General features: G+C 58.5%; 105 protein-coding genes and 1 tRNA gene (1 of these 106 only partly in view). 35 read left to right on the top strand and 71 right to left on the bottom strand.

All coding sequences use genetic code 11. From position 1 onward, the window contains the following. The 4 genes from ACJBF3_RS11980 to mltB form a co-directional block, all read right to left on the bottom strand. On the bottom strand, positions 1-620 hold the 5' portion of the coding sequence (locus tag ACJBF3_RS11980; protein ID WP_045330700.1) for a metal ABC transporter substrate-binding protein. It extends 259 nt beyond the left edge of the window; 620 of the gene's 879 nt are visible here — the first part of the coding sequence; its start codon is at positions 618-620; its stop codon lies off the left edge, out of view. A gap of 14 nt (positions 621-634) precedes the next feature. Beyond that, complete coding sequence (locus ACJBF3_RS11975) at positions 635-1,495, bottom strand: metal ABC transporter permease (RefSeq protein WP_045330698.1); 861 nt, start codon at positions 1,493-1,495, stop codon at positions 635-637. After that, a complete protein-coding gene (locus tag ACJBF3_RS11970) occupies positions 1,492-2,145 on the bottom strand; it encodes a metal ABC transporter ATP-binding protein (protein WP_045330696.1) in 654 nt (217 codons plus the stop codon). Before ACJBF3_RS11970 ends, ACJBF3_RS11975 begins: the two co-directional genes overlap by 4 nt. Positions 2,146-2,458: 313 nt before the next feature. Next, positions 2,459-3,559, bottom strand: a complete 1,101-nt coding sequence (gene mltB / locus ACJBF3_RS11965; protein ID WP_045330695.1) for a lytic murein transglycosylase B — start codon at positions 3,557-3,559, stop codon at positions 2,459-2,461. Positions 3,560-3,812: 253 nt separating this feature from the next. Here mltB and srlA point away from each other — a divergent pair, with 253 nt between their 5' ends. The 7 genes from srlA to gutQ all read left to right on the top strand — a co-directional run bounded on the left by srlA (position 3,813) and on the right by gutQ (position 8,749). Continuing rightward, positions 3,813-4,376 (top strand): PTS glucitol/sorbitol transporter subunit IIC, encoded by a 564-nt coding sequence (srlA, locus tag ACJBF3_RS11960; protein WP_023333189.1) that lies wholly within the window; start codon positions 3,813-3,815, stop codon positions 4,374-4,376. Then, positions 4,373-5,332: a PTS glucitol/sorbitol transporter subunit IIB gene (locus tag ACJBF3_RS11955; protein ID WP_045330691.1), complete on the top strand. Its 960-nt coding sequence runs from the start codon at positions 4,373-4,375 to the stop codon at positions 5,330-5,332. The genes srlA and ACJBF3_RS11955 overlap by 4 nt, the downstream gene beginning before the upstream one ends. Positions 5,333-5,344: 12 nt before the next feature. Then, entirely contained in the window at positions 5,345-5,707 is a 363-nt protein-coding gene (gene srlB / locus ACJBF3_RS11950; RefSeq protein ID WP_045330689.1) for a PTS glucitol/sorbitol transporter subunit IIA, read from the top strand. 14 nt (positions 5,708-5,721) lie between these two features. Next, the gene (gene srlD, locus ACJBF3_RS11945) at positions 5,722-6,501 is read left to right on the top strand and encodes a sorbitol-6-phosphate dehydrogenase (RefSeq protein ID WP_032643018.1); all 780 of its coding nucleotides are present in this window, start codon (positions 5,722-5,724) and stop codon (positions 6,499-6,501) included. Positions 6,502-6,594: 93 nt separating this feature from the next. Beyond that, entirely contained in the window at positions 6,595-6,954 is a 360-nt protein-coding gene (gene gutM / locus ACJBF3_RS11940; protein ID WP_045330685.1) for a transcriptional regulator GutM, read from the top strand. Positions 6,955-7,017: 63 nt separating this feature from the next. Further along, positions 7,018-7,791: a DNA-binding transcriptional repressor gene (locus ACJBF3_RS11935; RefSeq protein WP_021241949.1), complete on the top strand. Its 774-nt coding sequence runs from the start codon at positions 7,018-7,020 to the stop codon at positions 7,789-7,791. Continuing rightward, positions 7,784-8,749 carry an arabinose-5-phosphate isomerase GutQ gene (gutQ, locus tag ACJBF3_RS11930; protein ID WP_045330682.1) on the top strand — a complete coding sequence of 322 codons (966 nt, stop codon included), beginning with the start codon at positions 7,784-7,786 and terminating at the stop codon, positions 8,747-8,749. The genes ACJBF3_RS11935 and gutQ overlap by 8 nt, the downstream gene beginning before the upstream one ends. Positions 8,750-8,806: 57 nt before the next feature. Here the strand turns inward: gutQ and ACJBF3_RS11925 are convergent, their stop codons facing one another. From ACJBF3_RS11925 to ACJBF3_RS11910, 4 genes are all read right to left on the bottom strand, one after another. Next, positions 8,807-9,829, bottom strand: coding sequence for a HoxN/HupN/NixA family nickel/cobalt transporter (locus ACJBF3_RS11925; RefSeq protein WP_045330679.1), 1,023 nt, complete (start codon positions 9,827-9,829; stop codon positions 8,807-8,809). Between the two features lies 1 nt (position 9,830). Further along, entirely contained in the window at positions 9,831-12,047 is a 2,217-nt protein-coding gene (gene hypF, locus ACJBF3_RS11920) for a carbamoyltransferase HypF (protein ID WP_045330677.1), read from the bottom strand. 6 nt (positions 12,048-12,053) lie between these two features. Beyond that, positions 12,054-12,599, bottom strand: coding sequence for an electron transport protein HydN (gene hydN / locus ACJBF3_RS11915; protein WP_045330675.1), 546 nt, complete (start codon positions 12,597-12,599; stop codon positions 12,054-12,056). A gap of 134 nt (positions 12,600-12,733) precedes the next feature. Beyond that, positions 12,734-13,747, bottom strand: a complete 1,014-nt coding sequence (locus tag ACJBF3_RS11910; protein ID WP_045330671.1) for a LacI family DNA-binding transcriptional regulator — start codon at positions 13,745-13,747, stop codon at positions 12,734-12,736. A 214-nt stretch (positions 13,748-13,961) separates the two neighbouring features. Between ACJBF3_RS11910 and ascF the strand changes: the two genes are divergently transcribed. Together ascF and ACJBF3_RS11900 are read left to right on the top strand one after the other, a co-directional pair. Continuing rightward, entirely contained in the window at positions 13,962-15,413 is a 1,452-nt protein-coding gene (gene ascF, locus ACJBF3_RS11905) for a PTS cellobiose/arbutin/salicin transporter subunit IIBC (protein ID WP_045330668.1), read from the top strand. Between the two features lie 18 nt (positions 15,414-15,431). Next, entirely contained in the window at positions 15,432-16,856 is a 1,425-nt protein-coding gene (locus tag ACJBF3_RS11900; RefSeq protein ID WP_045330665.1) for a 6-phospho-beta-glucosidase, read from the top strand. Between the two features lie 67 nt (positions 16,857-16,923). On the opposite strand, the gene hycI is transcribed toward ACJBF3_RS11900, so the two are convergent. The 9 genes from hycI to hycA all read right to left on the bottom strand — a co-directional run bounded on the left by hycI (position 16,924) and on the right by hycA (position 24,702). Next, a complete protein-coding gene (gene hycI / locus ACJBF3_RS11895; RefSeq protein WP_045330663.1) occupies positions 16,924-17,379 on the bottom strand; it encodes a hydrogenase maturation peptidase HycI in 456 nt (151 codons plus the stop codon). After that, the gene (locus tag ACJBF3_RS11890) at positions 17,372-17,782 is read right to left on the bottom strand and encodes a formate hydrogenlyase maturation HycH family protein (protein ID WP_045330661.1); all 411 of its coding nucleotides are present in this window, start codon (positions 17,780-17,782) and stop codon (positions 17,372-17,374) included. The genes hycI and ACJBF3_RS11890 overlap by 8 nt, the downstream gene beginning before the upstream one ends. Then, the gene (locus ACJBF3_RS11885) at positions 17,779-18,546 is read right to left on the bottom strand and encodes an NADH-quinone oxidoreductase subunit B family protein (protein ID WP_045330658.1); all 768 of its coding nucleotides are present in this window, start codon (positions 18,544-18,546) and stop codon (positions 17,779-17,781) included. Before ACJBF3_RS11885 ends, ACJBF3_RS11890 begins: the two co-directional genes overlap by 4 nt. Then, the gene (locus tag ACJBF3_RS11880; RefSeq protein ID WP_045330655.1) at positions 18,546-19,088 is read right to left on the bottom strand and encodes a formate hydrogenlyase complex iron-sulfur subunit; all 543 of its coding nucleotides are present in this window, start codon (positions 19,086-19,088) and stop codon (positions 18,546-18,548) included. The genes ACJBF3_RS11885 and ACJBF3_RS11880 overlap by 1 nt, the downstream gene beginning before the upstream one ends. 9 nt (positions 19,089-19,097) lie before the next feature. After that, positions 19,098-20,807, bottom strand: a complete 1,710-nt coding sequence (hycE, locus tag ACJBF3_RS11875) for a formate hydrogenlyase subunit HycE (RefSeq protein WP_045330653.1) — start codon at positions 20,805-20,807, stop codon at positions 19,098-19,100. Positions 20,808-20,822: 15 nt separating this feature from the next. Further along, positions 20,823-21,746, bottom strand: coding sequence for a respiratory chain complex I subunit 1 family protein (locus ACJBF3_RS11870; protein ID WP_045330651.1), 924 nt, complete (start codon positions 21,744-21,746; stop codon positions 20,823-20,825). Between the two features lies 1 nt (position 21,747). Then, a complete protein-coding gene (hycC, locus tag ACJBF3_RS11865) occupies positions 21,748-23,562 on the bottom strand; it encodes a formate hydrogenlyase subunit 3 (protein WP_045330650.1) in 1,815 nt (604 codons plus the stop codon). Then, a complete protein-coding gene (locus tag ACJBF3_RS11860) occupies positions 23,559-24,167 on the bottom strand; it encodes a 4Fe-4S dicluster domain-containing protein (protein WP_045330648.1) in 609 nt (202 codons plus the stop codon). Before ACJBF3_RS11860 ends, hycC begins: the two co-directional genes overlap by 4 nt. Positions 24,168-24,237: 70 nt before the next feature. After that, complete coding sequence (gene hycA / locus ACJBF3_RS11855; RefSeq protein WP_045330646.1) at positions 24,238-24,702, bottom strand: formate hydrogenlyase regulator HycA; 465 nt, start codon at positions 24,700-24,702, stop codon at positions 24,238-24,240. A gap of 212 nt (positions 24,703-24,914) precedes the next feature. Here hycA and hypA point away from each other — a divergent pair, with 212 nt between their 5' ends. The 6 genes from hypA to flhA are packed head-to-tail and all read left to right on the top strand — an operon-like array spanning position 24,915 to position 30,661. Further along, positions 24,915-25,265: a hydrogenase maturation nickel metallochaperone HypA gene (gene hypA / locus ACJBF3_RS11850; RefSeq protein WP_045330644.1), complete on the top strand. Its 351-nt coding sequence runs from the start codon at positions 24,915-24,917 to the stop codon at positions 25,263-25,265. Positions 25,266-25,268: 3 nt separating this feature from the next. Next, positions 25,269-26,132: a hydrogenase nickel incorporation protein HypB gene (gene hypB, locus ACJBF3_RS11845; protein ID WP_045330642.1), complete on the top strand. Its 864-nt coding sequence runs from the start codon at positions 25,269-25,271 to the stop codon at positions 26,130-26,132. Continuing rightward, entirely contained in the window at positions 26,123-26,395 is a 273-nt protein-coding gene (locus ACJBF3_RS11840) for a HypC/HybG/HupF family hydrogenase formation chaperone (protein ID WP_045330640.1), read from the top strand. The genes hypB and ACJBF3_RS11840 overlap by 10 nt, the downstream gene beginning before the upstream one ends. Positions 26,396-26,398: 3 nt before the next feature. After that, on the top strand, positions 26,399-27,520 hold the full coding sequence (gene hypD / locus ACJBF3_RS11835; protein ID WP_045330639.1) for a hydrogenase formation protein HypD: 1,122 nt from the start codon (positions 26,399-26,401) through the stop codon (positions 27,518-27,520). After that, a complete protein-coding gene (hypE, locus tag ACJBF3_RS11830; protein ID WP_045330637.1) occupies positions 27,517-28,527 on the top strand; it encodes a hydrogenase expression/formation protein HypE in 1,011 nt (336 codons plus the stop codon). Before hypD ends, hypE begins: the two co-directional genes overlap by 4 nt. 58 nt (positions 28,528-28,585) lie before the next feature. Further along, positions 28,586-30,661, top strand: a complete 2,076-nt coding sequence (gene flhA, locus ACJBF3_RS11825; protein ID WP_045330636.1) for a formate hydrogenlyase transcriptional activator FlhA — start codon at positions 28,586-28,588, stop codon at positions 30,659-30,661. Between the two features lie 6 nt (positions 30,662-30,667). Here flhA and ACJBF3_RS11820 read toward each other — a convergent pair whose 3' ends face one another. Continuing rightward, a complete protein-coding gene (locus ACJBF3_RS11820) occupies positions 30,668-31,012 on the bottom strand; it encodes a nitrous oxide-stimulated promoter family protein (protein ID WP_045330634.1) in 345 nt (114 codons plus the stop codon). A 175-nt stretch (positions 31,013-31,187) separates the two neighbouring features. On the opposite strand from ACJBF3_RS11820, the gene ACJBF3_RS11815 reads away from it, so the two are divergent. After that, positions 31,188-31,418 (top strand): SymE family type I addiction module toxin, encoded by a 231-nt coding sequence (locus tag ACJBF3_RS11815; RefSeq protein ID WP_045330633.1) that lies wholly within the window; start codon positions 31,188-31,190, stop codon positions 31,416-31,418. 113 nt (positions 31,419-31,531) lie between these two features. Further along, positions 31,532-34,093: a DNA mismatch repair protein MutS gene (gene mutS, locus ACJBF3_RS11810; RefSeq protein ID WP_045330631.1), complete on the top strand. Its 2,562-nt coding sequence runs from the start codon at positions 31,532-31,534 to the stop codon at positions 34,091-34,093. A 306-nt stretch (positions 34,094-34,399) separates the two neighbouring features. On the opposite strand, the gene ACJBF3_RS11805 is transcribed toward mutS, so the two are convergent. The 3 genes from ACJBF3_RS11805 to ACJBF3_RS11795 are packed head-to-tail and all read right to left on the bottom strand — an operon-like array spanning position 34,400 to position 36,651. Continuing rightward, positions 34,400-34,621, bottom strand: coding sequence for a non-oxidative hydroxyarylic acid decarboxylases subunit D (locus ACJBF3_RS11805; RefSeq protein WP_003862116.1), 222 nt, complete (start codon positions 34,619-34,621; stop codon positions 34,400-34,402). Between the two features lie 10 nt (positions 34,622-34,631). Further along, positions 34,632-36,059: a non-oxidative hydroxyarylic acid decarboxylases subunit C gene (locus ACJBF3_RS11800; protein WP_045330628.1), complete on the bottom strand. Its 1,428-nt coding sequence runs from the start codon at positions 36,057-36,059 to the stop codon at positions 34,632-34,634. Then, on the bottom strand, positions 36,049-36,651 hold the full coding sequence (locus ACJBF3_RS11795; protein WP_045330625.1) for a non-oxidative hydroxyarylic acid decarboxylases subunit B: 603 nt from the start codon (positions 36,649-36,651) through the stop codon (positions 36,049-36,051). The genes ACJBF3_RS11800 and ACJBF3_RS11795 overlap by 11 nt, the downstream gene beginning before the upstream one ends. Positions 36,652-36,823: 172 nt before the next feature. Between ACJBF3_RS11795 and ACJBF3_RS11790 the strand changes: the two genes are divergently transcribed. Next, the gene (locus ACJBF3_RS11790; protein WP_045330623.1) at positions 36,824-37,231 is read left to right on the top strand and encodes a MarR family winged helix-turn-helix transcriptional regulator; all 408 of its coding nucleotides are present in this window, start codon (positions 36,824-36,826) and stop codon (positions 37,229-37,231) included. Here ACJBF3_RS11790 and ACJBF3_RS11785 read toward each other — a convergent pair. Beyond that, positions 37,228-38,115: a LysR family transcriptional regulator gene (locus ACJBF3_RS11785; protein WP_045330621.1), complete on the bottom strand. Its 888-nt coding sequence runs from the start codon at positions 38,113-38,115 to the stop codon at positions 37,228-37,230. The genes ACJBF3_RS11790 and ACJBF3_RS11785 overlap by 4 nt on opposite strands. A gap of 108 nt (positions 38,116-38,223) precedes the next feature. On the opposite strand from ACJBF3_RS11785, the gene ACJBF3_RS11780 reads away from it, so the two are divergent. Both ACJBF3_RS11780 and ACJBF3_RS11775 read left to right on the top strand, forming a co-directional pair. Further along, positions 38,224-39,426: an MFS transporter gene (locus ACJBF3_RS11780; protein WP_045330618.1), complete on the top strand. Its 1,203-nt coding sequence runs from the start codon at positions 38,224-38,226 to the stop codon at positions 39,424-39,426. Further along, positions 39,423-39,800: a DUF4440 domain-containing protein gene (locus ACJBF3_RS11775; RefSeq protein WP_045330615.1), complete on the top strand. Its 378-nt coding sequence runs from the start codon at positions 39,423-39,425 to the stop codon at positions 39,798-39,800. The genes ACJBF3_RS11780 and ACJBF3_RS11775 overlap by 4 nt, the downstream gene beginning before the upstream one ends. Before the next feature lie 52 nt (positions 39,801-39,852). On the opposite strand, the gene rpoS is transcribed toward ACJBF3_RS11775, so the two are convergent. From rpoS to cysG, 13 genes are all read right to left on the bottom strand, one after another. Further along, the gene (gene rpoS, locus ACJBF3_RS11770; protein WP_008499600.1) at positions 39,853-40,845 is read right to left on the bottom strand and encodes an RNA polymerase sigma factor RpoS; all 993 of its coding nucleotides are present in this window, start codon (positions 40,843-40,845) and stop codon (positions 39,853-39,855) included. Positions 40,846-40,904: 59 nt separating this feature from the next. Beyond that, a complete protein-coding gene (gene nlpD, locus ACJBF3_RS11765) occupies positions 40,905-42,029 on the bottom strand; it encodes a murein hydrolase activator NlpD (protein ID WP_032643085.1) in 1,125 nt (374 codons plus the stop codon). Positions 42,030-42,145: 116 nt separating this feature from the next. Next, positions 42,146-42,772, bottom strand: a complete 627-nt coding sequence (locus ACJBF3_RS11760; protein WP_045330610.1) for a protein-L-isoaspartate(D-aspartate) O-methyltransferase — start codon at positions 42,770-42,772, stop codon at positions 42,146-42,148. Then, on the bottom strand, positions 42,766-43,527 hold the full coding sequence (gene surE, locus ACJBF3_RS11755) for a 5'/3'-nucleotidase SurE (protein ID WP_029741539.1): 762 nt from the start codon (positions 43,525-43,527) through the stop codon (positions 42,766-42,768). Before surE ends, ACJBF3_RS11760 begins: the two co-directional genes overlap by 7 nt. Further along, the gene (truD, locus tag ACJBF3_RS11750) at positions 43,508-44,557 is read right to left on the bottom strand and encodes a tRNA pseudouridine(13) synthase TruD (RefSeq protein WP_045330608.1); all 1,050 of its coding nucleotides are present in this window, start codon (positions 44,555-44,557) and stop codon (positions 43,508-43,510) included. Before truD ends, surE begins: the two co-directional genes overlap by 20 nt. Then, a complete protein-coding gene (gene ispF / locus ACJBF3_RS11745) occupies positions 44,554-45,033 on the bottom strand; it encodes a 2-C-methyl-D-erythritol 2,4-cyclodiphosphate synthase (protein WP_029741541.1) in 480 nt (159 codons plus the stop codon). Before ispF ends, truD begins: the two co-directional genes overlap by 4 nt. Beyond that, a complete protein-coding gene (gene ispD, locus ACJBF3_RS11740; protein WP_045330605.1) occupies positions 45,033-45,743 on the bottom strand; it encodes a 2-C-methyl-D-erythritol 4-phosphate cytidylyltransferase in 711 nt (236 codons plus the stop codon). The genes ispF and ispD overlap by 1 nt, the downstream gene beginning before the upstream one ends. A 19-nt stretch (positions 45,744-45,762) precedes the next feature. Then, positions 45,763-46,074: a cell division protein FtsB gene (gene ftsB / locus ACJBF3_RS11735; protein ID WP_008499609.1), complete on the bottom strand. Its 312-nt coding sequence runs from the start codon at positions 46,072-46,074 to the stop codon at positions 45,763-45,765. Between the two features lie 166 nt (positions 46,075-46,240). Continuing rightward, entirely contained in the window at positions 46,241-46,564 is a 324-nt protein-coding gene (locus ACJBF3_RS11730; RefSeq protein WP_045330604.1) for a DUF3561 family protein, read from the bottom strand. Between the two features lie 58 nt (positions 46,565-46,622). Further along, complete coding sequence (gene cysC, locus ACJBF3_RS11725) at positions 46,623-47,228, bottom strand: adenylyl-sulfate kinase (RefSeq protein WP_045330602.1); 606 nt, start codon at positions 47,226-47,228, stop codon at positions 46,623-46,625. Then, positions 47,228-48,652 carry a sulfate adenylyltransferase subunit CysN gene (gene cysN / locus ACJBF3_RS11720; protein ID WP_045330600.1) on the bottom strand — a complete coding sequence of 475 codons (1,425 nt, stop codon included), beginning with the start codon at positions 48,650-48,652 and terminating at the stop codon, positions 47,228-47,230. Before cysN ends, cysC begins: the two co-directional genes overlap by 1 nt. A 9-nt stretch (positions 48,653-48,661) precedes the next feature. After that, positions 48,662-49,570, bottom strand: coding sequence for a sulfate adenylyltransferase subunit CysD (gene cysD / locus ACJBF3_RS11715; RefSeq protein WP_006811770.1), 909 nt, complete (start codon positions 49,568-49,570; stop codon positions 48,662-48,664). A gap of 9 nt (positions 49,571-49,579) precedes the next feature. Next, positions 49,580-50,938, bottom strand: a complete 1,359-nt coding sequence (gene cysG / locus ACJBF3_RS11710; RefSeq protein WP_045330599.1) for a siroheme synthase CysG — start codon at positions 50,936-50,938, stop codon at positions 49,580-49,582. 237 nt (positions 50,939-51,175) lie between these two features. On the opposite strand from cysG, the gene ACJBF3_RS11705 reads away from it, so the two are divergent. Continuing rightward, a complete protein-coding gene (locus tag ACJBF3_RS11705) occupies positions 51,176-52,219 on the top strand; it encodes an aminopeptidase (protein ID WP_047723561.1) in 1,044 nt (347 codons plus the stop codon). Positions 52,220-52,313: 94 nt separating this feature from the next. On the opposite strand, the gene cysH is transcribed toward ACJBF3_RS11705, so the two are convergent. The 3 genes from cysH to cysJ form a co-directional block, all read right to left on the bottom strand. Next, positions 52,314-53,048: a phosphoadenosine phosphosulfate reductase gene (gene cysH / locus ACJBF3_RS11700; protein ID WP_045330596.1), complete on the bottom strand. Its 735-nt coding sequence runs from the start codon at positions 53,046-53,048 to the stop codon at positions 52,314-52,316. Positions 53,049-53,124: 76 nt separating this feature from the next. After that, complete coding sequence (cysI, locus tag ACJBF3_RS11695; protein WP_023333234.1) at positions 53,125-54,837, bottom strand: assimilatory sulfite reductase (NADPH) hemoprotein subunit; 1,713 nt, start codon at positions 54,835-54,837, stop codon at positions 53,125-53,127. After that, positions 54,837-56,642 carry an NADPH-dependent assimilatory sulfite reductase flavoprotein subunit gene (cysJ, locus tag ACJBF3_RS11690; protein ID WP_045330594.1) on the bottom strand — a complete coding sequence of 602 codons (1,806 nt, stop codon included), beginning with the start codon at positions 56,640-56,642 and terminating at the stop codon, positions 54,837-54,839. Before cysJ ends, cysI begins: the two co-directional genes overlap by 1 nt. A gap of 306 nt (positions 56,643-56,948) precedes the next feature. On the opposite strand from cysJ, the gene queD reads away from it, so the two are divergent. Further along, entirely contained in the window at positions 56,949-57,311 is a 363-nt protein-coding gene (queD, locus tag ACJBF3_RS11685; RefSeq protein WP_014885039.1) for a 6-carboxytetrahydropterin synthase QueD, read from the top strand. 86 nt (positions 57,312-57,397) lie between these two features. On the opposite strand, the gene queE is transcribed toward queD, so the two are convergent. The 3 genes from queE to ACJBF3_RS11670 are packed head-to-tail and all read right to left on the bottom strand — an operon-like array spanning position 57,398 to position 60,390. Next, on the bottom strand, positions 57,398-58,069 hold the full coding sequence (queE, locus tag ACJBF3_RS11680; RefSeq protein ID WP_032643113.1) for a 7-carboxy-7-deazaguanine synthase QueE: 672 nt from the start codon (positions 58,067-58,069) through the stop codon (positions 57,398-57,400). Positions 58,070-58,123: 54 nt separating this feature from the next. Continuing rightward, positions 58,124-58,831: an N-acetylmannosamine-6-phosphate 2-epimerase gene (locus ACJBF3_RS11675; RefSeq protein ID WP_045330592.1), complete on the bottom strand. Its 708-nt coding sequence runs from the start codon at positions 58,829-58,831 to the stop codon at positions 58,124-58,126. Further along, positions 58,831-60,390: a PTS transporter subunit EIIC gene (locus tag ACJBF3_RS11670; protein WP_045330591.1), complete on the bottom strand. Its 1,560-nt coding sequence runs from the start codon at positions 60,388-60,390 to the stop codon at positions 58,831-58,833. The genes ACJBF3_RS11675 and ACJBF3_RS11670 overlap by 1 nt, the downstream gene beginning before the upstream one ends. A gap of 165 nt (positions 60,391-60,555) precedes the next feature. Here ACJBF3_RS11670 and ACJBF3_RS11665 point away from each other — a divergent pair, with 165 nt between their 5' ends. Together ACJBF3_RS11665 and ACJBF3_RS11660 are read left to right on the top strand one after the other, a co-directional pair. Then, positions 60,556-61,380 carry a MurR/RpiR family transcriptional regulator gene (locus ACJBF3_RS11665; protein ID WP_045330588.1) on the top strand — a complete coding sequence of 275 codons (825 nt, stop codon included), beginning with the start codon at positions 60,556-60,558 and terminating at the stop codon, positions 61,378-61,380. 360 nt (positions 61,381-61,740) lie between these two features. After that, entirely contained in the window at positions 61,741-62,850 is a 1,110-nt protein-coding gene (locus tag ACJBF3_RS11660) for an SDR family oxidoreductase (RefSeq protein WP_045330585.1), read from the top strand. A 52-nt stretch (positions 62,851-62,902) separates the two neighbouring features. On the opposite strand, the gene eno is transcribed toward ACJBF3_RS11660, so the two are convergent. From eno to rlmD, 5 genes are all read right to left on the bottom strand, one after another. Beyond that, complete coding sequence (gene eno / locus ACJBF3_RS11655) at positions 62,903-64,201, bottom strand: phosphopyruvate hydratase (protein WP_045330584.1); 1,299 nt, start codon at positions 64,199-64,201, stop codon at positions 62,903-62,905. Positions 64,202-64,283: 82 nt separating this feature from the next. Continuing rightward, a complete protein-coding gene (gene pyrG / locus ACJBF3_RS11650) occupies positions 64,284-65,921 on the bottom strand; it encodes a glutamine hydrolyzing CTP synthase (protein ID WP_023309013.1) in 1,638 nt (545 codons plus the stop codon). Positions 65,922-66,144: 223 nt separating this feature from the next. Then, positions 66,145-66,936, bottom strand: coding sequence for a nucleoside triphosphate pyrophosphohydrolase (gene mazG / locus ACJBF3_RS11645; protein WP_045330583.1), 792 nt, complete (start codon positions 66,934-66,936; stop codon positions 66,145-66,147). A gap of 64 nt (positions 66,937-67,000) precedes the next feature. Continuing rightward, on the bottom strand, positions 67,001-69,232 hold the full coding sequence (gene relA, locus ACJBF3_RS11640; protein WP_008499628.1) for a GTP diphosphokinase: 2,232 nt from the start codon (positions 69,230-69,232) through the stop codon (positions 67,001-67,003). A gap of 51 nt (positions 69,233-69,283) precedes the next feature. Continuing rightward, the gene (rlmD, locus tag ACJBF3_RS11635; protein WP_045330580.1) at positions 69,284-70,582 is read right to left on the bottom strand and encodes a 23S rRNA (uracil(1939)-C(5))-methyltransferase RlmD; all 1,299 of its coding nucleotides are present in this window, start codon (positions 70,580-70,582) and stop codon (positions 69,284-69,286) included. 57 nt (positions 70,583-70,639) lie between these two features. Here rlmD and barA point away from each other — a divergent pair, with 57 nt between their 5' ends. Continuing rightward, on the top strand, positions 70,640-73,399 hold the full coding sequence (gene barA, locus ACJBF3_RS11630; protein WP_045330577.1) for a two-component sensor histidine kinase BarA: 2,760 nt from the start codon (positions 70,640-70,642) through the stop codon (positions 73,397-73,399). Positions 73,400-73,491: 92 nt separating this feature from the next. On the opposite strand, the gene ACJBF3_RS11625 is transcribed toward barA, so the two are convergent. The 8 genes from ACJBF3_RS11625 to syd all read right to left on the bottom strand — a co-directional run bounded on the left by ACJBF3_RS11625 (position 73,492) and on the right by syd (position 81,804). After that, complete coding sequence (locus ACJBF3_RS11625; RefSeq protein WP_045331965.1) at positions 73,492-74,631, bottom strand: glycerate kinase; 1,140 nt, start codon at positions 74,629-74,631, stop codon at positions 73,492-73,494. A gap of 77 nt (positions 74,632-74,708) precedes the next feature. Next, positions 74,709-76,046 (bottom strand): glucarate dehydratase, encoded by a 1,338-nt coding sequence (gene gudD / locus ACJBF3_RS11620; RefSeq protein WP_059517960.1) that lies wholly within the window; start codon positions 76,044-76,046, stop codon positions 74,709-74,711. Positions 76,047-76,061: 15 nt separating this feature from the next. After that, the gene (locus ACJBF3_RS11615; protein WP_045332003.1) at positions 76,062-77,402 is read right to left on the bottom strand and encodes an enolase C-terminal domain-like protein; all 1,341 of its coding nucleotides are present in this window, start codon (positions 77,400-77,402) and stop codon (positions 76,062-76,064) included. Then, entirely contained in the window at positions 77,402-78,757 is a 1,356-nt protein-coding gene (locus ACJBF3_RS11610; RefSeq protein WP_045331968.1) for an MFS transporter, read from the bottom strand. Before ACJBF3_RS11610 ends, ACJBF3_RS11615 begins: the two co-directional genes overlap by 1 nt. A gap of 293 nt (positions 78,758-79,050) precedes the next feature. After that, positions 79,051-79,500, bottom strand: a complete 450-nt coding sequence (locus ACJBF3_RS11605; protein ID WP_047717614.1) for a flavodoxin — start codon at positions 79,498-79,500, stop codon at positions 79,051-79,053. A gap of 24 nt (positions 79,501-79,524) precedes the next feature. Next, positions 79,525-80,301: a tRNA pseudouridine(65) synthase TruC gene (gene truC, locus ACJBF3_RS11600; RefSeq protein ID WP_045331970.1), complete on the bottom strand. Its 777-nt coding sequence runs from the start codon at positions 80,299-80,301 to the stop codon at positions 79,525-79,527. Further along, the gene (locus tag ACJBF3_RS11595; protein WP_045331971.1) at positions 80,298-80,627 is read right to left on the bottom strand and encodes a YqcC family protein; all 330 of its coding nucleotides are present in this window, start codon (positions 80,625-80,627) and stop codon (positions 80,298-80,300) included. The genes truC and ACJBF3_RS11595 overlap by 4 nt, the downstream gene beginning before the upstream one ends. Positions 80,628-81,258: 631 nt before the next feature. Continuing rightward, entirely contained in the window at positions 81,259-81,804 is a 546-nt protein-coding gene (gene syd / locus ACJBF3_RS11590; RefSeq protein ID WP_045331972.1) for a SecY-interacting protein, read from the bottom strand. A gap of 69 nt (positions 81,805-81,873) precedes the next feature. On the opposite strand from syd, the gene queF reads away from it, so the two are divergent. The 5 genes from queF (at position 81,874) to xni (ending at position 88,298) form a co-directional block, all read left to right on the top strand. After that, on the top strand, positions 81,874-82,716 hold the full coding sequence (gene queF, locus ACJBF3_RS11585) for an NADPH-dependent 7-cyano-7-deazaguanine reductase QueF (RefSeq protein ID WP_045331974.1): 843 nt from the start codon (positions 81,874-81,876) through the stop codon (positions 82,714-82,716). A 116-nt stretch (positions 82,717-82,832) separates the two neighbouring features. Further along, positions 82,833-84,197, top strand: a complete 1,365-nt coding sequence (gene ppnN, locus ACJBF3_RS11580; RefSeq protein WP_032643146.1) for a nucleotide 5'-monophosphate nucleosidase PpnN — start codon at positions 82,833-82,835, stop codon at positions 84,195-84,197. 512 nt (positions 84,198-84,709) lie between these two features. Continuing rightward, a complete protein-coding gene (locus ACJBF3_RS11575; RefSeq protein WP_045331977.1) occupies positions 84,710-85,999 on the top strand; it encodes an HAAAP family serine/threonine permease in 1,290 nt (429 codons plus the stop codon). 63 nt (positions 86,000-86,062) lie between these two features. Next, positions 86,063-87,430, top strand: coding sequence for an L-serine ammonia-lyase II (sdaB, locus tag ACJBF3_RS11570; protein WP_045331980.1), 1,368 nt, complete (start codon positions 86,063-86,065; stop codon positions 87,428-87,430). A gap of 112 nt (positions 87,431-87,542) precedes the next feature. Then, on the top strand, positions 87,543-88,298 hold the full coding sequence (gene xni, locus ACJBF3_RS11565; RefSeq protein WP_045331983.1) for a flap endonuclease Xni: 756 nt from the start codon (positions 87,543-87,545) through the stop codon (positions 88,296-88,298). Positions 88,299-88,361: 63 nt separating this feature from the next. Here xni and rlmM read toward each other — a convergent pair whose 3' ends face one another. The 4 genes from rlmM to ACJBF3_RS11545 form a co-directional block, all read right to left on the bottom strand. Next, on the bottom strand, positions 88,362-89,462 hold the full coding sequence (gene rlmM / locus ACJBF3_RS11560) for a 23S rRNA (cytidine(2498)-2'-O)-methyltransferase RlmM (protein ID WP_045331986.1): 1,101 nt from the start codon (positions 89,460-89,462) through the stop codon (positions 88,362-88,364). Then, entirely contained in the window at positions 89,455-89,850 is a 396-nt protein-coding gene (locus ACJBF3_RS11555) for a DUF423 domain-containing protein (protein WP_023309031.1), read from the bottom strand. The genes rlmM and ACJBF3_RS11555 overlap by 8 nt, the downstream gene beginning before the upstream one ends. A gap of 39 nt (positions 89,851-89,889) precedes the next feature. After that, a complete protein-coding gene (gcvA, locus tag ACJBF3_RS11550; RefSeq protein WP_032643156.1) occupies positions 89,890-90,807 on the bottom strand; it encodes a glycine cleavage system transcriptional regulator GcvA in 918 nt (305 codons plus the stop codon). Between the two features lie 350 nt (positions 90,808-91,157). Continuing rightward, positions 91,158-91,385, bottom strand: coding sequence for a YgdI/YgdR family lipoprotein (locus tag ACJBF3_RS11545; RefSeq protein ID WP_045331989.1), 228 nt, complete (start codon positions 91,383-91,385; stop codon positions 91,158-91,160). Between the two features lie 192 nt (positions 91,386-91,577). Between ACJBF3_RS11545 and csdA the strand changes: the two genes are divergently transcribed. Both csdA and csdE read left to right on the top strand, forming a co-directional pair. Next, the gene (csdA, locus tag ACJBF3_RS11540; protein ID WP_045331991.1) at positions 91,578-92,783 is read left to right on the top strand and encodes a cysteine desulfurase CsdA; all 1,206 of its coding nucleotides are present in this window, start codon (positions 91,578-91,580) and stop codon (positions 92,781-92,783) included. Next, positions 92,783-93,229, top strand: a complete 447-nt coding sequence (gene csdE / locus ACJBF3_RS11535; protein WP_045331994.1) for a cysteine desulfurase sulfur acceptor subunit CsdE — start codon at positions 92,783-92,785, stop codon at positions 93,227-93,229. Before csdA ends, csdE begins: the two co-directional genes overlap by 1 nt. On the opposite strand, the gene tcdA is transcribed toward csdE, so the two are convergent. Together tcdA and mltA are read right to left on the bottom strand one after the other, a co-directional pair. Further along, on the bottom strand, positions 93,220-94,026 hold the full coding sequence (gene tcdA / locus ACJBF3_RS11530) for a tRNA cyclic N6-threonylcarbamoyladenosine(37) synthase TcdA (RefSeq protein ID WP_045331997.1): 807 nt from the start codon (positions 94,024-94,026) through the stop codon (positions 93,220-93,222). The two genes, csdE and tcdA, sit on opposite strands and share 10 nt — an antisense overlap. A 75-nt stretch (positions 94,027-94,101) precedes the next feature. Continuing rightward, positions 94,102-95,199 (bottom strand): murein transglycosylase A, encoded by a 1,098-nt coding sequence (gene mltA, locus ACJBF3_RS11525; RefSeq protein ID WP_045332000.1) that lies wholly within the window; start codon positions 95,197-95,199, stop codon positions 94,102-94,104. A 208-nt stretch (positions 95,200-95,407) separates the two neighbouring features. On the opposite strand from mltA, the gene ACJBF3_RS11520 reads away from it, so the two are divergent. Next, positions 95,408-95,484: transfer RNA gene (locus tag ACJBF3_RS11520), tRNA-Met, on the top strand. Between the two features lie 88 nt (positions 95,485-95,572). Here the strand turns inward: ACJBF3_RS11520 and amiC are convergent. Beyond that, positions 95,573-96,826 carry an N-acetylmuramoyl-L-alanine amidase AmiC gene (gene amiC / locus ACJBF3_RS11515; RefSeq protein WP_021242006.1) on the bottom strand — a complete coding sequence of 418 codons (1,254 nt, stop codon included), beginning with the start codon at positions 96,824-96,826 and terminating at the stop codon, positions 95,573-95,575. Positions 96,827-97,053: 227 nt separating this feature from the next. Between amiC and argA the strand changes: the two genes are divergently transcribed. Further along, positions 97,054-98,385: an amino-acid N-acetyltransferase gene (gene argA / locus ACJBF3_RS11510; RefSeq protein ID WP_045329136.1), complete on the top strand. Its 1,332-nt coding sequence runs from the start codon at positions 97,054-97,056 to the stop codon at positions 98,383-98,385. A 34-nt stretch (positions 98,386-98,419) separates the two neighbouring features. Here argA and recD read toward each other — a convergent pair whose 3' ends face one another. From recD to ACJBF3_RS11470, 8 genes are all read right to left on the bottom strand, one after another. Beyond that, positions 98,420-100,240 carry an exodeoxyribonuclease V subunit alpha gene (gene recD / locus ACJBF3_RS11505; protein WP_045329138.1) on the bottom strand — a complete coding sequence of 607 codons (1,821 nt, stop codon included), beginning with the start codon at positions 100,238-100,240 and terminating at the stop codon, positions 98,420-98,422. Further along, complete coding sequence (gene recB, locus ACJBF3_RS11500) at positions 100,237-103,779, bottom strand: exodeoxyribonuclease V subunit beta (protein ID WP_045329140.1); 3,543 nt, start codon at positions 103,777-103,779, stop codon at positions 100,237-100,239. Before recB ends, recD begins: the two co-directional genes overlap by 4 nt. Further along, positions 103,776-106,643 carry a pitrilysin gene (gene ptrA / locus ACJBF3_RS11495; protein ID WP_045329143.1) on the bottom strand — a complete coding sequence of 956 codons (2,868 nt, stop codon included), beginning with the start codon at positions 106,641-106,643 and terminating at the stop codon, positions 103,776-103,778. The genes recB and ptrA overlap by 4 nt, the downstream gene beginning before the upstream one ends. Before the next feature lie 140 nt (positions 106,644-106,783). After that, a complete protein-coding gene (gene recC, locus ACJBF3_RS11490) occupies positions 106,784-110,158 on the bottom strand; it encodes an exodeoxyribonuclease V subunit gamma (protein WP_045329145.1) in 3,375 nt (1,124 codons plus the stop codon). A 12-nt stretch (positions 110,159-110,170) separates the two neighbouring features. Then, positions 110,171-110,494, bottom strand: a complete 324-nt coding sequence (locus ACJBF3_RS11485; protein ID WP_045329148.1) for a prepilin-type N-terminal cleavage/methylation domain-containing protein — start codon at positions 110,492-110,494, stop codon at positions 110,171-110,173. After that, the gene (locus tag ACJBF3_RS11480; protein ID WP_045329150.1) at positions 110,479-110,880 is read right to left on the bottom strand and encodes a DUF2509 family protein; all 402 of its coding nucleotides are present in this window, start codon (positions 110,878-110,880) and stop codon (positions 110,479-110,481) included. The genes ACJBF3_RS11485 and ACJBF3_RS11480 overlap by 16 nt, the downstream gene beginning before the upstream one ends. Then, the gene (locus ACJBF3_RS11475; RefSeq protein WP_045329152.1) at positions 110,877-111,437 is read right to left on the bottom strand and encodes a prepilin peptidase-dependent protein; all 561 of its coding nucleotides are present in this window, start codon (positions 111,435-111,437) and stop codon (positions 110,877-110,879) included. Before ACJBF3_RS11475 ends, ACJBF3_RS11480 begins: the two co-directional genes overlap by 4 nt. Next, on the bottom strand, positions 111,431-111,892 hold the full coding sequence (locus ACJBF3_RS11470) for a prepilin peptidase-dependent protein (protein ID WP_045329317.1): 462 nt from the start codon (positions 111,890-111,892) through the stop codon (positions 111,431-111,433). The genes ACJBF3_RS11475 and ACJBF3_RS11470 overlap by 7 nt, the downstream gene beginning before the upstream one ends. Positions 111,893-111,920: 28 nt before the next feature. Here ACJBF3_RS11470 and ACJBF3_RS11465 point away from each other — a divergent pair, with 28 nt between their 5' ends. Next, positions 111,921-112,046: a hypothetical protein gene (locus ACJBF3_RS11465; RefSeq protein ID WP_258526880.1), complete on the top strand. Its 126-nt coding sequence runs from the start codon at positions 111,921-111,923 to the stop codon at positions 112,044-112,046. 30 nt (positions 112,047-112,076) lie between these two features. Here ACJBF3_RS11465 and thyA read toward each other — a convergent pair whose 3' ends face one another. Together thyA and lgt are read right to left on the bottom strand one after the other, a co-directional pair. After that, a complete protein-coding gene (gene thyA / locus ACJBF3_RS11460) occupies positions 112,077-112,871 on the bottom strand; it encodes a thymidylate synthase (protein ID WP_045329154.1) in 795 nt (264 codons plus the stop codon). A 6-nt stretch (positions 112,872-112,877) separates the two neighbouring features. After that, complete coding sequence (gene lgt, locus ACJBF3_RS11455) at positions 112,878-113,753, bottom strand: prolipoprotein diacylglyceryl transferase (RefSeq protein WP_028014284.1); 876 nt, start codon at positions 113,751-113,753, stop codon at positions 112,878-112,880. Positions 113,754-114,105 lie beyond the last annotated feature (352 nt).

Here is a 114,105-nt window from a genome sequence, read left to right as displayed (position 1 = left end):
TGCGGCGCCATAAACGTCACGCCATAGGCGCGGCTGAAGTAGCCGAACGCGTCATGGCTGGTCAGCACGTTACGCTTTTTCTGCGGGATCTGGCTAAAGCGCGTTCTGGCCCAGCCGTCCAGCTGCGTCAGCTGCGCGATATACGGCTTACCTGACGCCTCCAGCGCCGCTTTGTCCTCCGGGTCCGCTTTCACCAGCCCGTTCAGAATATTTTTCGCATACAGCGCCCCGTTTGCCGCGCTGTTCCACGCGTGCGGGTCGGTCACGGTCTTGCCATCTTCCTCAAGCGTATGGGTTTTCACCCCGGCTGAGGCGACGACCAGCTGTCCTTTGAACCCGGAAGCTTTCACCAGACGGTCAAGCCAGCCCTCCAGCCCCAGGCCGTTGACCACCACCACGTCAGCCTTGCTCAGCGCCGCGCTGTCTTTCGGCGACGGCTCGAAGGTGTGCGGATCGCCGTCCGGCCCGACCAGCGTCGTCACCTTCACATGATCACCGCCGACCTCCTGCGTGATGTCCCCCAGTATCGAAAAGCTGGTGACCACATTCAGCGTTTTCGCCATTACGCCGTGCGACATCATCCCCAGCGCGAGCGCCACTGCTAACCCTGTACGTTTCATCGTTTCCCCTTGCGTTAAAAATACGCCCGCAGACTGCCAGCGAGCCTGCTTCGCGTACCCAATAAAATGGAAATAAAGAACAGCGCGCTGGCGGTCAGCACGATGGATGGCCCGGCCGGGAGACTCATCGCCCAGGAGAGGCTCAGCCCCAGCCATGCGCAGACAATCCCGCTGATGCCCGCCATCAGGAGTAACGCCGGTAGCGTGCGCACCCAGCAGCGTGCCGCCACGGCCGGAAGCATCATCAGCCCGACGGCCATCAGTGTGCCGAGCACCTGAAAACCGGCCACCAGGTTAAGCACCAGCAGCGCCAGAAACAGTCCGTGCAGCACGCCAGGCAGCCAGCGGGCGTTCACCTGTAGCCAGGCGGTATCAAACGCTTCGGTGACCAGACCGCGATAGAACAGCGCCAGCATGATTAGGGTGAACATACACACGCCCGTGACAAACAGCGCGGCGTCGTTGTCCACGGCGAGGATGGAGCCAAACAGCAGGTGCAGCAGGTCGACATTCGACCCGCGCAGCGACACCAGCGTGACTCCCAGCGCCAGCGAGCCAAGATAAAACCCGGCAAAGCTGGCATCTTCCTTAAGCGGCGTGCGGCGACTGACCAGACCGGCCAGCATCGCCACGGTAATGCCCGCGATAAAACCACCAACGCTCATTGCCAGCAGCGACATGCCGCTAAGCAAATACCCCACGGCGACGCCCGGTAAAATGGCGTGAGAAAGCGCGTCGCCCATCAGGCTCATCCGACGCAGCTGAAGAAACACGCCGAGCGCGGTGGTGCTGACGGAGAGCGCCAGGCAAACCACCAGCGCCCGACGCATAAAGCCGTACTCAATAAACGGCTGGAAGAACAGATGCCAGATCATGCCACCCTCACCCGTTCGGTTTTCCACTGGGGTACGTCAGCATCCAGGCGTAAGGTCTGCGGAAAGTGGCGCGACACGCGCTCGCTATCGTGCAGTACCGCCAGCAGCGTCTGCCCCTGCATATACATCTCCAGCATCACATCCATCAGCACGTTGCAGGTGACTTCATCGACCCCGGTAAAGGGCTCATCGAGCATCACCAGCGGCGCCTGCTGCACCAGGACGCGGGCAAACAGCATGCGCTGAAACTGGCCGCCGGAGAGTTCATCAATGGTGGATAGCGCCATGGACTCCAGCCCAACGCGCTCCAGCGCGCTGGCAATGCGCAACCGCGCTTCGCGGCGAAACCCGGAAAGCAGCGATATGCCCGGCCAGCAGCCCATGCTGACGACGTCCTGTACGGTCAGGGGAAACTGCACCTCCAGCGCGTGACGCTGTGCCAGCCAGCCGATGACCGGGCGCTTCCCCTGCCAGCGGAAGCCGCCGCTCACGGGAGGAAGAAACCCGGCGAGCGTTTTCAGCAGCGTGGATTTCCCGCAGCCGTTAGCGCCGATGATGGCGGTCATGCTTCCGCGTTCAATGGTGCCCGAGAGGGGCCGCGTCACGGGCTGGCGTTCATAGCCTGCGACCAGTTCATTCATCACGATCATGGCAGCGCCACCGCCCAGCGCACGGCCAGCGCGATAAAGGCAACAAGCACCAGCGCCAGCAAAACGCGGATCGCGGCAGACAGGGAGAAAAGGGTCGTTGACATATTGATACCGAAATAAATGTTATAACATAACAATAATGTAAGGTAGTGAAGATGTAAATGGCGGGTTTGAAAAGGGAGTGTGGCGAAATGTTTCTGCAAAACTTCCCTCTCCCGTGGGAGAGGGTCAGGGTGAGGGCATCAGGCCGCACCGTGCGCGCAGCCATGCCGGGTGGCGGCGTTGCCTTACCCGGCCTACCCCTCAGAGCGGATTACTGACTAAACGGTGATGCCGCTGGAGTACGGGCCTGAGATACCGCCAGCCCCAGCTGCCACACGGCCATCGCATAGTGGGTGCTGTGGTTATAGCGGGTGATGGTGTAGAAGTTCGGCATGCCGTACCAGTATTGATAGCCGGTTCCCACGTCCAGGCGCAGCAGGCTTACCTGGTCAACGTTGCCCAGCGGCTGCGTTGGCGTTAAGCCTGCCGCCGTCAGCTGCGCGACGCTGTATTTGGTTTTAAAGCCGTTTTCCAGGCCAAACGCCTCGCCGTTCGCCTGCACCGCCACCTGGCCGCCCGGCACCCAGCCGTGTGCTTTGAAGTAGTTCGCCACGCTGCCGATGGCATCTACCGGATCCCACAGGTTGATATGGCCATCTCCGTTAAAGTCGACCGCATACTGTTTATAGGAGGACGGCATAAACTGGCCGTAGCCCATCGCGCCGGCAAACGACCCTTTCAGATCGAGCGGATCGTCCTGCTCGCTGCGCGCCATCAGCAGAAAGGTTTCCAGCTCGGAAGAGAAATACTCCGCGCGGCGCGGGTAGTTAAAGGAGAGCGTCGCCAGCGCGTCGAGGATGCGGGTTTTCCCCATCACGCGGCCCCAGCGGGTTTCCACGCCGATAATCCCGACGATGATTTCCGGCGGTACGCCGTACACCTGCCAGGCGCGGTTGAGCGCATCTTCATACTGATTCCAGAACGCCACGCCGTTTTGCACGTTGTCCGGGGTAATAAACTGTTTGCGGTAGCGCAGCCACGCGCCGTTCGGCCCGCTCGGCACCTGGGCCGTTGGCGCCTGCCTGTCCATCAGGCGCAGCACGTAGTCCAGACGCTTGGCCTGAGACAAAATCTCGTGCAGCTGCTGCCTGTCAAAGCCGTGTTTGCTCACCATTTTATCGATGAACTGCTCGGCCGCCGGGTTATTCGCGAAGTCGCCGCCCATCTGCATCATGTTGTGCTGCGGCTCCAGCAGGAATCCTCCGGAAGGCGCGCCCGCCGTTTGCTGAACGGCTTCGGTCTTAGGTTTGCTACTACAGGCAGACAGCAGAATAAGCGCAGGCAACAGCGCTGCATAACGACGCTTGAACATGAGACATCCATTTAACGGGTTCGATAAGAATCCCAGTATGGTAAAGCATCCGCAACACCTCAAGGAAGCGGTACGCACCTCCCCAACGCAAATCGGTGCTTTTTTCCACCGAAAAGCATTGATGCCATCAATAAACTTTCAAAATAATCCATTTTTCTTTCATTGTGAGATCTAACTAACACTTTAAAACCTTTCAAAGTGATTATTATTAGCCCAGTCAGACAAAAACAAAAAAGCCCCACAGGAGAGAAGAATGATAGAAACCATCACCCACGGCGCCGAGTGGTTCATCGGGCTGTTTCAGAAAGGCGGAGAAGTGTTCACCGGCATGGTGACCGGGATCCTGCCCCTGCTGATCAGCCTGCTGGTGATCATGAACGCGCTGATTAACTTTATCGGCCAGCAGCGCATTGAACGCTTCGCCCAGCGCTGCGCCGGCAACCCGCTGTCCCGCTACCTGGTGTTGCCGTTCATCGGCACCTTTGTGTTCTGTAACCCGATGACCTTAAGCCTCGGTCGGTTCATGCCGGAAAAGTACAAGCCGAGCTACTACGCCGCCGCTTCCTACAGCTGCCACTCCATGAACGGCCTGTTCCCGCACATCAACCCCGGCGAGCTGTTTGTCTATCTCGGGATCGCCAGCGGCCTGACCACGCTTGGCCTGCCGCTCGGCCCGCTGGCGGTGAGCTACCTGCTGGTCGGCCTGGTCACCAACTTCTTCCGCGGCTGGGTGACCGATCTCACTACCGCTATTTTCGAGAAAAAAATGGGCATCCAGCTTGAACAGAAAGTCCATCTATCAGGAGCCACAGCATGAACCGGATCCGCATTGAGAAAGGCACGGGCGGCTGGGGTGGCCCGCTGGAGTTCGACGCCACCGAAGGCAAAAAGATCGTCTACATCACCGCGGGCACGCGCCCGGCAATCGTCGACAGGCTGCGCGAGCTGACCGGCTGGGAAGCGGTCGACGGCTTCAAGGAGGGCGAGCCGCCGGAAGCGGAAATCGGCGTGGCGGTGATCGACTGCGGCGGCACGCTGCGCTGCGGCATCTATCCAAAGCGTCGCATTCCAACGGTGAATATTCACTCCACCGGAAAATCCGGCCCGCTGGCGCAGTACATCCTTGAAGACATTTATGTCTCGGGCGTGAAGGAGGACAACATCGCTCTGGTGAATGGCAGCCCCGCGCCGCAAAAAGCGGCTCCCCGCGAGTACGACACCAGCAAGAAAATCACCGAGCAGAGCGATGGACTGCTGGCGAAGGTCGGGATGGGCATGGGGTCCGCCGTGGCGGTGCTGTTCCAGTCCGGGCGCGACACCATCGACACGGTATTGAAAACCATCCTGCCGTTTATGGCGTTCGTCTCGGCGCTGATCGGCATCATCATGGCGTCCGGCCTGGGCGACTGGATTGCCCACGGCCTCGCCCCGCTCGCCAGCCACCCGCTCGGGCTGGTGACGCTGGCGCTGATCTGCTCCTTCCCGCTGCTGTCGCCGTTCCTCGGCCCGGGCGCGGTGATCGCTCAGGTCATCGGCGTGCTGATTGGCGTGCAGATTGGGCTCGGGAACATTCCCCCACACCTCGCCCTGCCCGCCCTGTTTGCCATTAACGCCCAGGCGGCGTGCGACTTCATCCCCGTTGGGCTGTCGCTGGCCGAAGCGCGTCAGGACACCGTGCGCGTGGGCGTGCCCTCCGTGCTGGTGAGCCGCTTCCTGACGGGCGCGCCGACGGTGCTGATTGCCTGGTTTGTCTCCGGCTTTATTTATCAATAAGAGGTTCCTGCGATGACCGTGATTTACCAGACCACCATTACCCGCATCGGGCAGAGCGCGGCGGATGCGCTGAGCGACCAGATGCTGATCACCTTCCGCGAAGGGGCCCCTGCGGATATCGAAGAGTTTTGCTTTATCCACTGCCACGGCGAGCTTAAGGGCGAGCTGAAGGTCGGGAGCCAGCTGGAGCTGGGCGAGACGCGCTATGCCGTCACCGCCGTCGGCGACGTGGCCGAGCAAAACCTGCGCGAGCTGGGCCACATCACCCTGCGTTTCGACGGCCAGCCGCAGGCGGAATATCCCGGCACGGTTCACGTGGACGGCCCCGTTCCGCAGGCTGTTACCCCAGGCTGTACGTTAAAATTTGTTGCGTAATTAAGGAGATAGACATGAGTCAGGTTGCCGTAGTCATTGGTGGGGGACAAACCTTAGGCGAGTTCCTCTGCCGTGGGCTTGCCGCAGAAGGTTACCGCGTCGCGGTAGTGGACATTCAGAGTGAAAAAGCCGCCCGCGTGGCGGACGCCATCAACACCGAGTTTGGCGAAGGAATGGCGTATGGCTTTGGTGCCGACGCCACCAGCGAGCAGAGCGTAATGGCGCTGGCCCGCGGGGTGGACGAGATTTTTGGCCGAACCGACCTGCTGGTCTACAGCGCGGGAATTGCGAAAGCGGCCTTTATCAGCGATTTCGAACTGGGGGATTTTGACCGCTCGCTGCAGGTCAATCTGGTGGGCTATTTCCTCTGCGCCCGCGAGTTTTCCCGTCTGATGATCCGCGACGGCATTCAGGGGCGCATCATTCAGATCAACTCCAAATCCGGGAAGGTGGGCAGCAAGCACAACTCCGGCTACAGCGCGGCGAAGTTTGGCGGCGTGGGGCTGACGCAGTCTCTGGCGCTGGATCTCGCCGAATACGGCATTACCGTGCATTCGCTGATGCTGGGCAACCTGCTGAAATCGCCGATGTTCCAGTCCCTGCTGCCGCAGTACGCCACCAAGCTCGGCATCAAGGCTGAGGAAGTGGAACAGTACTACATCGACAAAGTGCCGCTGAAGCGCGGGTGCGACTATCAGGACGTGCTGAACATGCTGCTGTTTTACGCCAGCCCGAAAGCCTCGTACTGCACCGGGCAGTCGATTAACGTCACCGGCGGGCAGGTGATGTTCTGAGTTCATTCCCCGGTGGCGCTGCGCTTACCGGGGCTACAAAACCCCGTAGGCCGGGTAAGGCGCAGCCGCCCCCCGGCAATTAAAGGAGCCGATATGGTCACCGCACTCATCACCGTCGCCGCCCTCGCCTGGATCTGCCAGATGGCGTTTGGCGGCTGGCAAATCCACCAGTTCAACCGCGCGTTTGATGCCCTGTGCCAGAAAGGCCGCGTGGGCGTCGGGCGTTCCGGCGGACGCTTTAAGCCGCGCGTCGTCGTGGCGATTGCGCTGGATGAAAATAACACCGTCTGCGATTCCCTCATCATGCGCGGCCTGACCGTATTCGCCCGTCCGGTGAAAATCCAGGCAATCAACGGCATTTCGCTGCAGGAATTGCGGCCTGATGTGATCTTTCCCCATGATCCGCTCTGTCAGAATGCACTATCATTAGCGCTTAATCTGAAACATGGATAATTTCGTTGTGAAAGCTATAGGCTTGCGAAATTATCATTTCGCAACCTAAGGAACGAAGCGCCTATGAAACCTCGTCAGCGGCAGGCGGCCATTCTGGAACATCTGCAAAAGCAGGGAAAATGTTCGGTAGAGGACCTGGCACACTACTTTGACACCACCGGCACGACGATACGCAAGGACCTGGTATTGCTCGAAAACTCAGGGGCCGTCATTCGAACCTACGGCGGCGTGGTGCTCAATAAGGACGAAGCGGACCCGCCCATCGATCACAAAACGCTGATCAACACCCACCAGAAGGCGCTTATCGCCGAAGCGGCGGTGAAATTTATCCACGATGGCGACTCGATTATCCTTGACGCTGGCAGCACCGTCCTGCAGATGATCCCCCTGCTCAGCCGCTTTAACAACATCACGGTGATGACCAACAGCCTGCATATCGTCAACGCCCTGTCGGAATTCGACAGCGAGCAAACCATCCTGATGCCCGGCGGCACCTTCCGCAAAAAATCGGCGTCGTTTCACGGTCAGCTGGCCGAGAACGCGTTCGACCACTTCAGCTTTGATAAGCTGTTCATGGGCACCGACGGCATCGACCTGAACGCGGGCGTCACGACGTTCAACGAGGTGTTCAGCGTCAGTAAAGCCATGTGCAACGCCGCGCGGGAAGTGATTTTGATGGCGGACTCGTCGAAGTTTGGCCGCAAAAGCCCCAATATTGTCTGTAGCCTGGAGAGCGTCGATAAGCTGATTACCGACGCGGGTATCGATCCGGCGTTCAGGAAAGCGCTGGAAGAGAAAGGCATCGACGTGATCGTAACCGGAGAGAGAGATGAGTGATTTTCTGTTAGAAACGGGCCGCCAGACGCTGATGCTGGAGCTGCAGGAAGCCAGCCGCCTGCCGGAACGTCTGGGCGACGACTTTGTCCGCGCCGCCAACACCATTATCCACTGCGAAGGCAAAGTGATCGTGGCGGGCATCGGTAAATCCGGCCATATCGGCAAAAAGATTGCCGCGACGCTCGCCAGCACCGGCACCCCGGCCTTCTTCGTGCATCCCGCGGAGGCGCTGCACGGCGATCTGGGGATGATAGAGAGCCGCGACGTGATGCTGTTTATCTCCTACTCCGGTTCGGCCAAAGAGCTGGATCTCATCATTCCTCGCCTGCAGGAGAAATCGGTCGCCCTGCTGGCGATGACCGGCAAGTCCCGCTCGCCGCTGGCGCTGGCCGCCAAGGCGACGCTGGATATTTCCGTTGAGCGTGAAGCCTGTCCAATGCACCTTGCCCCGACCTCCAGCACCGTCAACACCCTGATGATGGGCGACGCGCTGGCGATGGCGGTGATGCAGGCGCGCGGCTTTAACGAAGAAGATTTCGCCCGCTCGCATCCGGCGGGCGCGCTCGGCGCACGCCTGCTCAACAAGGTTCACCACCTGATGCGCACCGACGATGCCATTCCGCAGGTAAAACTTGATACCAGCGTGATGGACGCGATGCTGGAGCTAAGCCGCACCGGTCTGGGGCTGGTGGCGGTGTGCGACGACGACGGTTACGTCAAAGGCGTATTCACCGACGGCGACCTGCGCCGCTGGCTGGTGGGCGGCGGCAGGCTGGAAACACGCGTGTCTGACGCCATGACCCAGGGCGGCCTGACGCTGAACGCCGAGAGCCGCGCCATTGAAGCCAAAGAGGTTCTGATGAAGCGCAAAATCACCGCCGCACCGGTGGTGGATGACACCGGCAGACTGTGCGGCGCCATCAACCTGCAGGACTTCTACCAGGCCGGGATTATCTAACCCTTCAGCCCCACGCGCGTCGCCAACCGGTACAGGCTGGCGACGCCCAGCACCTCCTCAGGAACGCACCACCAGCGCGTCGTAGCCGCGCCAGCGGTAGTTGACCATGGAGATCAGCCAGCAGGCGACAAACAGCCCGACCACCACAAACCCGGCGTTGCCGAGGTTGTCGTTCACCGCACTCACCAGATCCCACACGCCGCCGCTGAGGGCAAATTTATCCATCAGCAGGCCCAGCGCCTCAAGCCCACCGATAAACAGCGCCACCACTACGGAGGTGCCGGTGATGGTCATGTTGTAGTAGAGCTTGCGCTGCGGCTTGTTAAACGCCCAGCCGTAGGCGCCGACCATCAGCAGGTTGTCGAGGGTATCCACCAGCGCCATGCCGCTGGCGAAGAGCGCCGGGAAGATCATGATTGACCACACGGACATTCCGCTGGAGGCGCTGGCGGCAGAGATCCCCAGCACGCCGATTTCGGTGGCGGTATCAAACCCGAGGCCAAACAGGAAGCCTACCAGGTACATCTGCCAGCTTTTATTGACGAGGCGGAAGGTTTTGCCAAACAGCCAGTTCATGACGCCGCCCTGCGCGGGCAGGGTGATATCGCCCTGCACCGGCCTGCCGCTTTTCAGCGCCTGAAAACTGCGCCAGACGCCGCGCAAAATCACCATATTCACCAGCGCCATCGCCAGCAGGAAAGTGGCGGAAACGGCGGTGCCAATCAGGCTGCCGGTTTCGTGGAACCATGCCATGTTTTTCTGAAACGCCGTGGCGGTGGCGGCGATGGCAATGGAGGCCAGCACCACGATGGTGGAGTGTCCCAGCGAGAACCATGCCCCCACGCCGGACGGGCGTTGGCCCTGCTGCATCATCTTACGCGTCACGGTATCAATGGCGGCAATGTGGTCGGCGTCCACCGCGTGACGCAGCCCGTAGCACCACGCCAGCAGGCTGGCGGCCATCAGCGCCGTGCTGCCGCTAAAGGTGTGCCATGCCCATCCCCAGGCCAGCAGGTTTGCCATTACCAGAGCCAGCAGCAGAAGCGCGGCGCGAGGTTCATTGCGTAAGAGTCGTAACATTTTAAGTCCTTTGTAAACATGACCGGGCGGCGGCGATCGCCGCCTGCCCGAAGGAGATCGCTCCGTCGCCTGCGGGCAGGCGCGAAGGAAAAAGAAGCGTAAAGTCAGAAAGATAATGATGCAGGCGCGCGCGCAGCAGACGGTTGTGCAACACGCCGCCGCTGAGACAGATTGTCGACAGCGACAGGCGTCGGGCATGAAACGCGGCGAGCTCCGCCAGCCCTTTAGCCAGCGCGTCGTGAAACGCCCACGCGCGCGCGCTGGGCTCCGCCTGCCAGCTCAGCCACTGCTGCCAGAAAAGTGCGAGGTTATCCGCTTCCAGCGTCACCGGATGATCGACACCCGCGCACTGCGATGCCAGCGCTTCCAGCCGACAGGCCGCCTCACCCTCCCAGGATTGGGTTTCGATACCCAGCGCACAGGCGACGGCATCAAACAGGCGGCCGCAGGACGACGCTCGCGGCGCATTGATACCGCGCCGGATCGCCGTCGCCAGCAGCGGCCAGTTCTGGCGCTGAACCGCGCGCGTTTCCGGATAGCGCTGCCAGTCAGGGGTAAACGCCAGACAGTGGGCAAGCAAATTGCGCCACGGCTGCCGGGCCGCCAGATCGCCACCCGGCAGCGCAACGGCGGGCAATCCGCCCAGACGCTCGCACTCCAGGTAGTTCACCCGCAGGCACTCTCCCCCCCACAGCGCGCCGTTTTCGCCCATGCCGATGCCGTCCAGCGTCAGGGCGATAACGTCTCCGCCCTCGCGCGGCCAGCCGTTTTCCGCCAGGCACGCCGCGGCGTGGGCGTGATGATGTAGCACGGTTTCAACGGGCAGCCCCTGCGCCTGCGCCCAGCGGCGAGCGCGGTACCCCGGATGGGCGTCGCACACCACGCGCTCCGGCTGGAAGGCGTAAATGTCCAGCATCAGCGAGAGCGCGCCGCGCCACTGCGCGTCGACACCCTCGTCGCCGAGATCGCCAAAATGCTGGCTCAGCACCGCCTGGTTACCGCGCACCAGGCAGAAGGTGTTTTTCATCTCCGCACCGGTACACAACATGGCCGGAATATTCTCGAAACCCGCAGGCATCGTGACGGCATCCGGCACAAAACCGCGCGCGCGGCGAAGCATTGCGCCGTCGCGGTCCACCACCGAATCGTCCATCCGCTGCAGGATGTCGCGGTTATGCAGCAGGAAGCCGTCCGCGATGCCGCGGAGATCGTCCAGCGCCTGCGGGTTGGTGATGGCAGGCGGCCTGCCGCTGAGGTTGCCGGAGGTCATCACCAGCGGCCGCTGACAGTCCATCATCAGAAGATGCTGCAGCGGGTTAGCGGGCAGCATGACGCCCACGCTATCCAGACCGGGCGCGATATCTTCCGGGAACACGGGCAGCCGGGCTTTTGGCGTGAGCACAATCGGTGCGGCGGGTGAGCGCAGCAGCGTCTGAATCGTCTCCGGCAGATCGTCCGCATGCGGGATCATCACCGCCAGCGGCTTCGCGGGACGCTGCTTGCGCGCCCGAAGCGTCGCGATCGCCTGCGGATTACGCGCGTCGCAGACGAGATGAAAACCGCCCAGCCCTTTGACCGCGACGATACCGCCGCTTTTCAGCATCGCCACCGCCGCGTGCAGCGCAGCCTCGCGGGCAGCCGCGACGCCGCCCGCCTGCCACTCCAGCGCGGGCCCGCAGTCCGGACAGGCGACCGGCTGGGCGTGAAAGCGGCGGTCGGCAGGATTGCGGTACTCCGCTTCACACGGCGCGCAGAGCGGGAAAAACGCCATTGAGGTGGCCGGGCGGTCGTAGGGCATGGCGCGGATAATGGTAAACCGCGGCCCACAGTGGGTGCAGTTGATAAACGGATAGCGGTAACGGCGCTCGCCGGGGTCGCGCATTTCAGCCAGACACGCCGGACAGGTCGCGGCATCCGGCACAATCTGGGTGTTCATCGCGCTGCCCACGCTGTGGCGGATGGTAAAGTCCTCCGGCACGTGCGCCCAGGTAAACGGCTGCGTTTCAACGCGATCGATGCGTGCCAGCGGCGGGCAGTCCTGATGCAGCCTCGCGGTAAAGGCCCCCCCATTACCCGCGAGGCGCACCAGCACGCCCTCTCCGTCATTGCAGACGTCACCGGTCAACTGAAGCGCCTGCGCAAGCTGCCAGACGAAGGGACGAAACCCCACGCCCTGCACTTTGCCGCGCACGCGCAGCTGAACGCCGTTGCTGCTCATGACGGTTCAGAACAGCAGTGATGACGACGTGTCGAACGCCGCGCGACGGCGCTTTTCGGCGCTCATCTGCTCCAGCTTTTCGCGATCCACGCAGACCAGCGCGTGCGTCGGGCAGGCTTCTATACAGGCCGGGCCGGCTTCACGGTGGTAGCAAAGGTCACATTTGTTGGCTTCGGCTTTGTCCGCGCGCACGCTCAGACCCATGCCGCTGTTGCGCACCACCGGACGAACCACCACCTCCATCGCGCCATACGGGCAGGCGACCACGCAGGTTTTGCAGCCGATGCAGCGCTCCTGCATCACGTGCACAAAACCTTTCTCGCGTTTAATCGCCCCGTTCGGGCAGACGTTCGCGCACGGGGCGTCTTCGCACTGGCGACAAATGGCGGCGGTGGAAATGTTCACGCCTTTGATGACGTGGATGCGCGGCAGGAAGGTGTCAGGAGTCAGCGACGCGCAGTCCTGCTCCGCCTGATGGGAAACCACGCACGCCACTTCACAGGTACGGCAACCGATACACTTACTGGCATCGGCCATAATAAAACGGTTCATCTGCTTCTCCAGCATTACAGTTATGCGCGGAGATATTCATAAAACGTGCCAATAATTAACACATTGATTTTATAGGAATTTAAAAATCACTTCAGTGCCGTCATCGTCACTTATGACGATGACGTCTGTCGACATCAGCGGTGCGGGCCGTCAATAACCGAGTCGCGCAGGACCAGCTCGCCGGAGAAGGTTTGCTGATATTTAAACTCACCGCCGTCGAGCATGAAGATCAGCCGGCTGATGGTCTCTTTGATCATCTCCGTCACCGGAATACGCACGCTGGAGAGCGACGGCACGATGTAGGGCGCGATGGCCACGTCGTCGAATCCGATCACCGATACCGCGTCCGGGGTGGCGACGCCGCTGTCGTGCAGCTGCTTCATGGCACCGATTGCCATGTCGTCATTGCTTGCCACCAGCGCCGTAAAGCGTTCGCCGCGAGCCAGCAGCTCGGACACCGCCGCCGCGCCGCTGGCGGGGTTCCACTTGCCCTGCGCAATTAGCCCCTCGCGCAGCGGAATACCGTGCTGCGCCAGCGCGTCCTTATAGCCTGAGAGACGCTCAACCCCGGTGGGAGAATCCAGCGAGCCGGTAATAAACGCGATCTCCCGGTGCCCTTTGGCAATCAGCTTTAACACCGCCTCCTGGCTGGAGGCCTTATGATCGGACCACACGCTGTGGCTGCTGTTTTTCCGCAGGCGGCGGTTGAGCACCATAATGGGCTGATCGCACTTCTCGACGATCTCATCCATCTCTTCCACGCTCAGGAAACGCGGGTAGATGATCACCGCGTCGCAGCGCATATCGAGCAGGTACTGGATCGCCTCGCGCTCCTCATCCGCGCTGTGCTTGCCGTCCGCGAGGATCAGCTGTCGCCCTTTCTCCTCCGTCATGCGCGCGGCGTGAAACAGCAGTTCGCTAAAGTAGACGCCGTGATACAGGGTATTGGTCACTACCAGCCCCAGCGTCTGGGTACGCTTAGTTGCCAGATTGCGCGCCAGCAAATTCGGGCGATAGCCGCTCTCTTCAATGGCCTGAAACACCCGGTCTTTGGTCTCCTGGCTGACGTAGCCATTTCCCGACAGCACCCGGGATACCGTGGCCTTCGAAACGCCTGCCCGCTTCGCCACTTCAAGCATCGTGGTCATGTTGTTATTCCGTCTGAATCTGATGAAGCGCAGTGTACTGCACTGCAAAAAAATTGTCCTGGCGTCGAAATCACGCTTTCGACACCCTATCGCGATCTGCATCACGAAACGAAAAAATGGTCAAAAAGCTATCTTGTTTCAATCATAAAAACTCATGATGATTATGTGAAACCGGTTTCCTACACTTCTCACAACGATAACAGGATCACATCCGATGGCCAAAAATTACGCTGCGCTGGCGAACGACGTTATCAGCGCGCTGGGCGGCAAAGAGAACATCGTCGCCGTCACCCACTGCATGACGCGTTTACGCTTCGTTCTGAAAGACGAGAGCCTTACCGACGCGGCACGCCTGAAAAGCATCAGCGGCGTGCTCGGCGTAGTGCGCAACGACAACCAGTGCCAGGTGATCGTTGGCAATACCGTTTCACAGGCTTACCGCGAAGTGGTGAGCATGCTGCCTACTGACCTGCAGCCCGCCGTGCCGGAAGGGCCGCAGAAGATGACCTTACGCCGCATCGGCGCCGGGATCCTCGACGCGCTGATCGGCACCATGTCCCCGCTGATCCCGGCGATCATCGGCGGTTCGATGGTCAAGCTGCTGGCGATGATCCTTGAGATGACCGGCGTGCTGCCAAAAGGCGCGCCGACGCTCACCATTCTGACGGTGATTGGCGACGGGGCGTTCTTCTTCCTGCCGCTCATGGTGGCGGCCTCGGCGGCGGTGAAGTTCAAAACCAACATGTCGCTGGCGATCGCCATTGCGGGCGTGCTGGTGCACCCGAGCTTTATCGAGCTGATGGCAAAGGCCGCGCAGGGCGAGCACGTTGAGTTCGCCTTTATTCCGGTGACGGCGGTGAAATACACCTACACCGTCATCCCCGCGCTGGTGATGACCTGGTGCCTGTCGTACATCGAACGCTGGGTGGATCGCATTACCCCGGCGGTGACGAAGAACTTCCTCAAGCCGATGCTGATCGTGCTGATTGCCGCCCCGCTCGCCATCGTGCTGATTGGGCCGCTGGGGATCTGGATCGGGAGCGCCATTTCCGCGCTGGTCTACACCATTCACGGCTACCTGGGCTGGCTCTCCGTCGCCATTATGGGCGCACTCTGGCCGCTGCTGGTCATGACCGGTATGCACCGCGTCTTTACGCCAACCATCATTCAGACCATTGCCGAAACGGGCAAAGAAGGGATGGTGATGCCGTCGGAAATCGGCGCCAACCTGTCGCTCGGCGGATCGTCGCTGGCGGTGGCGTGGAAAACCAAAAACCCGGAGCTGCGCCAGACGGCGCTGGCGGCGGCAGCCTCCGCCATCATGGCGGGAATCTCCGAACCGGCCCTGTACGGCGTGGCGGTGCGTCTTAAACGTCCGTTGGTTGCGAGCCTGATCAGCGGCTTTATCTGCGGCGCGGTAGCCGGTATGGCGGGTCTTGCCAGCCACTCGATGGCAGCGCCGGGGCTGTTTACCAGCGTGCAGTTCTTCGATCCGGCCAACCCGATGACCATCGTCTGGGTGTTTGGCGTGATGGGGCTGGCAGTGGTGCTGTCGTTTGTTCTGACCCTGCTGTTAGGGTTTGAGGATATCCCGGTCGAAGACGAGGCCGAAAAAGCGCGCGCCCTGCAGACCGCGCCGGTACCGAACGGCGCAGCAAAAGCATAAATTGAAAGCGAGGTAAGAATGTCTGTTTTTCCACAAGGATTTTTATGGGGCGGCGCGCTTGCCGCCAACCAGAGTGAAGGGGCTTACCGTGAAGGGGGCAAAGGGCTGACGACGGTCGATATGATCCCCCACGGCGCGAACCGTCTGGCGGTGAAGCTGGGTAAGGAAAAGCGTTTCTCGCTGCGTGACGACGAGTTCTACCCGAGCCACAAGGCAATTGATTTTTACCATCGCTATAAAGAAGACATCGCCCTGATGGCGGAGATGGGCTTTACGGTGTTCCGCACCTCGATTGCCTGGAGCCGCCTCTATCCGAACGGCGACGAACCGCTGCCCAACAAAGAGGGCATTGCCTTCTACCGCGCGGTATTTGAGGAGTGCAAAAAGTACGGCATCGAGCCGCTGGTGACGCTCTGCCACTTCGACGTGCCGATGCACCTGGTCACGGAGTACGGCTCGTGGCGCAGCCGCAGGATGGTCGATTTCTTCGCCCGCTACGCCCGCACCTGCTTTGAGGAATTTAACGGCCTGGTGAAATACTGGCTGACCTTCAACGAAATCAACATCATGCTGCACAGCCCGTTCTCCGGCGCGGGGCTGGTGTTTGAGGAAGGTGAAAACGAAGACCAGGTGAAATACCAGGCCGCGCATCACGAGCTGGTGGCGAGCGCGCTGGCGACCAAAATCGCCCACGAGGTGAACCCGGAAAACCAGGTCGGCTGTATGCTGGCGGGCGGTAACTTCTACCCTTACTCCTGCAAGCCGGAAGACGTGTGGATGGCGCTGGAGAAAGACCGCGAGAACCTGTTCTTTATCGACGTGCAGGCGCGCGGCAGCTACCCGGCCTACTCTGCCCGCGTGTTCCGCGAGAAAGGCGTGGTGATTGTGAAAGACCCAGGCGACGATCTACTTCTGAAAAACACCGTCGATTTTGTCTCGTTTAGCTATTACGCCTCGCGCTGCGCGTCGGCGGATATGAACGCGAACAACACCAATGCCGCGAACATCGTCAAATCCCTGCGCAACCCGCACATTCAGGTGAGCGAGTGGGGCTGGGGCATTGACCCGCTCGGCCTGCGCATCACCATGAACATGATGTACGACCGCTACCAGAAGCCGCTGTTCCTGGTGGAAAACGGCCTCGGCGCGAAAGACGTCATTGATGAAAACGGCGAGATCAACGACGACTACCGCATCAGCTACCTGCGCGAGCATATCCGCGCGATGGGCGACGCGATTGAGGACGGCGTGCCGCTGATGGGCTACACCACCTGGGGCTGCATCGACCTGGTGGCTGCCTCAACGGGCGAGATGAGCAAGCGCTACGGCTTTGTCTACGTCGACCGCGACGATGCGGGGAACGGCACGCTGGAGCGGAAACGCAAGAAATCGTTCGGATGGTATAAGAAGGTGATTGCCAGTAACGGGGGGGATCTGGAGTAGCCTGCTTTGCCGGGTGGCGGCTTCGCCTTACCCGGCCTACAAAACCGTAGGCCCGGTAAGCCGCTGCTCAGAGCTGAGAAAACCCTCCGTCTCCAGCCCACCCGGCTAGTCGTGAATACACCACCTCCACCGCCTCCTTCACCGGTGGCGTCATCGGGTAATAAAACCCAACGATATCCGGCTGAATGCCCAAAAAAAGCACCTCGCCCACGTCGTCTTTAATCTGATCGACCAGGTAGTTCAGCGGCATATTGTGGGTGGTCATCATAAACATTTCGGCAATGTCGTCCGGGTCAATCAGGCGGATCTCGCCGGGATTGAGCCCCATATCTGTGGCATCGACGATTAACAGCCTGTCCGGGCGCAGCTCGCGGATGGCGACCACGTCATTTTCCGGCGCGCTGCCGCCGTCAATCACCACCCAGCCGCCCTGCGGGTTCGCGGCGCACATCCCGGCCAGCAGCGGGCCCGCGCCGTCGTCGCCCATCATGCTGTTGCCGACACACAGTAAAACGTCAGTCACGTAATCTCCTCACCATCAGGTAGATGGCGCTCTCCTGATGAATATCGTGCAGCATGCCGAGCAGCGTTTTGCTCCACGCCTGCTGCTCCGGGGTTTGCCTGCCGAGCGCCGCGTCAAAGGCGTTGGCGAGCGTCGCAATGTGGTTGGCGTCGATCACGATCTCGCCGTACTTCGGTACGCCCTCCATCTTGCGCCGCGCCGTGCTGCCCTCCTCCAGCGTGGCAATCCACGCCAGGTAATCCGGCCACGGGCAGCTCAGCGCCGCCTCCAGGCAGTCAATCACCCCGAGGTGGTGCCCAATCGCCAGGCTGTAATAGACCACCTGCTGCGCCGCATCCGGCGTGGCATCGTTCTCATCAATAAACTTACGGCTCAGCTGGCTGAACACCACCGTTTCACTCATCGGATACGCGCCTCGTCCACAATGCTGTTCAGGTTCGCCACGATCTCATTGAGACGCGGGTCGTTTTCCGCCTCCAGCCAGCGCGCCACCTGATGTTCGCCCTGGCTCAGCAGGCGCAGATAGTCGTCGGCAATCTGGCGGCCGTAGCGGTAGCCCGCCAGCCTGCGCGCCGTGCGGTCGACCTTCACCCGCAGCGGCTGGACCATGTCCGGGTGCAGAATGGCCGCCGGCTGGTTGTCGAGCTCGCCCGGCTCGCGGGCGTGGATTTTCTGCTCCAGCAGGCCGAGCGCCATGGCAAAACCGTACAGCGTCGCGGCAGGCGTTGGCGGACAGCCCGGAATGTAGACGTCGACCGGCACGATTTTGTCGGTGCCGCCCCAGACGCAGTAGAGGTCATGGAAGATGCCGCCGCTGTTGCCGCAGGCACCGTACGAGATGCAGATTTTCGGATCCGGCGCGGACTGCCAGGCGCGCAGCGCGGGCGAGCGCATGGCGCGGGTGACCGCCCCGGTGAACAGCAGAATGTCCGCATGACGCGGGGACGGCACCACCTTGATGCCGAAGCGCTCGGCGTCAAACAGCGGCGACAGGGTGGCGAAGATCTCAATCTCACAGCCGTTGCAGCCGCCGCAGTCCACGCGGTAGACGTAGGCCGAGCGTTTGATTTTTTTCAGCAGCGACGCCTTCATGCTGGCGATGGATTCGTCCACCGTCATCGGCACCGGAATGCCGTTATCGTCGCGCGGGCCGAGTAAATTTTCCATCAGCTGGCCTCTCTCATGTGGCGGGTGATATCAATGCGGTCGGACGGCAGCAGGCATTTCTGCCGCTTGCACTCGGGGCAGGTCTCAAAACTTTCACGATGATGCTCCGCGCGGACGTCACCGTTGTGCTGCAGCAGCGCGATGGCGTAGTCGATCTCTTTTTGCACGGCGAACGGACGCCGACAGACGCGGCAGTGGCACAGGTCAAAGCGCGACTGCTGCAGGAAGTCTTCTTTCTTCCACACCGCCAGCTCGTACTCCTGCGACAGGCGAATGGCAACCGTCGGGCAGACCTCCTCGCAGCGGCCGCAGAAGATGCAGCGCCCAAGGTTAAACTGCCAGGCCAGCTCGCCGGTTTTGAGATCCGTTTCCACCGTTAAGGCGTTCGACGGACAGGCGTTGACGCACGCCGCGCAGCCAATGCACTGCTGCGGGTTGTGCTCCGGCTTGCCGCGAAAGTTTTTATCGACCGGCATCGGCTCCAGCGGATAGCGGCTGGTCTGCGTGCCGGTTTTGATTACTTTTTTGATAAAGGTAAACATGGCGAGTCCTTATTTCAGCGGCGAGTTTTTACGCTCGATGCTGTAGCGCTCAAGCTCTTTGTACGGCACCACCTGGCTTTTCTTCTTGCGCACGTCCACCACGGTCATGCGGTCGGTGCAGGAGTAGCACGGGTCGAGGCTGCCGATGATCAGCGGCGCGTCAGACACGGTGTTGCCGCGCAGCATGTAGCGCAGGGTCGGCCAGTTGGCGTAGGTGGCCGCGCGGCAGCGCCAGCGGTAGAGCTTCTGGTTGTCGCCGGTCATGCTCCAGTGGATATCATCCCCACGCGGCGCTTCGGCAAAGCCGAGCGCAAAGCGGTTCGGAATGTAGGTGAAGCCCTCCACCATCAGCGGGCCGCCCGGCAGGTTGTCGAGACCGAAGTCGATCATGTTCAGGGCGGTGAACACCTCGTTGATGCGTACCTTCAGGCGCGAGATGACGTCGCATCCCTGCTCGCTGTGCACGGTCATCGGCAGCAGGCCGTAGCCGACGAACGGGTGATCGGCACGCGTGTCGCGGGCGTGGCCGCTGGCGCGCACCATCGGGCCGACGTTGCTGAAGTCGCGGGCAATTTCCGGATCGAGACGGCCAATCCCCACGGTGCGCTGTTCAATATTGGGCGTGCTGAGCAGCATATCCACCAGCTCCTGCACGTCCCGGCGCATCTGCTGCGCCAGCTGGCGGGTCTGGATCATGTCGTTTTTCAGCAGGTCGCGGCGGATCCCGCCGATCAGGTTCAGGCCGTAGGTTTTGCGCGCCCCGGTGAGGATCTCCGCCATCTTCATCGACGCTTCGCGCACGCGGAAGAACTGCATAAACCCGGAGTCGAAGCCGACAAAGTGGCAGGCCAGGCCGAGGTTCAGCAGGTGCGAGTGCAGGCGCTCCACCTCCAGCAGAATGGCGCGGATCATCTGCGCGCGTTCCGGCACCACAATCCCCATACCGTTCTCCACCGAGGTGGTGTAGGCGGTGCTGTGGGCGAAGCCGCAGATGCCGCACACGCGGTCAGAGAGGAAGGTCACTTCGTTGTAGCCCATGCGGGTCTCCGCCAGCTTTTCCATGCCGCGGTGGACGTAGAACAGGCGGTAGTCGGCGTCGATAATGTTCTCGCCGTCGACGAACAGGCGGAAGTGGCCCGGCTCGTCGGAGGTGACGTGCAGCGGGCCGATCGGCACCACGTTGTTCTTCTTGCTGCCGAGTTCGTTGATGAACTCGTAGGTTTCGCTGTCGGTGGTCGGCGCCGGGCGCTGGCGATAGTCCATGCTGTCTTTACGCAGCGGATAGAGCTCGTCCGGCCAGTCGTCCGGCAGCACCAGACGGCGCTCGTCCGGCAGGCCGACCGGCACCAGGCCGTACATGTCGCGCACTTCGCGCTCGCCCCAAACGGCGGCGGGCACGCGCGGCGTGACGGACGGGTATTCCGGCTTATTCGGGTCGACTTCAACCCGCACGGTGAGCCAGCACTTCTCGCCCTGCTCCATCGACATCACGTAGTACACGGCGTAATTGCCGCACAGCTGGCGCTCGTCGTTGCCGAACAGCACCGACAGCCAGCCGCCCTGCTGGTAATAGAGAAACTCCACCACTTCCGGCAGGTAGTTCACCTTCACGGTAATCGTGATCTGGTCTTTGGTTTGCCAGCCTTCATCCAGCACCACGCCGGGGAAGGCCTGATGCAACGCGGCGAGATACTGCTGGCCTTTCTTTTCTTCAGACATAAACACTCTCTTTAATCACGCCACCAGCAAGGAGACGAACGCTAAAAATGCAAAACCAAAACCGGCCCAGGTGATGCGCGACGTTTCGACAAAACGCAGGCGCGCCATGCTGTTTTCAAACAGGGCAATCACCAGCACGCCGACCAGCAGCTTGAGGACGGTAACCACGACGGCCAGCACCAGTCCGCCCGCAGAGAAATGCGTCATCTGGCCCCACGGGAAGAAGACGCCGACAAACATCTGCAGCACCACCAGCTGTTTGAGGCTGATGCCCCACTTCAGCACCGCAAAGCCGTAGCCGCTGTATTCGGTGAGCGGCCCTTCCTGCAGCTCCTGCTCGGCTTCCGCGAGGTCAAACGGCAGTTTGCCCATCTCAATAAAGGTCGCGAACGCGCACGCGCACAGCGCCAGTACCAGCGGAATGGAGCGGGCAGCCGGCCAGTGATAAACGGTATCGGTGATAGCGCTGATGTGGGTAGAGCCCGCGACCTGCGCGGCGACCCACATTCCCAGCAGCAGGATCGGCTCAACCAGCACGCCGAGCATTGCCTCGCGGCTGGCGCCGATGCCGGTAAACGGACTCCCGGTGTCGAGACCCGCAATCGCAAAGAAGAAGCGGGCGATGGCAAAGAGGTAGATAAGCGTGATCAAATCGCCGAGCACCGGCAGCGGCGACCCCACCGTGACCACCGGCAGCGCGGTGGCGATGGTGAGCATCACGCCCACCATCACAAACGGCGTCAGGCGGAAGACCCAGCCTGAGGCGTCGGGCGCGACGCTCTGGCGAGAGAGCAGCTTGAAGAGATCGCGGTACTCCTGGAGTACGCCAGGCCCGCGACGGTTGTGCATCCGGGCGCGCGCCACGCGCGTAATGCCCGACAGCAGCGGCGCCGCGGCGAACAGCACCAGCGCCTGAAGAATTGCCAGTAACAGAGTCATGTCAGGCTCCTCGTGAAATCACAATGACCACCAGCACCGCCAGCTCGATGACGGCCAGACGGCGGAACAGCGCGGGCGCGGCGGCGCTCTGCCAGCCGGGTACCCAGCCCACCGGATTGAGCCACTGGCGCAGCTTCAGCACGGCGGCGAAGTTCTCCTTCACCGGCATGGCGAAGCCGTGGGCGGTAATGACCATCGACTGCTCGTGTTCGTAGCCGCAGGCCCACGCCGCACCGCGCGAGCGGGAGGCGAGACGATCGCGTTTGAAGAACAGCATCAGCACGAGCGGCAGCAGCGGCGCGCCAATCAGCAGCAGCGCAATCATCGGCTGGGAAACGGTGGTGTTCGCCACGGTCAGCGGCAGCGGAATGGCGTGGCCCAGCAGCGGCAGCAGCCACGGCGCGGTCACGCCGCCCGCGATGCAGCACAGCGCCAGCGCGACCACGCTCACTCCCATTAAGACCGGCGCACAGCAGGCGTTTTCCGCTTCGCGGGTGCGCGGCGCGCCCAGGAAGGTCACGCCGTAGACTTTCGCCATGCACATCACCGCCAGCGCGCCGGTAATGGCGAGGCCAACCGCCAGCAGCGGGCCGAGCAGACGTGCGATAAAGGCATCGCTCTGACCGAGGGCGAAGAAGGACTGGTAGATCACCCACTCCCCGGCAAAGCCGTTCAGCGGCGGCAGCGCGGCCATCGCCATCAGCCCGACCAGCATCGCCAGTGAAATCACCGGCATCTTTTTGCCGATCCCACCGAGCTTTTCGATATCCCGATGGCCGGTGCGGAACCAGACGCTTCCCGCCCCGAGGAACAGGGTGCTTTTAAACAGGCTGTGGTTGACGAGGTGATACAGACCGCCGATAAACCCGGCGGCGATCAGCGCCGGTTGATTAAGCGCCAGACCGGTGACCCCCGCGCCGATACCGAGCAGGATGATGCCGATATTTTCCAGCGTGTGGTACGCCAGCAGGCGCTGGATGTTGTGCTCCATCAGCGCGTACAGGCCGCCGACAAATGCAGTAATCATGCCGGCTAACAGCAGCACGACGCCCCACCACAGCGGCGGCTGTCCGCCGGTCAGCGTAATCGCCAGAATGCCGAACAGGCCGACCTTCATCACCACCGCAGAAAACAGCGCGGCGGCGGGCGCGGAGGCGTTCGCATGCGCCTGCGGCACCCAGCCGTGCAGCGGGATAATCCCGGCGAGCAGGCCAAAGCCGATCGCGCCCAGCAGCCAGACGTCATTCCCCAGCGGATGGCCGTTGAGCGCGGAGAAATCCAGCGTGCCAAAGCGTTGCCACACCAGCCAGCAGGCCAGCGCCAGCAGCAGCGTCCCAAGGCGGCCGAGCGCAAACCACAGCTTGCCGGAGGCGCTGCAGCCCGTCAGGAACACGCCGCACAGGGCCATCATCTCCGCCATCACCACCAGCGCCCCGAGGTTGCTGGCAATAACGGTGCAGACCGCCGTTGCCATCAGCAGGTTCACCAGCAGGCCGTTGGCTTTGGCGTGCGGATGGCGGTGCCAGTCGATATTGAACAGGCTGATAAACAGCCCGCACAGGCCAAAGGTCACCAGCCAGATTGCGTTCAGCGGCGTCATCGCAACGCTGTGGCGAATCAGCGGCATCACGGCCTCAACGGACTGGCCGCCGAGCAGGACAACGCCGCCTGCCGCAAGCGTCATAAGGCTACCTGCTGCCCCGCCGATCCCGGCTATCGCGCCGCTCAGGGTTTTATGGAATGAGAAGAGAAGCGCCAGAACAGCGGCGGCCGCAAAACAGGCTACCGCGCTGGTCATCATCATTGCCGCGTTCATTTCGCCCCCTCGTTAAGCGCCTGTAGCAGGGAAAGGTCGCCAAAATCACTGTTGATGGTCAGCTCGCGTTTACGCTTGCTGGTGCGGGCGATGTCGCGAATGTTAACCAGAATGAGCGCTTTCGTCGGACAGGCCCGCACGCAGGCCGGGCCCTGCTCGTCGAAGCTGCACAGGTCGCACTTCACCGCCACGGCGCGGATGCCGGGTACCCAGTCCAGCAGCGTGCTGACGCGCGCAGGCGCCGGTGGCGCGGGCGGCGCTTTTGGCGAGTTGGCGTTCGCCGGAACGTGCAGCGGACGGCTGCCGGAAAATTCGATCGCGCCAAACGGGCAGGCGATGCCGCACAGCTTGCAGCTCACGCACAGGCTTTCATTCAGCTGGACCGCGCCATCCACGCGGGTGATGGCATTCACCGGGCAGACACCCGCGCAGGGGGCATCTTCACAGTGATGGCAGAGCTGCGGGGCAGACTCTTTTTCATTACGCATGACGTGCAGGCGCGGCATGGACTGCAGCCCATGCAGGCGATGCGTTTCCGAACACGCCGCCTCGCAGGTTCGACAGCCAATGCAGACCGTCGAGTCAGCAATTACAAAACGGTTCACCGGGTTATCCTCTGGTGATAGTCATTTTTGTCGAAAAACTGTCTTGTCGACACTTCTCGACACGCAGGGGTCAGGCCACGTTCGCTGAGGCGGTGCCACCCATCAGCTGCGTCAGGTTGACCGGGAGATCGTGTTCAACGGCGGCGTACAGGCCGTTATAGACCGGCGCGATTTTTTCCAGATAGTGCTCCAGCACCTGCTGGCGATCGCGGTTGCTGACGTGGCCGTCGACCATGCCGTCGGCCATCAGCTGCGCCTTCGCAATACACTGTTTTTCGCCGTCTTTTGTCTCGAGGTGATACTCAATGGTGTGGCTGTTGAAGTTATCCGCGAGAGTCACATTGATGGTGAAATGGCCGAACAGAACAAAGCGCATGTCGCCCTGCGCCGCGCAGCTCATCGCGTGATGAAGACGCGCTTTCGAGAGGGTAATGCCCTGAACCAGAGAGTTGCAGTAGAGGTGCCACTGGTCCTGCAGCTGCTGATGACGTTGCGCGATGTAATCCGCTTTTTCGCTGATTTCCCAAATAGTCATAGAAGGTATCCGGTTAATGGAGATAGCGGCTGTTAAGCAGATTCCATGCCAGTTTTTATCACATTGATTTTAATAGAATTTAATTAAATAAACGCTGTCACCGGCGCGGTGTCGACGTGTCATTTCGACAGCGTTGACATCGTCACGCCTTAACAGAAATCAAGCTGGCACCGTTATTGCATTCCAATGGCGCAATTCATTGAGGAGGCGTCATGCACGAAATCACCCTCTGCCAGCGGGCTCTGGAACTTATCGAACAGCAGGCAGTGCAAAACAACGCGAAGCGCGTCACCGGCGTCTGGCTGAAGGTCGGGGCATTTTCCTGCGTTGAGACCAGCGCCCTGACCTTCTGCTTTGAGCTGGTATGCCGCGGCACGCTGGCGGAAGGCTGCGAGCTCCATATTGAAGAACAGCAGGCGGAGTGCTGGTGCGGGCAGTGCCAACAGTACGTCACCCTGCTGTCATCAAAGGTTCAGCGCTGCCCGCAGTGCCAGAGCACCGGTCTTCGCATCGTGGCGGATGACGGCATGCAGATCCAACGCCTCGAAATCGAGAAGGAGTAAAGTATGTGTAGCACATGCGGTTGCGCCGAAGGCAACCTGTATATAGAAGGGGATGAACATCGCCCCCACTCCGCGTTTCGCTCGGCGCCCTTTTCCCCCGCCCCGCGCCCTGCGGCTGCCCTGACCGGCATCACCTTTGCGCCGCAACGCTCCGATGCGGGCGATCTGCATTACGGCCACGGCGAAGCGGGCACTCATGCGCCGGGCATGAGCCAGCGGCAGATGCTGGACGTCGAAATCAACGTGCTGGACAAAAATAACCAGATCGCCGCCCGCAACCGCGCGCGCTTTGCAGCCCGCAAACAGCTGGCGCTGAACCTGGTGTCCAGCCCCGGCTCCGGCAAAACGACGCTGTTAACGGAAACGCTCAAACGCCTGAACGGGCGCGTCTCCTGCGCGGTAGTCGAGGGCGATCAGCAGACGGTAAACGACGCCGCGCGCATTCGTGAAACCGGCACCCCGGCGATTCAGGTCAACACCGGTAAAGGCTGTCACCTGGATGCGCAGATGATTGCCGATGCGGCCCCGCGCCTGCCGCTTGAAGATAGCGGCATCCTGTTTATTGAAAACGTCGGCAACCTGGTCTGCCCGGCGAGCTTCGACCTGGGCGAACGACACAAGGTGGCGGTGCTGTCGGTAACCGAAGGAGAGGACAAACCGCTGAAGTACCCGCACATGTTTGCCGCCGCGTCGATCATGCTGCTGAACAAAGTCGACCTGCTGCCGTACCTGAATTTTGACGTGGACAAGTGCCTGGCGTACGCCCGCGAGGTGAACCCGGAGATTGAGATCCTGCTGGTTTCCGCCACGCGCGGCGATGGGATGGACGGCTGGCTACAGTGGCTGGAGAGCGAACGATGTGCATAGGCGTGCCGGGACAAATTCACTCTATCGACGGTAATCAGGCTAAAGTCGAGGTCTGCGGCATTCTGCGCGACGTAGACCTGACGCTGGTAGGCAGCACCGATGAGGCGGGCGCATCGCGTCTCGGCCAGTGGGTGCTGGTCCACGTGGGGTTTGCCATGAGCGTGATTAACGAAGCGGAAGCCCGCGACACGCTCGACGCCCTGCAAAACATGTTCGACGTGGAGCCTGACGTGGGCGCCCTGCTGTTTGGCGAGGAGCGGTAGCACATGCGTTACGTTGATGAATACCGTGCCCCGGAGCAGGTGCTAAAGCTAATCAGCCACCTGAAAACGCGCGCGGCGCTGCTGGACTACACCAAAGAGAGACCGCTGCGGATCATGGAGGTGTGCGGCGGTCATACGCACGCCATCTTCAAATTTGGCCTCGACCAGCTGCTGCCGGAGAACATCGAGTTTATCCACGGCCCCGGCTGCCCGGTGTGCGTTTTGCCGATGGGGCGCATCGACAGCTGTATTGAAATTGCCAGCCGGCCCGACGTCATTTTCTGCACCTTTGGCGACGCGATGCGCGTGCCGGGTAAAAACGGCTCGTTGCTGCAGGCGAAAGCGCGCGGCGCGGACGTGCGGATCGTCTATTCGCCGATGGATGCCCTGACGCTGGCAGAGAACCACCCCGCGCGCAAGGTGGTGTTTTTTGGCCTGGGATTTGAAACCACCATGCCCGCCACCGCCATCACGCTGCAGCAGGCGAAAGCGCGCGGCGTCGGTAACTTTTTCTTCTTCTGTCAGCACATTACGCTCATCCCCACCCTGCGCAGCCTGCTGGAAGAGCCGGGAAACGGCATTGACGCCTTTCTGGCACCGGGCCACGTCAGCATGGTGATTGGCACAGACGCCTACGGTTTTATTGCTGAACAGTACAATCGTCCGTTAGTGGTGGCTGGTTTCGAACCACTTGATCTACTACAAGGTGTGACCATGCTGGTTGAGCAGAAAATAGCGGCCCTGAGCAGCGTGGAAAACCAGTACCGCCGCGTGGTGCCGGATTCGGGAAATGAACGGGCACAGCGGGCGATAGCCGACGTGTTTAGCGTTGAGGGCGACAGCGAGTGGCGCGGCCTGGGGCTGATTGCCGAATCCGGCGTGCGTCTGACGCCAGCCTATCGCGCGTTCGACGCCGAAGCGCATTTCCGCCCGCAGCCGCAAGAGGTTTGCGACGATCCGCGGGCCCGCTGCGGCGAGGTGCTCACCGGCAAATGCAAACCGCATCAGTGCCCGTTATTTGGCAACACCTGTAACCCGCAGACGGCGTTTGGCGCGCTGATGGTTTCCTCCGAAGGGGCGTGTGCCGCGTGGTATCAGTATCGCAACCAGGAGAGTGAAGCATGAATACGGTTGAAATGGCGCACGGCAGCGGCGGACAGGCGATGCAGCAGCTGATTAACCGGCTGTTTATGGAAGCCTTCAACAACCCCTGGCTCGCCGAACAGGAAGACCAGGCGCGCATTGACCTCGCCACCTTGACCGCGCAGGGCGACAGGCTGGCCTTCTCCACCGACAGCTACGTGATTGATCCGCTGTTTTTCCCGGGCGGCGATATCGGCAAGCTCGCCGTCTGCGGCACGGCCAACGACGTTGCCGTCAGCGGCGCCGTTCCGCGCTACCTCTCCTGCGGGTTTATCCTCGAAGAGGGGCTGCCGATGGCGACGCTCACGGCGGTGGTCAACAGCATGGCGCAGACCGCGCGCGAGGCGGGGATTGCCATCGTCACCGGCGATACCAAAGTGGTGCAGCGCGGCGCGGCCGACAAGCTGTTCATCAACACCGCGGGCATGGGGGCGATCCCTGCCGATATTCACTGGGGCGCGCAGCGCCTCAGCATGGGCGACGTGCTGATCGTGACCGGCACGCTGGGCTGCCACGGTGCCACCATCCTGAACCTGCGTGAAGGGCTGGGGCTGGACGGGGAACTGCGCAGCGACTGCGCGGTGCTCACCCCGCTGATCCAGACGCTGCGCGCCGTGCCCGGCGTGAAGGCCCTGCGGGACGCCACCCGAGGCGGCGTGAACGCCGTGGTTCATGAGTTTGCGGCAAGCTGCGGTTACGGGATTGAACTCACCGAGCGCAGCCTGCCCGTTAAGCCTGCCGTGCGCGGGCTTTGCGAATTGCTGGGGCTTGACCCGCTTAACTTCGCCAACGAAGGCAAGCTGGTCATTGGCGTCGAACGTGCCGCAGCCGAAGCCGTTCTGGAGCAGCTGCGGGCACATCCGTCAGGAAAAGAGGCGGCGATGATTGGTGAAGTGGTTGAGCGCAAAGGGGTGCGCCTGACCGGGCTTTACGGCGTGCAGCGCACGCTGGATCTGCCGCACGCTGAACCTTTACCCCGTATTTGCTAGGCCGCGCCACAAGCGGCCAGCATAGAATTTTTTTTGCTCGTTTCTACTGGAAAGCACTATGCCGTATACACCGATGAGCGATCTTGGACAGCAGGGCCTGTTTGACATTACGCGCACACTTTTACAGCAGCCCGATCTCGGTGCGCTGAGCGATGCCCTGACGCGGCTGGTCAGGCAATCGGCGCTGGCGGACAGCGCCGCGATTGTGCTCTGGCATAGCGGAACGCAGCGCGCGAGCTACTACTCCGCGCGGGATAATGGCAAGCCGTTTGAATACGAAGACGAAACCTATCTGGCACACGGCCCGGTGCGCCGCATTCTCTCCCGGCCAGAAGTGCTGCACTGCAACTTTGCGCAATTCCGCCAGGCGTGGCCGAGGCTGGCAAAGAGCAACCTCTATCAGCCTTTCGGGCACTACTGCATGCTGCCGCTGGCGGCAGAGGGGCAGATTTTTGGCGGATGCGAGTTTATCCGCACCACCGACCAGCCGTGGAGCGAGGCGGAATACGAGCGCCTGCACACCTTTACTCAGATTGTCGCCGTGGTGGCGGAGCAGATCCAAAGCCGCGTCACCAATAATGTCGATTACGACCTGCTGAGCCGCGAGCGCGATAACTTCCGCATTCTGGTCGCCATCACCAACGCCGTGCTGTCACGGCTCGACATGGATGAGCTGGTCAGCGAAGTCTCGAAAGAGATCCACCACTATTTCAAAATCGACGCCATCAGCATCGCGCTGCGCGGCCACCGCAAGGGCAAGCTGAACATCTACTCCACCCACTACCTCGATGAAGCCAACCCGGCACACGAGCAGAGCGAAGTGGACGAAGCGGGCACCCTTTCGGAGCGGGTCTTCAAAAGCAAAGAGATCCTCCTGCTCAACCTGAGCGAGCAGGACCCGGTTGCGCCTTACGAGCGGATGCTGTTCAACACCTGGGGCAATAAGATCCAGACCCTGTGCCTGCTGCCGCTGATGTCCGGCAACACCATGCTTGGCGTGCTGAAGCTGGCGCAGTGCGAGGAAGGGGTGTTTACCACCGCCAACCTGAAGCTGCTGCGCCAGATCGCCGAGCGTATCTCCATTGCCCTGGATAACGCCCTCGCCTATCAGGAGATCCACCGCCTGAAAGAGCGGCTGGTGGATGAGAACCTGGCCCTGACCGAACAGCTCAACAACGTGGACAGCGAGTTTGGTGAAATCATCGGCCGCAGCGACGCCATGTACAGCGTCCTCAAGCAGGTTGAGATGGTGGCGCAAAGCGACAGCACGGTGCTGATTCTGGGCGAAACCGGTACGGGGAAAGAGCTTATTGCCCGCGCTATCCACAACCTGAGCAACCGCAACAGCCGACGGATGGTGAAGATGAACTGCGCCGCCATGCCCGCGGGGCTGCTGGAAAGCGATCTCTTCGGCCACGAGCGTGGCGCATTCACCGGCGCCAGCAGCCAGCGGCTGGGGCGTTTTGAGCTGGCGGACAAAAGTTCGCTGTTCCTCGACGAAGTGGGCGATATGCCGCTGGAGCTGCAGCCGAAGCTGCTGCGCGTCCTGCAGGAGCAGGAGTTTGAGCGCCTTGGCAGCAACAAGCTTATCCAGACCGACGTGCGGCTGATTGCCGCCACGAACCGCGACCTGAAAAAAATGGTCGCCGACCGCGAGTTTCGCAGCGATCTCTACTATCGCCTGAACGTCTTCCCGATCTTCCTGCCGCCGCTGCGCGAACGTCCGGAAGATATCCCCCTGCTGGTCAAAGCGTTTACCGCGAAGATTGCCCGCCGGATGGGGCGAAATATCGACAGTATTCCTGCCGAGACGCTGCGTGTTCTCTCATCAATGGAGTGGCCCGGCAACGTGCGCGAGCTGGAAAACGTCATCGAACGCGCGGTGCTGCTGACGCGTGGGAATGTGCTGCAGCTTTCTTTACCGGAAACGATCGCGTCAGATACCCCGGCACCGCAGGCCGAGATGGCGAAAGAGGGAGAAGATGAGTATCAGCTGATCGTGCGCGTGCTAAAAGAGACTAACGGCGTGGTCGCCGGGCCGAAAGGTGCCGCGCAGCGCCTGGGGCTAAAACGCACCACGCTGCTGTCGCGCATGAAGCGGCTGGGCATTGATAAAGAGAGCCTGGACGCATAGCTGCCGCTATTTTTTGGGACGGTATTTTTCCGGTAATTCAGGCACCGGGCGGCGGTCATCAATCAGATGGCGAACGGTCAGTATGGGGTGACGCCATAGCATGCGCGGCCCCGCCCAGCGCATAATTTGCTTCATCTCCTCCCGCTTTGCGGGCTGGTAGCAGTGCACCGGACACTGTTTACAGGCAGGCTTTTCCTCACCAAAAACACACTTATCCAGGCGCTTATCGGCATAGGCGTTGAGCGCCTGATAGTGCCCTTCCTCCTGAGACGCCTGCGGGCACTGCTTTTCATACAACGCGATCATCTTCGCGATGGTCTCTTTTTCTCGTGAGATGCGTTTACCGGACATGTCGCCTTACCGAATAATAAAGTGTATTAACAATACACCTTTCAGCATGGAATTTCAGCGATTGCATGTCGTTTTCTGAAGCCTGATTCCAGTTTTAGCCCGGCATCGCCCCATAATTACTGGTATTTTATACAGGCATCAGTAATGACTTTTATCCGTGTTGCCAGGAGACGCCATGCAAGAACTCGCTATCAACAAACCCTATCGCCATTTAACCGTGGGATATTTCAGAAAACGCCATGAAGACCGTAATACCAAGATACCGAAGCGCTACAGCGTGCATGCTGCGCTGAGCTTAAAAGGCGACTGGCTTGAAAAGGCTGGGTTTACGACCCATTCCAGGGTTCGGGTGGGCGTAGAGCATGGAAAAATCGTCATCGAATTAATGTCGGAAGGTACCTCGTAAAGCCACGACATTTTTCTGCGCCGTACCTTTTTTTCATGCGACAATAGAAGGAACAAGCGGCCACCGAGCCGATCAAAACGTTTTATTTTCAAAGAAATGGACATCATAACTCCATGAGCACAATCGACAATTTCGACGCACATACGCCAATGATGCAGCAGTATCTGAAGCTGAAGGCACAGCATCCGGAAATCCTGCTGTTTTACCGTATGGGCGATTTTTACGAGCTGTTTTACGACGATGCTAAGCGTGCATCGCAGTTGCTCGACATTTCGCTGACCAAACGTGGCGCATCGGCAGGTGAACCTATTCCTATGGCAGGTATTCCGCACCATGCGGTAGAGAACTACCTGGCGAAACTGGTGAATCAGGGTGAATCTGTCGCCATTTGCGAGCAGATCGGCGATCCGGCAACCTCAAAAGGCCCGGTGGAGCGCAAAGTGGTGCGCATCGTCACGCCGGGCACCATCAGTGATGAAGCCCTGCTTCAGGAGCGTCAGGATAACCTGCTGGCGGCGCTGTGGCAGGACGGCAAAGGGTTTGGTTATGCCACGCTGGACATCAGCTCCGGACGTTTTCGTCTGAGTGAACCGGCTGACCGGGAAACCATGGCGGCCGAACTGCAGCGCACCAACCCGGCCGAACTGCTCTATGCCGAAGATTTCGCCGAAATGGCGCTGATTGAAGGCCGTCGTGGCTTACGCCGTCGCCCGCTGTGGGAATTCGAAATTGATACCGCGCGCCAGCAGCTGAATCTGCAGTTTGGCACCCGCGATCTGATTGGCTTTGGCGTTGAAAATGCGCCGCGCGGGCTGTGTGCGGCAGGCTGTCTCCTGCAGTACGTGAAAGACACCCAGCGCACGGCCCTGCCGCATATCCGCTCGATTACCATGGAGCGCCAGCAGGACAGCATCATCATGGATGCCGCCACGCGCCGTAACCTGGAGATCACGCAGAACCTGGCGGGCGGCGTAGAAAATACGCTCGCGTCGGTCCTCGACAGTACGGTCACGCCAATGGGCAGCCGCATGCTGAAACGCTGGCTGCATATGCCGATCCGCGATACCGATACGCTGGTTTGCCGCCAGCAGACGATAGCCGCATTGCAGGATCGCTATACCGAACTGCAGCCGGTTCTGCGCCAGGTGGGCGATCTGGAGCGTATCCTTGCTCGTCTGGCCTTGCGCACCGCGCGCCCACGCGATCTCGCGCGGATGCGCCATGCTTTCCAGCAGCTGCCGGAACTGCGTGCGCAGCTGAGCGGCGTTGACAGCGCGCCGGTACAGAAACTCCGTGAAACCATGGGTGAATTTACCGAACTTCGCGAACTGCTGGAGCGCGCCATTATCGATGCGCCTCCGGTTCTGGTACGTGACGGCGGCGTGATTGCCCCCGGCTACAATGAAGAGCTGGACGAATGGCGCGCGCTGGCCGACGGTGCGACAGACTATCTCGATAAGCTGGAGATCCGCGAGCGCGAGCGTCTGGGGCTCGACACCCTGAAAGTGGGGTATAACGCGGTTCACGGCTACTACATTCAGATCAGCCGTGGGCAGAGCCATCTGGCGCCGATTCACTACGTGCGTCGCCAGACGTTGAAAAATGCCGAACGCTATATTATTCCCGAGCTGAAAGAGTACGAGGACAAAGTCCTCACCTCGAAAGGCAAAGCGCTGGCGCTGGAAAAACAGCTTTATGACGAGCTGTTCGACATGCTGATGCCGCACCTGGCCGATCTGCAGCTGAGCGCCAGCGCGCTGGCGGAGCTGGACGTGCTGGTGAACCTGGCAGAACGCGCGGAAACGCTGAACTACACCTGCCCGACCTTTACCGACAAGCCTGGCATTCGCATCACTGAAGGCCGTCACCCGGTGGTCGAGCAGGTGCTGAACGAACCGTTCATCGCCAACCCGCTGAGCCTGTCGCCGCAGAGAAGAATGTTGATCATTACCGGCCCGAACATGGGCGGTAAGAGTACCTATATGCGACAGACGGCGCTGATTGCGCTGCTCGCCTATATCGGCAGCTACGTTCCGGCGCAGAATGTGGAGATTGGCCCTATCGACCGCATCTTTACCCGCGTCGGAGCGGCGGACGATCTGGCGAGCGGTCGCTCAACCTTCATGGTCGAAATGACCGAAACGGCAAACATTCTGCATAACGCGACGGAGCACAGCCTGGTGCTGATGGACGAAGTCGGGCGCGGCACGTCAACCTACGATGGCCTGTCGCTGGCGTGGGCGTGTGCGGAAAGCCTCGCGAACAAAATCAAGGCCATGACGCTGTTCGCTACCCACTACTTCGAGCTGACGCAGCTGCCGGAGAAAATGGAGGGGGTAGCAAACGTCCACCTTGATGCGCTGGAGCACGGCGATACCATCGCCTTCATGCACACGGTGCAGGATGGCGCGGCGAGCAAGAGCTATGGTCTGGCCGTAGCGGCGCTGGCAGGCGTACCGAAAGAGGTGATCAAGCGCGCGCGTCAGAAACTGCGTGAGCTGGAAAGCCTGTCACCGAATGCGGCGGCGACGCAGATTGATGGTACGCAGATGTCGCTGCTGGTGCCTGCGGAAGAGACGTCGCCAGCAGTGGAAGCGCTGGAAAACCTCGACCCGGACTCCCTGACGCCGCGTCAGGCGCTGGAGTGGATTTATCGGTTGAAGAGTCTGGTTTAGTTTTCTGCGGTCTTTTGCCCGGTGGCGCTGCGCTTACCGGGCCTACGAATTTTGTAGGCCGGATAAGGCGAAGCCGCCACCCGGCAAGCGCAGCGCCACCGGGCCTACGGGTTTTGTAGGCCGGGTAAGGCGTAGCCGCCACCCGGCAAGCGCAGCGCCACCGGGCCTACGGGTTTTGTAGGCCGGGTAAGGCAAAGCCGCCACCCGGCAAGCGCAGCGCCACCGGGCCTACGAGTTTTGTAGGCCGGGTAAGGCGTAGCCGCCACCCGGCAAAACAAAGCGCACGATATTATCTACCGGGCCTTTCTACAGCAGAGGCGGGATCGTCGGCACCTGCGGCGCCTCGTCAATATCCTTCTGCGTCATGCGGAACGCTTCCGGGTAATGCTCGCGGCTGGTTCGGCGCAGCGGTTCGGTATCGCGCCAGGTATATAAACAATGCTGGCACTGGTAAACCGTCCAGACGCCTTTCACCGGCGATGTCGCCATTACTTCAATATGCTCATCGGCACAACGTGGACAAATCATCTTTTCCTCCTTATTGACGTGCTGCCAGCATCGCGGTCAGTTTTTCAGCCCAGGCTTTGGTTTCAGGCAGATCCTGTACCGGCTGGCTGTAGTGGCCCCGGGTGTCCGGCGCGACGGGCGTGGTGGCATCGATAATCAGCTTGTCGGTAATGCCCGCCGGGCTGGAGCCTGGGTCAAGTTCAAGCACCGACATGTTCGGCAGCTGCACCAGATCCCCTGCCGGGTTCACTTTCGATGACAACGCCCACATCACCTGCGGAAGGTTGAACGGATCCACATCCTCATCCACCATGATCACCATCTTCACGTAGCCCAAGCCGTGCGGCGTGGTCATGGCGCGCAGGCCGACCGCGCGGGCAAAACCGCCGTAGCGTTTTTTGGTGGAGATAATCGCCAGCAGACCGTGGGTGTACATCGCGTTCACCGCCTGCACTTCCGGGAATTCCGCTTTCAGCTGCTGGTAGAGCGGCACGCAGGTGGCTGGCCCCATCAGATAGTCAATCTCGGTCCACGGCATGCCGAGATAAAGGGATTCGAAAATCGGTTTGGTGCGATAAGAAACCTTGTCGATGCGGACAACCGTCATGTTACGGCCACCGGAATAGTGTCCGGTAAACTCGCCGAACGGCCCCTCAATTTCGCGCTTGCGGCCCTCAATCACCCCTTCCAGGATCACTTCAGAACCCCACGGCACGTCGAAACCGGTCAGCGGCGCGGTGGCAATCGGGTACGGACTTTCACGCAGCGCGCCGGCCATTTCATACTCGGACTGATCGTATTTCAGCGGCGTAGCGCCCATCAGGGTGATAATCGGGTCGTTGCCGAGCGTAATCGCAATCGGCAGGTCTTCGCCGCGCTCTTCCGCTTTGTGCAGGTGCAGGGCGATATCGTGCATCGGCACCGGCTGCAGGCCGAGCTTGCGCTTGCCCTTCACTTCCATACGGTAGATGCCGACGTTCTGCTTGCCGAAGTTATCCGGGTCAAGCGGATCGCGCGAGACAACGCAGGCTTTATCAAGATAGAAACCACCGTCCCCATCGTTCAGACGGAAAAGCGGCAGGATATCGAACAGGTTAATGTCGCCTCCGTCGACCGTATTCTGCGCCCAGGCCGGGTTGGCGCGGCGCTCTGGCGCAATCGGGAATTTATCCCAGCGGCGGATATACTCGTCGATCTGCTTTTTCACCGGCGTGTTCGCCGGCAGCCCCATCGAAATGGCGTGATTCTGCCAGGAGCCGATGGTGTTCATCACCACGCGGGCATCGGTAAACCCGCGAATATTGTCGAACCACAGCGCGGGCGCGCCGTCACCGATGCGGCCGGTCGCGTTGGCTGCCGCAGCCAGATCCGGCTCGGCGTTTACCTCTTCCTCAATTTTCAGCAGTTGCCCTTGCTCATCGAGCGCCTGCAGGAAGCTTCTCAAATCATCAAATGCCATCTTTATTCTCCTGTGAAAAATGTTTCGCCTCGCGCAATCCGTTCCAGCGGCGCGCCTTTTTGTGCTCCAGACCGAACTGGTCGAGCACGCGGGTCACGATATGCTCGGTAATGTCATCGGCGGTTTGCGGATGGTTGTAATAGGCAGGCATGGGCGGCACCATCGCCACGCCCATGCGGGAAAGCGCCAGCATGTTCTCCAGATGAATGGTGCTGAGCGGCGTTTCACGGGGAACCAACACCAGCTTGCGCCCCTCTTTCAGCACCACATCCGCCGCACGTCCCACCAGCCCTTCGGCGTAGCCCGCGCGGATCCCCGCCAGCGTTTTCATGCTGCAGGGAATGACGATCATGCCGTCGGTACGAAACGAGCCGGAGGAGATGGTGGCGGCCTGATCGGCCGGGCTGTGGACAACGTCAGCCAGCGCGGCAACGTCCTGCGCGGTGTAGGGCGTTTCCAGCTCAATGGTGGTTTTTGCCCACTTCGACATGACCAGATGCGTCTCCACCTCCGGCATTTCCCGCAGCGCCTGCAGCAGCGCCACGCCCAGCGGAGCCCCCGTTGCCCCCGTCATTCCGACTATCAATCTCATTCATCACCTCAATCAATTTGTTCGTGTACGAACATTGTAGATAAACTACTCCCGGATCGCTTTCCTGACAAGATCGTTCGTACACGATCACACAAATAGCTAAAAAATGCCGCGTTATCATCCTGTGCGTTAGCGGCTATCATAGGGGGAGATTTTTTCTGTCGGAGTGTTCATGAAACTAAGACAAGAGGCGTTCCACCTGTTACGCCAGCTTTTTCAACAGCATACCGCGCAGTGGCAACATGCCTTACCGGAACTGACCAAGCCACAGTATGCGGTTATGCGCTCCATTGCCGAGCATCCGGGCATTGAACAGGTGGCATTGACCGAAGTGGCGGTCAGCACCAAAGCGACCCTGGCGGAGATGCTCAGCCGGATGGAGGCGCGCGGGCTGGTCAAACGCGAGCACGATCCCGCCGACAAGCGCCGCCGGTTTGTCTTCCTGACGCCGGAAGGAGAAGCCCTGCTTGCAGGCTGTCAACCGGTTGGCAACGAGGTGGATGAGGCGTTTTTAGGCCGTCTTAGCAAGGCCGAGCGGGAGCAGTTCTCTGCGCTCATCAAAAAGATGATGCACGATTAATTCACGCGGGTGCGCATAAAATCGATAAAGGTGCGCACTTTCGCTGACACATGCCGGGCATCGGGATAAACCGCATAGATGCCCTGCCGCGCAAAAGTATATTCCGGTAAAACCGGGACCAGTTTCCCCGCATCAAGCGCATCGCGCGCCAGCCATTCCGGCAGCAACGCCACGCCACCGCCAGCGAGCGCAAAGGCCATCAGGGCCTGAGCGCTGTCGGCAAACAGGCGCGGCGCTTTTTTTATCTCCAGCGTTTCAGTCGCACCGCCGGCATCTTTCACCTGCCAGCGCAGCGGCGAGGCCAGGCGCTCGTGGATAATCCAGTCCGCGTGGGCCAGCTGCGCAAGCGATGCGATCGGATTTCTCACAAGCCACTCGGGCATCGCGACGGGGAGAATCGAGAAGTGCGAAATCAGCGCGGCGTGGTTGCGCGAATCGGCAAGCGTCCCTAGCCGGATCGCCACGTCAAAGCGCTCCGAGATAAGGTCGGCGTGCAGGGACGACGAAACATGCCGCACGCGAAGATCCGGATGCTGCTGGCTGAACTCGGCCAGCAGCGGCACCACCACCTTTGCGCCATATTCGGGCGTGGTCGTGATCCGCAGTTCACCGGTGAGCCCCGCATGGTTGGCGCGGACATCATCCTGCAGCCGCTCTGCATCCTTCAGAAGCGCCACGCTGCGCTGATGAAAAAGCGCGCCCGCCTCGGTTAACGTCAGGCGACGGGTGGAGCGCAGCAGCAGCGTAACGCCCAGCTCATCTTCAAGCTGGCGGATATTGAAGCTGACCACGGCTTTTGTCAGTCCCATAGCCTCGGCGGCCGCCGTAAAACTGCCGGTATCGGCCACCGCGACAAACATCTGCGTCCGCTGGAGGTTAATCATCTTCACGTCCTAAACCGTCAAAATATTTTTGACAGTATATCGCGCTTTGTCGCGTTTATCCGTGCTTCCCGGATCGATACGATACCCCACCTCACCGGAGGATCCACCATGACGTATCGCAGCAAAGTCGCCGCTGTTTATCTGCTGGGCTTTTTTCTTGATTTGATCAACATGTTTATTGCCAGCGTCGCCTTCCCGGCAATGGCCCACGCCTTTAACACCACGCCTTCAGCCCTTGCCTGGGTCAGTAACGGGTACATTGCCGGCCTGACGCTGGTAATCCCGTTCAGCAGCATCCTCACGCGCCGTATCGGACCAAAGCGCGTCATCCTGCTTTCGCTCTTTCTGTTCAGCGCAGCCTCTGCGGCGGCGGGCCTGTCTGCTACGCTTGAAGGTCTGATCGCCTGGCGAGTGCTGCAGGGCGTGGGAGGTGGGTTATTGATCCCCGTCGGACAGGCGCTGACCTGGCAACAGTTTAAGCCTCACGAGCGCGCCAAACTCTCCTCGGCGGTGATGCTGGTCGCGTTGCTTGCTCCCGCCTGCTCCCCTGCTATCGGAGGCCTGCTGGTGCAGGCGCTAAGCTGGCGGTGGATATTTTTCGCCACGCTGCCGGTCGCGGTTGTGACCTTTGCGCTGGCCTGCCTGTGGCTGAAACACGAAATGCCCGCGATGAAAACGGCCAGACTGCTAAACCTGCCGTTACTCGCGAACCCGCTTTTGCGTTTTTCCATGCTTGTCTATTTATGCGTACCCGGCATGTTTATTGGGGTGAACGTCACGGGAATGTTTTATCTTCAGCAGGTGGCGCACATGAGCCCGGCCGCAACGGGGATGCTAATGCTGCCGTGGTCCATAGCTTCGTTTATCGCCATCACGGCAACGGGACGCCATTTTAACCGTATCGGCCCCGGCCCGCTGATCGTCATCGGCTGCCTGCTGCAGGCGGCGGGTATTCTGCTTTTGATTGACGTCAGCTCGTCAGCGCTGCTCCCTGCCGTTGCGTTTACCCTGATGGGCGCGGGGGGAAGCCTGTGCAGCAGTACGGCACAGAGCAGCGCGTTTCTGACAACGTGCCGGGATGAGATGCCGGATGCCAGCGCGCTGTGGAATCTGAATCGTCAACTGAGTTTTTTTGCCGGAGCCCTGCTGCTGGCGCAGGCGCTGAACCTGGCGCAGGCCTGGCTAACGCCGCTCGCCGCCTGGCACGGGATGTTTATTTTTGCCGCAGGCATGACCTTGCTGCCTGTACTGTATGCTTTTCGTCTTAACAATACGCAGGTGCTGAGCCAGCTGCGACAGGAGAATTCATGACGCCTTTCGAACACGACATTATCGACCTCCACATTGCGCTTGAAGAGTGGTTAGGCAAGGGTGAAGGCAATTCCGACGCCCTGCTCGCCCGCTTCAGTCCAGATTTTCTGATGATCCCGCCGGGCGGTGCTCATATCGACTATAGCGGCCTGGCCAGCTTTCTGGAAAACCAGCGCGGAAGCCGTCCCGGACTGAAGATCGTCATTGATGAACTCTCCACGATCCAGCACTGGGAGGGGGGCGCGGTGCTTCACTACCGGGAGACGCAAACCCGGCCAGAGCTGCCCGTCAACGTGCGCTGGTCAACCGCGGTGCTCAATCAGGAAGGCGATCGGATAGTTTGGCGTTTGCTGCACGAAACGGCGCAGCCGTAGCGCAAAAGAAAAAGGCCCGTCTCACGACGGGCCTTTTTTGACGAAGGGTTGCTTATTCGCGGAACAGCGCTTCGATATTCAGACCTTGCCCCTGCAGGATTTCACGCAGGCGGCGCAGACCTTCAACCTGAATCTGACGAACACGTTCACGGGTCAGGCCAATTTCACGGCCGACGTCTTCCAGTGTCGCAGCTTCATACCCCAGTAAACCGAAACGACGTGCCAGCACTTCACGCTGTTTGGCGTTCAGTTCAAACAGCCATTTGACGATGCTCTGCTTCATGTCATCGTCCTGCGTGGTGTCTTCCGGGCCGTTGTCTTTTTCATCGGCCAGGATGTCCAGCAGCGCTTTTTCGGAGTCGCCACCCAGCGGGGTGTCAACCGAGGTAATGCGCTCGTTGAGACGCAGCATACGGCTTACGTCATCAACCGGTTTATCGAGTTGTTCGGCAATTTCTTCTGCGCTTGGCTCGTGGTCCAGCTTGTGGGACAACTCGCGCGCGGTACGCAGATACACGTTCAACTCTTTGACGATGTGGATCGGCAGGCGGATCGTACGGGTCTGGTTCATAATAGCCCGTTCGATGGTCTGACGAATCCACCAGGTCGCGTAGGTTGAGAAACGGAACCCGCGTTCCGGGTCAAACTTCTCAACTGCGCGGATGAGACCTAAGTTGCCCTCTTCAATCAGATCCAGCAGAGCCAGACCACGATTGCCGTAACGGCGAGCAATTTTCACGACCAGTCGCAGGTTACTTTCAATCATGCGACGGCGCGAGGCCACATCACCACGCAAAGCACGACGTGCGAAATAGACTTCTTCTTCGGCCGTTAGCAGTGGGGAGTAACCAATCTCCCCAAGGTAAAGCTGAGTCGCGTCCAGTACACGCTGTGTGGCGCCCTGCGATAACAGCTCTTCTTCAGCCAAATCGTTATCACTGGGTTCCTCTTCTACTAAGGCTTTTTCGTCAAAAGCCTCTACTCCGTTCTCATCAAATTCCGCGTCTTCATTTAAATCATGAACTTTCAGCGTATTCTGACTCATAAGGTGGCTCCTACCCGTGATCCCTGAACGAGACACCCTGGCTGGCATGCCCCGTCAAATTATCGCTGCGGCAAATACTGCAGCGGGTTTACGGATTTCCCCTTGTAACGAATTTCAAAATGCAAGCGTGTAGAACTGGTTCCGGTGCTACCCATGGTAGCGATTTTTTGCCCCGCCTTAACTTCTTGTTGTTCCCGGACCAGCATTGTGTCGTTATGGGCGTAGGCACTCAGGTAATCATCGTTATGTTTGATGATAATAAGATTACCGTAACCGCGCAGAGCGTTACCGGCATACACAACGCGCCCGTCTGCGGTCGCGATGATAGCCTGTCCTTTACTCCCTGCGATATCGATCCCTTTATTTCCCCCTTCGGAGGAAGAGAAGTTTTCGATAACCTTGCCGTCAGTCGGCCAGCGCCATGCAGAGATTGGCGAACTGGAGGTCATACTGCTGGCAGTCGGTTCAGTAGAGCTAACCACAGGTGCCGTAACCGGTGCTGTGACAGTAGTCGCAGTCCCTTTATTATTCGGCAACATTTTGTTAGCAGTCTGATCACCTGAGTCCTCAGAATACGTAATTACAGGTTGTGAAGCAACCACCGTGGTGGATTTTTGTGCAGGCTTAACGCTGTTATTTTGAGCCGTTACGTCGGCCGCTGAAACGGTGTTGCCAGGCGTCAGCGGCGTGCCCGTCGCGTTGCCTACCTGAAGCGTTTGCCCGACCTCCAGACCATACGGGGCCTGGACGTTATTGCGCTGCGCGAGGTCGCGGAAATCGTTCCCGGTGATCCAGGCAATGTAGAACAGCGTATCGCCACGCTTGACGGTATAGGTGCTGCCGCCGGTGTAGCTGCCTTTCGGAATGTTCCCATACTGGCGGTTATAGACTATGCGGCCATTTTGGGTCTGAACAGGCTGTTCAACTGGCTGAACCTGCATTGGCTGTGTAACAGGATGTTGCACAGGCTGAATTTGTGGTGTTTGCTGCGGCGCAGCAGTGCCCATTTTAGGCGGCGGCGTGATTAACATTCCGCTGGACGTGTTACCGGAGCCGCTGTTTCCACCGACGGAACTGACGGGCGCAGGCGCGTTGTTAGAACTTGTACAGCCTGCCAGCCAGAGCGAAACCAGTGATAATGCCGCAACACGGCTGATGGTGAATTTAGGGCTTCCCGCGCTCATTTATCCCCCAGGAATGTGTTAACTACCAGTGACTTAAAATTTACCGTGATGGCACGAATCTTTCGCGCCACACCATACGCTGAATTTGCCTTAATAACCCTGGATAAATCCGAGTCTCAGGCCAACTCCCCCTTCACCAGAGGCACAAAGCGCACGGCTTCCACGGTGTCGATAATAAACTCGCCGCCGCGCCGACGAACGCGCTTTAACAGCTGCTGCTCGTCCCCGACGGGCAAAACAAGAATGCCCCCCTCATCCAGCTGCGACAACAGGGCTGCTGGAATTTCAGGCGGGGCCGCCGTCACGATGATCGCGTCAAACGGGGCGCGCGCCTTCCAACCCTGCCATCCATCACCGTGTCGTGTCGAAACATTATGTAAATCCAGTTGTTTCAGGCGACGACGCGCCTGCCACTGTAAACCTTTGATTCGCTCAACGGAGCAGACGTGATGCACCAGATGCGCCAGGATCGCGGTCTGATACCCCGACCCGGTGCCAATCTCCAGCACGCGGGAGTCGGGCGTTAGCTCCAGCAGCTCCGTCATGCGTGCCACCATGTAAGGCTGCGAAATCGTCTGGCCCTGCCCGATGGGCAGCGCCACGTTTTCCCACGCTTTGTGTTCAAACGCCTCGTCTACAAATTTCTCACGCGGAACCTGAGCAAGCGCTTCAAGCACGTGCTCGTCGCGTATCCCCTGCGTGCGCAGTTGTTCCAGAAGAGTTTGTACACGTTTGTTTACCATTGCGCGTTCACTCCTGCGCGTTCCAGCCAGCCCGACACCACATCATGCGCGCTATACGCGGTTAAATCTACGTGCAGCGGAGTAACCGAAACATAGCCTTCATCCACGGCGGCGAAGTCGGTATCCGGGCCCGCATCGCACTTATCGCCGGGAGGACCAATCCAGTAAAGCGTGTTGCCGCGAGGATCCTGCTGTGGGATCACCTGATCGGCAGGATGTCGGCTTCCGCAGCGCGTGACGCGAATGCCTTTAATTTCATCGAGAGGAAGATCCGGCACGTTGATATTGAGGATACGTCCGGTCCGCAACGGCTCGCGGCCGAGCGCCCGCAGGATCGAACAGGTGACCGCGGCGGCGGTGTCATAGTGCGTGTGGCCGTTTAACGAGACCGCCAGCGCCGGGAACCCCAGGTGGCGCCCTTCCATTGCGGCCGCCACGGTGCCGGAGTAAATCACGTCATCGCCGAGGTTAGGCCCGGCGTTAATGCCGGAGACGACGATGTCCGGGCGCGGCCGCATCAGCGCGTTCACGCCCAAAAAGACGCAGTCGGTCGGCGTGCCCATCTGCACGGCAATATCGCCATTTTCAAAGGTAAAGGTGCGAAGCGACGACTCCAGCGTCAAAGAGTTAGACGCTCCACTGCGGTTACGATCGGGCGCCACGACCTGCACATCCGCAAATTCGCGGAGGTGTTTCGCCAGGGTCTGAATGCCCGGCGCGTGGATCCCGTCATCGTTACTCAGCAATATTCGCATAATCACCCGACGTGTTGATAAGTTCCCTGATAACGCTGGTGGCAAAGCTACCTGCCGGCAGCCAGAAGCGTAACTCGACGGTCACGTCATCCCACCAGTTCCAGCCTAGCTGCTGCGGATAGAGCAGCATCGCGCGGCGCGCCGCGTCAACTTTTTCCCGCACCAGCAAGGATTGCAGTTCTGGCGCATCCGCCACGGCTGACTGCTCGGCGGCCAGCGCATCGCCCTGCGTTCCCCAGTCGCCCGTACCGGGCAACGCGGCGGTAATCATCAGCGCTTTTGCGTCCACGCGCGACTGCACATCGGCCATCTCTTCGGCCGTTGCCACAAACCAGCTTCCGCGTCCCGCTAATTGTAGCGCATCGCCAACAACAACTTGATTCGCGTCCGGTTTTTTCAGCCTTTCGCTCACAATCTGATTAAACAACGCGCTGCGGGCCGCCGACAACCAAAAACTGCGTTTATTCCTGTCCCGCACCGGCGCGTCGCTTTGCGCCCAGCGCAGCGCGCCCTGAAGGTTGCTGCCGCCAATGCCAAAGCGCTGCGCGCCAAAGTAGTTCGGTACGCCGCGTTCATTGATAGCGTTCAGACGTTTTTCAACGTCTTCGCGATTTGTCACTTCGCGCAGCACGAGGGTAAACGCGTTACCTTTCAACGCCCCCAGACGCAGCTTGCGCTTGTGGCGGGCAAACTCCAGTACCTTACAGCCCTCAAGCTCAAATTTGCTTAAATCAGGCATCGTATTGCCGGGAACGCGCGCGCAGAGCCACTGTTCCGTGACGGCGTGTTTATCTTTCTGCCCGGCAAAGCTCACTTCTCGGGCATGAATTTTGAGGAATTTTGCCAGCGCGTCGGCCACAAAGCGGGTATTGCAGCCATTTTTCAGAATACGCACCAGGATATGTTCGCCTTCGCCATCCGGCTCAAAGCCCAGATCCTCGACCACGAGGAAATCTTCAGGGCTGGCTTTCAGCACCCCGTTCCCCTGCGGTTTGCCGTGCAGGTACGTCAGAGTGTCGAAGTCCGTCATTTGCTCGCCTTCAGCAGCAGCGCTACGGCCTCACAGGCAATCCCTTCGCCGCGACCGGTAAAGCCCAGCTTTTCGGTCGTCGTCGCTTTGACGTTCACATCGTCCATATGGCAGCCCAGATCTTCAGCAATAAACACGCGCATCTGCGGAATGTGCGGCAGCATTTTGGGAGCCTGGGCAATAATCGTCACGTCGACGTTGCCGAGGGTATAGCCTTTCGCCTGGATGCGGCGCCACGCTTCGCGCAGCAGCTCGCGGCTGTCTGCGCCTTTAAATGCCGGATCGGTGTCCGGGAACAGCTTGCCGATATCACCCAGCGCGGCCGCGCCAAGCAGGGCGTCGGTCAGCGCATGCAGCGCCACGTCGCCATCAGAATGCGCCAGCAGACCTTTTTCGTAAGGAATACGCACGCCGCCAATGATAATTGGGCCTTCTCCGCCAAAGGCGTGTACATCAAAACCGTGTCCAATTCGCATTATGCCTTCTCCTGATGGGTCGAACGGGTAAGATAAAATTCCGCGAGCTGTAAGTCTTCCGGACGCGTCACTTTAATATTATCAGCACGTCCTTCAACAAGCGTTGGGTGGAAGCCGCAATACTCCAGCGCAGAGGCTTCGTCGGTAATGGTCGCACCTTCGTTAAGCGCACGCGTTAAGCAGTCGTGGAGTAATTCGCGGGGGAAAAACTGGGGCGTCAGCGCGTGCCATAAATCGACGCGATCGACGGTGTGGGCGATAGCCTGTTTGCCCGGCTCGGCGCGCTTCATGGTGTCGCGCACCGGCGCGGCCAGAATGCCGCCCACCTTGCTGGTTTCGCTCAGCGCCAGCAGGCGCGCAAGGTCGTCCTGATGCAGGCATGGACGCGCCGCGTCATGCACCAGCACCCACGGCGCGTTTCCGGCAGCCTGAATGCCCGCCAAAACGGAATCGGCGCGCTCGGTACCGCCGTCAACGACGGTAATCTGTGGATGATTTGCCAGCGGCAGCTGCGCGAAGCGCGCATCGCCAGGGCTGATAGCGATGATCGCTCGCGTCACCCGCGGGTGCGCCAGCAGCGCCGCCACGGCGTGCTCGAGGATCGTTTTATCGCCAATAGAGAGGTACTGCTTGGGACATTCTGTCTGCATGCGCCGGCCAAAACCTGCGGCCGGCACCACGGCGCATACGTCCGAAAAAGTTACTGCCATGTCGTAATCCTGGGCCTGATTATCGATTGTTTTGTGCTGAGCCCTGATTGCGTTTAGACGCATCCGGTACCAGACGATAAAAGGTTTCGCCCGGCTTAGTCATACTGAGTTCATTGCGTGCGCGTTCCTCAATCGCCTCTTGCCCGCCATTGAGGTCATCAATTTCAGCGAAGAGTTGATCGTTTCGCGCCTTAAGTTTGGCGTTTGTTGCCTGCTGAGCCGCGACGTCATCGCTCACCCGGCTGTAGTCGTGCAGTCCGTTCTTACCGAACCACAGCGAATATTGCAGCCAGATTAGCAAAGCCAGCAACAGCAGCGTTAGTTTACCCATCCTGCCCCCTGAAAAACGGCATCATCATCCCAAGACTTCCCCAGAGCACTACGCCGGGGTAACAGAGATGCCGCAACATCGCGGGCAAATGTACCACATTTTTTCCGCAGAATCGTCCTGCACAATATCGTTACACAGTTGGTTACGGTTTGAATTATGGCTGAAGTTAGCCCATGAGCCACAAAAATAACAGACCAAACATCAGAACCACCGTCACAATCGTGACCACGGTGCTGTAGAGGAGCTTGCCGTTGAGCAGCGAGTGCAGCGCAATGCCGACGACAACCGCCACGGGCATCAGCGCCAGAAAGAAAGGCCAGGTGTAGAGAAAGAAGAACAGCGTGTTGCCGCCGTAGATGAGAAACGGAATGCCCAGCGCCAGCAGCCATGCGACGAAGCCAATGATGGCCCCAGGAAATGACCAGGTCGTTTCGTCGTCGGTCGCGAGCGGCTCCGACCTGGTGGTGATGTAATGTTCACTGTTGCGCATAGCTAGTCCTGTGACCGTGACTCATCGTTCGGGAAGACAGCTCCCGAACGATACCGCCTCAGGATCTGATAATATCGTCCCGTCTGAGCAGGTCTAATAATTGGCTTACTAAATTTGTTACCAATTGTTGACCCTCCAGGTGAATTTCAGGCGATTCAGGCGCTTCGTATACCGCGTCAATGCCGGTGAAGTTGCGCAGTTCTCCGGCCCGCGCTTTCTTGTACAGCCCTTTCGGGTCGCGCGCTTCACAAATTTCCAGCGGCGTATCGACAAACACCTCGATAAAGCGATCCTGGCCCACGCGTTCGCGCACCATCTGGCGCTCGGCGCGGTGCGGAGAGATAAACGCGGTCAGCACTACCAGCCCCGCGTCAGCCATCAGGCTGGCGACTTCGCCCACCCGACGAATGTTCTCTTTGCGGTCGTCGTCGCTAAACCCTAAATCGCTGCACAGGCCGTGGCGCACGTTGTCGCCATCCAGCAGGTAGGTACTGACGCCCTGCTGATAGAGCGCCTCTTCCAGCGCGCCCGCCACCGTTGATTTACCCGAGCCGGACAGCCCGGTAAACCACAGCACCACCCCACGGTGACCGTGGAGCTTTTCGCGCTGGGCGACGGTGACCGGATGAGGATGCCAGACGACGTTCTCATCATGGGCGGCCATTACTTGCCTCCCAGCAGATCGCGCGCGCCCCAGTGCGGGAAGTGTTTACGCACCAGCGCGTTCAGCTCCAGCTCAAAGGCGCTGAATTCAGAAGCAGCGGTCGCCTGCTCGTTTGGCTCACGAACCATCCCCGCGCCGACGGTAACGTTAGTCAGACGGTCGATAAAAATCAGCCCGCCCGTGACCGGGTTCTGCTGATACGGGTCCAGCACCAGCGGTTCGTCGAAGGTCAGATCGACCAGACCAATACCGTTCAGCGGCAGCTCGCTCACGTCACGGTGGGTCAGGTTGTTGATGTCCACCTGGAACTGAATGCCGTCCACGCGGGCGCGGGTTTTCTTGCCCGCAATTTTGATGTCGTAGCTTTGGCCAGCGGTCAGCGGCTGTTCCGCCATCCACACCACGTCCACGGAAGCGCCCTGCACCGCCGCCAGCGTTTCCTGCGCGTCCACCAGCAGGTCGCCCCGACTGATATCAATTTCGTCTTTCAGCACCAGCGTAACCGCTTCACCGGCGCCCGCTTCCTGCAGGTCACCGTCGAAGGTGACGATGCGGGCAATGGTCGATTCCACGCCGGATGGCAGCGCCTTAACGCGCTGGCCGACCTTCACGGAGCCTGACGCAAGGGTGCCCGAGAAGCCGCGGAAATCGAGGTTTGGACGATTCACGTACTGCACCGGGAAGCGCATCGGCTGGGTGTCGACCACGCGCTGGATCTCAACGGTTTCCAGCACCTCCAGCAGCGTCGGGCCGCTGTACCACGGCATGTTCGCGCTCTGGGAGGCGACGTTATCCCCTTCCAGCGCCGAGAGCGGCACAAAGCGAATATCCAGGTTGCCCGGCAGCTGTTCGGCAAAGGTCAGGTAGCTCTGGCGGATCTCCTCGAACGTCTCTTCGCTGAAGTTCACCAGATCCATCTTGTTGACCGCCACCACCAGGTGTTTGATCCCCAGCAGCGTCGAGATAAAGCTGTGACGGCGGGTCTGATCCAGCACGCCTTTACGCGCGTCCATTAGCAGGATCGCCAGGTCGCAGGTGGACGCGCCGGTCGCCATGTTACGGGTGTACTGCTCGTGCCCCGGGGTGTCGGCGATAATAAATTTGCGCTTCTCGGTAGAGAAGTAGCGGTAGGCCACGTCGATGGTGATGCCCTGCTCGCGCTCCGCCTGCAGGCCGTCCACCAGCAGGGCCAGGTCGAGCTTTTCACCCTGGGTGCCGTGACGCTTGCTGTCGTTGTGCAGAGAAGAGAGCTGATCTTCATAAATCTGGCGCGTATCGTGCAGCAGGCGGCCAATCAGGGTACTTTTCCCGTCATCCACGCTGCCGCAGGTCAGAAAACGCAGCAGGCTTTTGTGTTGTTGCGCGTGCAGGTACGCTTCCACGCCGCCTTCGTTGGCAATTTGTTCAGCAATAGTGGTGTTCATGGCGGCTCCTTAGAAATAACCCTGACGTTTCTTCAGCTCCATGGAGCCTGCCTGGTCGCGGTCAATCACGCGCCCCTGTCGCTCGCTGGTGGTGGATACCAGCATCTCTTCAATGATCTCCGGCAGCGTCTGCGCGCTGGATTCCACCGCGCCGGTCAACGGCCAGCAGCCGAGAGTACGGAAACGCACCATCTGTTTTTTAATCACTTCGCCCGGCTGCAGGTCGATGCGATCGTCGTCGATCATCATCAGCATGCCGTCGCGCTCAAGCACCGGACGCTCCGCGGCCAGATACAGCGGAACGATCTCGATGTTTTCCAGATAGATGTACTGCCAGATATCCAGCTCGGTCCAGTTGGAGAGCGGGAAGACGCGGATACTTTCGCCCTTGTTAATCTGGCCGTTGTAGTTGTGCCACAGTTCCGGACGCTGGTTTTTCGGATCCCAGCGGTGGAAGCGGTCGCGGAAGGAGTAGATACGCTCTTTGGCGCGGGACTTCTCTTCGTCACGACGCGCGCCGCCGAAGGCCGCGTCAAAACCGTATTTATTCAGCGCCTGCTTCAGCCCTTCGGTTTTCATGATATCGGTGTGCTTGGCGCTGCCGTGTACGAACGGGTTAATGCCCATCGCTACCCCTTCCGGGTTTTTATGCACCAGCAGCTCGCAGCCGTAGGCTTTCGCGGTACGGTCGCGGAACTCGTACATTTCGCGGAATTTCCAGCCGGTGTCCACGTGCAGCAGCGGGAACGGCAGCGTACCCGGATAAAACGCTTTACGCGCCAGATGCAGCATGACGCTGGAATCTTTACCGATGGAGTACATCATCACCGGGTTAGAAAACTCGGCGGCCACTTCGCGGATAATATGGATACTTTCCGCTTCGAGCTGCCGCAGGTGTGTAAGACGTTTTTGGTCCATAACCGTTCCTTAAGCCAAATTTACAACAGAAGAACCAAAGCCTTCTGTATCGGTTGTGTGCTGAAACCAGGCGAGCGTGCTGTGCAGCTGCACCACTTCCCCCACCACGATCAGGGCGGGCATCGGGGCGTCTTTCGCCAGGGCTGCAAGATGTTCCAGGGTGCCCGTCGCAACGTGCTGATCGACGCGGGTGCCGCGAGAAATGACGGCAACGGGCGTCGTCGCCTCGCGGCCGTGCTGAATAAGCTGTTCGCTGATGTCTGCCGCCTTCATCGTGCCCATGTATATCGCCAGCGTCTGGCGGCTCTGGGCGAGATGCGACCAGTCAAACGGCGTGCTGTCGGCCTTGTAGTGGCCGGTCACAAAGGTGACGCTTTGAGCATAATCGCGATGGGTGAGCGGGATACCGGCATAGGCCGTTACCGCAGAAGCCGCCGTAATGCCGGGCACCACCTGGAACGGTACGCCCGCTTCGGCTGCCGCCTGCAGCTCTTCGCCGCCGCGACCAAAAATGAACGGATCGCCCCCCTTCAGGCGCACCACGGTTTTACCCGCTTTGGCGGCGTCAACCAGCATCTGGTTGGTGTCGTGCTGCGGCACAGAGTGCTCGCCAGCCCGTTTTCCGACGCAGATTTGCTCCGCGTCGCGACGGATCAGCTCGCGCACGCCGTCGGTGACCAGATGATCGTAAAACACCACGTCCGCGTCCTGCAGCACCTGCAGGCCGCGCAGCGTCAGGAGCCCGGCATCGCCCGGCCCCGCGCCCACCAGAATGATCTCCCCGCCCGTGCTGCCGGGGTTATCCAGTTCGTCCTCGAGGATTTTCTGCGCCGCGGTCTCATTGCCGGCCTGCATCAGGCTGGCAAAGCGGCCGCGAAACACGCGTTCCCAGAAGCGACGGCGTTCCGTCACGCTGGTCAGGCGGGTTTTCAGGTGGTTGCGCCAGTAGCTGGCCTTCTCCGCCATGCGTCCGAGGCTGGTCGGCAGCAGCGCTTCGATTTTTTCCCGCAGCACGCGCGCCAGCACCGGTGCGGTACCGCCGGAGGAGATGGCCACCAGCAGCGGCGAACGGTCAACGATCGACGGAAAGATAAACGAGCATAAAGGCTGGTCGTCCACCACGTTCACCAGGCGGTAACGGGCCTGAGCAGCGTCGGAGATCCGCCGGTTCAGTTCGCGGTCTTCCGTCGCCGCAATGACCAGCACGACGCTGTCGATGTGTGATTCGTCAAAATCCGCTTCTGCAACTACCCGCACCTGCGCCCCTGCGCGATGAAGAAACGCGATTTTGCGATCGGCGATTTCACCCGTGCCAACAACCAGCACCGGCTTCTCTTTTATCGCGGCAAATAAGGGCAGATAGTCCACAAGCAACAACTCACTAACAACGAGGAATAAAGGGACTATAGGGGGCGGCTTAGATCGAATGAAATTACGAATTGGAATGAGTAGTTACTCAATGGAATAACGCCCTGAAAATGCTAATACCAAAAAGTGCTTAACGCGCGACATTTCGGGCATTTAAGAACAATTCAAATTGTGTATGGACGATCACAGTTTCATACTAGACGGGTTATTATTTTGCTCTGTTTTTAAGGACTCACTATGTTTTCCGCAATGCGCCACCGTATTGCTGCCCTGGCGCTCGGCGTTTGCTTTATTCTTCCCGCTCAGGCAAAAAACCCACCTTATGGTGACATCGCCAATATGCAGGCTCGGCATATTGCCACCGTCTTCCCTGGCCGCATGACCGGCTCGCCTGCGGAAATGCTCTCCGCCGACTATCTTCGCCAGCAGTTTGCCGACATGGGTTACCAGAGCGACATCCGGTCGTTTCACAGCCGCTACGTGTATACCTCACGAAATAAAACGAAAAACTGGCATAACGTGACCGGCAGTACGGTGATTGCGGCGCACGAAGGTAGCGCAAAAGAGCAAATTATTATTATGGCGCACCTTGATACCTACGCCCCGCTGAGCGATGCCGATACGGACAACAATCTTGGCGGGCTGACGCTGCAGGGCATGGACGATAACGCGGCAGGCCTGGGCGTGATGCTCGAACTGGCCGAGCGGATGAAAAATGTCCCCACCCAATATGGCATTCGTTTTGTGGCCACCAGCGGTGAAGAAGAGGGCAAGCTCGGCGCAGAGAATTTCCTTAAGCGCATGAGCGCAGAGGAGAAGAAAAATACGCTGCTGGTGATCAACCTCGATAACCTGATCGTCGGCGACAAGCTCTATTTCAACAGCGGGCAGAGTACGCCGGGTACCGTGCGAAAACTGACGCGCGACCGGGCGCTGGCCATTGCCCGCAGCCATGGGGTGTATGCCACCAGCAACCCGGGCGGTAACCCGGATTATCCGCGAGGCACCGGCTGCTGCAACGACGGCGAAGTGTTCGATAAGGCGGGCATTCCGGTGCTGTACGTGGAAGCGACAAACTGGGCGCTGGGCAATAAAGATGGCTACCAGCAGCGGGCGAAAACGAAAGCCTTCCCGGACGGGACAAGCTGGCACAACGTGATGCTGGATAATCAGCAGCACATTGACAGCGCGCTGCCGCAGCGAATTGAGCACCGCAGCCGTGATGTGGTGAAGGTGATGCTGCCGCTGGCGAAGGAGCTGGCAAAAGCGGGGAAAGCCTGAAGTGTTAAGCCCGGTGGCGGCTACGCCTAACCGGGCCTACGTTTCGTGCCTTTGTAGGCCCGGTAAGCGCAGCGCCACCGGGCAAAAAAGCGTATTACCCTTCGTGCAACCCGCACTCGCGCTTCAGCCCAAAGAATCGCGTCTCTTCTTCCGCCATTCCCGGTTCCCATTTGCGCGTGGTGTGGGTGTCGCCCACCGACAGGTAGCCCTGGTCCCACAGCGGATGGTACTTCAGCCCGTGTTTTTGCAGGTACTGATACACCGTCCGGTTATCCCAGTCGATAATCGGCAGCACTTTGAAGACACCGCGCTGGACCGCCAGCACCGGCAGCGTGGCGCGGCTGCCGGACTGCTCGCGGCGTAGCCCCGCAAACCACGTCTGCGCGTTAAGCTCTTTCAGCGCCCGGTTCATCGGCTCAACTTTGTTGATCTCATTGTATTTCTCAATGCCCTCAACGCCCTGCTCCCACAGCTTGCCGTAGCGCGCCTCCTGCCAGGCCGCGCTTTCCGTCGCGCGGAAGACCTTGAGGTTCAGCTTAAGCTTGTCCGTCAGCTCGTCAATAAACTGGTAGGTTTCCGGGAACAGGTAGCCGGTGTCGGTGAGGATCACCGGAATGTCCGGACGGATCTGATTCACCAGATGCAGGCTGACCGCCGCCTGAATACCAAAGCTCGACGAGAGCACATAGTCGCCCGGCAGGTTTTCCAGCGCCCACGCCACGCGCCCTTCCGCGTCCAGCTTTTCAAGGTGGGCATTGGTTTCTGCCAGTGCGAGAATGCGTTCGACTTTTGGCAATGCGTTAAGCGCGTTTAGATCGAGTACGGACATAAGAACCTCGTTTGCCAGTTTTGCCGGGCGGCACTGCGTTTGCCCGGCCTACAACACCTGTAAAACCGTCGGGATGTTACTCCCAGAAATCCCTGGCGGGATCGAGCACCGGGCGAATGATGCCCGCACGCACCGTAAAGTCGCCGAAGCCTTCACCCGCTTCGCGCTCTTTCGCCCAGCGCCCGACAAGCTCGTCGATGGAATCGAGAATTTCCGGTTCCGTGATATTTTCGCGATACATCCGCGGAATGCGCGTCCCCATACGGTTACCGCCGAGGTGTACGTTGTAGCGACCCGGGGCTTTCCCTACCAGCCCCAGCTCGGCCAGCATCGCGCGACCGCAGCCGTTCGGGCAGCCGGTGACGCGCATCACTATATGCTCGTCCGGAATACCGTGTTTTTCCAGAATCGCTTCCACTTTGTCAGTGAATGACGGCAGGAAACGTTCCGCTTCCGCCATCGCCAGCGGGCAGGTCGGGAACGACACGCAGGCCATCGAGTTTTCACGCTGCGGCTTCACCGCGTTCATCAACCCATGATCGCGCGCCAGCTTCTCGATTTTCGCCTTCTGGCTCTCGGGCACGCCGGCAATAATCAGGTTCTGGTTGGCGGTAATGCGAAACTCGCCTTTGTGGATCTTCGCGATTTCCAGCAGGCCGGTTTTCAGCGGACGGCCCGGATAGTCCAGAATACGGCCGTTTTCGATGAACAGCGTCAGGTGCCACTTATTGTCGATGCCTTTCACCCAGCCAATGCGATCGCCGCGGCCGGTGAATTCGTAAGGACGGATCGGCTCAAACTTGATGCCCGCACGACGCTCCACTTCTTCTTTGAACGTCTCGACGCCCACGCGCTCCAGGGTGTATTTGGTTTTCGCGTTTTTACGGTCGGTACGGTTGCCCCAGTCGCGCTGCGTGGTCACGACCGCTTCCGCCACGGCCAGCGTGTGCTCCAGCGGCAGGAAGCCGAACTCGCTCGCGGTGCGGGCGTAGGTTTTCTTGTTACCGTGCTCGATGGACAGGCCGCCGCCTACCAGCAGGTTAAAGCCGACCAGCTTGCCGTTTTCGGCAATCGCCACGAAGTTCATGTCGTTGGCGTGCAGGTCGATATCGTTTTGCGGCGGGATCACGACCGTGGTTTTAAACTTACGCGGCAGATAGGTCTGGCCGAGAATCGGCTCTTCGTCGGTGGTCGCGACTTTCTCCTGATCGAGCCAGATCTCCGCATAGGCGCGGGTGCGCGGCAGCAGGTGCTCGGAGATCTTCTTCGCCCACTCGTACGCTTCGGCGTGCAGCTCGGACTCGTACGGGTTCGAGGTGCAGAGCACGTTACGGTTCATGTCGTTGGCGGTCGCCAGCGCGTCCAGCCCGACGGAGTGCAGCATCTGGTGCACAGGCTTCACGTTCTTCTTCAGAATGCCGTGGAACTGGAAGGTCTGACGGTTGGTCAGGCGGATGCTGCCGTAAATCGTGTTTTCACCCGCGAACTTGTCGATGGCCTGCCACTGCTTCGTGGTGATCACCCCGCCCGGCAGGCGGCAGCGCAGCAGCATCGCATGACGCGGCTCCAGCTTCTGTTCCGCACGCTCGGCGCGGATGTCGCGATCGTCCTGCTGGTACATGCCGTGGAAGCGGATCAGCAGGAAGTTGTCGCCTTTGAAGCCGCCGGTGAGACCGTCATTCAGATCTTCAGCAATGGTGCCGCGCAGGTAGTTGCTTTCCAGCTTCATGCGCTCGGCGTCTGTCAGTTTACCTTCGACCACCAGTGGCCCTGGATGTTTTTCGCTCATTAGTAGACATCTCGCTGATAACGGCGCTCAACGCGCAGCTCACTTAAAAATTCGTCCGCCGCTTCGGCATCCATACCGCCGAATTCGGCAATCACTTCCAGCAGCGCCTGCTCAACGTCTTTCGCCATGCGATTAGCGTCGCCGCAGACATAAATGTGGGCACCGTCATTGATCCAGCGCCACAGCTCTGCGCCCTGTTCGCGCAGTTTGTCTTGTACGTAGACTTTTTCTTTCTGGTCGCGGGACCAGGCCAGATCGATGCGGGTCAGCACGCCTTCTTTCACATAGCGCTGCCACTCAACCTGGTAGAGGAAATCTTCGGTGAAGTGCGGGTTGCCGAAGAACAGCCAGTTTTTACCCGGCGCCTCGTCTGCCGCGCGCTGCTGCATGAAGGCGCGGAACGGCGCAATGCCGGTGCCCGGGCCAATCATAATGACCGGGGTTTCCGGGTTTGTCGGCAGGCGGAAGTTATCGTTGTGCTCGATAAAGACGCGCACTTCGCCCTCTTCCTCCACGCGGTCCGCCAGGAAACCTGACGCCCCACCCGTACGGGCGCGGCCTTCGATGTCGTAGCGCACAACGCCCACGGTGATATGCACTTCGCTTTCCGCCTCGGCCTGAGAAGAAGCAATGGAGTACAGGCGCGGGGTCAGCGGACGCAGCAGGCCGACCAGCGCGTCGGCATCCAGCTGCGCCGGAGAGAAGCGCACCATGTCGACAATCGGCGTCGTCGCGGCATAATGCTGCAGCTTCGCTTTGTCGCCCACCAGCGGCAGCAGAGATTCGCTGCGCGTGAGGGTGGCATAATTTTCGACGATATTCGGGGTGTTGACCGTCAGTTCGAAGTGCCACTGCAGCGCGTCGGAAAGCGGCTGCGTTTTGCCGTCGACGGTGACGGGTTCGTCGCCCTTCAGCCACAGCAGCTCAACCAGCTCTTTCACCAGCGCCGGATCGTTCTGATACCAGACGCCGAGCGCATCGCCGGGCTGATAGCGCAGGCCGGAGTCGCCGAGATCGATTTCGATATGGCGGACGTCTTTTTCGGAGTCGCGGCCGGTAATTTTCTGGTTCACCGACAGGCTCGCCGTCAGCGGCGCCTCTTTGGTGTACGGGCTGGTGTGGATATCGTTGACGGCTCCCGTTGCGGTGAACGCGGCCTGCGCCGACGTCTCTTTCGGCACGCGCGCTTTCAGTACCTCAACGATGCGCGCACGCCATTCATCGGCGGCGGCCTGGTATTCGACATCCGCGTCAACGCGATCCAGCAGGCGCTCTGCGCCCAGCTCCGCCAGCCTGCTGTCGAAGTCTTTGCCGGACTGGCAGAAGAATTCATAGGAGGTATCGCCCAGGCCAAACACGGCAAACGCCGTACCGTCCAGCTTCGGCGCTTTTTTCGAGAACAGGAACTTGTGCAGCGCCACCGCTTCTTCAGCAGGTTCACCTTCACCCTGCGTGGAGGCCACCACCACCAGCAGTTTTTCCGACGCGATTTGCTTGAATTTATAATCCCCGGCGTTGACGAGGTTTACGTTCAGTTTGGCGGCCAGCAGGTCATCGCGAAGCCGCTCGGCCACGCGGCGGGCATTGCCCGTCTGCGAGGCGGAAATCAGGGTAATGGCCGGAATTTCCACAGCCGTTGCCGGTGCGCCCGCCACAGCGCCAGGCTGCTGATTGAGCATTCCCCAGAAATAACCGGAGACCCAGGCAAGCTGAGTGGGCGAAAAATCAGAGGTGGCAGCCTGAAGGCGCGCCAGTTGCTCCGGGTTCAGGGGAAGCAAATTTGAAGGTGGGGCCTGTGTTGTCATGCGTCGTTATGTTCCAGTAGCCAAGCGGACTTTAAGCGAATAAATCCAAACTGAAGATAAGGTTAACGGCGAGGATAATAACAATTAAAGAAGGGATGGAAATAATAAATAACCAAATGGACTAACCTGTTTTGGTTGTCACGCTTAGCGATAAAAACGATTAATTAACCCACTGAAAAATATCACTAAAAGCACCAAAAAACGCCCATTAACGAGACGCCAGGCTTCAGAGCCGTTTTAGTTAATGCTAAAAATTGTGCTTTCCGGTACTATGCGGCGGTTTTTTCCGCATTACTGAGAGCGATCATGTCCACCACACTGTTTAAAGATTTCACCTTCGAAGCCGCCCACCACCTTCCCCATGTACCAGAAGGGCATAAATGTGGCCGTCTGCACGGGCATTCGTTCATGGTGCGTCTTGAGATCACCGGTGAAGTTGATCCGCATACCGGTTGGATCATGGATTTTGCCGAGCTGAAGGCGGCGTTTAAGCCGACCTACGATCGTCTGGATCACTATTACCTGAATGAGATCCCGGGCCTTGAAAACCCGACCAGCGAAGTGCTGGCAAAATGGATTTGGGATCAGATGAAGCCGCTGGTACCGCTGCTGAGCGCGGTGATGATCAAAGAGACCTGCACCGCGGGCTGCGTGTATCGCGGAGAGTGATGCTTGCCGGGTGGCGCTGACGCTTACCCGGCCTACAAGTGCCCAGAACCGTACGCCCGGTAAGCGCTCGCGCCACCGGGCTTTTTTTAGGCAATATTCAGATACTTGTGCGTCTGCATCGACAGGCGCCAGTTGCGCGCTATGCAGGTTTCAATGCACAGACGCGTTGCATCCTCTTTCTGGCTGATCGGCTGCAGGGCAATCACCCGCTGCTTTTCATCCGTCAGCGTGGCCAGCAGTTCATCCAGCGCTTCGATATCACGCACGCGTCCTACCGGGTGCTTGATCTCATCCGCGCGCTCCAGCGCCTGAGACAGCACATCATATCCGCCGCGCATATTCACTTTTGGCGATACCGTCACCCAGGTCGCGTGCGAACAGCGCACTTCATGGGTCCCGCTGGTTTCAATCTGGCAGCTGTAGCCGTTCTTTTCGAGCAGCTCGGTCAGCGGCGTCAGGTCGTGAATGCAGGGTTCACCGCCGGTGATCACGACGTGCCGCGCCGTCCAGCCCTGACGGCCAATAATGGCCAGCAGATCTTCTGAACTGCCCGCGCCCCACTTATCGCTCTCTTTGGTTTTCGCCAGAATGCTAAACAGCGACACTTCCCGATCTGCGAGCTTATCCCACGTATGTTTGGTATCACACCAGGCACAGCCAACCGGGCATCCCTGTAAGCGAATGAAAATAGCGGGAACGCCGGTAAAGTAACCCTCGCCTTGCAGGGTCTGGAACATCTCGTTAATCGGGTACTGCATAGTCATCTCAGTTAAGGGGATAAACGATAAGTATCGCAGATCCCCGCCGGATGGTCATGCTCCATCGGTGCTTTGCGCGCCAATCGCCGCCATAAACCGTTCCGTGATTTGCTGCGGACGGGTGATCGCCCCGCCGACAACGACCGTATGCGCGCCCAGCGCCAGGCATCTGGCCGCGCGTTCAGGCGTATCGACGTTGCCTTCGGCCACCACGGGCACCGTCACGGCAGCGAGCACTGCCTTCAGGAACGCGCAGTCATTCTCCGGAAGCGAATGGCCCGCCGTTCCCGCCGTATAGCCGTAGAGCGTGGTGCCGACGCAGTCAAAGCCCAGCGCCTGCGCCGTCACGGCCTCTTCGACCGTGGCAATATCCGCCATCAGCAATACCGCGGGATAGCATGAGCGGATCCGCCTGACCAGTGCTTCCAGGGAGTCCCCACCTGGACGTTCCCGCGCCGTGGCATCAAGGGCAATGATTTCCGGCGCAACCGTCATAAGCTCATCCACCTCTTTCATCGTCGCGGTGATAAACACGTCGCTACCGGGATAGTCACGCTTGATGATGCCGATAACCGGCAAAGACACCTGCTCCTTAATGGCCACAATATCCACCACGCTGTTAGCGCGGATAGCCGCGGCCCCGCCCTGCGCGGCAGCGAGCGCCATTCGCGACATAATAAACGGGCTGTGCAGCGGTTCATTTTCCAGCGCCTGACAGGAGACGACCAGCTTTCCCTTCAGGTTATCCAGTACAGTTTTCATTACGATAAGCTCTCTTCCACTTCATTTTTGATAATGGTGACGTGCGGGCCATAAATGACCTGAACACCGTTGCCGCGCACGATAACGCCGCGCGCGCCGGTCGCTTTCAGTGCCGCCTCATTCACCTTGCTGCCGTCTTTGACCGTAACGCGAAGGCGCGTGGCGCAGCAGTCCACCTCGTCCAGATTGTCTTTTCCGCCTAACCCGGCGATCACCGCCGCAGCGCGCTCGCTTTGCGGCAGGCTCACTTCATCAGCCATCGCCGTCTTTTCACGGCCCGGCGTGGCGAAATCAAAGCGGTTAATCAGGTAGCGGAAGGTAAAGTAGTAAAGGAAGAACCACGGTACGCCGACCAGCGGAACGAACATCCAGTGGGTTTTGGCTTCGCCCTGCAAAATGCCGAACAGCACGAAGTCGATGAAGCCGCCGGAGAAGGTTTGTCCGATGGTGATATGCAGCATGTGCGCAAGCATGAAGGCCAGCCCGTCAAACAGCGCATGAATGACGTAGAGCACCGGCGCAATAAACAGGAACGAGAACTCGATAGGCTCGGTAATCCCGGTCAGGAACGAGGTTAACGCCGCAGAGAGCAGCAGCCCGGCAACGCGCTTTTTGTTCTCGGGCCTGGCGGTGTGGTACATCGCCAGGCACGCGCCGAGCAGGCCAAACATCATCGTAATAAAGCGCCCGGACATGAAGCGCGACGTGCCTTCATAAAACTGACGCGTTGTCGGGTCGGCCAGCTGGGCGAAGAAAATCCGCTGCGTACCTTCCACGAGGTGTCCGTTGACGATTTCACTCCCGCCAAGCGCGGTGGTCCAGAACGGCAGGTAGAAGATGTGGTGCAAACCAAACGGGCCCAGCATGCGGAGAATAAAGCCGTACAGCAGGGTACCCAGATAGCCGGTGGCGTCCACCAGCCCGCCCAGACCAAAAATCAGCTTCTGAAAATGCGGCCAGACCACGGTCATGAGCGCGCCGACGAGGATCGCCGCCAGCGAGCTGATAATCGGGACAAAGCGCGAGCCGCCAAAGAACCCGAGAAACTGCGGAAGCGCAATTTTATTAAACCGATGATGGAGCGCGCAGGTCACCAGCCCAATCACCACGCCGCCAAACACGCCGGTTTCCAGCGTCTGAATGCCCAGCGTCATGCCCTGCCCCACGGCGCCAGGGTTCTCATGCGCCAGCGTGCCGGTAAGGATCAGCAGCGCGTTGATGGTGGCATTCATCACCAGAAATGCGAGCAGCGCCGCCAGCCCGGCCGTCCCCTTATCGCTTTTTGCCAGCCCGACGGCAACACCCACCGCAAACAGCACCGAGAGGTTCGCAAACACGATCGAACCCGCACTGCTCATGATGGTGAAAATGGCCTGCAGCCAGCCCACGTCTAAAAACGGATAAGCCGCCAGCGTATTGGGATTGGATAACGCGCCGCCTATCCCCAGCAGCAGACCCGCCGCCGGCAGCACGGCGATAGGCAACATAAAGGATTTGCCAAAGCGCTGCGCTTTTTCAAACCATCCCCCTGAAGAAGCGCCACTGAACATTTGCATCATTTTTTCATCTCCCCATAATTAGATGAAAATTTTTACCACATAAATATTTAATAGTGAAAATTATCATCAAAAATCAGGACGACGATCATACTTTTTCAAAATGACTGGCATCTCTCCACCGCTTTCCGCCACACTAGTCGCAGAGAAACGCATTAAGGATCGAGCATGTCAGACCATGAAAACCTGCTGCTGAAGCTACGCCAGGAGGCTTCCGGGTACAGCCCAACGCAACAAAAACTCGGTGAGTTTGTCCTCAGCGATCCAGCCCGGGTGCTCTACCTGACGATCACCGAGCTGGCGCGCGAGAGCCACACCAGCGAGGCCAGCGTCACGCGTCTTTGCCGCACGCTGGGCTGCAAAGGCTATAACGAATTTAAAATGGCGCTTGCGCTGGATATTCAGCAGGGTCAGCCTGTCCGCCAGGCGGGGGATGAAATTGATAGCGTGGTGGATGAGTCGGTGCAGGCTTTGCAGGATACCGCCCGGCTCCTCGACCGCACGCTGCTTGAAAAGGCCGCACTGGCGCTTCATCAGGCGCAGTCCGTGCAGATTTATGGCGTTGCGGCCAGCGCGATCCTCGGGGAGTATTTGCACTACAAGCTGTTGCGTCTGGGTAAGCCTGCCCAGCTGTTTAGCGATATGCACCGCGCGGCCATGAACGCGACAACGCTTTCAAAAGAGACGCTGGTTGTGGCCATCTCCAGTTCGGGTTCAACGCGGGATTTACTCCACGTGGTAAAGCTTGCCCGCAAGCGCGGCGTCAAGGTTCTGGCGCTCAGCAATACGCCCCGCAGCCCGCTGGCGTCCCTGAGCGACATGCAGCTGGTTGCCGCCAAACCAGAGGGGCCCCTCAGCGCGGGTGCGCTCAATGCTAAGGTTGGAGTCATGCTGCTGGTCGAGCTGCTGACCACCTCTATGATTGCGCTGGACGGGCATTACGGCGACGTTAGCCAACAAACAGCCAGCGCCACGCTTCCCCTGTTACTTTAAGAAAACCCTTCGCAGGCTAAATAAAATAGCCTGCGATGTCTGTCGTCTGATTTTTGTTAAGTGAGGTTTAACGCATTTATTTGGTAAATGTTTGGTGTAACAAATTATTATATTTATTACATTTTGTATTACGTGAGCCATTTGGGTGACCCTCCATAAAAACCATTACATTCAATAAGTTATAATTTAAATTTTAATAAAGTGAATTTTTGTCTTTCCGATATTGTCCAAAATATCCAGCCGATTTCCTTTCCTTAAAATAAGCTTAAGATGCCATTTATTCCGGCGATTTATTATTTAAACGCCGTTTACTTTTGCGCGCCTACAATCCGCCTCATCAATCATAATGAGACGGTATTAATGAAGATGCTATTGATTACAGGCGTGACCGGATTTCTGGGCGGTGCAGTACTTGAAAAAATCCTGACCAGCGATCAATCCGTAAAACTCCTTTTGCTCGCGCGTGCCGGCGACCCGCAGAGCGGGCTGGAGCGCGTGCTGGAGAACATGCGAAAGTTCAACGTTCCCGAGGAGAAACTGGCCTCTCTGAACGTGGATAATATTCTGATTGGCGACCTCAGCCAGCCTGAAGCCTTCCTGAACGATCCCCGTCTGGATCGGGTCACGCACGTCGTGAACAGTGCGGCGGTTGCCTCATTTGGCAATAACCCGCTGATCTGGAAGGTCAACGTTGAGGGTACGCTCGCGCTCGCACGCCGTATGGAGCAGGTCGCAGGACTGCAGCGTTTCCTCCACGTTGGCACCGCGATGTCATGCACGCCGGAGCAGGATTCACTGGTCGCTGAAAGCGCGGAATTCAGAGAGAATGCTGAACACCTGGTGGAATACACGTTTTCGAAGTCAACCATCGAACAGCTGATGCGCCAGGAGTGTCCGAACCTGCCGCTGCTCATCGCCCGCCCGTCCATCGTTGTCGGCCATACCCGCCACGGCTGCACGCCGTCGAGCAGCATTTTCTGGGTCTTTAGCATGGGCCTGATGCTGCAGAAATTTATGTGCTCTATGGAAGACCGGATCGACGTTGTTCCGGTGGATTATTGCGCCGATGCGCTGTTGATGCTGCTTAACAGCAACGCGCGTCCGGGGGAAGTGGTGCACATTTCTGCCGGTGAGGAGAACAGCGTTCGCTTTGCGGATATCGACCAGGCAATGGCGCAGGCGCTGGAGAAAGCCCCCGTCGGTGATAAATATGCGCAGGTCAGCTATGAAACGCTGGTCAGAATGCGCCGTGAGCTGAAAGATATTTTTGGCCCGTGCAACGAACGTCTGATGCTGAAAGCCATGCGGTTATACGGTGCGTTTGCCACGCTGAACGTGCGCTTCAGCAACGATAAGCTGCTGAGCATGGGAATGCCGAAGCCACCCCGGTTTACGGATTATATCGCCCGCTGCGTGCAAACCACCCAGGGGCTGACCATTCCGGAGCAAATGGCGGTCGATTTTAAATAGCCAAAAAAAATGCCAGTCTTTCGACTGGCATTTTCATTTAAGGCTTAGGCGATTATGCCTGGCCTTTGATCTCTTTACGACCGTTGTATGGTGCTTTTTCGCCCAGCGCTTCTTCGATACGAATCAGCTGGTTGTATTTAGCAACACGGTCAGAACGGCTCATAGAACCGGTTTTGATCTGGCCTGCAGCGGTACCCACAGCCAGGTCGGCAATGGTAGCGTCTTCAGTTTCGCCAGAACGGTGAGAGATAACCGCAGTGTAGCCAGCGTCTTTCGCCATTTTGATCGCAGCCAGAGTTTCGGTCAGAGAACCGATCTGGTTGAATTTGATCAGGATGGAGTTAACGATGCCTTTCTCGATACCTTCTTTCAGGATCTTGGTGTTGGTTACGAACAGGTCGTCACCCACCAGCTGGATTTTGTCGCCCAGTACTTTAGTCTGGTATGCGAAGCCATCCCAGTCAGACTCGTCCAGACCGTCTTCGATAGAGACGATTGGGTACTGTTTGGTCAGGTCTTCCAGGAAGTGAGTGAACTCTTCGGAGGTGAACGCTTTGTTGCCTTCGCCAGCCAGAACGTATTTACCGTCTTTGTAGAATTCAGATGCTGCACAGTCCATCGCCAGAGTGATGTCTTTGCCCAGCTCGTAGCCCGCTGCTTTTACCGCTTCAGCGATAACAGCCAGCGCTTCTGCGTTAGAACCCAGGTTTGGCGCGTAGCCACCTTCGTCACCCACAGCTGTGTTCATACCTTTAGCTTTCAGAACTTTAGCCAGGTTGTGGAACACTTCAGAACCCATACGTACCGCTTCTTTCAGGGATTTCGCGCCAACTGGCTGAATCATGAATTCCTGAATATCAACGTTGTTGTCCGCGTGCTCACCACCGTTGATGATGTTCATCATTGGTACAGGCATGGAGTATTTGCCTGGGGTGCCGTTCAGTTCAGCGATGTGCTCGAACAGTGGCATACCTTTCGCAGCAGCCGCCGCTTTGGCGTTCGCCAGGGAAACGGCCAGGATTGCGTTCGCACCGAAGTTAGATTTGTTTTCAGTACCGTCCAGATCGATCATGATCTTGTCGATGCCAGCCTGGTCTTTGGCGTCTTTGCCAATGATTGCCTGAGCAATAGGACCGTTTACAGCGCCAACCGCTTTCAGTACGCCTTTGCCCAGGAAGCGGGATTTGTCGCCATCACGCAGTTCCAGCGCTTCGCGGGAACCGGTAGAAGCACCTGATGGAGCAGCTGCCATACCGACGAAACCACCTTCCAGATGAACTTCGGCTTCAACGGTCGGGTTACCACGGGAGTCGATGATTTCACGACCGATGACTTTAACGATTTTGGACATTAGATTTTCCTCAGTACAAGTTAAACTAAAACTCCAGACAAACAACGCGTACCCAGGGTACGCGTTGCCGTTCTAACTTTTTTTACTTCGCCTGACGCTTCTGGTAGTCGCTGGCAGCCTTCACGAAGCCTGCAAACAGCGGATGCCCGTCACGTGGCGTTGAAGTAAATTCCGGGTGGAACTGGCAGGCGACAAACCAAGGATGGTTTGGCACTTCAATGATCTCGACTAACTGATCGTCCCCGGAGCGTCCCGCAACACGCAGGCCCGCGGCTTCAATAGGTTTCAACAACATGTTGTTGACTTCATAGCGGTGACGATGGCGCTCGGTGATGACCGGCTCGCCATACAGCTTGCGAACCACGCTATCGTCGGACAGCTGGCAGGCCTGTGCGCCAAGACGCATGGTGCCACCCAGATCGCTCTTCTCGGTACGGACTTCGACGTTGCCTTCTTCGTCACGCCATTCAGTGATAAGCGCCACAACAGGGTACTTACAGTCTGGCACAAATTCCGTAGAGTTCGCGTTTTCCATTCCCGCTACGTTGCGCGCAAATTCGATCAGCGCAACCTGCATACCCAGACAGATGCCGAGGTATGGAATATTGTTTTCACGCGCATAGCGCGCGGTGGCGATCTTGCCTTCTACACCACGGTAGCCGAAGCCGCCAGGGATGAGGATAGCATCCAGATCTTTCAGGATTTCCACGCCGCGCGTTTCGACATCCTGCGAATCAATTAGCTTGATGTTCACGGAGACACGGTTCTTCAGACCACCGTGCTTCAGCGCTTCGATCACTGACTTATAGGCATCCGGCAGTTCAATGTACTTGCCGACCATACCGATAGTCACTTCGCCTGCCGGATTGGCTTCTTCATAAATAACCTGTTCCCATTCAGACAGGTTAGCTTCCGGACAGTTCAAGCTGAATCGTTTACAAATATAATCGTCCAGGCCCTGAGATTTCAACAGGCCCGGGATTTTATAAATGGAATCGACATCTTTCATTGAAATAACGGCTTTTTCAGGCACGTTACAGAACAATGCAATTTTCGCACGTTCGTTCGCCGGAACCGCGCGATCGGAGCGACAAACCAGGATATCTGGCTGAATACCAATAGAGAGCAGCTCTTTTACAGAGTGCTGGGTCGGCTTGGTTTTCACTTCACCTGCGGCAGCCATGTACGGCACCAGCGTCAGGTGCATGAACAGCGCGTGTTCACGGCCAATATCTACCGCCAGCTGACGAATCGCTTCCAGGAACGGCAGAGATTCGATATCACCTACGGTACCGCCGATTTCAACCAGCACCACGTCGTGGCCTTCGCCACCCGCCACAATGCGTTCTTTGATAGCGTTAGTGATGTGCGGAATAACCTGAACGGTTGCACCCAGGTAGTCACCACGGCGCTCTTTACGCAGAACGTCGGAGTAGATGCGGCCAGTCGTGAAGTTGTTACGACGGGTCATTTTGGTGCGGATGAAACGCTCGTAGTGGCCAAGATCCAGATCGGTTTCAGCGCCGTCTTCAGTAACGAACACTTCCCCGTGTTGGATTGGGCTCATGGTGCCCGGATCGACGTTGATGTACGGATCCAGTTTCATCATGGTCACATTGAGGCCACGGGCTTCAAGAATGGCTGCGAGGGAGGCTGCGGCAATGCCTTTACCCAGAGAGGATACGACCCCGCCGGTCACAAAAATATAGTTCGTTGTCATGCTGAACCTGAGAAGTTAGGGTGAAACGATGGAATAACCAGGACGGGAAAGTAGTATACCCGAACACGGCGAGCGCCACAAACTTTCATTCTCCGTCTCCATTCCAGGCCATGACAAACATAAGGAGTGAGAAAATAGCCCCTTTTGGGTAAATGTTTTTGACGCAAATCAAGCGCTTGTCATTTAAAAAATCACACAAATTGCGCTTGATCGCAAAATCTCGTTAGAGATCAGATTCCTGGCGCTTTACTTCCTGCCAGACTTCTTCCATTGCCTCGAGGTCAATTCCGGTCATATCCAGGCCTCGCGAGGCCACAATCCGCTCCACTTCGCGAAAGCGGCGTTCGAATTTCAGGTTGGCTTTTTGCAGGGCCGTTTCCGCTTTTACACCCAGGTGGCGAGAAAGGTTGACGGTCGCAAACAGCAGGTCACCCATCTCTTCCTCAAGCTTCGCTTCATCCACCACCGCCTGTTGCGCTTCGTGCATGACCTCGTCAATCTCTTCGTGCACTTTATCCAGCACCGGGCCGAGGGAGGTCCAGTCAAAGCCCACGGCGGAGCAGCGTTTCTGGATTTTGTGCGCGCGCATCAGCGCGGGCAGGCTCATCGGAATGTCGTCCAGCGCGGAGTGCTGAGATTTCTCTGCCCGCTCGGCGCTTTTGATCTGCTCCCAGCGGGTCAGCACCTCCGCGCTGTTTCCGGCAGCGGCATCACCGAAGATATGGGGATGACGGCGCTCAAGCTTGTCGCTGATGGCAGCGCAGATATCGTCAAAGTTAAAGCGCCCTTCTTCCTGCGCCATCTGCGCATAGAACACCACCTGGAACAGCAGGTCGCCCAGCTCGCCGCGCAGGTCGTCAAAATCCTCGCGGGAAATAGCGTCCAGCACCTCGTAGGTCTCTTCAAGGGTGTACGGGGCGATGGTGGCGAAAGTCTGCTCTTTATCCCACGGGCAGCCGTTTTCCGGGTCGCGCAGGCGCTTCATGATGCCGAGCAGGCGGTCAATTTGAGTCATAGTTCTGTCCTGATAAAAATGCCGGGTGGCGGCGTTGCCTTACCCGGCCTACGGAAGAGGATGTTTAGCCGCCGTGCAGACGACGCGCGTCAATCACATCCGGCACCTGGTTCAGCTTACCGAGCACGCGGCCCAGCACCTGCAGGTTATAGATTTCGATAGTCATATCGATGGTGGCAAGCTGCTCGCGGGTATCGCTGCGGCTGGCGACGCCCAGCACGTTAACCTTCTCGTTGGCGAGAATGGTCGTGATGTCGCGCAGCAGGCCGCTACGGTCGTTGGCGGTGACGCGCACCACCAGCGAGTAGCCAGCGGAATAGCTTTCCCCCCAGACCGCTTCCACGATGCGCTCCGGCGCATGGGACTGAAGCTCGGCAAGCTGGTCGCAGTCGGAACGGTGAATCGAAATCCCGCGCCCCTGGGTAATAAAGCCGACGATATCGTCGCCTGGAATAGGCTGGCAGCAGCGGGCAATGTGGTGCATCAGATTGCCCACGCCCTCGACCACCACGCGGCCGTTGTCTTTGCTGCGCTGCTGCGGGGCGTAGGTTTTCTGCTGCAGCTGCTTCAGCGCCGCCGCATCCTGCTCTTCCGCGCTTGGCTTATTGAACTGCGCCTGCAGGAAGTTCACCATCTGATTCAGGCGGATATCGCCGCCGCCGATGGCCGCCAGCAGCTCGTCAAGCTCGTTGAAGTTGTAGCGCGGCAGCAGGAATTTCTCCGCCTCTTTCAGGCTGATTCCGATATGCTCCAGCTCGTCGTCGAGGATTTGACGACCGGCAAGGATATTCTTGTCCCGATCCTGCTTGCGGAACCAGGCGTGAATTTTCGAGCGCCCGCGGCTGGTGGTGACGTAGCCCAGGTTCGGGTTCAGCCAGTCGCGGCTCGGGTTGGGCTGTTTCTGGGTAATGATTTCAATCTGGTCACCCATCTGCAGCTGATAGGTGAACGGTACGATACGCCCGCCAATTTTTGCCCCAATGCAGCGGTGCCCCACATCGCTGTGGATGTGGTAGGCAAAATCGAGCGGCGTGGAGCCCGCAGGCAGGTCGACAACGTCGCCTTTCGGGGTAAAGACGTACACCCGATCGTCAAAGACCTGGCTGCGCACTTCGTCGAGCATCTCGCCGGAGTCGGCCATCTCTTCCTGCCACGCAATCAGCTTGCGCAGCCAGGCAATGCGGTCTTCGTGACCAGAACGCGCCCCGCCGGAGGTGCCTTCTTTGTATTTCCAGTGCGCGGCAACGCCCAGCTCGGCGTCTTCGTGCATCTGTTTGGTGCGGATCTGAATCTCAACCGTTTTGCCGCCGGGGCCCAGCACCACGGTATGGATAGACTGGTAGCCGTTCGGTTTGGGGTTGGCGACATAGTCATCGAATTCATCCGGCAGATGGCGGAAGTGCGTGTGCACTATACCCAGCGCGGCGTAGCAGTCCTGCAGACGCTCCGCCACGATGCGCACGGCGCGCACGTCAAACAGCTCGTCGAAGGCGAGATGTTTCTTCTGCATTTTGCGCCAGATGCTGTAGATGTGCTTGGGTCGACCGTAGACTTCGGCCCGCACGTTCTCTTCTTTCATCGCCTGGCGCAGGCCGCCGACGAACTCCTCGATATAGTGCTCGCGGTCGATACGGCGCTCGTGCAGGAGTTTGGCAATGCGCTTATATTCCGCCGGGTGCAGATAACGGAAGCAGTAGTCTTCCAGCTCCCATTTCAGCTGGCCAATCCCCAAGCGGTTCGCCAGCGGCGCATAGATGTTTGTACACTCTTTTGCCGCCAGCACGCGCTCGTCTTCCGGCGCATCCTTCACCTCACGCAGGTGGGCAATACGCTCGGCCAGCTTGATGACCACGCAGCGGAAGTCGTCCACCATAGCCAGCAGCATCCGGCGAACGTTATCGACCTGCTCAGAGGAGACGGAATCGGTGTGTGCGGCTTTAAGCTGACGAATGGCCGCCATATCGCGCACGCCGTGGATCAGGGCGACAACGGATTTACCGACGCTGTCGCGCAGCACGTCTTCGCTGACCACGTCTGCATCTGCCAGAGGGAAAAGAAGCGCGGCCTGCAGCGTTTCGATATCCATGTTCAGCATGGAGAGGATTTCCACCATCTCCACGCCGCGCCACAGGAGAAGATCGGCATCGGGATGCCCCTGCGTGGTGCGCAGACAATAGGCCCAGGTTTCGGTTAAGCGTTCACACGACTGCTGGCTGGAAATTCCCAGACTTGCGATCCATTTTTGTGGGTCAAACTCCCCAGCTTTATTGAGATGTGCACTTCTTACCGCAACCATTGTCCTCTCCTTTAGGGACCAGGGCCTATCGAAGTCGACAAGCCAAACAAATTAGATGTGCTCGAACAACACCATCGATTCCAGATGCCCAGTGTGCGGGAACATGTCCAGCATTGCCAGACGCTGAATCTGGTAACCCGCGCTGAGTAATGCCTCGCTGTCACGGGCAAGCGTCGCCGGGTTACAGGAAACATAGACCACGCGCTTCGGCGCGAGTTTAATAATATGTGCCATCACGCCCGGGGCACCGGCACGCGCCGGGTCGAGCAGGATTTTGTCAAAACCCTGCTGCGCCCACGGTTGTTGCGTGACATCTTCCTCAAGATTTTGATGAAAGAATGTCACATTTTGCAAGCCGTTCTGCCGCGCGTTCTCCTGCCCTTTCGCCACCAGCGCCTCAACGCCTTCCACGCCAACGACGCTGGCCGCTTCTCGCGCCAGCGGCAGCGTGAAGTTACCCATGCCGCAGAACAGATCGAGTACGCGATCGCTTTGCTGAACGTCCAGCCATGCCATCGCTTTCGCGACCATCTGCTGGTTAACGCCATCATTCACCTGAATGAAATCCCGCGGGCTGAACGTTAAGCGTAGCCCGTTTGACGCATACCAGGGCGTCTCACCGGTAACCTGTTCAAGTATCTCGCTTTGCGGCGCGAGGAAAAGCGCCAGGTCGTGGGAATGCGAAAAGCGTTCCAGTTTTTCGCGATCTTTTTTCGACAGCGGCGCGGTATGGCGCAGGACCATCAGCGGACCATTGTTGGCCATGACCAGTTCGACGTGTCCAAGGTGGCGAACGCCCTCCAGCCCGGAGAGGCAGGTGCGCACGTGCGGAAGCAACGCCTCAAGATGGGGCACCAAAATGGGGCACTGCCTCACATCGACGATATCGCTTGAACCGGCCTTGCGAAAACCCATCTCCAGCCGCGCCGTTTTTGGCTGATAGCTGAGGCTCAGGCGCGCGCGGCGGCGATAGCCCCAGGGCTCATCGGCAACGATTTCGTTAACGTCATGCTTAAGCAACCGCGCCAGGGCGCTGCTTTTACTTTTTTGCTGTAATTCTGTGCTCGCATGCTGTTGCTGGCAGCCCCCGCACACGCCAAAATGCGGGCAGCGAGGCGCCACGCGCTCCGGGCTATCGTTGAGGCGACGCTTAACCTGCCCGCGGGCGAACTGGCGTTTATCTTCCGTCAGCGTAATTTCTGCTCGTTCTGCTGGCAGCAAACCTGTTATAAACAGAGCCTTACCGTTGTGACGCGCCACCCCCTGACCAAACGGATCCAGGTCCGTGGCTTCAACGGTTATGATTTGACGCGTCGTCACGCGTCGCTTTGCAGAGTAGAATTGCGCCATCGCCGAGATTTTTCTCATATAAACATAATTAGCTTAATTGTCCCATAACGGAACGCCATGACCAACTACAGCCTGCGCGCGCGCATGATGATTTTGATCCTCGCCCCCACCGTTCTCATCGGTTTGCTGCTGAGTATCTTCTTTGTGGTGCACCGCTATAACGATTTGCAGCGACAGCTGGAAGATGCAGGCGCCAGCATAATCGAACCGCTCGCCGTCTCCAGCGAGTACGGCATGAACCTGCAAAACCGCGAATCCATTGGTCAGTTAATCAGCGTGCTCCACCGGCGGCATTCGGACATCGTGCGCGCCATCTCCGTTTACGACGAACATAACCGCCTGTTTGTTACCTCGAATTTTCATCTCGACCCGGCGGCCCTGAAGATCCCCGACGGTACGCCCTTCCCGCGCCACCTCACCGTACTGCGGCGCGGCGATATCATGATCCTGCGCACGCCGATCGTGTCGGAAAGCTATTCTCCCGACGAGTCTGCCCAATCTGACGCCAAATCCAGCAATAACATGCTGGGATACGTGGCGCTGGAGCTGGATCTCAAGTCGGTCAGGCTTCAGCAGTACAAAGAAATTTTTATCTCCGGCGTGATGATGCTGTTCTGCATTGGCATTGCGCTGATCTTCGGCTGGCGCCTGATGCGTGACGTGACGGGCCCCATCCGCAACATGGTCAACACGGTAGACCGCATCCGCCGGGGACAGCTCGACAGCCGGGTCGAAGGGTTTATGCTGGGCGAGCTGGATATGCTGAAGAACGGCATCAACTCGATGGCGATGTCGCTGGCGGCGTATCACGAAGAGATGCAGCACAACGTTGACCAGGCGACGTCCGACCTGCGCGAAACGCTGGAGCAGATGGAAATCCAGAACGTTGAGCTGGATCTGGCGAAAAAGCGCGCCCAGGAAGCGGCGCGTATTAAGTCAGAATTCCTGGCCAATATGTCGCACGAGCTGCGCACGCCGCTCAATGGCGTGATCGGCTTTACCCGCCTGACCCTGAAAAGCGAGCTTAACCCTACTCAGCGCGATCATCTGCACACCATTGAACGTTCGGCTAACAACCTGCTGGCGATCATCAACGACGTGCTGGACTTCTCCAAGCTGGAGGCGGGCAAGCTGATCCTGGAAAGCATTCCCTTCCCGCTGCGCAGCACGCTGGATGAGGTCGTAACCCTGCTCGCGCACTCGTCGCACGACAAGGGCCTTGAGCTGACGCTCAACATTAAGAACGACGTGCCGGATAACGTGATTGGCGATCCGCTGCGCCTGCAGCAGGTCATCACCAACCTTGTCGGGAACGCCATTAAATTCACCGAAAGCGGTAATATCGACGTTCTGGTAGAGAAACGCTCGATCAGCAGCAATAAGGTCCAGATTGAAGTCCAGATCCGCGATACCGGCATCGGCATTCCGGAGCGGGATCAGTCGCGTCTGTTCCAGGCGTTCCGCCAGGCGGACGCCAGCATTTCCCGCCGTCACGGCGGTACCGGCCTGGGACTGGTGATCACCCAGCGCCTGGTGAACGAGATGGGCGGGGATATCTCTTTCCACAGCCAGCCGAACCGCGGTTCCACCTTCTGGTTCCACATTAACCTGGACCTCAATCCGAACGTTCTGACCGATGGCCCGGTGACGGACTGCCTGAAGGGCAAGCGTCTGGCCTACGTCGAACCGAACGCGGCGGCGGCGCAGTGTACGCTCGATATTCTGAGCACCACGCCGCTGGAGGTGGTCTACAGCCCGACCTTCTCAGCCCTTGCCGTTGAGCATTACGACATTCTGCTGATGGGCATTCCGGTCACCTTTACCGGCGAACTGACCATGCAGCAGGAGCGGCTGGCGAAAGCCGCGTCGATGACGGACTATCTGCTGCTGGCGCTGCCCTGCCATGCCCAGCTCAATGCTGAAGAGTTGAAAAACGACGGGGCCGCCGCGTGTCTGCTGAAACCGCTCACCGCGACCCGCCTGCTGCCCGCCCTCACGGAATATTGCCGTCTTAGCCAGCATGCCCTCCCGCTGATTAACGATGAGCAAAAGCTGCCGATGAGCGTGATGGCGGTGGATGATAACCCGGCCAACCTGAAGCTGATTGGCGTATTGCTGGAAGACCAGGTTCAGCATGTGGAGCTGTGCACCAGCGGCGCGCAGGCGGTTGAACAGGCTAAGCAGATGCAGTTCGATTTAATCCTGATGGATATTCAGATGCCGGGCATGGATGGCATTCGGGCCTGCGAGCTGATCCACCAGCTGCCGCATCAGCAGCAAACCCCGGTCATTGCGGTGACCGCCCATGCGATGGCCGGTCAGAAAGAGAAGCTGCTGAGCGCCGGGATGAATGACTATCTGGCGAAGCCCATCGATGAAGAGAAACTGCATAACCTGCTGTTGCGCTATAAGCCGGGCCATATTGGCGGAACGTACACGGTATCCAGCGAGCCGGTTGAAATCAGCGTTAACCAGAACGCGACCCTGGACTGGCAGCTCGCCCTGCGCCAGGCGGCCGGTAAACCCGATCTCGCCCGCGACATGCTGCAAATGCTGGTCGCATTCCTGCCTGAGATTCGCAATAAGGTGGAAGAGCAGCTGGTGGGTGAAAACCCGGAAGCGCTGCTGGAAGCCATTCATAAGCTGCACGGCAGCTGCGGATACAGCGGCGTACCGCGGCTGAAAAACCTCTGCCAGCTGCTGGAGCAGCAGCTGCGCGCCGGTACGCCGGAATCGGAGCTTGAGCCGGAGTTCCTGGAGCTGCTGGATGAGATGGATAACGTGACGCGGGAAGCGATGAAGGTGTTGGGGAACTGAGATAAAAAGCCCGGTGGCGGCTTCGCCTTACCGGGCCTACAGGTGCACGAACGTAGGCCGGGTAAGGCGAAGCCGCCACCCGGCAATTATCGCTAAAATGCCTGCCCCACTTTCAGCACCGCCGCGATATTTCTGGCGGCCATCCTGACGTTCTCGCTGGCATTTTCCAGCGCATCTTCCAGCGAGCAGATGGTATAGATCACGCTAAACACCGCATCAATGCCGTGATCGTGCACCACGCCGACGTCCGCCGTCAGGCTTCCTGCAATGCCAATGACGGGTTTGTTAAAGCGCTTCGCCACTTTCGCCACGCCCACAGGCACTTTGCCGTGGATGGTCTGGCTGTCGATGCGGCCTTCACCGGTGATAACCAGATCCGCATCGGCCACCTGGTCGGCCAGGCGTAGCGCATCGGTTACGATCTCAATGCCCTGGCGCAACTGTGCGCCGCAGAACGCGTACAGGGCCGCCCCCATGCCGCCCGCCGCGCCGCCTCCCTCAAGGTTTAGCACGTCGATATCCAGATCCCGGGCAATGATGTTCGCATACTGCGCAAGCGCGTTGTCCAGGGTGACGATCATCTCGAGTGTGGCCCCCTTCTGCGGACCAAACACGGCTGACGCGCCGTACTTCCCGGTAAGCGGGTTGGTCACATCGCAGGCAACCTCTATCCGGCACTCCGCCAGGCGCTTGTCCAGCCCGCTCAGGTCGATACGCGCGAGTTTTCCCAGCTCGCCCCCGCCCAGCCCAAGAGGCTGTTCATTGTCGTCCAGCAGCTTCGCCCCCAGCGCCTGCACCATGCCTGCGCCGCCGTCATTGGTGGCGCTGCCGCCAATGCCAATGATGATATGCTTAACGCCTGCATCCAGCGCGTGACGGATCAGTTCGCCGGTTCCCCAGGAGGTGGTTTTCAGGGGATTACGCTGCGACGGGACGACCAGCTCCAGGCCGCTTGCCGCCGCCATTTCAATAAAGGCGCTCTGCTTATCTCCGGACAAGCCATAGAACCCCTCCACACGCTCGCCCAGCGGGCCGGTCACAGGAACCTGCACAATGCGTCCCTGCGTGGCCGCGATCATCGCCTCAACCGTCCCTTCGCCACCGTCCGCGACAGGCAGCTTGACGTAAACCGCCTCGGGAAAGATCTCGCGAAAACCCCTTTCTATCGCTGTCGCAACCTCAAGCGCACTCAAACTTTCCTTATACGAGTCCGGTGCGATAACAATTTTCATAAGCCATCCTTACGCATAGTCGTTACGTTAAGCATACACCACGTAAAAGACCGTTCATGGGAGCGGTCCCAATGCGTTTATCGTACCATGCACGGGCGTTTATTGTCGAATGTCCAGTCGGGGATCAGATACTGCATCGCTATTGCGTCGTCCCGCGCGCCCAGACCGTGTTTCTGATACAGCTCATGGGCCTTCATCACCTGGTCCATGTCCAGCTCAACGCCCAGCCCCGGCGTGGAAGGCACCTGCACCATGCCTCCTTTGATCTCAAACGGCTGCTTAGTCAAACGCTGATTACCTTCCTGCCAGATCCAGTGCGTATCGATAGCGGTAATGGTGCCCGGCGCGGCGGCGGCAACGTGCGTGAACATTGCCAGCGAGATATCGAAATGGTTGTTAGAGTGCGAGCCCCAGGTCAGGCCAAACTCATGGCACATCTGCGCCACGCGCACCGACCCCTGCATCGTCCAGAAGTGCGGGTCCGCCAGCGGAATGTCGACAGACTGTAATGACAGGGTGTGTCCCATCTGACGCCAGTCGGTGGCTATCATATTGGTCGCGGTCGGCAGCCCCGTCGCGCGACGGAATTCCGCCATCACTTCGCGTCCTGAGAAGCCTTGTTCAGCCCCGCAGGGATCTTCCGCATATGCCAGCACGCCTTTTAGCTGTTTACCTATTTTGATCGCTTCATCAAGCGACCATGCGCCGTTCGGATCCAGCGTCACGCGCGCCTGCGGGAAACGTTTTGCCAGCGCGGTGACGGCCTGTGCCTCTTCCTCACCGGCCAGCACGCCGCCCTTCAGTTTGAAATCGTTGAAGCCATATTTTTCATACGCGGCTTCGGCCAGGCGCACCACCGCATCCGGGGTCATCGCCGCGTCGTGGCGCAGCCGATACCAGTCGCATTGTTCATCCGGCTGGCTCTGATAAGGCAGTGGCGTCAGCTTGCGGTCGCCGACAAAGAACAGATAGCCCAGCATTTCCACTTCGCTGCGCTGCTGACCTTCTCCCAGTAGCGAGGCAACGTTAACGCCCAGATGCTGGCCCAGCAGATCCAGCATGGCGGATTCAATCCCGGTCACCACGTGGATGGTGGTGCGCAAATCGAAGGTCTGCAGGCCGCGGCCGCCGGCATCGCGATCGGCAAAGGTATTGCGCACGGTGTTGAGGACATTTTTGTACTCACCCAGCGTGTTGCCCACCACCAGCGGAATGGCCTCTTCCAGCGTCTGGCGGATCTTCTCCCCGCCCGGAATTTCGCCCACGCCCGTATGGCCAGAGTTGTCTTTGATAATGACGATGTTGCGGGTAAAGAACGGCGCATGCGCGCCGCTCAGGTTCATCAGCATGCTGTCATGGCCCGCGACCGGAATGATTTGCATGGAAGTGACGACAGGGGCAGTAAAAGTACTCATCGTGTAATCCTTTTATCAGTGACGTCCAAAAACAGGGCGCTTACGGTCAAATGTCCAGCCGGGAATCAGGTACTGCATCGGGCCCGCGTCGTTACGCGCGCCGCCCGGTAGTTTTTTATACGCCTCATGGGCTTTATGGATCTGATCCCAGTCAATCTCCACGCCCAGGCCCGGCGCATCCGGTACGGCAATCTTGCCGTTGATGATTTCCAGCGGATTTTTCGTCAGGCGGGCTTCCCCCTCCTGCCAAATCCAGTGGGTGTCGATAGCGGTCGGGTTACCCGGCGCCGCCGCGCCAACGTGGGTAAACATCGCCAGCGAAATGTCGAAGTGATTGTTGGAGTGGCAGCCCCAGGTCAGCCCCCAGTCATCGCAAAGCTGCGCCACGCGCACCGCGCCCGAGAGCGTCCAGAAGTGCGGGTCCGCCAGCGGAATATCGACGGCGTTTAGCATGACCGCGTGGCCCATTTCACGCCAGTTGGTGGCGATCATATTGGTCGCGACCGGCAGACCGGTGGCGCGACGGAACTCGGCCATGACTTCACGGCCCGAGAAGCCCTGCTCCGCGCCACAGGGGTCTTCCGCGTAGGTCAGCACGTCTCCCAGACCTTTGCACAGGCTGATGGCTTCATCCAGCAGCCAGGCGCCGTTAGGGTCAACGGTGATGCGCGCATCCGGGAAGCGTTTTTTCAGCGCCCGGGCGGTTTCAATCTCCTGCTCGCCGGGCAGCACGCCGCCTTTCAGCTTGAAATCCTTAAAGCCGTAGCGATCCTGCGCCGCCTCGGCCAGACGCACCACTGCGTCGCGGGAGAGCGCTTCCTGGTGGCGCAGGTGATACCACTCGTGGCTCCCCGGGGTAGATTCCAGATAGGGCAGATCGGTTTTCGTGCGATCGCCCACGTAGAACAGATAGCCCAGCACGGTAACCGCATCGCGCTGTTTGCCGGGCCCCAGCAGCTCGCAGACCGGAACATTGAGCGCCTTACCCAGTAAATCAAGCAGGGCGGCCTCCAGCGCGGCCACCGCGTTGACGCGCAGTTCGAACGTCCAGGCGCCTTTACCGAACGTATCAAAGTCGGCCGACTGATTGCCCTTGTGCACCCGCTGAACCACCTTGTTCAGACGGGCAACCTCCTGGCCCACCACCTGCGGAATGGCGTCAACCAGCGTCTGGTAAATCACCTCTCCGCCAGGGGCCTCGCCCACGCCGGTATGCCCTGCGCTGTCTTTCAGCACGACGATATTACGGGTAAACCAGGCGCTATGCGCGCCGCCAATATTGAGCAGCATACTGTCCTGCCCGGCCACCGGGATGACCTGCATCTCGGTGACGGTTGGGCTTGATTGCGTTGTCATCATCCACGCTCCGCAACGGGTTTAAGCTCGACGCGCTTGATATCGCCCACCAGCACCAGGTAACTCAGTACGGCCACCAGCGCATGTATTCCCACGTAGATCAGCGCGCCGTTGAAAGATCCGGTCGTGCCGACGATGTAGCCAATAGCGATGGGCGTCACAATCCCGGAGATGTTGCCGAACATGTTGAACAGACCGCCGCTCAGGCCGCTGATCTCTTTCGGCGCCGTATCCGCCATCACCGCCCAGCCCAGCGCGCCAATGCCTTTGCCGAAGAAGGCCATCGCCATAAAGCCGATGATCATCCATTCGGCATTGACGTAGTTACAGAACACCATGGTCATGGAGAGCAGCATGCCGAGCACAATCGGCGTTTTACGCGCGATGTTCAGCGAGCCCGTGCGGCGCATCAGCCAGTCGGAAATCACCCCGCCGAGCACGCCGCCCACGAAGCCGCAGATTGCCGGGACCGAGGCGACAAATCCTGCTTTCAGAATCGACATGCCGCGAGCCTGCACCAGATAGACCGGGAACCAGGTGATGAAAAAGTAGGTCAAGGCGTTGATGCAGTACTGGCCCAGATAGATCCCGATCATCATGCGCGAGCCGACGAGCTGCCCGATCTGCGCCCATTTCTGGCTGAACGGAACTTTTGCTTTTGCGGACTTCTGATCCATGTTGATCAGCGCGCCGCCTTCCGCGATGTACTCCAGCTCTTTTTTGTTCACGCCGGGGTGCTGATGGGGTTCGTGGATCACTTTCAGCCAGACGAAGCTGATGACGATCCCAAGCCCCCCCATGAAGAAGAAGACGTGCGACCAGCCCACCTCATGCGTCAGCCAGCCCATGATGGGCGCGAAGATCACCGTTGCGAAGTACTGTGCGGAGTTGAAAATCGCCACCGCCGTTCCCCTCTCCTGCGCCGGGAACCATGCCGCCACAATGCGGCTGTTGCCCGGGAAGGACGGCGCTTCCGCTAGCCCCACCAGGAAGCGCAGCGTGAAGAGCGCCACGATAATGCCGAAGCCGCTGAAGATATCGACGAAACCCTGTAGCAGGGTAAACATCGACCAGATAAAGATGGACCAGAAATAGACGCGTTTAGAGCCAAAACGGTCCAGCAGCCAGCCGCCAGGAATTTGACCGATGACGTAGGCCCATGAGAATGCGGAGAAAACGTAACCCATGCCCACGGGATCAAGGCCGATATCTTTTGCCATTTCCGAACCGGCAATCGACAGCGTGGCGCGGTCACCATAGTTAAAGGACGTGACGATAAACAGCATCACCACTATCCAGTAGCGGGCGTTGGTGCGCTTTTCGGCGCTGCTCGCTGCGTGGCTTAATGTACTCATTGTTGCACTCCTGAAACATAGCTTTCGCCTGTTCATTCTGTACAGCACCGGTAGGGTAATCAGAATGAGATTCGTTTTTGTCGTTTTGGTACGGCGTGAGGCCGTTTTATCGTGACCGGAAAAGTATATGAAGGAGTGACACCGTCTCTCACCGTGCAAAAACACAGTATTAAAGGGTGTGAGGGAGGTTGTTTAGGGCATAAGCCCAGAGGAGTGGAAGGTGGTTCACGGAAATGGCGTTTGGTGCGGAGTATAATGCCGGGTGGCGGCTACGCCTGACCCGGCCTGGATAACTATTTAAGCAGCGTTGCCCAGTGTTCGACCCACGGGTTTGATTCGCTTTCCGGCTCCGGATGCTCGCCGGCATCAATCAGCAGCATCTCGCCGACGCGCTGGGCGCTCTGCTCCTGCAGGAGCGCATCGAACTGCTTGCCGCCGCCGCAGAAGTTGGCGTAAGAACTGTCGCCCAGGGCAATGATGCCGTAGTGCACGTCAGGCTGATAGCCTAGCTGGTCTTTAATACCCTGGAACAGCGGCACGATGCTGTCCGGCAGATCGCCCTGCCCCGTGGTGGAGGTCACCACCAGAATGTATTTATCTTTAAACTTTTCCCAGTCTGCCAGCTCCGGGTCTTCGTAGACCGTGGCCTTATGGCCCTGGCGGGCGAGTATTGCCTCCGCCTCTTCCGCTACCAGCAGCGCGTTGCCGTACATAGTGCCGACAAAAATGCCTACTTCAGCCATGCTATTTTCCCATAATGAATGCGTTTACCGTTCATCCTGAACGTTGCCCGAGACAAACTCAACCCTTTCATTTTCGGGGAGTTGTCCCAGCCAGCCAAACTGTGACAGCGCCTGCATCCAGACGTCATCCAGCCCCGCACGGATAGTCAGCGGCTCGCCGGTAAACGGGTGCGTCAGGCTCAGCTCGCTGGCGTGCAGCATCAGACGATGGCAGCCAAAGTGTTCGGCCGCGCTGCGGTTCTGGCGCAGATCGCCGTGCTTGCTGTCGCCAATAATCGGATGACGCAGGTGCGCGAGATGGCGTCGCAGCTGGTGCTTACGCCCGGTTTTAGGCAATAGCTCAACCAGACTGTAGCGCGTGGTGGGAAATTTGCTGGTTGCCACCGGCATTTCCGTGGTGGCCATGCCGCGATAATCCGTCACCGCAGGCTGCGGGCATTTATCATCGCGGGCAAATTTATCGGCGATTTTATCCAGCTCCTCTACCAGCGGATAGTCGAGCGTGGCGGCTTCCGTCAGCCAGCCGCGCACGATCGCATGGTAGCGCTTTTGCATCTGATGCTGTTCAAACTGCTGCGACAGCAGACGGCCCGCCTCGCTGGAAAGCCCCATCAGCAGCACGCCGGAGGTCGGCCTGTCGAGGCGATGGGCGGTAAAAACGTGCTGACCAATCTGATCGCGCACGGTCTGCATCACCACCACTTTCTCGTCGCGATCCAGCCAGCTGCGGTGTACCAGCCAGCCGGACGGCTTGTTTACCGCCACCAGCCACTCGTCCTGATAGACGATCTCAAGCGTCATGCATCTTCACCGGCAAACAGGGCATCCAGTTTTTCCAGTTCGACCAGCATCACGGCGCGCGCGGGGTGCGTCGCCTCTAGCGCCATTTCATAGTAGGGAGAGACAGCAAAGGCCTGCGGCAGCGGGTGACCGCCCTCAAGCAGGGCGTGCATGCGCGGAATTAACACCCACTGCAGCCACTCAAACGGGGCCAGCGTATCCAGGCAGAAGGGCTGGGTGCTCGCGAACGCCTCTGGCTGCGGCGCGGTCTCCTGCCACAGCTGATGTTGGCGCAAAAGGGCTTCGATGGCGTGCAACTGCGCACGAACGCTATCGTGTTGCGTCATAGTAACCTCAACTGAAAAAGTGAACGGCGCGCAGCATAGCATTGCGGAAGGCAGAAATAAAAAAAGGGAGCACTGTAAAAACAGTGCTCCCGGTTCGTTTCGCAGCATTCCAGCTACAATTCGTGCTCCCTGCTCATCCGTGACAACTTTTCCTGAAGCCCGAAGGCCTGGTCATCCGTAAACCGATTCATCCTGCACACATCGTCCTGACGTGTTTGTTTCATCCTGAAACGTCCTGGCCTTCCTGACCCACCGACCATCCCGACCGGCTCTCGTTCTCCTTCCTGGAGGTGTCCCTTACGCATCCTGCGTTATCCACTTTGCTTCATCCTGAAGCCTTCCTGCAGCGCCATCCTGACGTGTCCTGAGTAAGAAACGCCATCATCCTGATGTTCGTTTCTCGTGTCGGCGTCCTGTCGACGGGGATAGAATCCGCTATTCCGCTTCGTCTTACAACCCACCCTTTCCGTGTTGTAAGCCGTAAGACATCCCTGAAAACAGTGCGATCGGCCAGTAATCCATTGAAAAATAGAGTGATATTAATCTGAAATAATTGAGGTAATACTGAATGTTCCAGCGATCTCTCACAAACCTTGTAAGAGATCTCTCACACGCGCGATAGCATCATGGATTACAGAAGCGGCTCAAGCCGGGTAAGGAAATCCGCAAGAGAGGGGGCGAGAGTCTCGCGATTGCGGGTACCGATAGTCTCTTTAACCACTTCACCTGACAGGTTACAGACGGAGATAACGTCCATTTCACTGTCCAGCGTGGCAATAAAGAGCGTCGGAGAAAGCTTAAGGCGTTTTTGCGTGACCAGATGACCAATCAGGTTTTCCTGAACACGCTGCAGATCGTCTTCGCTCCAGGTCTGCAACAGCGTCAGCGTGATATCAGCAAAGCGCGCGGGCATATCCCCTGCGAACTGCGTGGTGTAAAACGCGTGAACCGCTGGTTGTACCACAATGTCCATTGCCCGTTCAACCGCATTTACATTTTGCTCGCCGGTATTGGGCTGCGGCTGCCAGATAACGTAATCCTCGAGCGAAGAGATAATGCACGGTGAAGGTACGCCATATAAATCAGCACTTTGCGGCCACGAACCCTGCTTTTCATGCCATGCATCACAGTAGCGGGTCGTGAAGGTAGTAAGGGCATTTGCCGTTTCGATGTTCACCGATTTCTCTCTTCTTGTCAGACAGGATAAACTCAGGGCATAAGTGTACCTGTAAAGTGGCGATGAAACATGTCTTACGAAAATCATCAGGCGTTAACCGGCTTAACGCTCGGTAAATCGACCGATTACCGCGATACCTACGATGCAAGCCTGCTGCAGGGCGTGCCGCGCAGTCTGAATCGCGATCCTTTGGGCCTGCACGCGGACGCGCTGCCGTTTGTTGGCGGCGATATCTGGACGCTGTACGAACTCTCGTGGCTCAACGCGCGCGGCCTGCCGCAGGTGGCGGTGGGCCACGTTGAGCTGGACTACGCCAGCGTGAATCTCGTCGAGTCCAAAAGCTTTAAGCTCTATCTCAACAGTTTTAACCAGACAAAATTCAACAGCTGGGACGACGTTCAGCACACCCTGGAACGTGATTTAAGCGCCTGCGCGCAGGGAAAGGTGAGCGTTTCACTGTATCGCCTGAACGAGCTGGAAGGGCAGCCAGTCGCCCACTTCAACGGGACCTGCATCGACGATCAGGATATCGAGGTGGAGAATTATGAATTCAGCGCGGACTACCTCGAAAACGCGGCGGGCGGAAAGGTGGTCGAAGAGACGCTGGTCAGCCATCTGCTGAAGTCCAACTGCCTGATCACCCACCAGCCGGACTGGGGCTCGATGCAGATCCAGTACCGCGGCCCGAAAATTGATCGGGAAAAATTGCTGCGCTACCTCGTATCGTTCCGCCATCACAACGAATTCCACGAGCAGTGCGTGGAGCGCATTTTTAGCGATATTCAGCGTTTCTGCCAGCCAGAGAAGCTAAGCGTTTACGCGCGCTATACCCGTCGCGGCGGGCTGGACATTAACCCGTGGCGCACCAATACCGATTTTGTGCCCGCAACGGGCCGGCTGGTGCGTCAGTAATATAAATATTTTCACAATATGCGCGGTATCTTCCGCGCTTTAGGTTGTGAAACGTCACGCGGCAGGGCTATTGTAATCAACAGGGAAAGACGATAATCGTCCCGTAAGGAGCTCACTTGATTACACATATTAGCCCGCTTGGCTCAATGGATATGTTGTCGCAGCTGGAAGTGGACATGCTTAAGCGCACGGCCAGCAGCGATCTTTATCAACTGTTTCGTAACTGTTCACTTGCCGTACTGAACTCCGGAAGCCTGACGGATAACAGTAAAGAACTGCTGTCCCGCTTCGAAAGCTTTGATATCAACGTGCTGCGCCGCGAGCGCGGCGTGAAGCTTGAAGTCATCAACCCGCCGGAAGAGGCCTTTGTTGATGGTCGAATCATCCGTTCACTTCAGGCTAACCTGTTTGCCGTGCTGCGTGACATCCTGTTTGTTAACGGACAGATCCACAACGCAGGCCGTTTCCAGCATCTCGACCTGGAAAGCTCGGTCCATATCACCAACCTCGTATTCTCTATTCTGCGTAACGCCCGTGCCCTGCACGTTGGCGAAGCGCCGAACATGGTCGTCTGCTGGGGCGGTCACTCCATCAACGAAACTGAATATCTCTATGCCCGCCGGGTGGGGACGCAGCTTGGCCTGCGCGAGCTGAACATCTGTACCGGCTGCGGTCCAGGGGCGATGGAAGCGCCGATGAAGGGTGCGGCGGTGGGACACGCGCAGCAGCGTTACAAAGAGGGGCGTTTTATCGGCATGACCGAGCCGTCCATCATCGCCGCTGAGCCGCCTAACCCGCTGGTTAACGAGCTGATCATCATGCCGGATATCGAGAAACGCCTTGAGGCGTTTGTCCGTATCGCGCACGGCATTATCATCTTCCCGGGCGGCGTGGGCACGGCGGAAGAGCTGCTTTACCTGCTGGGTATTCTGATGAATCCGGCCAACAAAGATCAGGTTCTGCCGCTGATCCTGACCGGGCCAAAAGAGAGCGCCGACTACTTCCGCGTGCTGGACGAGTTTATCGTGCACACCCTGGGTGAAGCCGCGCGTCGTCACTATCGCATCATCATTGACGATGCCGCAGAAGTGGCGCGCCAGATGAAAAAAGCGATGCCGCTGGTGAAAGAGAACCGCCGTGATACCGGTGATGCCTACAGCTTTAACTGGTCAATCCGTATCGCGCCGGACCTGCAGATCCCGTTCGAGCCCACGCATGAGAATATGGCGAACCTGAAACTCTACCCTGACCAGCCGGTAGAAGTCCTGGCGGCCGATCTGCGTCGCGCCTTCTCGGGCATTGTGGCGGGCAACGTGAAAGAGATGGGCATCCGCGCCATTGAACAGCATGGCCCGTACAAGATCCACGGCGATCCGGAGATGATGCGCCGCATGGACGACATGCTGCAGGGCTTCGTCGCGCAGCACCGCATGAAGCTGCCAGGATCAGCCTACATTCCTTGCTATGAAATCTGCACCTAAGGCTTAGCTGCCTCTCCTCAAAACCGGGTCGCGCCGTCAGGCGTCCCGGTTTTTTTTATCGAAGCAATTCATAGGCATCACTTATATCTTTTGCAAACTCCTTACAAACGCAAACGATTACCTCTTTTTTTCAACCGCAAGTTATCAGCCTTAATCTAAATTACCCGCCAGAAAATACTAAAAACCCATTTCTTTACAGCGAAAGACACCTATCTCACGGGTCAGTCTTTCAGCGCACGTGTCGTTGGTGGTAGCCTTCGCGCCCGTAAATTCTCTTTGATGTTTTTTTAACAGATAAATGGTCTAAAGATGCCCACATCATAAGTGGATTATTGCATTTGAGATCGCGATCACTGATAGATTCATAACTAGAATGTATCTTTCCGCCCGCCAATAGTTACGGGCAAAAATTATTAAAAAACCGTCACTGAACGAATTTCATATTACCGTCAGGCACTTTTTCATCGGATTTGACTAAAAACCTGACAATTCGCTTCCTCCAGGAGATATAGATGGAAACCACTCAAACCAGCACCGTTGCTTCGATTGAATCCCGAAGTGGCTGGCGCAAAACGGATACCATGTGGATGCTTGGCCTTTACGGCACGGCAATCGGCGCTGGTGTACTGTTCCTTCCTATCAACGCAGGCGTCGGCGGTCTGATCCCGCTGATCATCATGGCTATCATTGCTTTCCCGATGACCTTCTTCGCACACCGCGGCCTGACCCGCTTCGTGCTGTCCGGTAAGAACCCGGGCGAAGACATCACGGAAGTGGTTGAAGAGCATTTCGGCGTGGGCGCAGGTAAACTGATTACCCTGCTCTACTTCTTCGCGATTTACCCTATTCTGCTGGTCTACAGCGTGGCGATCACCAACACCGTTGAAAGCTTCATGATGCACCAGCTGCACGTGACGCCGCCGCCGCGCGCGATTCTGTCTCTGATCCTGATTGTGGGCATGATGACCATCGTGCGCTTCGGTGAGCAGATGATTGTGAAAGCGATGAGCGTGCTGGTCTTCCCGTTCGTGATTGCTCTGATGGTGCTGGCCTGCTACCTGATCCCACAGTGGAACGGCGCAGCGCTGGAAACCCTGTCCCTGAGCAGCGCATCGGCAACCGGTAACGGCCTGCTGATGACCCTCTGGCTGGCAATTCCGGTGATGGTGTTCTCTTTCAACCACTCCCCAATCATCTCCTCTTTCGCCGTGGCGAAACGTGAAGAGTACGGTAATGGCGCAGAGAAGAAGTGCTCCAGCATCCTGGCGCGCGCGCACATCATGATGGTGCTGACCGTAATGTTCTTCGTCTTCAGCTGCGTGCTGAGCCTTTCCCCGGCGGACCTGGCGGCAGCGAAAGAGCAGAACATCTCTATTCTGTCTTACCTGGCGAACCACTTTAACGCACCTGTCATTGCGTGGATGGCACCTATCATCGCGATTATCGCCATCACCAAATCCTTCCTGGGCCACTACCTCGGCGCACGTGAAGGCTTCAACGGTATGGTGATTAAATCTCTGCGCGGTAAAGGCAAGAGCATTGAAATCAACAAGCTGAACAAAATCACTGCACTGTTCATGCTGCTCACTACCTGGGCTGTAGCCACGCTGAACCCAAGCATCCTGGGCATGATTGAAACCCTGGGCGGCCCGGTCATCGCGATGATTCTGTTCCTGATGCCGATGTACGCGATTCAGAAAGTGCCTGCGATGCGTAAATACAGCGGCCATATCAGCAACGCGTTTGTTGTGATTATGGGCCTGATTGCCATCTCCGCTATTTTCTACTCGCTGTTCAGCTAATACCTCCTGCGCCGTCCCCGGACGGCGCACTCCTCCCCTCTGACTGAAAGCAATGGACGCATCATGATTAGCGTATTCGATATCTTCAAAATCGGTATTGGTCCTTCCAGCTCTCACACCGTCGGACCAATGAAAGCCGGTAAGCAGTTCACGGACGACTTGATTGCACGCGGCATCCTGCACGACGTTACCCGCGTGGTTGTCGATGTTTACGGTTCCCTTTCTCTGACCGGGAAAGGCCACCATACCGATATCGCCATTATCATGGGCCTGGCGGGAAACCTGCCGGATACCGTTGATATTGATGCGATCCCTGGCTTCATCCAGGATGTGAACACCCACGGTCGCCTGCTGCTGGCAAACGGCGAACACGAAGTGGAATTCCCGGTTGACCATTGCATGAATTTCCATGCGGACAACCTGTCGCTGCACGAAAACGGCATGCGCATTACCGCGCTGGCCGGCGACAAAGCGGTATACAGCCAGACGTATTACTCTATCGGCGGCGGTTTTATCGTCGACGAAGACCACTTTGGTCAAACCAGTACCTCGTCTGTCGAGGTGCCGTATCCGTACAAAACGGCAGCGGATCTTCAGCGCCACTGCCAGGAGACGGGCCTTTCCCTCTCCGGCCTGATGATGAAAAACGAGCTGGCCCTCCACAGCAAAGAGGAGCTCGAGCAGCACTTCACTAACGTCTGGGAAGTGATGCGCGGCGGCATTGAGCGCGGGATCACCACCGAAGGCGTTCTGCCGGGCAAGCTTCGCGTACCGCGTCGTGCGGCGGCGCTGCGCCGTATGCTGGTGAGCACCGATAAAACGACCACTGACCCGATGGCCGTTGTAGACTGGATCAACATGTTCGCCCTGGCGGTGAACGAAGAGAACGCCGCCGGGGGCCGTGTGGTTACCGCGCCGACTAACGGTGCCTGCGGTATCGTTCCGGCGGTGCTGGCCTACTACGACAAGTTTATCCGTGAAGTGAACGCCAACTCTCTGGCGCGCTACCTGCTGGTCGCCAGCGCGATTGGTTCGCTGTATAAGATGAACGCGTCCATTTCCGGTGCGGAAGTGGGCTGTCAGGGTGAGGTCGGCGTGGCCTGCTCCATGGCGGCGGCGGGTCTGGCCGAACTGTTGGGTGCCAGCCCGGCGCAGGTGTGCATTGCGGCGGAAATCGGCATGGAGCACAACCTGGGGCTGACCTGCGATCCCGTTGCCGGACAGGTACAGGTACCGTGCATCGAGCGTAACGCGATTGCCTCCGTGAAGGCGGTGAACGCGGCACGCATGGCGCTGCGCCGCACCAGCGAGCCGCGCGTCTGTCTCGATAAGGTTATCGAAACCATGTACGAAACCGGTAAAGATATGAACGCCAAATACCGTGAAACCTCTCGCGGCGGCCTGGCGATGAAGATCGTGACCTGCGATTAAGCCACTCGGGAAGCCTCGTTTTGCGAGGCTTCTTCCTGATTTCCCCACCATTCATAGTTTCACGCTGCTGACAGTGTTACCCTTCACGCATGAGATAGAAGGGAGATTATCTGTGGCCGTTCATTTACTTATCGTCGATGCACTTAACCTGATTCGCCGTATCCATGCGGTACAGGGAACGCCTTGTAAAGACACCTGCCTGCACGCGCTGGAACAGCTTATCCGCCACAGTGAGCCTACCCACGCGGTCGCGGTATTTGATGACGAAGCCCGCAACACGGGCTGGCGACACCAGCGCCTGCCGGACTACAAAGCCGGACGCGCGCCGATGCCGGACGATCTTCACGCTGAATTACCCATGCTGCGCGCCGCATTTGAACAGCGGGGCGTCCCCTGCTGGGGGGCGCAGGGAAATGAAGCTGACGATCTTGCAGCCACTCTGGCCGTAAAGGTGGCGGGTGCCGGGCATCAGGCCACTATCGTTTCAACGGACAAAGGCTACTGCCAGCTGCTCTCCCCGACTATCCGCATCCGCGACTATTTTCAAAAACGCTGGCTGGACGCGCCGTTCATCGCCAGCGAGTTTGGCGTATCGCCTAAGCAACTGCCGGATTACTGGGGGCTGGCGGGCATCAGCAGTTCAAAGGTTCCGGGCGTCGCCGGTATTGGACCGAAGAGCGCCGCGCAGCTGCTGACCGATTTTCAGAATCTGGAAGGAATTTACGCCCGTCTCGATGAGGTGCCGGAAAAGTGGCGCAAGAAGCTGGAGGCGCATAAAGAGATGGCGTTTATCTGCCGGGAAATCGCAACGCTACAAACGGATTTACGGCTGGACGGGAATTTACAGCAGCTGCGTCTAGAACGCTAAAACGACAACATGGTTTTTGTAGGCCCGGTAAGCGTAGCGCCACCGGGCAAAACAAAGCGCGCGCTATCGCTCGTCGCGACGCCCGCCCACCGCTGCCCACCAGCGACGAATATGCACCGTCACCTCTTCGCGGTCGTGATACAGCTGGCGCGCCTGGATCTCCACGTTAATCCCGTGTTCATCCAGCTGCTCCTGAATGTACGCCAGGTTCTGCGACACCTCCTCATAGCGCTTTTTCATCGGCAGCTTGAGGTTGAAAATGGTCTCACGGCACCAGCCGTTCACCAGCCAGGAGGCCATCAGCGCGGCCACTTTTGCCGGCTTCTCAACCATGTCGCACACCATCCAGGAGATGTTGTTACGGTTCGGACGATAGCGGAAGCCGTCCTCGCGCAGCCAGGTAACCTGCCCGGTGTCCATCAGGCTTTGCGCCATTGGACCGTTATCAACGGACGATACCCACATGTTGCGTTTCACCAGCTGATAGGTCCAGCCGCCCGGGCACGCGCCAAGGTCGACGGCGTACATGCCGTTTGCCAGACGCTCGTCCCACTCGTCCGCCGGGATAAAGACGTGGAACGCCTCTTCCAGCTTCAGCGTGGAACGGCTTGGCGCATCGGCCGGGAAGCGCAAACGCGGGATGCCCATAAAGAACGGAGAGTTGTTGGTGGTGTACGAATAGCCCGTATAGCAGCAGCCCGGTGCGATAAAGAAGATATGCACCACCGGACGCTTCGGCGTTTCGTAATTCGTCAGCACGCCCGCATCACGCAGCGCCGCGCGTAGCGGCACGGTGAACTTGCGGCAGAACTTCATCAGCTCTTTACTTTCGTTGGTATCCGCGACTTCAACGCGCAGATCGCCGCCCTTCTCCACCATGCCCTGCAGCATGCCGACGATAGGCGTGATGCGGTCTTCCGGTGGAAGATCCTTCAGCAGCTCACCCGCGACAAACATCTGGCGAGCAAAGATCAGCGAGCTGAACGGCAGCTCGCGCGCCAGCTTATCCGCGTCTTCAGGCTGATAGCACTCGAAGACCACATAGCCCGCGTTCTCTTTTACGCGGGCAAAGCCGAAGACTTCGCGCTTCGCCGCTTTATCAGTAATTTCCGCGGCGCACTCTTTCTCAAACCCCGGGCGACAATATAAAACAACCTTATTCATGAACAACGCCCTTGCGTTTCAGACGGATAGCTCCGATAAACATTAATACCCAACCCGCCAGGAAACTGAATCCGCCGACAGGGGTAACGAACGCCCACAGGCGCAGATGCGAGAGCGCAAGGCAGTACAGGCTACCGCTAAACAACACGGTACCCAGCGCCATAAACACGCTGCTCCAGTAAAACCAGATACTGATACGGCGCTGCATCGCCACCGCCAGCCCAAAAATGGCCAGCGTATGGAATGCCTGATATTCAAGGCCGGTCTGGATCCAGCCCATCTCTACAGCGCCCAAAGACTTGCTTAATACATGTGCGCCAAAAGCGCCCAGTGCGACAAAAATAAAGCCACTTACCGCGGCAAAAATCAGCATGAATCGGCTGGTCATGTTTACGTCCTGAATTGATGCGTGCCCGGCACACAAACGTTATTGTTCATACCTGAAGCGGAATTTTTCTTGCTCGGTTGCCGCTTTCGCCAGTATCCACTGCCGGAAGGCGGCTATTTTACCCAGTTCTGCCTGACTGTCATGACAAACCAGATAAAATGCATTCTTGCTGACCAGAACATCATTAAAAGGGCAAACCAGGCGGCCTGCCTCAATTTCGGACTGCGCCATGACGTTGTTCGCCAACGCCACCCCCTGCCCGTGAATGGCAGCCTGTAACACCATTGCACTGTGGCTAAAAATGGGTCCCTGCTGCACGTTTATATGTGTAAGACCTAATTGACGGGTATAAGTTTGCCAGTCGCGGCGAGAGGCATCATGCAAAAGCGTATGCTGAGCCAGGTCAGCGGGCGACTTCAGCGCCTTGTCGCCCGTTAACAGCAGAGGAGAACAGACCGGCAGGAGATATTCTGCGTATAATTTTTCAACGCGCAAGCCCGGCCAGTTACCGCGACCATAAAAAATGGCGACGTCGACATCATCGGCCAGCTTGTCCTCCTGACGGTCAACCGCCTGGATTCGAACGTCGATCCCCGGATAAGCTGAGTTAAAGCTTGAGAGTCTGGGAACCAGCCATTGAATGGCAAAACTGGGCAATAAACTGACGGTCAGAGCACCTTTTGCACTACGAGCCTGTAACTTACGCGTGGCTTCCGTAAGCTGGGAAAAAATCTCTTTAATATCCTGAAAATAGCTCTGCCCCTCTTCGGTCAACAGCAACGAACGGTTGCGTCGACGAAACAGCTTAAGGCCCAGAAAATCCTCCAGTGACTTGATTTGGTGACTTACTGCGGCCTGTGTCACAAAAAGCTCATCTGCTGCGCGGGTAAAGCTCAGGTGACGTGCTGCTGCATCAAAAACACGTAATGCATTGAGGGGTGGCAATCGCTTTGACATGGTTATCTGGCTTAGATGTTAACGGATTTTAACAAACAGGAAACAACGTTTAACCTATTAGTTTTTTTTATCTGAGCCATTATAATTTGTCCGTTGAGGAACTACCAGCAAATACCTATAGTGGCGGCACTTCCTGAGCCGGAACGAAGAGCTTTTTTTCGGAATGCGTGTTCTGAAGGGCTTTTGGCTTACGGTTGTGATGTTGTGTTGTTGTGTTTGCAATTGGTCTGCGATTCAGACCACGGTAGCAACGCTACCAATTTTTCACTTCCTGTACATTTACCCTGTCTGTCCATAGTGATTAATGTAGCACCGCCAATTTGCGGTGCTTTTTTTTCGCTTACGATCTGTTAACGCGCGATCTCTTTCATCTCTTTCACGTCCGTGCGGTTGATCTGCTGCTTGTTCCCGTTAGCATCTTTGTACGAAATCATCCCGGTATCATTATCGGTAGTCGGTTTCCCTTCCGAAACGATAGAACGACCATCGTTAGTGTGCATCACGTAGTTGTTACCAGAACAGGCGCTCAGGGCAAAGGTAAACGCACAGGCAGAAATGATTGCAGCTGTCTTATTCATGATTATTCTCCTTTAGCAATTAATGCTATTCAAACCTCGATTTATAACAGGCTAAAACATCCGCCTAACACTATTTAGCATAACCTGCTTTTTAGAGGTCGCCAGGATAAGCAGACAATTCTGATAGATATCAACCTCCTTGCCCTGCCGCGGAAATTGCGCGACGATCGCTATATTGACATGAGGAATCCCATGAACGCTTTCAGTCCTGCGCAGTTCCGCGCACAGTTTCCGGCGCTGGCCGATGCCGGTATTTACCTGGATAGCGCCGCCACCGCCCTTAAGCCACAGGCGGTGATTGAGGCCACGCAGCAGTTCTACGGCCTGAGCGCCGGGAACGTGCATCGCAGCCAGTTCGCCGAAGCGCAGCGATTAACCGCGCGCTATGAAGCCGCACGCGATCGGGTGGCGCGCCTGATCAACGCCGAAAGCGGAAAAAATATCGTCTGGACGCGCGGCACGACCGAGGCCATCAATATGGTGGCCCAGTGCTATGCGCGCCCGCTGCTGCAGCCGGGCGATGAGATCGTCGTCAGCGAAGCGGAACATCACGCCAACCTGGTGCCGTGGCTGATGGTGGCCGAACAAACGGGTGCGCGCGTGGTGAAGCTCCCGCTGGGTGCAGACCTGCTCCCCGACGTGGCGCGTTTACCCGAGCTGATTACCCCCCGCAGCCGCATTCTGGCGCTCGGACAGATGTCGAACGTCACGGGAGGTTGCCCGGATCTGGTTCAGGCTATTCGTATAGCCCATGCCAGCGGGATGGTGGTGATGGTTGACGGCGCGCAGGGCGTGGTGCACTTCCCCGCCGACGTGCAGGCGCTGGATATCGACTTCTATGCCTTCTCAGGACATAAGCTCTACGGGCCAACCGGCATAGGGGCGCTGTACGGTAAGCCGGAACTGCTGGCAAAAATGACGCCATGGCTCGGTGGCGGCAAGATGATTACCGAAGTCTCGTTCGATGGCTTCAAAACGCAGGATGTCCCCTATCGCCTGGAAGCCGGTACGCCGAACGTAGCGGGGGTGATTGGCCTGAGCGCGGCGCTTGAGTGGCTGGCTGAGACAGACATTGTTCAGGCTGAAAGCTGGAGCCGGGGGCTCGCAACGCTGGCAGAGGAAGAACTCAAAAAGCGCCCGGGCTTTCGCTCGTTCCGCGTTCAGGACTCCAGCCTGCTCGCCTTTGATTTTGCGGGCGTGCACCATAGCGACATGGTGACGCTGCTGTCCGGGTACGGCATTGCCCTGCGTGCCGGACAGCACTGCGCCCAGCCGCTGCTGGCGGCGCTCGGCGTGAGCGGCACGCTGCGCGCCTCGTTTGCGCCGTATAATACCCAAAGCGACGTTGACGCGCTGGTGAGCGCCGTTGACCGCGCCCTTGAAATACTGGTGGATTAATGACTCACGCTGCTTTAGCCGGACATCCGTTTGGCATGGTCATCACGGAAGAGACCTTAAAACAGACCTTCGCCCCGCTCTCACAGTGGGAAGATAAATATCGCCAGCTGATCCTGCTGGGTAAACAGCTCCCTGCCCTTTCAGACGATCTTAAAGCGCAGGCGAGAGAAATCGCTGGCTGTGAAAACCGCGTCTGGCTCGGGTTTAGCGTATCCGGGGAGAAGCTGCACTTCTTCGGCGACAGCGAAGGCCGCATCGTCCGGGGCCTGCTGGCCGTATTGTTGACCGCGGTTGAAGGGAAAAGCGCGGCGGAGCTGCTGGCGCATTCGCCGCTGGCGTTATTTGACGAGCTTGGGCTGCGCGCGCAGCTCAGCGCCTCGCGCGGTCAGGGTTTGATCGCGCTCAGCGACGCGGTCCAGGATGCCGCACGTCAGGCTCAGGCCTGACGTTCCGCCTTCGCCATCATTTTCTTGAGGGCGTGAGACACCGCCACAAAGCCGAAGGAGGCGGTCACCATGGTGGCCGCACCAAACCCGGAGGCGCAATCCATTCGTTTTGGCCCTTCCGCCGTGCTTTTCATTGCACACACAGAGCCATCCGCCTGCGGGTAGACCAGCGCTTCGGTCGAGAACACGCAGTCGACGCCCAGCTTGCCTTTGCTGTTCTTCACCACGTTAAAGTCGCTTTTCAGGCGTTCACGCAGCTTGGCCGCCAGCGGATCCTGAATGGTTTTTGCCAGATCGGCCACCTGGATCTGCGTCGGATCGATTTGGCCGCCCGCGCCGCCCGTCGTGACCAGCGGCACCTTGTAGCGACGGCAGTATGCGATCAGCGCCGCTTTTGGCCGCACGCTGTCGATGGCGTCAATCACGTAGCTGTAGCCTTTGCTCATGTACTCCGCGACGTTATCTGCCGTCACAAAGTCGTCGATCACCGTAACCTGACATTCAGGGTTGATCAGGCGGATACGCTCCGCCATGACCTCAGACTTCGCCAGACCGACGCTATCGCGCAGGGCGTGGATTTGGCGGTTGGTGTTGGTGACGCAAACGTCATCCATGTCAATCAGCGTGATTGCGCCAATACCGGTTCTCGCCAGCGCTTCTGCCGCCCACGACCCCACACCACCAATGCCCACGACGCAGACATGCGTATCCGCAAACAGCTGCAGGGCTTTTTCACCATATAAACGTGCCGTTCCGCCAAAACGCTGGCGCCAGGCGTCGCTGATTACCACAGACATAAAACCTCAGATGTAAAAAGGGTGAGGTATTCCTCACCCTGAACAGTAATCCGTATTGCGCTCAGAATACCACAATCAGCCGCTGAATACGTTTCCGGCACCCGGTGCCGCTTTCAGTACCCACACGCGTCCGTAGTGGTTATACCAGCCCGCGCGATGGCCTGCGTCAGGGCCAATACCCTGATAGATATCGAAGTGCTGGCCTTTAATCGCCCCACCGACGTCCAGCGCTACCATCAGACGCAGCTCGTACTGGCCGTTGAACTTGCCGTTGTTGTCCAGCAGCGGGACCTCTGCCAGCAGCGTAGTGCCCGCAGGAATAATCGACCGATCCGATGCCACCGACGCGCGGCCAATCAGCGGTACCGCACTCGCCCCTTTCACCGGCGCAAAGTTTTGCGGTTTGAAGAAGACAAACGACGGGTTCTGCTCCAGCAGCTCACGCACCTCGGCTTCGCTGTGCTTCTCGCCCCACTCGCGGATCGCCTGCATCGACATATCTTCTTTCTTCACTTCACCGCGGTCGATCAGCACCTTGCCGATACTGCGGTAGGCGTGGCCGTTTTTACCGGAATAGCTGAAGAAGTTAAGCGGTGAACCGTCGCCAAAATCAATGTAGCCGCTGCCCTGAACGTCCATGATGAAGTTATCCATCAGGGAGTTGCTGTAGGCCAGAACGTAATTTTCGCTCAGCGCGCCGGCGTAGATCTCAGCGCGCGACGGCAGACGACCGCGTTTCGGCGGCATACGGTAGATAGGATACTGGAACTCGCCCTGACGCGAGTGTCGCGCCTGGATAACCGGGGTGTAATAGCCGGTAAACTGGACGTTGCCGTAGTTATCCGCCCCTTCCATCTGCCAGGCGTCAATACCAAACTGGCGCATATTGCGCGTATCGCCGCCCGCTTTCAGCCAGTCCTGGACCGCGTTATACACGCTACTCTGGGAGCCATACAGACGCGGCGACGCGTTGCGGATCTGGTAGACCTGCTCGGAGAAATCACCGGCATTAATCGGTGCGCCGACGGCATCAGGCTGATTAACTAAAGAGAAAGGCTGGGATAACTTCCCGTCTTTATACTGTTGACCGCGATCGGTCGGTTTGGAAGAACAGGCCGCAAGAATCGCTACCATTGCGCCCGCCATCAGATACTTCGCCCAACGTCCTTTCATTATATCTCGTCTTTAAGTTGCCCATTTCCGCGTGATGAAGATAACAAACCGCCAGGGCTAATGAAATGCGTTCACATGCCCTTTGGCAAATTTTGCGCAAAAAATAGTCCAAACAGGGCCATATCGTTCAATTTACATACAAAATCATGATTTATGTGAAAAAGGGGTTGCATCACAAACCTATCCGAGTATAGTGCGCATCCACGGACGCGGGGTGGAGCAGCCTGGTAGCTCGTCGGGCTCATAACCCGAAGGTCGTCGGTTCAAATCCGGCCCCCGCAACCAACACTTCTAAAAACAATAAACACCCTTAAGGGTGTTTTTTTGTATCTGCAGTTTGTGAAACTGCCGGGCGTTTACCCGGCTGAAAGATTTACCCGCGTCGCGCCAGCGTCGCCCCGTCAGAGAAATACGCCCGTATCCCCGCCAGAATCGACTCCGCCACTTCCTGCTGGAATTTAGCGGTCTTCAGCTTGCGCTCCTCTTCCACGTTACTGATAAACGCGGTTTCAACCAGGATGGACGGGATATCCGGTGCCTTAAGTACCGCAAACCCGGCCTGTTCAACGCTGTTTTTATGCAGCTTATTGATGTTGCCCAGCTTGCCCAGCACCGCTTTACCAAACTTCAGGCTGTCGTTGATGGTCAGCGACTGCACCATATCAAACATGGTGTGATCGACGTAGCGGTCGCCGCTTTTGCTTACGCCACCAATCAGGTCCGAAGCGTTCTGGGTGTCCGCAAGGTATCGCGCGGCGGTACTGGTCGCGCCTTTTGTTGAGAGCGCAAATACCGACGAGCCGCTTGGCTGGCGGCTGGTAAACGCATCCGCGTGGATCGAGACGAAGAGATCTGCACGCTGCTTCTGCGCTTTCGCCACCCGGACCTTCAGCGGGATGAAGACATCTTCATTGCGCGTCATATAGGCGCGCATATTGCCCTCTTTATCAATCAACGCCTTCAGGCGACGGGCAATTTGCAGGACTACGTCTTTTTCACGCGTGCGGTATTTCCCCACCGCGCCGGAGTCTTCGCCGCCGTGGCCGGGATCGAGCATGATCACAATCGGGCGATCGCGCCCTGCTTTCCCCGGCTGCGGGCCGCTTTGCGCAGGCGGCACCTGACGCTGGAGATCGCCCTTGTTGTAGTCCTCCAGCAGCGCGAGCAGCGGATCCTGAATATCCGTTGCATTGGCCGGATAGAGATCCATCACCAGACGCTCTTTAAACGTCGCAACGGGTGCGAGGGCAAACAGCTGCGGCTTCACGTTCTGCTTAAGCTCAAAAACCATGCGCACGGTTTGCGGATCGAACTGCCCGACGCGCGCCGATTTAATAAACGGATCGTCACCGCGGATCTGCGCCGCCATTCCCTTCAGCACGGAGTTGAGGTTAACGCCTTCGAGATCCACCACCACGCGTTCCGGGTTGCTGAGGGCAAATTGCTTATATTTCAGCACGCGATTGGATTCTACCGTCACGCGCGTGTAGGTCGACGACGGCCAGACGCGCACCGCCACGACCTGGCTGGTGGCGGCAAGACCGACCTGACTGACGCTAAGCAACCACATTGCCCCGGCCCCTTTTAACAAACGGCGGCGGCTTATTGCTGAATTGGATCCCGACATGCTTCTCCCGAGCAAGAACACTGACTGATATACAAATTGTCCAGATTGACCGAAAACTTTAACGAATGACGCATAAACTGTCATCTATAAAAGGGTAAACAATCATACGCTAACGTACGGATTACTTACCAATTTCTGTGGGTCGCGGAAAATTTGCGCTTGCACACGCGGCTACAATCGAATAAAAATACAGAAATTACGAATAAACATTCATTAAGGGTTGTGCCATGGTGAAGGAACGTAGAACCGAACTGGTCCAGGGATTCCGCCATTCTGTTCCCTATATCAACGCCCATCGGGGAAAAACGTTTGTCATCATGCTTGGTGGCGAAGCCATTGAGCATGAAAATTTTTCCAGCATCGTCAATGACATTGGCCTGCTGCACAGCCTCGGAATCCGCCTGGTGGTGGTCTATGGCGCGCGTCCGCAGATCGACGCCAACCTGGCCGCACACCACCACGAGCCGATTTACCACAAGCATACCCGCGTCACTGATGCGAAAACCCTGGAGCTGGTAAAACAGGCGGCGGGTCTGCTGCAGCTGGATATTACCGCGCGCCTCTCCATGAGCCTGAACAATACGCCGCTACAGGGCGCGCATATCAACGTTGTGAGCGGCAACTTTATCATTGCCCAGCCGCTGGGCGTGGACGACGGCGTGGATTACTGCCACAGCGGCCGCATTCGTCGTATTGATGAAGAAGCTATTCACCGCCAGCTGGACAGCGGCGCCATCGTGCTGATGGGCCCGGTTGCCGTTTCCGTCACCGGCGAAAGCTTTAACCTGACGTCCGAAGAGATTGCCACGCAGCTGGCGATCAAGCTGAAGGCGGAAAAAATGATTGGCTTCTGCTCCTCTCAGGGCGTCGTGGACGGTGAGGGAACCATCGTACCGGAACTGTTCCCGAATGAAGCCCAGTCCCGCGTGGAGGCGCTGGAAGCCGAAGGCGATTACCACTCCGGTACCGTGCGTTTTCTGCGTGGCGCGGTGAAGGCCTGCCGCAGCGGCGTGCGTCGTAGCCACCTGATCAGCTATCAGGAAGATGGCGCCCTGCTGCAGGAGCTGTTCTCCCGCGACGGTATCGGTACGCAGATTGTGATGGAGAGCGCGGAGCAGATCCGCCGCGCCACCATCAACGACATCGGCGGCATTCTGGAGCTGATCCGCCCGCTGGAGCAGCAGGGCATTCTGGTACGTCGCTCGCGCGAACAGCTGGAGATGGAGATCGACAAATTCACCATTATTCAGCGCGATAACCTGACCATCGCCTGCGCCGCGCTCTATCCCTTCCCGGAAGAGAAGATCGGTGAAATGGCCTGCGTGGCGGTGCATCCTGATTACCGCAGCTCTTCCCGCGGCGAAATGCTGCTGGAGCGCGTAGCGGCACAGGCGCGCCAGATGGGGCTGAGCAAGCTGTTCGTCCTCACGACGCGCAGCATTCACTGGTTCCAGGAGCGCGGTTTCACGCCGGTGGATATCGATTCTCTGCCGGAAACGAAGAAAGAGATGTACAACTATCAGCGTCGTTCAAAAGTGCTGATGGCGGACCTGGGATGACACGACGCCCTCACCGTCCGGCGAGGGCTTTCATTCAAAGGGACTCAAATATTGCGCCCAGCCCGCTTCGGCGTTCCGTTCGGGTGGCAATCGCCTGCACCAGCACCCGTTCATCGGCATACAGCGACAGGCGCTGACGCGCGCGCGTAATGGCGGTATAAATCAGCTCGCGGGTAATGACGGGTGAAAGCTGCGTGGGCAGGACCAGCGCCGCGTGGTTAAACTCGGAGCCCTGGGATTTATGGACCGTCATCGCCCAGGCGGTTTCATGCTCGGGCAAACGGCTTGGCTGGAAAGACTTCACGCTCCCGTCCGGCATCTGGAACCAGACGCGCAGCCCCTGGCCGCAGTCGAGCGCAATCCCGATGTCCCCGTTAAACAGCCCCAGCGCGCTGTCGTTGCGGGAAATCATTACCGGTCGCCCCTCATACCAGCGCGAGTGTGGGTGACGGGTTATCTTACGTTTTTGCGCCAGCAGCTGTTCCAGCCTGTCGTTCAGCCCCCGGACGCCAAAAGGCCCTTCCCTCAGCGCACAGAGCAGCTGATATTCGCCAAATGCGGCAATGACCTGCTCCGGCATAGCGTGCTGCTGTACGCCAGTCAGAAAGTGCTGGTACCCCTGCAGGGCATCATCCAGCATCGCCTGATAAGCCTCCCCGCTTTGCAGCGATTTTTTCTCAATATCGGTGTAGGTGCCGTCAAATACCGCCGCGGTTGTGCGCCGATCACCCCGATTCACGGCCGCCGCAAGCTGGCCAATACCGGAGTCGCTGCCGAAACGGTAGCTTTTTTGCAGCAGACACAGGCTGTCGCGCAGCGCCCCGGCAAGCGAATGGTTTTCAGACGAGAGCGAACATCCGGTGAGTCGGGCAAGCTCCTGCGCGCGTTCAGCGGTATATCCCAGGCTGGCATACGTGCAGATGTCACCCAGCACGGCCCCCGCCTCTACGGAGGCAAGCTGGTCGCGATCGCCGAGGAAAATGACGCGCGCGTGCGGCGGGAGCGCATCAATCAACCGCGACATCATCGTCAGGTCAATCATCGACGCTTCATCCACCACCAGCACGTCAAGGTGTAAGGGGTTACCGGCATGATAGCGCAAACGCTGGCTACCCGGCTGCGCGCCCAGTAATCGGTGTAGCGTGCTGGCTTCATTTGGGAAGAGCGCGAGCTGCTCTCCGGTGAGCGGCAGCTTTTGCAGCGCGCCGCCGAGTGATTCCGTCAGACGTGCCGCCGCTTTACCGGTGGGAGCCGCCAGGCGAATACGGCACTTTTGCTCCCCCGTTAGCTGAATCAGTGCCGCAAGCAGCTTTGCAACGGTGGTCGTTTTTCCGGTGCCCGGGCCGCCCGATATCACCGATATCCGCCGCGTTAACGCCACGGCAGCCGCCACTTTCTGCCAGTCCGTCGCCTCATCAGAGGTAAACAGCGCATCCAGCGTTTGCCGAAGCTGCGCTTCATCGCAGGGAAGCGGGGCGTTGTTCTCGCTGAAGAAGCGCGCTACCGTCAGTTCGTTACGCCACAGCCGGTTAAGATACAAACGCTCGCCGACCAGGATCATCGGCGTCCCGGTATCGGCTCCGCTCACGGCAGGCGAGCTGAGTAATGTCGCCTGCCAGTCCACCGCGTCACCCAGCAGCGCGAAACATTCCTGTAAAGCCGGAGGCGTTTTCTCATCCACCGCCAGACGCGACAGCGGCAGACACACGTGCCCCTCCCCCGCGTCTTTGCTCAGAATAGCGGCGGCAAGCATAACGGCAGGCTCCTCGCCTGCCACCATCATGGCAAACTGCACGTCCAGGTGGCGCAGTAATCGTTGTTCAACCGCCTCCAGCAGTAGCGCCTGCATCGTCATGCCATCTCCTCCGTGCCTGCGGCAAACAGGTTATCCATTTTTTCAATCAGTTCCGTAGCCGGACGGGTGCTAAAGACGCCAGAACGCGGGTCGTTGGCGTCCACGCCGCGCAGGAACAGGTAAATAACGCCGCCAAAGTGGTCTTCGTAGCGGTAATTGGCCATGCGGTGACGCAGGTAACGGTGCAGCGCCAGGGTATAGAGCTGATACTGCAAATCGTAGCGATGCATTTGCATCGCCGAGGCCATCGCCTGCTGGGTATAGGCTGTGCTGTCTTCACCCAGCCAGTTCGATTTGTAATCGAGCAGGTAGTAGCGCCCTTCGTGGCGGAACACCAGGTCGATAAAACCCTTGAGCATCCCCTGCACCTGGCGGAAGTTCAGCGGCGGGCACCCGGCGGATAACGGATCGTACTCGCGGACCAGCGCGTCAAGCGCCTCGGCCCTGAGCGGGCTGGCGATGGGAAGATAAAACTCCATCTCCACCTGCTTATCTTTGGCGGTCAACTGGCTAAGCGAGATCCCCTGCGTCGTGAGCGGCGCGTGCAGTACCGCGCGGATCCAGTCGGTGAGGACCGGTTGCCATTGCGCATCGTAGCCACCGCTCTGTAACATCTTCAGCACCCACTCTTCGGAAACCGGCTGGGTAAAATCCAGCTCTTCAAACAGGCTGTGCAAAAACGTGCCCGGCGAGGCGCCGCGCGGAAACTGGTGCGGCGTCAGCACCGGCTCAGCGGGCGCGCTACCGGCACCTGCGGCATCCACGTCCAGCTTTGGCATCAGATCCTGCGCAATACTCTGCCCGTGCTGCTGCAAACCGGAATAGCTGGTGACGCGCCAGTCGTCGGCAATGGAACGCACAACCTGGCGGGCATGGAGCGCTGAATCGCGCAGCTCCGGCATCTGCCAGCGGCTGTTGTCGGGCTGCGACGGAATATGCAGGGCAATATGCTCCGTGCAAAGCGATTCGATACACTGGCGCAGGCCCGCCGCGTCTTTAGGTTCACCCTGCTGAATAAGCCGTCCCAGCGCGCTCAGATGAAAATCGCTCTCCCCGCTCTTTTCGCCACGACGACGGAACAGCGGCGCAACGCCCAGGCTACAGTGCCAGACCGAGCGGGTCAGCGCCACGTAGAGCAGGCGTAAATCTTCCGCCAGACGTTCGGCCTCAGCCAGCTCAACGCTGGACTCCGCGTTGCTGAGATCGAGCACCGCCTCGAACGACTCGCGATCGTGGTAAAAGGCCTGATCCTGCGCGCGGTAATTGGCGATAAACGGCAGCCAGACCAGCGGATATTCCAGGCCTTTCGACTTGTGGATGGTGACGATCTGCACCAGATGCTTATCGCTTTCAAGGCGCATCTGCTGGCTGGACGAATTACTGTTCGGATCGGCAATCTGCTGCGCCAGCCAGCGCACCAGGGCGTGCTCGCTCTCCAGTTGAGTTCCCGCTTCCTGCAAGAGTTCGCTGATGTGCAAAATATCGGTTAGCCGCCGCTCGCCGCCCGCCGTTGCCAGCATATTCTCCGCAATATGCCGCTGTGCCATGAGCTCGCGCACCATCGCCATCACGCCGCGCTTCTGCCATTTTTCGCGGTAGCGAACAAATTCGTCTACCACGGCATCCCACGCGGCTTCGTCATGGTTGAGCGCATCAATATCCCGCGCGTTCAGCCCAAGCATCGCGCTCGCCAGGGCGCTGCGCAGCGTGCTTTCCCGCTCGGGAGCCAGCACGGCCTGCAGCAGCCATAGCATCTCCTGCGCTTCCAGCGTTTCAAATACGCTGTCGCGGTTTGAGAGGTAGACGGAAGGGATATTCAGTAACGTCAGGGCATCGCGAATGAGCGCGGCCTCCTGACGGCTGCGCACCAGCACCGTAATATCCGATGCCTTTACCGGGGCAGGTTTATCCCCCTTCCACAGCAGCGCATCGCCACGCGCGCCCGCGCTGAGCCAGTCACGGATTTGCGCGGCACAGTGCTGGGCCATGGCATTTTGGTAGTCGGCAACGCCGCAGCCTTCACCATCCAGCAGCCAGACGTTCATGGCAGGCTGCGTCACGCCGTTAAACTCGAAGCGCAACGAGGCATTTTTTGGGGCAAATTTCACCGGCTGGAACGGGATCTCGCGAAACATAAACGCCGTATCCATGCGGCTAAACAGCGCGTTGACGCTTTCCACCATGCCGGGAGACGAGCGCCAGTTGGTGCCGAGCGTGTAGTGCGCGTCAACCTCGCTGCGGGCTTTCATATAGGTAAAAATATCGGCGCCGCGGAAGGCGTAAATGGCCTGTTTTGGGTCGCCGATGAGCAGCAGCGCGGTGTCGGGCTGCTCGCGCCAGATGCGGCGGAAAATGCGGTACTGCTGAGGATCGGTATCCTGAAATTCGTCAATCATCGCCACCGGGAAACGGGTGCGAATCGCGGCGGCAAGCGCTTCACCGTTTTCACTGCACAGCGCGGCGTCGAGGCGGCTCAGCATATCGTCAAAGCCCAGCTCACCCCGGCGGCGTTTCTCACGCGCGACGGCTTCGCGAATTTCCGTCATGGCGCGGGTAATCACCAGATCGTTGAGCGTGAGGGGTTCCGCCAGCAGGGCTTCAATCGCCACAAACAGCGGATGCTCAGGCACAATGCCGTCGGCTTTGGTTCGCTCAACCAGGAAACGCCGGGAGAATTTCTCCAGCGCGTCCGGGAGCTGATAGCCTCGCGTCTCTTCCTGCGCCCAGGCGCTGATCTTGTCGATCCATTTCCCCTGATTGCCACGGTTGAACTTGCGTCGGTCAATCCCGGAATTTTCGATGATGGCGTCAATCTCGCCAACGGACTCAATCCATTTTTGCTTAATCTCGGCAATCTGCGCGATGATTTTTTCATGCCGTGAGGCCAGCGTTTCATCTGCCGGCGGCGGGGATTTGATGACCGGCGCTTCCCCCTGCAGATAACGATCGATAGCGCGCAGCAGCGCCTCCGGACCCTTCCACAACGCATGTACCGCTTCGGCGATATCGCGCGGTAAAGGGTAGCAGTGGCGACGCCAGAAATCCGCGCAGGCCTGATAGCGAAGCACGGATTCATCTTCTATAAGCTGCTGTTCAAACAGCATGCCGGATTCAAACGCATTCAGGCTCAGCATGCGCTGGCAAAAGCCGTGGATGGTAAAGACGGACGCTTCGTCCATCTGCCGTTCAGCGAGCAGCAGCCACTGGGCTGCCTGTTGCTTATCGGCAATTTCTTCAAGAAGGCTGGCGTAAAGGGGGTTATCCGTGCTCTGACGCAGGCAGGCGATGCGCAGTTCGTGGATATTGCTACGAATACGGCCCCGCAGCTCAGCGGTAGCAGCCTCGGTGAAGGTCACCACCAGCAGCTCTTCCACGCTCAAAGGACGTGGAAAAGCGGCGCTGCCGCCAAGCCCTAACAGCAGGCGCAGATAGAGGGCGGCAATGGTGAAGGTTTTTCCCGTTCCCGCTGAGGCTTCAATCAATCGTTCACCCTGCAGAGGTAAACGTAAGGGATCAAGGGACTCAGCGGTATCGGTCATTCTTTCTTACTCCAGGGCATAGATTGCTGCAGCGCGCTGACGCTCTTCCAGACTTTCCAGCCTTTCGGGTTCACGTACTCCGTTTTCCCGTTCTGGCTACCGGAAACCTGAGACAGAATGGTAATACCCTGCGGCTTAATAACCGCCTGATGGAAGAAGTCGGCAACCTTCTGCGGCGTCAGCTGTTTTATCTCGGCCACTACTTTATCACGCGAATCAAATTTCAGATTACCGCGATCGAAATCTTTGCTCAGCTGCGAGGCCTCTTCACCCAGCGTCTGCGGCGGCTGCATCACCTGCGCAATAACGGCCTGCTGGATCTGAGCGAACTCTTCCGGCTTCATGGCGCGCAGTTTAGCTTCTACCTGCGGGAAGAAGGCCTGGTAACGCTGCCAGAGATAAGCCGGTTGTTTATCGCTGCTTTGCAGCAGGAAGCCCAGCCCCCACTGACGACCGACGTTCATAGAAAAGGCAAACACCGCGTAGCCGAGCTGCTCCTCCGTGCGTAACTGGTTATAGAACCACGGCTGAATAATCTGTCCCAGCACGGCACTCTGCGCTGAGCTGGCAAATTCATCGTAGCCCGTTGGCACAAATACCGCGGCCAGCGCGGAATCCGTGCTGTTACCCGCCTTTTCAAAAATCACATTCTGTTTTTTCTCAACCAGCACGTCCTGGTTGCGACACCACTCGTCGCCTTTTGACCCGAGCTGAGTGCGCACGTTCTCCGCCAGAGTTTTGGCCTGCTGCTCGCTCATGTTGCCGACAATCAGGAACTCCGGACGCGTGTTGGTTTTCAGCGCGTCGCGGTACGCCAGCACGTCTTTTAAGGAGATGGAAGGCAGAAGCGCGCGGCGATCTTCTCGCTGGAAATAAGGCACCTGCGACAGCATTTGCGCGGGCATCAGCGCCAGATCGTAAGCTTTACCTTTCTCCGCAGAATCCATCATCTGCGCATACCACGATTTGGCCTGCTCAAGCTGCTCCTGGGTTGGCGTGTAGCTAAAATAGCCCTCCAGCAGGGCCTGGAACAGCTGAGGCAAACGCTGGGTATAGCCGTTTGCATTGAGCATCAAGCCGTTGTTGGCGTTGGTGGAGAAGCTGATCCCACCCACGGCCGCCTGGTTGCTGAGCTGATCGAGCGCGATCCCGGCGAGATAGTCATTGAGCGCGAACATCACCTGATTTTTGGCGCTGTTCATCGCTTTCGGGTTACGCAGCACCACGCTGACATCGGCCTTTGGCTCACTGGCGAAATAGCGGCTTGGGGTATACACCACGCGCAGCGTCGGCTCATCAATGATGAGTTCGGGGTGCGGGTAATCTTTCGTCGTTTTGATAAGCGAGAAGTCGTCCGGAATATAGGGGTTCAGCTCCGGCAGCTTTAATGCAATCTCCCCGGCCTTCTTCTGCCAGTCCGCGAAGGTCTGCGCGCTGATTTTATCCACCTGATAAGGGGCATCGACAAAATAGGCCGTCTTGTTGTGCGGTTCGTCCGGGCTGATGTACCAGATGCGAGCATTTTCAGGCGTCATCATCGCAAGGCGGGCCTTGACCGCCCCGGCATCATACTGGTCGGCAATATTGACCGCGTCGAGGGTGTGCTCCACCGGCACGCGGATCATGGTATCCGCCAGCCACTCCACGTAATCCATGTCGCGGGTAATGGACGGGTAGCGGAAATCGAGATCCAGCACGTGGGCGAGTTCGTCAAAATAATGCTTGTCGACGCCTTTCTCGCGCAGTAAGGAGAGGTAGCTAAAGATAGCCGCCACTACTTCATCACGGTTTGCCAGCCCTTTATCGGTCAGCGTGGCGGAGATCGCCAGCACGCCGCTATTGCCGTTCACAACCGGATCGGAGTCGGCGCGAATACCTTCCACCAGCCCCTGCTTTTGCAGCCAGTCAGACAGCGTACCCGGGCTACGGTTACCTATCAGGTAGGTCACCAGCTCATCGGTTTTACTGCGGAACTGTGCCGTGTTGTTATCGATGCGGAATTCCACGCGCAGCACTTTGCGCGGCATGGCAGGGACGTAGTGGATGACGATGCCTTTTTGCGCATCCGTGACCACTGGAACGGTGATTTCCGGCAGGTCGATATTTTTATTCGGCACCCGGCCAAACGTTTTGGCCGCCATATCTGCCAGCTCTGGCAACGGTTTATTGCTGTAGATGACCGCTTTCATCAGGTTGGCGGAGTAGTATTTATCGCGAAACGCGTGCAGGGCATCGAGCACCGGGCTGTCCGGCTTGTCGCTTAAGGTTTCCAGGTTACCGCCAGAGAAGCGCGAACCGGGGTGCGCGGGGTTGATGGTTTCGGCGCTGACCTGCGCCATACGCATACCGTCTCGCGTGCGGGCCATGGTCAGCTCGGCATTCACCGCATTGCGTTCACGATCGGCGTATTTTTTATCAAGCAGCGGCGCGGCGATAGCATCGGCAAGGCGATCGACAGCCCCTTCAAGCGCATCATTTTCGACTTCGAGATAAAAGGCCGTGCGGTACGGTGCCGTGCTGGCATTGTGGCTGCCGCCATGCATCTTCAGAAATTCGGACAGGCTATCTGGCTGTGGGTATTTTTTGGACCCCATCAGCGTCATATGTTCCAGATAGTGTGCAAGCCCAGGATGCGCGTCAGGATCTTCCAGCGATCCAACCGGCACCACTAATGCCGACAGGGATTTCACCGCCTGTGGATCGGAAACCAGCAGCACGGTCATGCCGTTATCAAGACGAATAGCCTGATATTGGCGGGTATCTTTTTCGCTTTTACGAATCGTTTCCTGGACGGGTTGCCAACCGGAGTCTGCCTGAGTGACAGGTACCCAGAGGGCGAAAAACAACACAAACGCTTTAAACAAGGTGCTACCTCTTTATCACGGCTACATCATTAACACACTGCGTGCTGGACACGCCAACATCTCTTTATTGGGTACATCAGTCCGTGATAAGAGGTGCATCATAAATGAACACCTCTGACTGCGCAATTTTTATACAGCGCTCAGGACTGATTAAATCTAAACAACGGCAGCAGGTAGCGCTGCGCCTCTTCCGTGATAGCCTCGAAGTACTCTGGCTCAAGCGTTCGCCATAAGCGCTGATACCAGACATCTTCACCTTCGCCACGCACCATCATGTTTCCTTCATAAGCCTGCATAAATTTACTGCGCGCTTTCTGCAGTGAAGACTCATCCGTTACCATCGCATCATTCTGCGCTTCATAACAGGCTTTTATCCAGGCACCGCCACTTTCCGGCAGTAACAGAAGCGGTTTGTTCATTCCCTGGCGGTAGCCCTCAATATACAAAGACAGATACCGTAACGCCTGTTCAGACTCCATCGGCGGGAAGCGCCACTCGCCCTCTTTGCGTACGAAGATCCGGCTTTCACCTTGATGACCCAACGCACTGTAGACAAGATGTTCCAGCCAGAGTTGCAATCCCTGGGAAACGCTAAGCATAGCGGGCCGCCAGCGCAGCAGCCCGTCCGGCTGAACCTGGGTTAACCAGCCTGTGAGCTCTACCCCGTTGCAGTTGAGATCGATTTCAATACTTTTGCCTGGCTGTCGGCACGCTCGTACGCGCTCTGCCAGCTCGGTCATCTCCTGACACTGCGCCTCCCAGACGATCTCCCCAAACGCGCCATAGGGCAGCTGACCTGCGGCACGGTAGCGGCGGTAAAGCTTGTCGGCATCTTCCTCTTCAACCAGCGCGTTCAGCAGCTGCAGGTTTAACTGGTAGCGCTCCAGCCCTTCCAGCGTAAAGGGCTCTGCATCAGGAATTTCACTCTCTTCAGAACGGAAGTTGACCTGCAGTCGCTGCTGGAAGAAGGCGCGCACCGGATGCGCCCAAAACCGCTGAAGCTGTTCAAAGGTCAGGGTGCCGACAGGAAACGGGTCAAGTTCCTGAATGAAATCGGTATGTGCACTCCCCTCATTTTTCGCCGCGGGTAGCCACTCCTGAGCATAGCTCTGGCGCTCGCTGGCAACGTAATTCACAGGGTCAAACGGCATGCGGCTGTGGAAACAGGTGATATGGGCTTTCACCCTCTGCTCGCTTTCATCACAGTTGCGATCTTCATCCCCCGGTAGATAGTGACTCTGGCCGATATAGTCCACCAGCTCCTGCACCAGAACGGAGGGGAAACGCTCGCTGTTGTCCTGAATGGAACGACCGATATAGCTGATATAGAGCTTGCTCTGGGCGGAAATCAGCGCCTCAAGGAAGAGGTAGCGGTCATCATCACGGCGGCTACGGTCGCCCCGTTTTGGATTCGCGCTCATCAAATCGAACCCCAGCGGCGCCAGCGCGCGGGGATACACGCCGTCGTTCATGCCGAGCAGGCAGACCACTTTAAACGGGATAGAACGCATGGGCATCAGGGTGCAGATATTGATGGGACCCGCCAGGAAACGCTGGCTGATTCGCTCCTGGTCAAGCCGCTGCGTCAACTCATCCCTCAACAGCGACAACGGGATGGCTTCCTGATAGTGGGAATTCACGCCTTCGTCGATGATAGCCTGCCACTGTGTTTCAATGAGCGCCATTGCCGCTTCGGTGTCGCTGTCCGGCAGGAAGAAATCATTGAGCAACGCCCTGCATACCGGAAGCCACGCTTCAAGCGGACGCGGCTGGAGCAGCTCGTGTCGCCAGCGGTTAAGCTGCATCAGCAGCGACGCTAAATGCCCCACCAGTTCAGCAATCAACCCGCTGGACTCATCGTAAGGCAGCACCTCGTTCCACTCGCCCTGGCTGCTCTCCATGGCGTAGCCCAGCAGCATACGCGTCAGGCCAAATCGCCACGTGTGCTGCCCGGTTGGAGGAAGTTCAAACTCCTGCACGTTATCGTCATCGATCCCCCAGCGGACCCCGGACTCATTCACCCACTGACGAAGGTAGCGCAGCCCCTCTTCATTGATGTTGAAGCGTGCGGCCAGCACGGGAACATCCAGTAGAGCCAGCACATCTTCGGAGATGAACCGGCTATCCGACAGTGACAGCAGAGTGATAAACGCCTGCAATACCGGATGCGACTGGCGGGCACGACGGTCAGAGATAGCGTAAGGCAGGTATCGCTCCCCCGTCGCGCTGCCAAAGACGGCCTGAATAAAGGGGCTGTAGCTGTCGATATCCGCCACCATCACCACGATATCGCGCGGCGTCAGGTCGGGGTCCTCCTGCAGCATCGCCAGCAGCTGGTCGTGAAGCACTTCGACCTCACGCTGCGGGCTGTGGCAGACGTGGAACGTGACGCTGCGATCGTCGGGATCCAGTTTTCGCTTATTGTCGCTGCGCTCGAACTCGTTCGCCGTCACGCCCATCACGACGCGGTTTTCCAGGTCCAGAATGTCTAACTGAATATTATGCAGCAGGCTGTCCGGGGCGATCTCCACAAAGGCATCCACGTCACCTTCACCTGAGGAAGTGATGTCTGAAAGCATGTGAATGTAGTCACGTCCGAGCTTACCCCATGAGGCAAGCAGCGGATTGGGCAGGTTCTGGATACCCTCTTCATCGAAAAGCTGACCGGCAGTCGAAACGTCTTTAAACAGAGGAACAGATCGCTCTTCAAAAAGGCGCTTTCTCTGGCGGCTTACCAGCCGGGCGAGCCAGCGTTCGTCGAGGATATCTCCCCAATACTGTCGGCAGGGGTTGGTAAACAAAATATGGATATCAATATGCTTACCGAGCGCATGCAACGCCTTCAGATAGACAGGGGGTAATGCGGATATCCCGCAGATAAAGACGCGTGACGGCAGCCGTGCCGGGCGCTCCGACGCATTTTCAAGTATCGAGATAAACCGGTCGTAAAGATTGGCGCGGTGCCACTTAGGCTGGCCCAGTTTCTCCGTATGATCCACCAGCGCTTTCCACAGCGGTGCCTGCCATATTTGCGCCTCCGGCAGCCCGTCAACCAGCTCACCCGCTTCCCAACGGATTAACCAGTCAGAACGGTATACCAGGTATTGGTCATAAAGATCGGCGGTGCGCGACGCCAGCTGGAACAGCTTGCGCTTATCGGTGTCATCATTGAGGTAGTGGCGCAGCATGGCAAATTCATCGCGCTGCAGCATTTCGGGCAGTAGCGCCATCAGCTTCCAGCTCATGGCCTGCTTGTTGAATGCACTCTGCTCCGGAATATCCGGCAACACGCGCACGAACATGTCCCAGATAAAGCTCGCGGGCAGCGGGAAGTCGATGTTCGCGGCTATGCCAAACTTGCGGGAAAGCGACATTTGCAGCCACTGTGCCATACCGGTGCTCTGCACCAGCACCATTTCGGGCTCAAAAGGATCGTCAAGCCGCTCGCGCTCAACGATAAATTCCATCAGCGCTTCCAGCACATCCAGACGATTTGAGTGGTAGACCCTTAACATAGACGCTCCCGACTACTGGCTAACCGGGCAATGCAGACGCGTTATCTCACCGCGCCGCCCCAGAGGAGAAATAAGTGTAACCGTGATGCTGACACATCCTGCGTGCGTTGTCTGCCCCCGACTGGCCTGCCAGCCTGCGGGGAGAACATTTGTTGAGAGCTGAGACTGGTTCCAGGCATGGTGCCAGAGCTGTCGATACTGATTGAGCTCGATAAACCGCGCCGCCAGCGCCCGCTGATAGCCCGACAGCGCCGTCACGACGATCGTCAGCAGCAGCATCGCCAGCAGGACCTCAACCATGCTAAATCCCTTTTCTCTGCTCACGGCATCTGACATAGCCTGCTCTCCTTAAGGGGGCAAAAATCGCTCCAGCCGTGAGGCGAAAAGCGAACTTTCCCATCGACAATCTCTCCTGCGCGCCAGAGCAGCAGGTCGCGGTCTCCGGCAATCAGCAACACCCGCGCCTCACTCAGGTGGCGCAAACACGCCCGCCACGCCGATGTCTTTTTGCACTGAACCTGTGGCTCTGACGACCAGCTCTGCATCCGTCCCCACTCAAGCGCGGCTTGTACCGTCGCCTGCTGCTGAAGCGAGCGGCTCTCGTCGCCAACGAGCGCGCTAAACGTGGTGAGCTGCTGATTGAGCCCTGTGAGGATCAGCGTACCGAGCACCAGTAAAAGCAGAACCAGCGCCAGCGAAGACATGCCGCGTTGACGATTCACAGGTTATACCCCGTGACCGAATACAACGCCTGCCAGGGTTCCCCCCGCGCGCCTTTGCGCATCGCGGCCAGCTCGATATGCAGCTCTGGCGCAAAACCGGCATGTTCCACTTTCCGCACGACAAAATGCGCGATCGCAAGCCTGTCCGGGTCGGTAAGCTTTTCCCACCCTTTCCCTTCACACGACGTTGCCCCTCGCTGGGTTTCCAGCGCGCCCGATTCCAGACGAAAACCGGTACTGTCATTTTCTGATGCCGTGTTGTCCCAGTTGCCGTTACTGTTGGCATCCCACCGCACAATGACGCAACTTCCTTTCCTGCCGATCGACAGCGCCTGTCCCTGACAGTTTCCCGCACAGTACCCCGCACGCTGAAGCTGTTTGCCAACGGCAAACAGCTGTTGCCAGACCTCTGCCTCCAGCTCTCTCTGGCCGGACTGCAGTAAGACCGCCCGCTGCAATCCGGGTAAAAAACGCGATGCGCTCATCAGCAAAAGACTGCTCATCGCCATGGCAATCAGAACTTCAGTCAGTGAAAAACCGCGCTGCCTCATTAACATGCCCCTCCCTCATAGACCTGACACATCCTGATGCGTCCCCCATTTGAGACAATAATCAGCCATTCTCCCGCACGGCTTTGAACGCGTACCCGCCCCGCCCATGCCGTATCCCGTAATCCATAAAACCCGAGTGACGGCGTGACCTCGCCGATCGCGACCTCGGGCCAGAGTGGGATCAGTACAAAGGGGCTGCCCTTCTCACAGCTTTGTACGGCAGAGCTCGCCAGACAGTCCCTGTCCCCCATCCGCTGACGGGTAATTTGATGGTCGCGGTTGTGGCGGTTGGCATGGTTGCGCAGAAACAGCAGGTAATCTCGCACCTGGCTGGCGGTTTGCCACAGCCGCTGCTGTCGTTGCCAGCAGTCCCAGCCGTACAGGCCTGAGGCGCTCAGGATAACGACAAGCGAAATCGCGACCAGCGTTTCGATAAGCGTAAAACCGTTCTCTTTTTTCATATCGGGAGTGTGGCGAAGCGGCGTGTACATGACGAGCGTCGAATCTTCGTTTTACGAGGCGTTATCCGGAGAATTAGAAGAGTTGCAGCGCGTTGCGCGCTTTGTGGATAGCGCTTCGGAAAACGAAATAAAGGCGAAAAAAAACCGGCGCTAAACAGCACCGGTTGTTTCACGCTTTATCGCATCAGATAGCGACGGGCGCTTTGATGCCGGGGTGCGGGTCGTAGCCCTCAATCTCGAAATCATCAAAGCGGTAGTCGAAGATTGATGCCGGTTTACGTTTGATAATCAGCTTCGGCAGCGCGCGCGGTTCGCGGGCCAGCTGGAGATGCGTCTGTTCCATATGGTTGCTGTAAAGGTGAGTATCGCCACCGGTCCAGACAAAATCGCCTACTTCCAGGTCGCACTGCTGCGCCATCATGTGAACTAACAGCGCATAGCTGGCAATGTTAAACGGCAGGCCGAGGAACACGTCACAGGAGCGCTGATAGAGCTGGCAGGAGAGCTTTCCATCCGCCACATAGAACTGGAAGAACGCGTGACACGGTGCCAGCGCCATTTTATCCAGCTCGCCGACGTTCCAGGCGGAAACGATGATGCGGCGCGAGTCCGGGTCATTTTTCAACTGGTTCATCACGGTGGTGATCTGGTCGATATGGCGGCCATCGGGCGTTGGCCATGCGCGCCACTGCTTGCCGTAAACCGGGCCCAGGTTGCCGTTCTCGTCTGCCCATTCGTCCCAGATTGAGACGTTATTTTCGTGCAGATACGCAACGTTGGTATCGCCTTGCAGGAACCAGAGCAGTTCATGAATGATCGAGCGCAGATGGCAGCGCTTTGTCGTCACCAGCGGGAAGCCTTCCTGGAGATTGAAGCGCATCTGGTGGCCAAAAATGGAGAGCGTACCGGTGCCGGTGCGGTCGTTTTTCGGCGTGCCCTCATCGAGCACTTTTTTCATCAATTCAAGATACTGTTTCATGGTTCCTCAGGAAAGTTGTTGCTGTGGACGACGACGATACGCCCAAATCATCATAATGGCACCCGCGACGATCATCGGAATGGAGAGGATTTGCCCCATGCTGATGTACTGTACCCACTCGCCGGTAAACTGTGCGTCCGGCTGGCGGAAGAACTCGACGATAATACGGAATGCGCCGTAGCCAATCAGGAACAGGCCAGAAACAGCCCCCATCGGGCGCGGTTTGCGGATAAACAGGTTGAGGATGATAAACAGCACTACGCCTTCCAGCGCCAGCTCGTACAGCTGAGACATATGGCGCGGCAGCACGCCGTAGGTATCGAAAATGGATTGCCACTCAGGATGCGACGGCAGCAGCGCGATATCTTCCGCGCGCGAGCCCGGGAAGAGCATCGTATACGGCACGCTCGGGTCAACGCGGCCCCACAGTTCACCGTTGATGAAGTTGCCCAGACGGCCTGCGCCGAGACCAAACGGGATCAGCGGTGCGATAAAATCTGACACCTGGAAGAAGTTGCGTTTGGTGCGTTTGGCAAAAATCACCATCACCAGGATCACCCCAATCAGGCCGCCGTGGAAGGACATGCCGCCGTCCCACACGCGGAACAGATAGAGAGGGTCGTTCAGGAATACCGGGAAGTTATAGAACAGCACATACCCGATACGGCCACCGAGGAACACGCCGAGGAAGCCCGCATACAGCAGGTTTTCCACTTCGTTTTTGGTCCAGCCGCTGCCTGGACGGCTGGCGCGACGGCCAGCGAGCCACATGGCAAAAATAAAGCCCACCAGGTACATTAGACCGTACCAGTGAAGCGAAACAGGTCCTACTGAGAAAATGACCGGATCAAATTCCGGAAAATGCAGATAACCACTGTTCATCTGTCACCACAAGATGTTGTTATTCCGCTGAAAGTGGACAGCGGTAGAAATGCGATTCTGCTGTAAGCAGAGGCTCCAAAGTTGCGAATCATAGCATAAGGCGGGCGCGGAGGATGCGCCAGAGATGTAAAAGATGTGTATAGGGTTTTATGCGCGCTGGCGCCCTCTCCCACAGGGCTGAGAAAGCCCCAGTAATTTTTTAACCGGAAGCGATAAATGTGGAATCAGGAAAATGAATGGCTTACAGCGATGTCCTGGTCCGGCTGTAAATCGCCGAAGCGTTTCCGGAAGGCCGGGGCGAGGCGCAGGGATGCGCCGAGAGGGCGTGGCCTGCAGGGATGCAGGCTCATGC

It is taken from the genome of Enterobacter sp. PP-008-ECC_S150, from assembly GCF_045257065.1.
In the GTDB taxonomy this organism is placed as follows: domain Bacteria; phylum Pseudomonadota; class Gammaproteobacteria; order Enterobacterales; family Enterobacteriaceae; genus Enterobacter; species Enterobacter chengduensis.
The sequence above is the reverse complement of the archived record's forward strand: the minus strand, read 5'-3'. Positions and strand labels throughout refer to the sequence as shown.

Excerpts from the sequence above, each read along its gene's own strand:
- ACJBF3_RS11935 (WP_021241949.1), top strand. The coding sequence starts at position 7,018 with ATGAAACCTCGTCAGCGGCAGGCGGCCATTCTGGAACATCTGCAAAAG.
- ACJBF3_RS11595 (WP_045331971.1), bottom strand. The coding sequence starts at position 80,627 with ATGACGCAACACGATAGCGTTCGTGCGCAGTTGCACGCCATCGAAGCC.
- sdaB (WP_045331980.1), top strand. The coding sequence starts at position 86,063 with ATGATTAGCGTATTCGATATCTTCAAAATCGGTATTGGTCCTTCCAGC.
- ACJBF3_RS11975 (WP_045330698.1), bottom strand. The coding sequence starts at position 1,495 with ATGATCTGGCATCTGTTCTTCCAGCCGTTTATTGAGTACGGCTTTATG.
- ACJBF3_RS11475 (WP_045329152.1), bottom strand. The coding sequence starts at position 111,437 with ATGTTAATGAGGCAGCGCGGTTTTTCACTGACTGAAGTTCTGATTGCC.
- ACJBF3_RS11840 (WP_045330640.1), top strand. The coding sequence starts at position 26,123 with ATGTGCATAGGCGTGCCGGGACAAATTCACTCTATCGACGGTAATCAG.
- mltB (WP_045330695.1), bottom strand. The coding sequence starts at position 3,559 with ATGTTCAAGCGTCGTTATGCAGCGCTGTTGCCTGCGCTTATTCTGCTG.
- truC (WP_045331970.1), bottom strand. The coding sequence starts at position 80,301 with ATGACGCTTGAGATCGTCTATCAGGACGAGTGGCTGGTGGCGGTAAAC.
- ACJBF3_RS11955 (WP_045330691.1), top strand. The coding sequence starts at position 4,373 with ATGAACCGGATCCGCATTGAGAAAGGCACGGGCGGCTGGGGTGGCCCG.
- csdA (WP_045331991.1), top strand. The coding sequence starts at position 91,578 with ATGAACGCTTTCAGTCCTGCGCAGTTCCGCGCACAGTTTCCGGCGCTG.
- relA (WP_008499628.1), bottom strand. The coding sequence starts at position 69,232 with ATGGTTGCGGTAAGAAGTGCACATCTCAATAAAGCTGGGGAGTTTGAC.
- recB (WP_045329140.1), bottom strand. The coding sequence starts at position 103,779 with ATGACCGATACCGCTGAGTCCCTTGATCCCTTACGTTTACCTCTGCAG.
- ACJBF3_RS11870 (WP_045330651.1), bottom strand. The coding sequence starts at position 21,746 with ATGACTCTGTTACTGGCAATTCTTCAGGCGCTGGTGCTGTTCGCCGCG.
- gcvA (WP_032643156.1), bottom strand. The coding sequence starts at position 90,807 with ATGTCAAAGCGATTGCCACCCCTCAATGCATTACGTGTTTTTGATGCA.
- ACJBF3_RS11795 (WP_045330625.1), bottom strand. The coding sequence starts at position 36,651 with ATGAGATTGATAGTCGGAATGACGGGGGCAACGGGGGCTCCGCTGGGC.
- mltA (WP_045332000.1), bottom strand. The coding sequence starts at position 95,199 with ATGAAAGGACGTTGGGCGAAGTATCTGATGGCGGGCGCAATGGTAGCG.
- hycC (WP_045330650.1), bottom strand. The coding sequence starts at position 23,562 with ATGAACGCGGCAATGATGATGACCAGCGCGGTAGCCTGTTTTGCGGCC.
- gutM (WP_045330685.1), top strand. The coding sequence starts at position 6,595 with ATGGTCACCGCACTCATCACCGTCGCCGCCCTCGCCTGGATCTGCCAG.
- lgt (WP_028014284.1), bottom strand. The coding sequence starts at position 113,753 with ATGAACAGTGGTTATCTGCATTTTCCGGAATTTGATCCGGTCATTTTC.
- hydN (WP_045330675.1), bottom strand. The coding sequence starts at position 12,599 with ATGAACCGTTTTATTATGGCCGATGCCAGTAAGTGTATCGGTTGCCGT.
- cysJ (WP_045330594.1), bottom strand. The coding sequence starts at position 56,642 with ATGACAACACAGGCCCCACCTTCAAATTTGCTTCCCCTGAACCCGGAG.
- rlmD (WP_045330580.1), bottom strand. The coding sequence starts at position 70,582 with ATGGCGCAATTCTACTCTGCAAAGCGACGCGTGACGACGCGTCAAATC.
- ACJBF3_RS11970 (WP_045330696.1), bottom strand. The coding sequence starts at position 2,145 with ATGATCGTGATGAATGAACTGGTCGCAGGCTATGAACGCCAGCCCGTG.
- queF (WP_045331974.1), top strand. The coding sequence starts at position 81,874 with ATGTCTTACGAAAATCATCAGGCGTTAACCGGCTTAACGCTCGGTAAA.
- ACJBF3_RS11775 (WP_045330615.1), top strand. The coding sequence starts at position 39,423 with ATGACGCCTTTCGAACACGACATTATCGACCTCCACATTGCGCTTGAA.
- hypF (WP_045330677.1), bottom strand. The coding sequence starts at position 12,047 with ATGAGCAGCAACGGCGTTCAGCTGCGCGTGCGCGGCAAAGTGCAGGGC.
- argA (WP_045329136.1), top strand. The coding sequence starts at position 97,054 with ATGGTGAAGGAACGTAGAACCGAACTGGTCCAGGGATTCCGCCATTCT.
- cysH (WP_045330596.1), bottom strand. The coding sequence starts at position 53,048 with ATGTCCGTACTCGATCTAAACGCGCTTAACGCATTGCCAAAAGTCGAA.
- ACJBF3_RS11555 (WP_023309031.1), bottom strand. The coding sequence starts at position 89,850 with ATGACCAGCCGATTCATGCTGATTTTTGCCGCGGTAAGTGGCTTTATT.
- ACJBF3_RS11705 (WP_047723561.1), top strand. The coding sequence starts at position 51,176 with ATGTTTTCCGCAATGCGCCACCGTATTGCTGCCCTGGCGCTCGGCGTT.
- flhA (WP_045330636.1), top strand. The coding sequence starts at position 28,586 with ATGCCGTATACACCGATGAGCGATCTTGGACAGCAGGGCCTGTTTGAC.
- ACJBF3_RS11485 (WP_045329148.1), bottom strand. The coding sequence starts at position 110,494 with ATGTCAGATGCCGTGAGCAGAGAAAAGGGATTTAGCATGGTTGAGGTC.
- ACJBF3_RS11660 (WP_045330585.1), top strand. The coding sequence starts at position 61,741 with ATGAAGATGCTATTGATTACAGGCGTGACCGGATTTCTGGGCGGTGCA.
- barA (WP_045330577.1), top strand. The coding sequence starts at position 70,640 with ATGACCAACTACAGCCTGCGCGCGCGCATGATGATTTTGATCCTCGCC.
- gudD (WP_059517960.1), bottom strand. The coding sequence starts at position 76,046 with ATGAGTACTTTTACTGCCCCTGTCGTCACTTCCATGCAAATCATTCCG.
- ACJBF3_RS11885 (WP_045330658.1), bottom strand. The coding sequence starts at position 18,546 with ATGGAAAATTTACTCGGCCCGCGCGACGATAACGGCATTCCGGTGCCG.
- pyrG (WP_023309013.1), bottom strand. The coding sequence starts at position 65,921 with ATGACAACGAACTATATTTTTGTGACCGGCGGGGTCGTATCCTCTCTG.
- gutQ (WP_045330682.1), top strand. The coding sequence starts at position 7,784 with ATGAGTGATTTTCTGTTAGAAACGGGCCGCCAGACGCTGATGCTGGAG.
- ACJBF3_RS11670 (WP_045330591.1), bottom strand. The coding sequence starts at position 60,390 with ATGATGCAAATGTTCAGTGGCGCTTCTTCAGGGGGATGGTTTGAAAAA.
- ACJBF3_RS11665 (WP_045330588.1), top strand. The coding sequence starts at position 60,556 with ATGTCAGACCATGAAAACCTGCTGCTGAAGCTACGCCAGGAGGCTTCC.
- ascF (WP_045330668.1), top strand. The coding sequence starts at position 13,962 with ATGGCCAAAAATTACGCTGCGCTGGCGAACGACGTTATCAGCGCGCTG.
- recD (WP_045329138.1), bottom strand. The coding sequence starts at position 100,240 with ATGACGATGCAGGCGCTACTGCTGGAGGCGGTTGAACAACGATTACTG.
- hypE (WP_045330637.1), top strand. The coding sequence starts at position 27,517 with ATGAATACGGTTGAAATGGCGCACGGCAGCGGCGGACAGGCGATGCAG.
- ACJBF3_RS11780 (WP_045330618.1), top strand. The coding sequence starts at position 38,224 with ATGACGTATCGCAGCAAAGTCGCCGCTGTTTATCTGCTGGGCTTTTTT.
- recC (WP_045329145.1), bottom strand. The coding sequence starts at position 110,158 with ATGTTAAGGGTCTACCACTCAAATCGTCTGGATGTGCTGGAAGCGCTG.
- srlD (WP_032643018.1), top strand. The coding sequence starts at position 5,722 with ATGAGTCAGGTTGCCGTAGTCATTGGTGGGGGACAAACCTTAGGCGAG.
- ACJBF3_RS11805 (WP_003862116.1), bottom strand. The coding sequence starts at position 34,621 with ATGATTTGTCCACGTTGTGCCGATGAGCATATTGAAGTAATGGCGACA.
- ACJBF3_RS11760 (WP_045330610.1), bottom strand. The coding sequence starts at position 42,772 with ATGGTAAACAAACGTGTACAAACTCTTCTGGAACAACTGCGCACGCAG.
- cysC (WP_045330602.1), bottom strand. The coding sequence starts at position 47,228 with ATGGCCGCCCATGATGAGAACGTCGTCTGGCATCCTCATCCGGTCACC.
- hycA (WP_045330646.1), bottom strand. The coding sequence starts at position 24,702 with ATGACTATTTGGGAAATCAGCGAAAAAGCGGATTACATCGCGCAACGT.
- ftsB (WP_008499609.1), bottom strand. The coding sequence starts at position 46,074 with ATGGGTAAACTAACGCTGCTGTTGCTGGCTTTGCTAATCTGGCTGCAA.
- ispF (WP_029741541.1), bottom strand. The coding sequence starts at position 45,033 with ATGCGAATTGGACACGGTTTTGATGTACACGCCTTTGGCGGAGAAGGC.
- ACJBF3_RS11925 (WP_045330679.1), bottom strand. The coding sequence starts at position 9,829 with ATGTTACGACTCTTACGCAATGAACCTCGCGCCGCGCTTCTGCTGCTG.
- ACJBF3_RS11465 (WP_258526880.1), top strand. The coding sequence starts at position 111,921 with ATGACGAGCGTCGAATCTTCGTTTTACGAGGCGTTATCCGGAGAATTA.
- eno (WP_045330584.1), bottom strand. The coding sequence starts at position 64,201 with ATGTCCAAAATCGTTAAAGTCATCGGTCGTGAAATCATCGACTCCCGT.
- rpoS (WP_008499600.1), bottom strand. The coding sequence starts at position 40,845 with ATGAGTCAGAATACGCTGAAAGTTCATGATTTAAATGAAGACGCGGAA.
- cysN (WP_045330600.1), bottom strand. The coding sequence starts at position 48,652 with ATGAACACCACTATTGCTGAACAAATTGCCAACGAAGGCGGCGTGGAA.
- ACJBF3_RS11800 (WP_045330628.1), bottom strand. The coding sequence starts at position 36,059 with ATGGCATTTGATGATTTGAGAAGCTTCCTGCAGGCGCTCGATGAGCAA.
- ACJBF3_RS11575 (WP_045331977.1), top strand. The coding sequence starts at position 84,710 with ATGGAAACCACTCAAACCAGCACCGTTGCTTCGATTGAATCCCGAAGT.
- mutS (WP_045330631.1), top strand. The coding sequence starts at position 31,532 with ATGAGCACAATCGACAATTTCGACGCACATACGCCAATGATGCAGCAG.
- truD (WP_045330608.1), bottom strand. The coding sequence starts at position 44,557 with ATGACGGACTTCGACACTCTGACGTACCTGCACGGCAAACCGCAGGGG.
- ACJBF3_RS11730 (WP_045330604.1), bottom strand. The coding sequence starts at position 46,564 with ATGCGCAACAGTGAACATTACATCACCACCAGGTCGGAGCCGCTCGCG.
- ACJBF3_RS11880 (WP_045330655.1), bottom strand. The coding sequence starts at position 19,088 with ATGTTTACCTTTATCAAAAAAGTAATCAAAACCGGCACGCAGACCAGC.
- ACJBF3_RS11790 (WP_045330623.1), top strand. The coding sequence starts at position 36,824 with ATGAAACTAAGACAAGAGGCGTTCCACCTGTTACGCCAGCTTTTTCAA.
- ACJBF3_RS11910 (WP_045330671.1), bottom strand. The coding sequence starts at position 13,747 with ATGACCACGATGCTTGAAGTGGCGAAGCGGGCAGGCGTTTCGAAGGCC.
- queE (WP_032643113.1), bottom strand. The coding sequence starts at position 58,069 with ATGCAGTACCCGATTAACGAGATGTTCCAGACCCTGCAAGGCGAGGGT.
- hypB (WP_045330642.1), top strand. The coding sequence starts at position 25,269 with ATGTGTAGCACATGCGGTTGCGCCGAAGGCAACCTGTATATAGAAGGG.
- ACJBF3_RS11610 (WP_045331968.1), bottom strand. The coding sequence starts at position 78,757 with ATGAGTACATTAAGCCACGCAGCGAGCAGCGCCGAAAAGCGCACCAAC.
- ACJBF3_RS11615 (WP_045332003.1), bottom strand. The coding sequence starts at position 77,402 with ATGACAACGCAATCAAGCCCAACCGTCACCGAGATGCAGGTCATCCCG.
- ACJBF3_RS11470 (WP_045329317.1), bottom strand. The coding sequence starts at position 111,892 with ATGAAAAAAGAGAACGGTTTTACGCTTATCGAAACGCTGGTCGCGATT.
- cysI (WP_023333234.1), bottom strand. The coding sequence starts at position 54,837 with ATGAGCGAAAAACATCCAGGGCCACTGGTGGTCGAAGGTAAACTGACA.
- rlmM (WP_045331986.1), bottom strand. The coding sequence starts at position 89,462 with ATGAATAAGGTTGTTTTATATTGTCGCCCGGGGTTTGAGAAAGAGTGC.
- srlB (WP_045330689.1), top strand. The coding sequence starts at position 5,345 with ATGACCGTGATTTACCAGACCACCATTACCCGCATCGGGCAGAGCGCG.
- ACJBF3_RS11900 (WP_045330665.1), top strand. The coding sequence starts at position 15,432 with ATGTCTGTTTTTCCACAAGGATTTTTATGGGGCGGCGCGCTTGCCGCC.
- csdE (WP_045331994.1), top strand. The coding sequence starts at position 92,783 with ATGACTCACGCTGCTTTAGCCGGACATCCGTTTGGCATGGTCATCACG.
- surE (WP_029741539.1), bottom strand. The coding sequence starts at position 43,527 with ATGCGAATATTGCTGAGTAACGATGACGGGATCCACGCGCCGGGCATT.
- srlA (WP_023333189.1), top strand. The coding sequence starts at position 3,813 with ATGATAGAAACCATCACCCACGGCGCCGAGTGGTTCATCGGGCTGTTT.
- amiC (WP_021242006.1), bottom strand. The coding sequence starts at position 96,826 with ATGTCGGGATCCAATTCAGCAATAAGCCGCCGCCGTTTGTTAAAAGGG.
- ispD (WP_045330605.1), bottom strand. The coding sequence starts at position 45,743 with ATGGCAGTAACTTTTTCGGACGTATGCGCCGTGGTGCCGGCCGCAGGT.
- ACJBF3_RS11545 (WP_045331989.1), bottom strand. The coding sequence starts at position 91,385 with ATGAATAAGACAGCTGCAATCATTTCTGCCTGTGCGTTTACCTTTGCC.
- cysD (WP_006811770.1), bottom strand. The coding sequence starts at position 49,570 with ATGGACCAAAAACGTCTTACACACCTGCGGCAGCTCGAAGCGGAAAGT.
- ACJBF3_RS11675 (WP_045330592.1), bottom strand. The coding sequence starts at position 58,831 with ATGAAAACTGTACTGGATAACCTGAAGGGAAAGCTGGTCGTCTCCTGT.
- hycE (WP_045330653.1), bottom strand. The coding sequence starts at position 20,807 with ATGTCTGAAGAAAAGAAAGGCCAGCAGTATCTCGCCGCGTTGCATCAG.
- ACJBF3_RS11625 (WP_045331965.1), bottom strand. The coding sequence starts at position 74,631 with ATGAAAATTGTTATCGCACCGGACTCGTATAAGGAAAGTTTGAGTGCG.
- ACJBF3_RS11785 (WP_045330621.1), bottom strand. The coding sequence starts at position 38,115 with ATGATTAACCTCCAGCGGACGCAGATGTTTGTCGCGGTGGCCGATACC.
- ACJBF3_RS11890 (WP_045330661.1), bottom strand. The coding sequence starts at position 17,782 with ATGAGTGAAACGGTGGTGTTCAGCCAGCTGAGCCGTAAGTTTATTGAT.
- ACJBF3_RS11820 (WP_045330634.1), bottom strand. The coding sequence starts at position 31,012 with ATGTCCGGTAAACGCATCTCACGAGAAAAAGAGACCATCGCGAAGATG.
- hypA (WP_045330644.1), top strand. The coding sequence starts at position 24,915 with ATGCACGAAATCACCCTCTGCCAGCGGGCTCTGGAACTTATCGAACAG.
- ACJBF3_RS11815 (WP_045330633.1), top strand. The coding sequence starts at position 31,188 with ATGCAAGAACTCGCTATCAACAAACCCTATCGCCATTTAACCGTGGGA.
- hypD (WP_045330639.1), top strand. The coding sequence starts at position 26,399 with ATGCGTTACGTTGATGAATACCGTGCCCCGGAGCAGGTGCTAAAGCTA.
- mazG (WP_045330583.1), bottom strand. The coding sequence starts at position 66,936 with ATGACTCAAATTGACCGCCTGCTCGGCATCATGAAGCGCCTGCGCGAC.
- ACJBF3_RS11605 (WP_047717614.1), bottom strand. The coding sequence starts at position 79,500 with ATGGCTGAAGTAGGCATTTTTGTCGGCACTATGTACGGCAACGCGCTG.
- nlpD (WP_032643085.1), bottom strand. The coding sequence starts at position 42,029 with ATGAGCGCGGGAAGCCCTAAATTCACCATCAGCCGTGTTGCGGCATTA.
- thyA (WP_045329154.1), bottom strand. The coding sequence starts at position 112,871 with ATGAAACAGTATCTTGAATTGATGAAAAAAGTGCTCGATGAGGGCACG.
- tcdA (WP_045331997.1), bottom strand. The coding sequence starts at position 94,026 with ATGTCTGTGGTAATCAGCGACGCCTGGCGCCAGCGTTTTGGCGGAACG.
- queD (WP_014885039.1), top strand. The coding sequence starts at position 56,949 with ATGTCCACCACACTGTTTAAAGATTTCACCTTCGAAGCCGCCCACCAC.